Annotated in this window: 83 protein-coding genes and 1 tRNA gene (2 of these 84 cut by a window edge); 50 read left to right on the top strand and 34 right to left on the bottom strand. The window is 54.4% G+C overall.

Annotated features, from left to right (window positions below):
• The 12 genes from K239x_RS01050 to K239x_RS01105 all read left to right on the top strand — a co-directional run.
• Positions 1-203: the final stretch of a sulfatase family protein gene (locus K239x_RS01050; protein WP_145415851.1), read on the top strand. It extends 1,249 nt beyond the left edge of the window; only the last 203 of its 1,452 coding nucleotides appear in the window; its start codon lies off the left edge, out of view; the stop codon is at positions 201-203.
• A gap of 69 nt (positions 204-272) precedes the next feature.
• The gene (locus K239x_RS01055) at positions 273-2,783 is read left to right on the top strand and encodes a glycoside hydrolase family 95 protein (RefSeq protein WP_419189523.1); all 2,511 of its coding nucleotides are present in this window, start codon (positions 273-275) and stop codon (positions 2,781-2,783) included.
• A gap of 38 nt (positions 2,784-2,821) precedes the next feature.
• Positions 2,822-3,592 carry a 3-keto-disaccharide hydrolase gene (locus K239x_RS01060; protein WP_419189524.1) on the top strand — a complete coding sequence of 257 codons (771 nt, stop codon included), beginning with the start codon at positions 2,822-2,824 and terminating at the stop codon, positions 3,590-3,592.
• The gene (locus K239x_RS01065) at positions 3,585-3,905 is read left to right on the top strand and encodes a sulfatase family protein (protein ID WP_145415852.1); all 321 of its coding nucleotides are present in this window, start codon (positions 3,585-3,587) and stop codon (positions 3,903-3,905) included. Before K239x_RS01060 ends, K239x_RS01065 begins: the two co-directional genes overlap by 8 nt.
• Positions 3,906-3,993: 88 nt before the next feature.
• The gene (locus K239x_RS01070; protein ID WP_145415853.1) at positions 3,994-4,812 is read left to right on the top strand and encodes an IS5 family transposase; all 819 of its coding nucleotides are present in this window, start codon (positions 3,994-3,996) and stop codon (positions 4,810-4,812) included.
• Positions 4,813-4,982: 170 nt separating this feature from the next.
• Positions 4,983-7,694: a DUF1592 domain-containing protein gene (locus K239x_RS01075; protein WP_419189525.1), complete on the top strand. Its 2,712-nt coding sequence runs from the start codon at positions 4,983-4,985 to the stop codon at positions 7,692-7,694.
• Between the two features lie 122 nt (positions 7,695-7,816).
• Complete coding sequence (locus K239x_RS01080) at positions 7,817-9,238, top strand: DUF1552 domain-containing protein (protein ID WP_145415855.1); 1,422 nt, start codon at positions 7,817-7,819, stop codon at positions 9,236-9,238.
• Positions 9,239-9,437: 199 nt separating this feature from the next.
• Positions 9,438-12,956 carry a sulfatase-like hydrolase/transferase gene (locus K239x_RS28190; RefSeq protein ID WP_419189526.1) on the top strand — a complete coding sequence of 1,173 codons (3,519 nt, stop codon included), beginning with the start codon at positions 9,438-9,440 and terminating at the stop codon, positions 12,954-12,956.
• A gap of 21 nt (positions 12,957-12,977) precedes the next feature.
• Complete coding sequence (locus tag K239x_RS01090; RefSeq protein ID WP_145415856.1) at positions 12,978-13,949, top strand: family 43 glycosylhydrolase; 972 nt, start codon at positions 12,978-12,980, stop codon at positions 13,947-13,949.
• A 1-nt stretch (position 13,950) separates the two neighbouring features.
• A complete protein-coding gene (locus K239x_RS01095; protein ID WP_145415857.1) occupies positions 13,951-15,192 on the top strand; it encodes a DUF6786 family protein in 1,242 nt (413 codons plus the stop codon).
• A 1,764-nt stretch (positions 15,193-16,956) separates the two neighbouring features.
• A complete protein-coding gene (locus K239x_RS28195; protein ID WP_419189527.1) occupies positions 16,957-17,253 on the top strand; it encodes a hypothetical protein in 297 nt (98 codons plus the stop codon).
• Positions 17,254-17,314: 61 nt separating this feature from the next.
• Positions 17,315-17,659 carry a hypothetical protein gene (locus K239x_RS01105; protein ID WP_145415858.1) on the top strand — a complete coding sequence of 115 codons (345 nt, stop codon included), beginning with the start codon at positions 17,315-17,317 and terminating at the stop codon, positions 17,657-17,659.
• A 273-nt stretch (positions 17,660-17,932) separates the two neighbouring features.
• Here K239x_RS01105 and K239x_RS01110 read toward each other — a convergent pair.
• Positions 17,933-18,006: transfer RNA gene (locus tag K239x_RS01110), tRNA-Arg, on the bottom strand.
• Between the two features lie 135 nt (positions 18,007-18,141).
• Between K239x_RS01110 and K239x_RS01115 the strand changes: the two genes are divergently transcribed.
• Positions 18,142-19,794 carry a sialate O-acetylesterase family protein gene (locus tag K239x_RS01115; protein WP_419189528.1) on the top strand — a complete coding sequence of 551 codons (1,653 nt, stop codon included), beginning with the start codon at positions 18,142-18,144 and terminating at the stop codon, positions 19,792-19,794.
• A 52-nt stretch (positions 19,795-19,846) separates the two neighbouring features.
• Here K239x_RS01115 and gcvP read toward each other — a convergent pair whose 3' ends face one another.
• Positions 19,847-22,798: an aminomethyl-transferring glycine dehydrogenase gene (gene gcvP / locus K239x_RS01120; RefSeq protein WP_145415860.1), complete on the bottom strand. Its 2,952-nt coding sequence runs from the start codon at positions 22,796-22,798 to the stop codon at positions 19,847-19,849.
• 240 nt (positions 22,799-23,038) lie between these two features.
• On the opposite strand from gcvP, the gene K239x_RS01125 reads away from it, so the two are divergent.
• Entirely contained in the window at positions 23,039-24,433 is a 1,395-nt protein-coding gene (locus K239x_RS01125; protein ID WP_145415861.1) for a cation:proton antiporter, read from the top strand.
• A gap of 88 nt (positions 24,434-24,521) precedes the next feature.
• Here K239x_RS01125 and K239x_RS01130 read toward each other — a convergent pair whose 3' ends face one another.
• Genes K239x_RS01130 through K239x_RS01140 form a run of 3 tightly spaced genes read right to left on the bottom strand, consistent with a single transcriptional unit; the run spans position 24,522 to position 29,385 of the window.
• On the bottom strand, positions 24,522-24,965 hold the full coding sequence (locus tag K239x_RS01130) for an SRPBCC family protein (RefSeq protein ID WP_145415862.1): 444 nt from the start codon (positions 24,963-24,965) through the stop codon (positions 24,522-24,524).
• A 21-nt stretch (positions 24,966-24,986) separates the two neighbouring features.
• Positions 24,987-26,441 (bottom strand): DUF1501 domain-containing protein, encoded by a 1,455-nt coding sequence (locus tag K239x_RS01135; RefSeq protein ID WP_145415863.1) that lies wholly within the window; start codon positions 26,439-26,441, stop codon positions 24,987-24,989.
• A complete protein-coding gene (locus tag K239x_RS01140) occupies positions 26,431-29,385 on the bottom strand; it encodes a DUF1553 domain-containing protein (RefSeq protein ID WP_145415864.1) in 2,955 nt (984 codons plus the stop codon). Before K239x_RS01140 ends, K239x_RS01135 begins: the two co-directional genes overlap by 11 nt.
• A 49-nt stretch (positions 29,386-29,434) precedes the next feature.
• Between K239x_RS01140 and K239x_RS01145 the strand changes: the two genes are divergently transcribed.
• The 5 genes from K239x_RS01145 to K239x_RS01165 all read left to right on the top strand — a co-directional run bounded on the left by K239x_RS01145 (position 29,435) and on the right by K239x_RS01165 (position 41,311).
• Complete coding sequence (locus tag K239x_RS01145) at positions 29,435-34,420, top strand: PVC-type heme-binding CxxCH protein (protein WP_145415865.1); 4,986 nt, start codon at positions 29,435-29,437, stop codon at positions 34,418-34,420.
• A gap of 40 nt (positions 34,421-34,460) precedes the next feature.
• A complete protein-coding gene (locus K239x_RS01150) occupies positions 34,461-35,150 on the top strand; it encodes a type 1 glutamine amidotransferase (RefSeq protein ID WP_145415866.1) in 690 nt (229 codons plus the stop codon).
• Between the two features lie 92 nt (positions 35,151-35,242).
• Complete coding sequence (gene speA, locus K239x_RS01155) at positions 35,243-37,159, top strand: biosynthetic arginine decarboxylase (RefSeq protein WP_145415867.1); 1,917 nt, start codon at positions 35,243-35,245, stop codon at positions 37,157-37,159.
• Positions 37,160-37,238: 79 nt separating this feature from the next.
• A complete protein-coding gene (locus tag K239x_RS01160; protein WP_145415868.1) occupies positions 37,239-40,010 on the top strand; it encodes a serine/threonine-protein kinase in 2,772 nt (923 codons plus the stop codon).
• An 8-nt stretch (positions 40,011-40,018) separates the two neighbouring features.
• Positions 40,019-41,311, top strand: coding sequence for a nickel-dependent lactate racemase family protein (locus K239x_RS01165; RefSeq protein ID WP_419189529.1), 1,293 nt, complete (start codon positions 40,019-40,021; stop codon positions 41,309-41,311).
• Between the two features lie 94 nt (positions 41,312-41,405).
• Here K239x_RS01165 and K239x_RS01170 read toward each other — a convergent pair whose 3' ends face one another.
• Both K239x_RS01170 and K239x_RS01175 read right to left on the bottom strand, forming a co-directional pair.
• A complete protein-coding gene (locus K239x_RS01170; protein WP_419189530.1) occupies positions 41,406-42,644 on the bottom strand; it encodes a prenyltransferase/squalene oxidase repeat-containing protein in 1,239 nt (412 codons plus the stop codon).
• Between the two features lie 54 nt (positions 42,645-42,698).
• Positions 42,699-43,958, bottom strand: coding sequence for an HlyD family secretion protein (locus K239x_RS01175; RefSeq protein ID WP_419189531.1), 1,260 nt, complete (start codon positions 43,956-43,958; stop codon positions 42,699-42,701).
• Between the two features lie 191 nt (positions 43,959-44,149).
• Here K239x_RS01175 and K239x_RS01180 point away from each other — a divergent pair, with 191 nt between their 5' ends.
• Together K239x_RS01180 and K239x_RS01185 are read left to right on the top strand one after the other, a co-directional pair.
• The gene (locus K239x_RS01180) at positions 44,150-44,914 is read left to right on the top strand and encodes a hydroxypyruvate isomerase family protein (protein ID WP_145415871.1); all 765 of its coding nucleotides are present in this window, start codon (positions 44,150-44,152) and stop codon (positions 44,912-44,914) included.
• A 111-nt stretch (positions 44,915-45,025) separates the two neighbouring features.
• Positions 45,026-46,345: a TCR/Tet family MFS transporter gene (locus K239x_RS01185; RefSeq protein ID WP_145415872.1), complete on the top strand. Its 1,320-nt coding sequence runs from the start codon at positions 45,026-45,028 to the stop codon at positions 46,343-46,345.
• 53 nt (positions 46,346-46,398) lie between these two features.
• Here K239x_RS01185 and K239x_RS01190 read toward each other — a convergent pair whose 3' ends face one another.
• Together K239x_RS01190 and K239x_RS01195 are read right to left on the bottom strand one after the other, a co-directional pair.
• Positions 46,399-48,012: a calcineurin-like phosphoesterase C-terminal domain-containing protein gene (locus K239x_RS01190; RefSeq protein WP_145415873.1), complete on the bottom strand. Its 1,614-nt coding sequence runs from the start codon at positions 48,010-48,012 to the stop codon at positions 46,399-46,401.
• A gap of 87 nt (positions 48,013-48,099) precedes the next feature.
• On the bottom strand, positions 48,100-49,155 hold the full coding sequence (locus K239x_RS01195; RefSeq protein WP_145415874.1) for an SDR family oxidoreductase: 1,056 nt from the start codon (positions 49,153-49,155) through the stop codon (positions 48,100-48,102).
• Positions 49,156-49,231: 76 nt separating this feature from the next.
• Between K239x_RS01195 and K239x_RS01200 the strand changes: the two genes are divergently transcribed.
• The gene (locus tag K239x_RS01200) at positions 49,232-50,548 is read left to right on the top strand and encodes a sulfatase family protein (protein ID WP_419189532.1); all 1,317 of its coding nucleotides are present in this window, start codon (positions 49,232-49,234) and stop codon (positions 50,546-50,548) included.
• Between the two features lie 22 nt (positions 50,549-50,570).
• Here K239x_RS01200 and K239x_RS01205 read toward each other — a convergent pair whose 3' ends face one another.
• Entirely contained in the window at positions 50,571-52,121 is a 1,551-nt protein-coding gene (locus K239x_RS01205) for an arylsulfatase B (protein ID WP_419189533.1), read from the bottom strand.
• A 166-nt stretch (positions 52,122-52,287) separates the two neighbouring features.
• Positions 52,288-53,166: a hypothetical protein gene (locus K239x_RS01210; RefSeq protein ID WP_145415877.1), complete on the bottom strand. Its 879-nt coding sequence runs from the start codon at positions 53,164-53,166 to the stop codon at positions 52,288-52,290.
• 295 nt (positions 53,167-53,461) lie between these two features.
• Here K239x_RS01210 and K239x_RS01215 point away from each other — a divergent pair, with 295 nt between their 5' ends.
• Together K239x_RS01215 and K239x_RS01220 are read left to right on the top strand one after the other, a co-directional pair.
• A complete protein-coding gene (locus tag K239x_RS01215) occupies positions 53,462-53,710 on the top strand; it encodes an ArsC family (seleno)protein (protein WP_419190126.1) in 249 nt (82 codons plus the stop codon).
• A 151-nt stretch (positions 53,711-53,861) separates the two neighbouring features.
• Complete coding sequence (locus K239x_RS01220; protein WP_419189534.1) at positions 53,862-56,078, top strand: NADP-dependent isocitrate dehydrogenase; 2,217 nt, start codon at positions 53,862-53,864, stop codon at positions 56,076-56,078.
• Positions 56,079-56,203: 125 nt separating this feature from the next.
• Here the strand turns inward: K239x_RS01220 and K239x_RS01225 are convergent, their stop codons facing one another.
• Positions 56,204-56,467, bottom strand: coding sequence for a hypothetical protein (locus K239x_RS01225; RefSeq protein WP_145415880.1), 264 nt, complete (start codon positions 56,465-56,467; stop codon positions 56,204-56,206).
• Positions 56,464-57,381, bottom strand: a complete 918-nt coding sequence (gene lipA / locus K239x_RS01230) for a lipoyl synthase (protein WP_145415881.1) — start codon at positions 57,379-57,381, stop codon at positions 56,464-56,466. Before lipA ends, K239x_RS01225 begins: the two co-directional genes overlap by 4 nt.
• Before the next feature lie 202 nt (positions 57,382-57,583).
• Between lipA and smpB the strand changes: the two genes are divergently transcribed.
• Genes smpB through K239x_RS01245 form a run of 3 tightly spaced genes read left to right on the top strand, consistent with a single transcriptional unit; the run spans position 57,584 to position 60,209 of the window.
• Positions 57,584-58,120, top strand: a complete 537-nt coding sequence (gene smpB / locus K239x_RS01235; RefSeq protein WP_145415882.1) for an SsrA-binding protein SmpB — start codon at positions 57,584-57,586, stop codon at positions 58,118-58,120.
• Between the two features lie 8 nt (positions 58,121-58,128).
• Positions 58,129-58,812: an ABC transporter ATP-binding protein gene (locus K239x_RS01240; RefSeq protein WP_145415883.1), complete on the top strand. Its 684-nt coding sequence runs from the start codon at positions 58,129-58,131 to the stop codon at positions 58,810-58,812.
• Positions 58,813-58,835: 23 nt separating this feature from the next.
• A complete protein-coding gene (locus tag K239x_RS01245; RefSeq protein WP_145415884.1) occupies positions 58,836-60,209 on the top strand; it encodes an ABC transporter permease in 1,374 nt (457 codons plus the stop codon).
• A 14-nt stretch (positions 60,210-60,223) separates the two neighbouring features.
• Here the strand turns inward: K239x_RS01245 and K239x_RS01250 are convergent, their stop codons facing one another.
• From K239x_RS01250 to K239x_RS01265, 4 genes are all read right to left on the bottom strand, one after another.
• Positions 60,224-62,287, bottom strand: coding sequence for an RNA polymerase sigma factor (locus K239x_RS01250; RefSeq protein WP_145415885.1), 2,064 nt, complete (start codon positions 62,285-62,287; stop codon positions 60,224-60,226).
• A gap of 154 nt (positions 62,288-62,441) precedes the next feature.
• Entirely contained in the window at positions 62,442-63,578 is a 1,137-nt protein-coding gene (locus tag K239x_RS01255) for a hypothetical protein (RefSeq protein WP_145415886.1), read from the bottom strand.
• A gap of 113 nt (positions 63,579-63,691) precedes the next feature.
• Positions 63,692-64,495 (bottom strand): MBL fold metallo-hydrolase, encoded by an 804-nt coding sequence (locus K239x_RS01260; protein ID WP_145415887.1) that lies wholly within the window; start codon positions 64,493-64,495, stop codon positions 63,692-63,694.
• Positions 64,496-64,579: 84 nt separating this feature from the next.
• Positions 64,580-65,488 (bottom strand): SDR family oxidoreductase, encoded by a 909-nt coding sequence (locus K239x_RS01265; RefSeq protein WP_145415888.1) that lies wholly within the window; start codon positions 65,486-65,488, stop codon positions 64,580-64,582.
• Positions 65,489-65,707: 219 nt separating this feature from the next.
• Between K239x_RS01265 and K239x_RS01270 the strand changes: the two genes are divergently transcribed.
• Together K239x_RS01270 and K239x_RS01275 are read left to right on the top strand one after the other, a co-directional pair.
• Positions 65,708-66,757, top strand: coding sequence for a S1C family serine protease (locus K239x_RS01270; RefSeq protein ID WP_419189535.1), 1,050 nt, complete (start codon positions 65,708-65,710; stop codon positions 66,755-66,757).
• A 10-nt stretch (positions 66,758-66,767) separates the two neighbouring features.
• Positions 66,768-67,919: a PDZ domain-containing protein gene (locus tag K239x_RS01275; protein WP_419189536.1), complete on the top strand. Its 1,152-nt coding sequence runs from the start codon at positions 66,768-66,770 to the stop codon at positions 67,917-67,919.
• Between the two features lie 7 nt (positions 67,920-67,926).
• Here K239x_RS01275 and K239x_RS01280 read toward each other — a convergent pair whose 3' ends face one another.
• Genes K239x_RS01280 through metG form a run of 3 tightly spaced genes read right to left on the bottom strand, consistent with a single transcriptional unit; the run spans position 67,927 to position 71,300 of the window.
• On the bottom strand, positions 67,927-68,442 hold the full coding sequence (locus tag K239x_RS01280) for a GNAT family N-acetyltransferase (protein WP_145415890.1): 516 nt from the start codon (positions 68,440-68,442) through the stop codon (positions 67,927-67,929).
• Positions 68,429-69,253 (bottom strand): alpha/beta fold hydrolase, encoded by an 825-nt coding sequence (locus K239x_RS01285; protein WP_419189537.1) that lies wholly within the window; start codon positions 69,251-69,253, stop codon positions 68,429-68,431. Before K239x_RS01285 ends, K239x_RS01280 begins: the two co-directional genes overlap by 14 nt.
• A 7-nt stretch (positions 69,254-69,260) precedes the next feature.
• A complete protein-coding gene (metG, locus tag K239x_RS01290; protein ID WP_145415892.1) occupies positions 69,261-71,300 on the bottom strand; it encodes a methionine--tRNA ligase in 2,040 nt (679 codons plus the stop codon).
• A gap of 380 nt (positions 71,301-71,680) precedes the next feature.
• On the opposite strand from metG, the gene K239x_RS01295 reads away from it, so the two are divergent.
• The gene (locus K239x_RS01295; protein ID WP_419189538.1) at positions 71,681-73,099 is read left to right on the top strand and encodes a trypsin-like peptidase domain-containing protein; all 1,419 of its coding nucleotides are present in this window, start codon (positions 71,681-71,683) and stop codon (positions 73,097-73,099) included.
• Positions 73,100-73,130: 31 nt separating this feature from the next.
• Here K239x_RS01295 and K239x_RS01300 read toward each other — a convergent pair whose 3' ends face one another.
• Positions 73,131-73,847, bottom strand: coding sequence for a lecithin retinol acyltransferase family protein (locus K239x_RS01300; protein WP_419189539.1), 717 nt, complete (start codon positions 73,845-73,847; stop codon positions 73,131-73,133).
• Positions 73,848-74,202: 355 nt separating this feature from the next.
• Here K239x_RS01300 and K239x_RS01305 point away from each other — a divergent pair, with 355 nt between their 5' ends.
• The 4 genes from K239x_RS01305 (at position 74,203) to K239x_RS01320 (ending at position 78,246) form a co-directional block, all read left to right on the top strand.
• Positions 74,203-74,964: a hypothetical protein gene (locus tag K239x_RS01305; protein ID WP_145415894.1), complete on the top strand. Its 762-nt coding sequence runs from the start codon at positions 74,203-74,205 to the stop codon at positions 74,962-74,964.
• Positions 74,965-75,006: 42 nt separating this feature from the next.
• Positions 75,007-75,801, top strand: a complete 795-nt coding sequence (locus K239x_RS01310; protein WP_419189540.1) for a hypothetical protein — start codon at positions 75,007-75,009, stop codon at positions 75,799-75,801.
• The gene (locus K239x_RS01315; protein WP_145415895.1) at positions 75,798-76,544 is read left to right on the top strand and encodes a uracil-DNA glycosylase family protein; all 747 of its coding nucleotides are present in this window, start codon (positions 75,798-75,800) and stop codon (positions 76,542-76,544) included. Before K239x_RS01310 ends, K239x_RS01315 begins: the two co-directional genes overlap by 4 nt.
• A 292-nt stretch (positions 76,545-76,836) precedes the next feature.
• Complete coding sequence (locus K239x_RS01320; protein WP_145415896.1) at positions 76,837-78,246, top strand: PhoX family protein; 1,410 nt, start codon at positions 76,837-76,839, stop codon at positions 78,244-78,246.
• A gap of 31 nt (positions 78,247-78,277) precedes the next feature.
• On the opposite strand, the gene K239x_RS01325 is transcribed toward K239x_RS01320, so the two are convergent.
• Together K239x_RS01325 and K239x_RS01330 are read right to left on the bottom strand one after the other, a co-directional pair.
• On the bottom strand, positions 78,278-79,657 hold the full coding sequence (locus K239x_RS01325; RefSeq protein ID WP_145415897.1) for a tetratricopeptide repeat protein: 1,380 nt from the start codon (positions 79,655-79,657) through the stop codon (positions 78,278-78,280).
• A gap of 95 nt (positions 79,658-79,752) precedes the next feature.
• A complete protein-coding gene (locus K239x_RS01330) occupies positions 79,753-81,306 on the bottom strand; it encodes a sigma-70 family RNA polymerase sigma factor (protein ID WP_145415898.1) in 1,554 nt (517 codons plus the stop codon).
• Positions 81,307-82,618: 1,312 nt separating this feature from the next.
• Between K239x_RS01330 and K239x_RS01335 the strand changes: the two genes are divergently transcribed.
• Positions 82,619-83,158: a hypothetical protein gene (locus K239x_RS01335; RefSeq protein WP_145415899.1), complete on the top strand. Its 540-nt coding sequence runs from the start codon at positions 82,619-82,621 to the stop codon at positions 83,156-83,158.
• A gap of 143 nt (positions 83,159-83,301) precedes the next feature.
• On the opposite strand, the gene K239x_RS01340 is transcribed toward K239x_RS01335, so the two are convergent.
• From K239x_RS01340 to K239x_RS01350, 3 genes are all read right to left on the bottom strand, one after another.
• Positions 83,302-84,081 carry a class I SAM-dependent methyltransferase gene (locus tag K239x_RS01340; protein WP_145415900.1) on the bottom strand — a complete coding sequence of 260 codons (780 nt, stop codon included), beginning with the start codon at positions 84,079-84,081 and terminating at the stop codon, positions 83,302-83,304.
• Positions 84,082-84,099: 18 nt separating this feature from the next.
• Positions 84,100-84,645, bottom strand: coding sequence for a DinB family protein (locus K239x_RS01345; RefSeq protein ID WP_145415901.1), 546 nt, complete (start codon positions 84,643-84,645; stop codon positions 84,100-84,102).
• A 71-nt stretch (positions 84,646-84,716) separates the two neighbouring features.
• A complete protein-coding gene (locus tag K239x_RS01350) occupies positions 84,717-85,163 on the bottom strand; it encodes a hypothetical protein (protein WP_419189541.1) in 447 nt (148 codons plus the stop codon).
• Positions 85,164-85,472: 309 nt separating this feature from the next.
• On the opposite strand from K239x_RS01350, the gene K239x_RS01355 reads away from it, so the two are divergent.
• From K239x_RS01355 to K239x_RS01375, 5 genes are all read left to right on the top strand, one after another.
• Positions 85,473-87,521, top strand: coding sequence for an efflux RND transporter periplasmic adaptor subunit (locus tag K239x_RS01355; RefSeq protein WP_145415902.1), 2,049 nt, complete (start codon positions 85,473-85,475; stop codon positions 87,519-87,521).
• A 68-nt stretch (positions 87,522-87,589) separates the two neighbouring features.
• Entirely contained in the window at positions 87,590-88,576 is a 987-nt protein-coding gene (locus tag K239x_RS01360; RefSeq protein ID WP_419189542.1) for an efflux RND transporter periplasmic adaptor subunit, read from the top strand.
• Positions 88,577-88,672: 96 nt separating this feature from the next.
• A complete protein-coding gene (locus K239x_RS01365) occupies positions 88,673-90,910 on the top strand; it encodes a hemolysin D (RefSeq protein WP_419189543.1) in 2,238 nt (745 codons plus the stop codon).
• A gap of 323 nt (positions 90,911-91,233) precedes the next feature.
• On the top strand, positions 91,234-91,659 hold the full coding sequence (locus K239x_RS01370; protein ID WP_145415903.1) for a DUF3467 domain-containing protein: 426 nt from the start codon (positions 91,234-91,236) through the stop codon (positions 91,657-91,659).
• Between the two features lie 118 nt (positions 91,660-91,777).
• Positions 91,778-92,362, top strand: coding sequence for an LURP-one-related family protein (locus K239x_RS01375; protein ID WP_145415904.1), 585 nt, complete (start codon positions 91,778-91,780; stop codon positions 92,360-92,362).
• A gap of 53 nt (positions 92,363-92,415) precedes the next feature.
• On the opposite strand, the gene argH is transcribed toward K239x_RS01375, so the two are convergent.
• The gene (argH, locus tag K239x_RS01380; protein WP_145415905.1) at positions 92,416-93,795 is read right to left on the bottom strand and encodes an argininosuccinate lyase; all 1,380 of its coding nucleotides are present in this window, start codon (positions 93,793-93,795) and stop codon (positions 92,416-92,418) included.
• Between the two features lie 135 nt (positions 93,796-93,930).
• Here argH and K239x_RS01385 point away from each other — a divergent pair, with 135 nt between their 5' ends.
• From K239x_RS01385 to K239x_RS01400, 4 genes are all read left to right on the top strand, one after another.
• Positions 93,931-96,663, top strand: coding sequence for a hypothetical protein (locus K239x_RS01385; RefSeq protein WP_145415906.1), 2,733 nt, complete (start codon positions 93,931-93,933; stop codon positions 96,661-96,663).
• Between the two features lie 118 nt (positions 96,664-96,781).
• A complete protein-coding gene (locus K239x_RS01390) occupies positions 96,782-97,180 on the top strand; it encodes an SseB family protein (RefSeq protein WP_145415907.1) in 399 nt (132 codons plus the stop codon).
• Positions 97,181-97,502: 322 nt separating this feature from the next.
• Complete coding sequence (locus K239x_RS28200) at positions 97,503-98,966, top strand: carboxypeptidase-like regulatory domain-containing protein (protein WP_419189544.1); 1,464 nt, start codon at positions 97,503-97,505, stop codon at positions 98,964-98,966.
• Between the two features lie 213 nt (positions 98,967-99,179).
• Positions 99,180-99,716 carry a DUF1801 domain-containing protein gene (locus tag K239x_RS01400; protein WP_145415908.1) on the top strand — a complete coding sequence of 179 codons (537 nt, stop codon included), beginning with the start codon at positions 99,180-99,182 and terminating at the stop codon, positions 99,714-99,716.
• Between the two features lie 112 nt (positions 99,717-99,828).
• On the opposite strand, the gene K239x_RS01405 is transcribed toward K239x_RS01400, so the two are convergent.
• On the bottom strand, positions 99,829-100,140 hold the full coding sequence (locus tag K239x_RS01405; protein WP_419189545.1) for a hypothetical protein: 312 nt from the start codon (positions 100,138-100,140) through the stop codon (positions 99,829-99,831).
• Between the two features lie 43 nt (positions 100,141-100,183).
• On the bottom strand, positions 100,184-100,645 hold the full coding sequence (locus K239x_RS01410) for a HugZ family pyridoxamine 5'-phosphate oxidase (RefSeq protein ID WP_145415909.1): 462 nt from the start codon (positions 100,643-100,645) through the stop codon (positions 100,184-100,186).
• Between the two features lie 454 nt (positions 100,646-101,099).
• On the opposite strand from K239x_RS01410, the gene K239x_RS01415 reads away from it, so the two are divergent.
• On the top strand, positions 101,100-102,230 hold the full coding sequence (locus K239x_RS01415; protein WP_419189546.1) for a glycosyltransferase: 1,131 nt from the start codon (positions 101,100-101,102) through the stop codon (positions 102,228-102,230).
• On the opposite strand, the gene K239x_RS01420 is transcribed toward K239x_RS01415, so the two are convergent.
• Together K239x_RS01420 and K239x_RS01425 are read right to left on the bottom strand one after the other, a co-directional pair.
• Complete coding sequence (locus tag K239x_RS01420) at positions 102,182-103,120, bottom strand: class I SAM-dependent methyltransferase (protein WP_145415911.1); 939 nt, start codon at positions 103,118-103,120, stop codon at positions 102,182-102,184. The genes K239x_RS01415 and K239x_RS01420 overlap by 49 nt on opposite strands.
• Complete coding sequence (locus K239x_RS01425; protein WP_145415912.1) at positions 103,026-103,874, bottom strand: TylF/MycF/NovP-related O-methyltransferase; 849 nt, start codon at positions 103,872-103,874, stop codon at positions 103,026-103,028. The genes K239x_RS01420 and K239x_RS01425 overlap by 95 nt, the downstream gene beginning before the upstream one ends.
• 248 nt (positions 103,875-104,122) lie before the next feature.
• Here K239x_RS01425 and K239x_RS01430 point away from each other — a divergent pair, with 248 nt between their 5' ends.
• Positions 104,123-105,040: a glycosyltransferase family 2 protein gene (locus K239x_RS01430; RefSeq protein ID WP_145415913.1), complete on the top strand. Its 918-nt coding sequence runs from the start codon at positions 104,123-104,125 to the stop codon at positions 105,038-105,040.
• Positions 105,041-105,072: 32 nt separating this feature from the next.
• On the opposite strand, the gene K239x_RS01435 is transcribed toward K239x_RS01430, so the two are convergent.
• Together K239x_RS01435 and K239x_RS01440 are read right to left on the bottom strand one after the other, a co-directional pair.
• A complete protein-coding gene (locus K239x_RS01435) occupies positions 105,073-106,218 on the bottom strand; it encodes a hypothetical protein (RefSeq protein ID WP_145415914.1) in 1,146 nt (381 codons plus the stop codon).
• Between the two features lie 104 nt (positions 106,219-106,322).
• Complete coding sequence (locus K239x_RS01440) at positions 106,323-107,522, bottom strand: glycosyltransferase family 4 protein (protein ID WP_145415915.1); 1,200 nt, start codon at positions 107,520-107,522, stop codon at positions 106,323-106,325.
• A gap of 329 nt (positions 107,523-107,851) precedes the next feature.
• Between K239x_RS01440 and K239x_RS01445 the strand changes: the two genes are divergently transcribed.
• Positions 107,852-111,649 carry a DUF4347 domain-containing protein gene (locus K239x_RS01445; protein ID WP_419189547.1) on the top strand — a complete coding sequence of 1,266 codons (3,798 nt, stop codon included), beginning with the start codon at positions 107,852-107,854 and terminating at the stop codon, positions 111,647-111,649.
• Between the two features lie 42 nt (positions 111,650-111,691).
• Here the strand turns inward: K239x_RS01445 and K239x_RS01450 are convergent, their stop codons facing one another.
• Positions 111,692-112,357, bottom strand: coding sequence for a class I SAM-dependent methyltransferase (locus K239x_RS01450; protein ID WP_145415917.1), 666 nt, complete (start codon positions 112,355-112,357; stop codon positions 111,692-111,694).
• Positions 112,358-112,768: 411 nt separating this feature from the next.
• Between K239x_RS01450 and K239x_RS01455 the strand changes: the two genes are divergently transcribed.
• The 3 genes from K239x_RS01455 to tpiA form a co-directional block, all read left to right on the top strand.
• Positions 112,769-113,476, top strand: a complete 708-nt coding sequence (locus K239x_RS01455; RefSeq protein ID WP_419189548.1) for a lipopolysaccharide kinase InaA family protein — start codon at positions 112,769-112,771, stop codon at positions 113,474-113,476.
• A 267-nt stretch (positions 113,477-113,743) separates the two neighbouring features.
• Positions 113,744-114,781, top strand: coding sequence for a 3-deoxy-7-phosphoheptulonate synthase (gene aroF / locus K239x_RS01460; RefSeq protein ID WP_145415919.1), 1,038 nt, complete (start codon positions 113,744-113,746; stop codon positions 114,779-114,781).
• Positions 114,778-115,343: the 5' portion of a triose-phosphate isomerase gene (gene tpiA, locus K239x_RS01465; RefSeq protein WP_145415920.1), read on the top strand. It continues 190 nt past the right edge of the window; 566 of the gene's 756 nt are visible here — the first part of the coding sequence; it begins with the start codon at positions 114,778-114,780; its stop codon lies off the right edge, out of view. The genes aroF and tpiA overlap by 4 nt, the downstream gene beginning before the upstream one ends.

A 115,343-nucleotide genomic window follows, 5' to 3' on the forward strand; every position in this document is an offset into this window, starting at 1 on the left:
TTAACAGTGACCCGCTGGAAAAGAACAATTTGGCTTCATCCCATCCTGACGTCGCCGACGGGTTGTTGAAGAAACTTCAAGCCTGGCATGCAACGCTTCCTGAGAAACCCAACTCGGACTGGTTTTCAAAGTACCGAGCCAGGGACGCGGGCCCGCTGCCGCCAGAGGTCAAGCCAGTTTTTCAGTTCGATCCGTCTCGATAACTCCTGCTGACGCTGCGCGGCTATCAATGACAACAATCTGCCAATTGAGTTCAACCAAAAGACATCGACATGAATCGAGCAACAAAAGTTGGCTTCAAAATGACAAGACGATCGGCAACCCTATTTGGGATCTTACTGCTGTTTGCAACGACTGCTGTCGCCGATGAACGCTACATGCTGCAATACGATGCACCGGCCAAAGACAATTTGCTGATGAAGCGTAAAGGAAAAGCCAATGGCCTTGGCTACATCCAAACGGCGTTGCCAATGGGCAATGGCAGACTGGGCGCAATGTTCTCCGGCGGGATCGATACCGAGCATTTGCTGATCAACGACATCACGATGTGGATGAACGCGAAACGGGGCATGGACGAAGTGTCTCAGTCCGGGACGCGCAAAGTTGACCCGGACGATTTCAGTACCGTTCGGAAAGCCTACCGTGACGGAAAATACGGCACCAAGCCGGGCAGTATGGAGAGCCTGTCGACGAAGTACTTGAGCAGCACCGAGCCACTTGGAAATTATGCCCCGTTCAGCGACTTATTGATTTCCACCGGGCACGATCCTGCAGCGGTTCGCGACTACCGCCGCTCGCTCGATTCACGCACCGGTCTGGGGACCGTCACCTACTCGATCGGTGACGGGGGTTTCAAAAGAGAATTTTTCTGCAGCTATCCGCACGACGTGGTGGTCGCTCGCTATACGGCGGCAAACGCAGCATTGAATCTAACGATTCAAACGACCACCAAGCACAAGGGATCGCATGTTGCGGCAGCGGACAACCGAATCGTCTTGAACGGCAAAGCAATGATGGTTCAAGACGACATCGAGTTCATGCAGATTGTTCAGGTTGACGCTGGGGACGCAGACGTTGCGACACAAGAAGATGGCGCGATCAAAATTTCCAATGCCAGCGATGTGACGATCTACCTTGCGGGCTATTGCGATTACTTACCTGTCTATCCGTCCTTCAAAGGACGCGATTACAAAGCGGATTGCGAAAAGACAGTCTCGGCGGCGGCAAAAATCGGATTTGATTCCCTGAAAGAATACCATGTCGTTGACGTTTCAACCGCGATGAACCGTTGCCAACTGGAGCTGGATTTCCAACCGTCCGGATTGACCACCGACAAACTCGTTTCTAGTGACGGAAGCCTGGAGCTGGAAAATCTTTACTTCAACTACAGCCGCTATCTGCAATTAAGCTGTTCGCGCGGCGCACCCGTTCCTTCCAACCTTCAGGGGCTTTGGAATGCAGACCTCAAGCCGGCGTGGAACTGTGATTATCACACCGACATCAATGTGCAGATGAACTACTGGATGGTCGATCCGGCGAACCTGTCGGAATCGTTCTACCCCTTCGCACAGTGGACGAAGAAACTCGCGAAGTCGGGCACGCACACGGCACGAGAAACGTTTGGCGTAAAAAAAGGCTGGAGCGTCGGCCTTAACGGCAACGTCTTTGGATTCACTGCGCAGAATGTTCATGGACGTCGCAACCAGCAAGGTGGTCACTGGCTGTGCCAGAACCTCTTCGATCACTATGCCTTCACTCAGGATCGTACGTACCTGGAAGAGATCTATCCGACCCTGAAGGGAGCGGCAGAGTTCTTTGTCGAGTATCTCGCTCCTTGGAAAGATGGAAGCCTTGTCGTCTATCCCACCTGGTCGCCGGAAAACACCTACCTGTCCAAACAGCACAGCAAACTGAATAAGCAAACTTATGGCGCGTCATGGGATCAGCAACTCGTGCTGAACCTGTTCACGGACTGCATCGAAGCGTCCACCGTTCTGGGGCGTGACGAAGCATTCCGCAAATCCTTGCAGGACATGATCCCGAAACTCTGCCCCCAGAAAATCGGACAGCATGGCCAATTGCAGGAGTGGCCTGAAGACTGGGACAATCCTAAGGACAAGCACCGCCATATTTCGCACTTAATTGCGTTGCATCCCGGTCGCGACATCTCGCCACTGACCACCAAGGAACTGTACGAAGCGGCCCTTGTCACAATGAAGCACCGGGGCGATGAATCCACCGGTTGGAGCACGGGCTGGAAAACCTGTTTCTGGGCGCGTCTGCACAACGGCGACCGAGCGCACAAAATTTATCAGTTTCTGACCTCCAAACGAGCGTATCCCAACCTGTTCGATTTCCATCCGCCGTTCCAGATCGACGGAAACTTTGGTGGAGCGGCAGGCGTGTGCGAGATGTTGTTGCAGAGTCATCTTCGAAGCACTGACCGTCACGCGGAAACCGTTTCCGAAGCTGCCTACGTTGCTTATCAACGCGACCCCCAGACGCCGAAGAACTTTGTTCCTTTGGTACCACCCGAAAAACTGGCCGATGCACCCTATATCCTGCATTTGCTGCCCGCGCTCCCATCAGCATGGCCCGATGGAAAGATCAAAGGACTAAAGGCACGCGGAGGTTTTGAAGTCGATCTTCGGTGGGCCGGTGGTCGACTTAGCCAAGCGACGGTTCGCACGACAACTGGCGGCGTATTTCGACTGTTGGCCGACAATGAGCTAAGCCCAAACATCACACTCGCGAAAGGTCAGTCGTACCAATGGTCACACTGAGCGAGCAAACCGATTCACAAACCGAACGAATAAACAGAATGACAATAGGTAACATGCTAGGCCGCCTGCTCCTTTCAATGCTCGTCGTTTTGACCGGAGTCTCGTTTGTGACCGCGGCAGATCCGCCAAATGCCCAAGTGAGCGACTTGTCGACACTCGGACTTGCTCCGCCAGCTGATGCGGTAGTGCTGTTCGACGGATCGAACGTCGACGCCTGGAAGCCGTTTTCGTTTCAGGCGATCAATTCCAGGGATGACCAGAAAGAGATTCAGTGGAAATTGGTCGACGACAAGGCAATGGAGATCGCTTTTGAATTCGAGGGCAAGAAACGCAAACAGTTCATTCGCACGAAGGAGAAATTCGGCAACTACCGACTGCATCTGGAGTTTCAGTTGCCGACTGATGGCGGCAAAGGTAACAGTGGAATCTTTTTCGGCCCGTTGTATGAGTTGCAACTCCTGAATCCCACGAAAAAGGATCGTGCCGGGCTGACCGATTGTGGCGCGATCTATCAAATCCGCGCTCCCGACGTGAACGCAGGTTTGAAACCAGGCAAGTGGCAGACAGTTGACTTGGACTATCAAGCGGCGCTCGTCAACGCGGCAGGTTATGCAAACGAGAGTGACGCGGCCCGAGTGACGGTCCGACTGAACGGCAAGCTGATCCACGACAACTTCAAGCTGTCGTTACGCAGGAACAAGTACGCTGCGTACCCGGAGGAGCGCTTGTCGCCCATCGTTTTGCAGGAGCATGGTTCTCCTGTAAAGTTCAGAAACATATGGCTGATTGAGAAGACCGGCGATGGTTAGTTGGTCAGGCAAAATCCCAGGGGGTGTCGTAAACGACGAGGTGATGACGGAGATGCACCTGTTGCCAACGATCCCGAAACTCGCCGGAGCCGAAGTTCCGTCCGACCGTGTGATCGATGGCAAGGGCCTGCCAAAGCCTGCGTTGTACGATCTGAAATCTGACATCAGCGAGAAGCATGATATGCTGGCGGATCATCCCAATGTGGTCGCGAGTCTTCGTGCATCAATCGAAACCTCTCAAAACCAACTTGCCGAAAACAGCCGGCCCGCAGCGTTTGTCGACGATCCTAAACCATTGCAGCTTGCGAATTAGGTACTGTCCCGTAATTGGTATTTGCTGGCGATAACACATTTGGCAACCTCCCGAGTTACCTACCAAAGTGACTCAAGGAGGAAACCAAATGTCTCGACATGATCTCACGGATGATGCTTGGAATGCAATCCGATATCTGATGCCAAGTCGTAGCAAATCTCGTCGCGGCCGCCCTTGGTTTGACCATCGGCAGTTGATCAACGGAGTCTTGTGGATTCTTCAAACCGGGGCTCCGTGGCGTGACTTGCCAGTTGAATTCGGCAATTGGAAAACGGTTTACAATCGATTCAGACGCTGGGTGAAAGAAGGGCTTTGGGACAAGCTTTTTCGCAAATTACTTCGACGAATGGACCAGCTCGGCAACATTGACCGGACGGTTTGGTGCGTTGACGCTACTGTCACACGTGCTCATCGCTCGGCTGCGGGGATGGCTAAGCAAAGCGAAGAAAACGACAAGACCCATGCTTTGGGGCGTTCTCGCGGTGGCTACTCCACCAAGTTGCATGTGATGACAGACGCCAGGGGGACGCTCTTGTCAATCACCGCCACCGGTGGACAGCGGCACGAGTCTCAAGAATTCGATAACCTTTATGAGCATTGCCAAGTCAGCGTTCATTTTTATCGCGATCGGCCCGCAGCAATTGCAGGCGACAAGGACTATGGCTCCGCAGCCATTCGCGAGTCGATTGAAAATCGTTCCATCGAAGCAGTCATGCCAACTCGAGCGAATGAGACCGTCAATGAAGAGTTCGATCGAGACTGCTACCGGAAACGCAACATCGTTGAACGGCTCATTGGCTGGCTCAGAGAATCACGCCGTATCGCGACTCGCTACGACAAACTCCCCGAGTCCTACCTGGCGTTCATCAAACTCGCAGCTATTCGAAGAATGCTAAAATGCATTTAAAGGACAGTGCCTAGAAGCAAGCTGCCAGCAAAGTCGCGACGGAGCCGACTACCGATATTGACCAGCAAACACTGATCAATAAACGCAATGCCGCTCCAGTCAGCTTTCATGTTCGGCATGGTACAATGATTACCCCCGACGTCGCCACTTTCCTTCCTTCACCCGCGACAATGTTCCCACCTCGATTCACCGCTCAACGCAGGTACAATCGCCCGAGGAGACGGCGATGTTCGTGCGTCATTGTTCTGCTATGCCTGGGCTTTGCTGCGCAGAGTTCAGTCTTTGCGCAAGTCGTCGTTAAAGACAAGGCACAAAGTGCAAACGAAGCCGTTGCCGATCGTCGCCCGCAGCGTTATGAGAAATCGATTAAGCCCCTTTTACGGCAGACATGTTTTGACTGCCACAGTGGGGATAGCGTCGACGGCAACTTTAGAGCGGACCAGCTTGATCCCGACTTGGTCGATGGCGAAGACGTCGCTTGGTGGCTGGAGGTGTACTCCGTGCTCAGCAAGGGCGAGATGCCGCCACCTGAGTCAAGCGAACTGACCGACGCACAGCGAATTCGCATTGTGGATTGGCTTTCCACGGAAATTCAAGCAGCAGAAAAGCTGCGCAAAGCCAGTGGCAATCACTCGTCGTTTCGACGGCTTACTCGATACGAATACAACTACGCGTTTCAGGACCTACTTGGTGTGCCCTGGACATTCGCGGGTGATCTTCCAGCCGAAGCCAGTGAGGACGACGCATTTGAGAATAATGCCGAGTCGTTGCACATGTCTGTAAAACAAGTGGAGACTTATCACCAGCTTGCACTGAGGGCATTGCGTCGAATCACGGTTCGCGGCGACCGACCGCCGGTAGTGCATTGGGCGATTCCGATGAAGGACGCCTTCGGGCGCGAAAAGAAGCGGCTCGAGCGGGACATTGAATCGGCCCAAAAGAAATTCGAGGACATGCCGGACAAACTAACAGAGCAGATCGAGCGTCTGAACAAAAAGTTCCAGGCGCCTGCCGATCGGTCACATTACCTGGAACTATCGACAGGTGTGAGAGTAGAAGTCGACTGGGATTACCGCAAAGCAAGCTATGCGCTGAAGCACAGTGATACACACAAGGCGATGCCAGAGCTTGGTTCACATTTCGCTATTGTGCAGCCGGGTAGCAGACAATCGCTCACCGTCGAACTCGGCGACAGGTTGCCCGACGAAGGAACGATGCGGGTGCGCGTCCGTGCGTCGCGTGCTAAGGATGCGAGCGAGCGGATTCCAAGCTTACAAGTGCACTTCGGCTTTCAAGCAACCGACCAAGGGCGATCGATCAAGCGTTTAAGCCAGCAGGACATCCCAGTCGAAGCGTCCTACGGGCAGCCGGAAATCTACCAATGGAATATCCCTCTTAGCGAGATTGAGCACCGCAACACCTATCGCGGCGAGTTTGAACTGGGGGATCAACCGAGCCCATCGGAGTACATTCGCTTCACGAATAGTGCAGTGGGGCACGACGAAGCGGAAACCGCCGCAGCTGAGGCCGAGAGTCCCGCGATTCTGATCGACTACGTGGAAGTCGCCGCACCGGTTTACGACGAGTGGCCACCACGGTCCCACCGCAGCGTGTTCATTGAAAGCGAGAACTCGCACGACGAATCCGCTTACGCGCAAGAGATCATTTCTGCCTTCATGTCTCGTGCCTGGCGGCGATCGCCCACAACGCGCGACATCGATCGCAAGCTGCAACTATTCCAGCGACTGCGGACCAGCAGCAAGGATTTCCAGGAAGCAGTCGTGGAAGTTCTCGCAACGATTCTTGCTTCGCCAAAGTTCCTTTACGTGTTGCCTGGTGAGCAGGGTGCACAACCAGACCAACAGAAAGATCAGCTGTCGCAAAACGAAGTCGCGACTCGGCTATCGCTCTTCCTTTGGTGTAGCCTGCCCGACGAGACGCTGCTCAAGCTCGCTTCGGCAGGCCGCCTTAGCGATCACGAAGTTCTGCGTCAGCAGGTCGACCGAATGCTGTCTGATCCGCGAGCCACACGTTTTACCAAGCACTTCGTTGGGCAGTGGCTCAAAATGCAACCGCTGGAATTCTTGAGCCCCACCCGAGGTGACGATGGTCTCGATTCAGCATTGCTGGAATCGATAAAGCAAGAGCCTATCGCTTTGTTTGCAGACATGCTGCGGAACGATTCAAGCGCACTGAATTTCATCGATGCGGACTACTTGGTCGTGAACGAGCGTCTTGCCAAGCACTATGGAATCCCGGGAATTCCCGGCAATCATTTCCGACGCGTTTCCTTGCCAGCCGAACGGAATCGTGGCGGTTTGTTGACCCAAGCCGGTTTGCTAACCATGAATTCCGATGGCGAAGATTCCCATCCAGTCAAACGCGGTGTTTGGTTGCTAACGAACCTACTCAATGATCCGCCGCCCCCGCCTCCGCCAGCCGTTCCCGAGATCGATCTCTCCGATCCAGCGATCGCAAAAATGACTCTGAAAGAACGCGTTGACGACCATCGCAATCACGCCGCGTGCATGTCGTGTCACCAGAAGATCGATCCGTGGGGGATCGCATTTGAAAACTACGATGCACTTGGACGCTGGCGTGATGAAATCAATGGGAAAATCGTTGACGCTACAAGCGTATTGCCCAACGAAGATAAACTCGACGGGATGAAGGGACTCAAGGAACATCTCATACGGCAACGCCACGAGCAATTTGTGAAGGCGACGATTGAGAAAATGGCATCATTTGCCCTCGGGCGACAACTGGATTTCGGCGACCGTGCTGGAATCAGGGAGATAGCCGGACGAGTCCGTGAATCAGACGATGGCATCAAGACGATGGTGATGTGCCTGGTAACGAGTGATCTTTTTCAAACAAAGTAGTGACGTGATACAATAGGCTGGCGCACCGTAGTGGACGAGGCAATGAGTTCCGGCATCAAAATCACGCGTCACGGACTCGTAGCCTCGTCCACCACCTTTCATTCCTCAAGCAATAACGACAGATGGCTTTCAATCTGAATCAACTTGATCGTCGACGGTTTCTTCGTGGATCCGGTGCCGCGCTGGCGCTTCCACTTTTGAGTTCCAGCTTGCCGCTTTTGGCAGCCAACTCCGACAGCAAGTCGAATCCGAAACGGCTCGCCTGCATCTATTACCCCGACGGTGTCCCCATGCCGCTGCGGGAAGACCCCGCTTACCAAGACTGGTCGTGGTTTCCGCATGGTGGGGGAACGGAGTTCACTTTCACAAAGTGCACTGACGTCTTCGAGCCACTGCGTGACGACCTGACCGTGCTCTCGGGTTTTTCACACCCAGAGGCCCGCAAGGTTCACGGTCATCGCAATGCCGATCAATTTCTGACTGCCGCCAAGATTCGTCGCGAGGGAGCGTACAACAACTCGATCTCTCTTGATCAGGTTTATGCCGAACACATCGGGGACCAAACACGGTTCGCATCACTCGTTATGTCGACTGACGGTGGTATCGGAACGCCGCGCGCTGCTCAAACGCTTTCATTCAACCGAACTGGTCGAGCGATTCCTGCAGAGCAAAGCCCGAAGCGAATTTTCGACATGCTGTTCGTCAAGAGCGACGCTGATGCAGCTCGCAGGTTAGCGAAGAACGAGAGTGCTTTGGATGAAATGCTGGAAGACGCAAGCGATCTGCGCGGAATACTGTCCTCCAATGACAAGCTTCGGTTTGACGAGTACCTGGACTCGGTTCGCGAAGCAGAGATTCGTGTTCAGAAAGCAAAGGAGTGGGTCAACAGGCCACTGCCCAGTGTTGACGGGGAACAGGTTGACCGAGCAGAAATCGAAGCGGACATCTCGCCAGAGTCGCCGAGGTTGTACGTGCAGACCATGCTGGACATGATCTATCTCGCATTCAAAACCGATTCGACTCGGGTTGCGACTTATCAGATCGGACGTGAGAACGGCGCGGGTGTCAGCGATCGCCTCGCTCGCGCTGTCGGGTTCAATCTCGCACACCAGTTAACGCACGACACGAAAAATCCGGGTGGCTGGAAAAACCTTGGGAAGTACTGTCGGTTTCTCAATGAAGAGTTTGCTCGATTCACAACCCGGCTGAAAGAATCTCCAGAACCGGCGGGCACAGGATCGATGCTCGACAACTCGTTGCTTCTGTTCGGTTCTGCATCGAGCGCGTTTCACCTTTCACGCAACTATCCACTTGTCCTGGCCGGTGGCGGTAACATGGGATTCAAGCACGGCAGGTATCTGAACTATGCCGGAGCCAATCCCATCAGCGGTGCCTGGCGCGGCGGCCCCGAGCCATACACCAAAGAAATCAAGCAAGAAGACCAACCGCTGACACGCGTCTTTGTCACGATGTTGCAACAACTGGGAATAGAAACCGAAAGCTTCGCCGGGGCCACCGGCAACTTCCCCAAGTTGCTTTCGTAAAGCTGCCCGGCTTCGGGTGAAGGCGTGCTGCGCACATCATCGCTGAGCAGAATCGAGCCCCAGTCCTCGCGTTCTTGCGTTGAATTCGCGGGGACTCGTAGCCTCGTCCACTAAGAAATCTGTCTCCAGCTCTACCGACTCTGAAGAATACACTCTTGGTCATCAGCCAACATCCGAATCCCACTCTCGAAATAGAATCATGAGATTGATTTCAGTTGCTCCGGCTCTGTGCATCATCCTGCTGACGGCTTCTTCGTCACTCGCAGCGGATCATCCGCCGAACGTTGTTCTGATTTTCGCTGACGACCTCGGCTATGGAGATGTTGGTTGCTACGGCGCTACGAAAATTCAGACGCCCAACATTGATAAGCTTGCTGCTGAAGGTCGGCGGTTTACCGATGCGCATTCTGCGTCGGCAGTTTGTACTCCGTCACGGTATGGGTTGCTGACGGGTGAGTATCCTTCGCGGAAAAACATTTGGGGTCCGGCGCCAGTGACTTCGCCGCTGCTCGTTGACACCGACCAGTTGACCATTGCCGATGTTTTCAAGAACGATGGCTACAGCACGGGAGCTTTCGGAAAATGGCACTTGGGTTTCGGCAAGGGTACGAACGAATGGAAGCAACCGTTTCGACCTGGGCCACTGGATCTTGGTTTTGACTACTATTTTGGCGTACCGCTGGTGAACAGTGCTCCGCCGTACGTCTTCGTGGAGAATGACCGCGTCGTTGGTCGTGCATCCGAGGATCCACTTGTCTACTTGGGTCGTAAGGCCGGCGATAAGGTTAGCCCGATTACGCCACTGACCAAAGAGCACGGCAACCGCGTTCCCAATTTCTTTGGAGGCGCGACTGAAGCACACAAGCTCTACAACGACTTTACGCTCGGCACGACGCTGGCCGAGCGGGCAACTCGCTGGATCGGTGATCAAGTCGACAAACCGTTCTTTCTTTACCTCTCCACGACCAACATCCACCACCCGTTTACGCCCGCTCCCCGTTTTCAAGGCACCAGCCAATGCGGTCTGTACGGCGACTTTGTTCACGAATTGGACTGGATCGTTGGCGAGGTCATGACGACGCTTGAAGCGAAAGGTGTGGCCGACAATACGCTGGTCATCTTTACCAGTGATAACGGCGGCATGTTCAACCACGGCGGCCAAAAGGCTTTCCAGATGGGGCATCAACAGAACGGTGATCTGCTGGGATTCAAGTTCGGAGTCTGGGAAGGCGGACACCGCGTACCGTTAATCGCTCGGTGGCCCGGCCACATCAAACCAGGGACGACTTCAACACAATTGATCAGTGGCGTCGATATGCTGGCGACCTTTGCCGCACTCACGCAGCAGGACCTGGACAGGCAGCAGCTTGCGGACAGCGTCAACGTTCTGCCTGCACTGATCGGTGAACCGGAATCACCATTGCGGGACACGCTTGTACTGAGTCCCCACAAGCAGACTCATCTTGCTATTCGCAAAGGCAAGTGGGTCTACATCGGTGCTCGAGGCTCAGGAGGTTTCGGAGGCAAACCTGGGTCGCATGCTGCTGGCGGACCGGTATGTGCATCATTTGTCGGAAGCGTGAATAGCGATTTCGAGGCGGGCAAGTACAAAGCCGATGCGCCGCGTGCTCAGCTTTACGATCTGCAATCGGATGTGAAGCAGACGCGAAACCTGCACAACGAATATCCCGAGATCGTAAAAGAGATGAGCGAGTTGCTTGAAAGCTACGCGCCGCCGAAGCGGAAACCAGCCCCCGTGAAAGGGAAGCCGCGCGCGCCGGGCAATCCTGCAAAGAAGATTCCCGCAGTTCCGAGTACCCGAAGCGCGTCCTTCGACTTCGAGTCGGGCAAACTGGATCCATGGAAGGTGATCAAAGGCAAATTCGGGCATTCGGTCGGTAGTCGCGATCTCTTCTTCCGTGACCAAGGAGAATACAACAAACAAGGCAAGTACTACCTGACAACGCTTGAAAGCAGCGCCGATGCCGACCGAGGATTGGACCCACAAACCGGAGTGATCTTCTCGCCCCAGTTCATTCCCAAAGCTGGCTCGATGACTTTCCGTGTTGGCGGAGGCAGTGGCAAGGACACCTATGTCGCTTTGTGCACAGCAGATGGTGAAGAGTTGCTGAAGGCGCACGGCATCAACAACCAAGTCATGCAAAAGGTGAGTTGGGATTTGGCGCCCTATGCCGGCAAGAAGCTGTTTTTAAAAGTCGTCGATCAAGCGGCGGGCGGTTGGGGTCACATCACCGCCGATGATTTTCAGTTCGATGCAGAGGTTTTGAAGCAATCACCTGAGCCGACGGCGCTAGCCGCGGGTTCGGCAAACCGAGGCGGTGACGTTCATCAACCCGCGGCGAGCGTCTCGCGGCTAACGGAACCACAGTCAAATAATACGAGGCCAAACTTCGTGGTCATCTTTACCGACGATCAGGGCTACGCGGACCTCAGTTGTTTCGGTGGCAAGCATGTCAACACACCTCGCATTGATCAGATGGCGGCCGAAGGAATGAAGTTGACGAGTTTCTATGTGGCGGCGCCCCTCTGCACGCCCTCTCGCGCCGCTTTGATGACTGGCTGTTATCCCAGGCGAATCGACATGGCCTACGGATCCGATTTCGCAGTCCTGCTGGCAGCGGACAAGAAGGGGTTGAACCCTGAAGAGATAACGATCGCTGAAGTGCTGAAGTCGGCGGGCTACAAAACGGGCATGTTTGGAAAATGGCACCTCGGTGACCAGCCGGAGTTTCTACCGACGCGACAGGGATTCGATCAGTACTTTGGTATTCCTTACAGCCACGACATCCATCCGTTCCATCCGCGGCAGAGTCATTTCAAATTCCCGCCGTTGGCCTTGCTGGACAACGAGGAAGTGATCGAAATGGATCCCGATGCCGACTATCTCACTCAGCGAATAACTCAGCGCGCGGTAAAGTTTATCGAAGAGAGCAAGGACGAGCCGTTCTTTCTGTATGTGCCGCACCCGATTCCGCATGCACCATTGCATGTCTCTCCAGAATTCATGGCGAAAGCACCAGCCAAGGTCAGAGCGAAACTGAAAAACGAAAAGAAAGTCGACTACGGAACACGAAGGGGATTGTTCGGGCAAGCAATCAGCGAGATTGACTGGTCAGTGGGGCAGATCCTTGATGCACTCAACAAGAACGGGCTGGATGAAAATACATTTGTCATGTTTACCTCGGACAACGGACCAGCCAACGGAAAGGCTACACCGCTAAGAGGCAAGAAGGGCAGCACCTTTGAAGGCGGCATGCGCGAGCCAACGGTGATCCGTTGGCCAGGCAAGATCTCGGCCGGTCAAGTGAACGATGAGATCATGACCGCCATGGACCTGCTTCCAACATTCGCGAAACTGGCTGGAGCGAAGATACCGACCGATCGAACCATCGACGGCAAGGACATCTGGCCCACGTTAACTGGGAAAGCGGGCACGCCCTACGAAGCTTTCTTCTACTACCGAGACAACTCTCTCAATGCAGTGAGATCAGGCATATGGAAACTCCACCTCAAGGACGGAGAGCCCACCCAACTCTGCAATCTCGAAACCGACATTGGCGAGAAGAAGAACTTCATCAAAGCCCAACCCGAAGTTGTCCAGCGACTCGTCGGATATGTGAAAGTGTTTGAAAAGGACATCGCGGCGGACAATCGGCCCGCTGCTTTGGTGAAGAATTCAAAACCACTAGCGAAATAACAAAACCGGAGAAAACAAGGTATGAAGCGAGTCCTAGTAGCTGCAGCCAGTGTCCTATTCACGGTTGCTGTCCAGGCAAACGAACCTACCACTGCGACAGTCGCGGTCACTCATTCGGCACTCGAAGGCATTGGTGCGGAACTAGGCGTCATGCGTCGAGATCCGAGCGACATTATCAAAGTCGGCGACTTGTATTACGTGTGGTATTCCAAGGGAAAGATCTCTCCGGGATACGATGCAACGGTTTGGTACGCGACCTCGAAAGATGGTCATAAATGGACGGAGAAAGGCATGGCGCTTGCAAAGGGCAAGCCCGGCAGTTGGGAAGGGGCGAGTGTCTTCACACCTAACATTCTGGTCGCCGAGGGACGCTACTGGCTGTTCTATACAGGCACCTCCAGAGAATTCGCCAAGGGATTCAATCCTGATTCAAAGATCGGGATCGCGGTATCGGATTCGCCTGATGGTCCCTGGGAGCGTCTCGCGACTAATCCAGCATTGAAGAACAGCGATGACCCGAAGGATTTTGACAGTCACTTGGTTGATGATGCCTGCCTGATCGTTCGAGAAGATGAATACTGGTTCTATTACAAAGGCCGCCAGCTTGGCAAAAGTCCGGGACAAACTCAAATGGGGCTTGCGATCGCAGACCATCCGCAGGGGCCCTATGTGAGGCACGAGTCGAATCCGGTGATCCCTGGCAATCACGAAGTGCTGGTCTGGCCCCACGGTACTGGCGTGGCGGCGATGATCGGCACCACCGGGCCAAAAGCGATCACGAATTCGATCCTCTATGCTAAAGACGGAATCCATTTTTCCAAAACTCACCGTGTAACGAATGGACCATGGGCTGGCGGCGCCTATCGTCCGGAAGCGTTTACGCAGAGCAATATCGGTGTGATTCCCGATTGGGGTGTCGAGATTGGCAGACCAAAAGGGAAGCAAAGTAAACTGCCGTTCATTCAACGATTCGATGTACAAAAGGACAACTAGGATGAAGAACACACGAATTCCAGTAGGTTCCGGAATAGGTGGACTCGTCCTGTGTTTGTTTTCGCCTTGGGTCTCGGCAGACGAAAAGTTCGCCGACGATGTGGCCTTCATGAAAGAACATACACAGATCGTTCTGTTACACGACGGTGACGCGGCGGTCGCAGTGGCTCCCGCTTACCAGGGCCGTGTGATGACTAGCACCTTCGACCGCAAGGCCGGTCCGAGCTTCGGCTGGATCAACCGACCGGTGATTGAAAAAGGATTCCTTTCAGAAGAAGACAAAAAGGGCAAGCTGGAAGAGCACATTTATATCTTCGGCGGAGAAGAACGTTTCTGGCTCGGACCAGAAGGCGGGCAGTATGCCTTGTTCTTTAGACCAGGAACGAAATTTGAATTCTCCGACTGGGCCACTCCAGCAGCGATCGATACCGAAGCGTTCGAGCTGGTTGAACAAACTGAAACGTCAGCGAAGTTCAAACACACGACGGATCTGATCAATTACAGCGGAGCCGAATTCAACGTTGGCATCGAGCGCACGGTGAAGCTGCTGCCCCCACAAGAAGCCTCCAAGCTGTTGGGCGTCGAACTCAGTGACGGGCTTCGAATGGTGGGATATGAAACGGACAACCGAATTACCAACACAGGTTCGGACGCCTGGAAGCCGGAGACAGGGCTACTTTCGATCTGGATGCTCGGAATGTACAACCCCTCGCCCGAAACAACCGTGGTCATTCCCTTTGAAGAAGGTGACGACAAGACGCTTGGCCCGAGAGTGAACGACACGTACTTCGGAAAGGTTCCGGCAGAGTATCTGCAGGTAAAAAAACAGAAACTCTTCTTTAAGGGCGATGGAACGCGCCGTGGAAAGATCGGTATCAATCCGCAGCGATCGCAGGGGATTGCTGGAAGCTACGATGCCGCGGGACAGGTCCTGAATATTGTGACCTACAACTTGCAGGACGCACCGCACGGCTTCGTCAATTCCATGTGGGAGCTACAGGACGAGCCGTATGCCGGGGATGTGATCAATTCCTACAACGACGGTTCGCCCGAACCGGGCAAAGCTCCGCTAGGGCCATTCTACGAATTGGAAACGTCTTCTCCCGCCTCCGCCCTGAAACCCGGCGAGACGATGAAGCACGTCCAGCGAACGTTCCACATCCAAGGCAGCGAAGAGGAACTCAATCCGCTCGCACGACGCCTGCTCGGAGCGCACCTGGACGACATCAAGGACGCATTTTGAGTGGAAAACTCCACGGCGTGGCGTCGACGTAACCCGCGCCCAGTGAAACTCCCTTTTTTCAACGATCCATTTCCTGTGATTCTGGCGAGGAGAAGCCGCCCAGTGTGGTCCCCATCACTTTTGAAAATGAGAAATTGTTTCACCTCTCGACGTTATTGAGTTTTGTCGTAAGCGTGTGTTTCGGACGGTGATATTGAAGGCATCTGTTGCTTGTCGGAGAAAAATGCCATGCAACCTCTCAGCTTGCCGGCTGACAATTCCCGAACAACTGGCAGTGGGGACAAACTGGAGAAGAAGTTGCCTATTTGAATTCAATGTGAGCCAATCATAGATGGAGCCTATAGGCCCAAACCCAATCCAAACTCAGGTGTGGGTGAAACGGACTAAAACCTTTTCAGGTTCTAGTGCTCGTTTTTCAATGGCGACGCTAGACTTGGCGTCTAGCAGACCGTTTTCAATTGGTGTAACGTCCGCGTGAATTCCGCTGCCGCTCCGCCTGTTTGTCTTACCTGAGCAAGCCAACTTTAATCGCGTGAATTTGACATTGGTAATCACGCGACTTCCGGGTGATCAGAATCAAAGCAGAAAATGTCACTTATTTTGTCACTTGGCAAAAGCCTGCTGAGTCAGCGTGGCAACAATCGTTCGTTGCGAATCCGATTTGGTTGGTGCACCGTTGCCGCCAATCGTATGGTTGGAACGGGGAGGGCAATTGTCTTTCGCCCTAACTGCGATTTCTTGGTCAACCTAGCCGCTGAGTCTCCTAAGTGACCCTGAGGGGAGGCCAACACGTTAACCTAAATGGCAGTTCGCATCACGCGGCTCAACGAAAACGCCAAGAACTATTTTCCAAAACTTTCGATCTGCTTCGCCGCTCGAGCGGGCGAGTCGGAAGGTCTAGAGGTAGCGAAGTCTTGTTGGTCGTTTAGGAGTGGTGAATGCAGTACTTATTTCCGAAATCGTCTCGAGTGATCCGTCAGCTCTTACGTGAACCGAGTAGTTCTAGGAGCAGGGAAGTAATTTGCTTCCGCAGCGTTTTGCTGAAACATGGCGTTGAGCGCGCAGTGGGGTGAAATCGCGGCACAGGCAACCGGCGATTCCTTTCAGGCTCGAGAACAACTTTCAACATTTTCGATCGCCGCTTCATCAATTCGGCTCACCTTGCGATAGGTCTACAAGTAGAGACTGCGATGTTCTTTCTTGATTCACAATGCCAATTACTTTTGCAAAGTTCTGGCATTTTCAATGCTGGTTTTGTGAATGTTGGAAAATCCTAAATCCAGAGGCGGACAAGAACGATTCGAACCCTGTTTTTCGCTGCTTTCCAAACGTTGGCGATAGCACGAACGAAAAACCAGTCGACTAATCCATGTCGAAACGGTGTCGGTGCAATGTTTCTCGTTCGGGGCGTCCGACGTTATTGCAGCGAGTGTTTTTATCGTGCTTTGCGGTGCCAAAGTGATGTAGCGGCCTTCGCAACCGCACAACCAATTAGGCGATAAAGAGGATTTGACAAGCCTCCTTCAATTCCCATAATCCCTATCGCTCGAACACCGAGCCGCTCAGCCAACCAACCAGCGACCAACCCAGCCAACCGGCTCCTCGCCCGTCCGTGATCGTTCACGTCGAGCTTCTTTTGAATTTGCCACTCACCCCTGACACGGGCGATGTCGTCGCAGATTTGGTCCGTCTCTTTCCTGACTTCGCCGCGCGCCCATTAATCGGCACCCGCTGCGAAGTTTTCCGCATCCGACAAGGAAAGCTATGTCACAGCCCCCGTTGCTGTTAACCGTCGGCGAGGTCGCCCGACGGTTGGACACCAAGATCCACCGCATCGAATACATCATTCGATCAAGGCGCATCGAAGCGACCGGCTGGGCCGGCCACGCTCGCGTTTTTTCGGAAGCCAGCCTGGATCACATCGCCAGCGAACTGAGCCGCATGAATGCGGAACTGGTCGACAAAGTCAACTTCGACGGTCCCGGCGGCAACGTTGCGATCACCTTCCATCCCACAGGCCTGAAAAGCCTCACTCAACAACCTCTGGAGATCGCCCAATGAGTGAATCCCTCACCATCAATCGAAAGTTCCACGTCGCCAAAAGACGTGACGGCGCAAACACTTGCAAGACGGCGTCGCTCCCAGCACACCCAGCGGTCGAGTCCCACGCATCACGTTGGCCCATCGCTGTCACAGACTGATCCAGGACGGCACGATCATCAATCAATCCGAACTGGCCCACTACGGCCAGATCTCCACGACCCGCATGACGCAAATCATGTGGATGGACAACCTCGCCCCCGACATTCAAGAAGAAATCTTGTTCCTACCCAACACCGTCAAAGGCCGCGACCCGATCAAGGAAGCCGAGATCCGCCCCATCGCCAAAACACTTGATTGGAAACAACAACGCAAAATGTGGCGAGCGATCAAGGACACTCAACCTGTTAACCCGAGCCAAACATAAACCGTCTGGTTCGGTGGGTCGGAAGCAAACGGCGTGGTAACAAGCAGCCACTTTGTGAACAGAGAGCGCGATAGTTCGGAGAGAAAAATCCGTTGAGACGGACGCAACTCATGCGGATCCGGGACGGCCGAGTTCGAAAGAGAGGTTTCGGGCAAACCACCGAGACTTGAAAAACGCCTCAAACACGGCGTTTATTAACCGGCCAAGAACGGCCGATGGAGACTCTCACCGTGCGAATTGGCCGGTAGGGCCAATTCCGCAGATTGAAAAGAGTACACCAGGAGGGATTCGAACCCCCAACCCTCGGTTCCGAAGACCGATGCGCTATCCAGTTGCGCCACTGGTGCTCTTGATTTCAGTTCACATTGTAGCGGGTTTTGGTGGGGCGGCTAGAAGCCGTTTGGATGGTATTTTTCGAGGGCTTTCTCGGCTGGTTATTTGCAGAAGCTTCCGCGTTTTGGCTCCCTTACGAGCGGACAGCTATGATATCGCTGATTCCATTTCCCAACTTGCTTGAGACTGCCATGAAGATCCTTTCCGCGATCACGTTTGCTGCTTGCTTGGTTGTGTCACCCAATTTGATGGCGGACCTTCGCGTTCCCCACTTTTTCAGCGACCACATGGTGCTTCAACGCGATGGCGATGCACAGCTATGGGGGAACGCATCGCCGAACGCCAATGTATCGATCGAGTTTGGTGAAAAGGACTTTTCCGTCCAGGCCGATGCGGCTGGCAAATGGAAAACGGGTATCGCCGCAGGACCTGCAAACTCGCAAGGCCGCGTGCTGAAAATTTCGTCCGGTGGCCAAACCATTGAAATCAAAGATGTCTTGGTCGGCGAAGTTTGGCTGGCAAGCGGTCAGTCGAATATGGCGTTTACGCTGGGGCGAGTACCTGAGTACGCAAAAATGCTCCAGACGATCGATCTACCTGGCGTCCGCATGTTTTGCGCCGCTCCCACTGCGGCGGCCGAACCTCAGGACAACATCGTGGGTGACTGGTTGTTGCCGAACACCCAAGCAGGCAATTCCATGTCGGCGGTTGCATTCTTTTTTGCAAAGAAACTACACGAGGAATTGGGGGTGCCGGTGGGGATCATCAAGACAGCTTGGGGTGGCAAACCAGTCGAGACACTCACAAGTCGTGCGGCACTGAGTGCGTTGCCTGAAACAAAAGTGTTGGTCGACAGATTGATGAAGCAGCAAAAGGCATTCGATCCGGTTGCTGCCAAGAAGTCTTACGATCAACGGCTGAAGTTTTTCAAAGTCGCCAGCAAGCAATGGCAGGAAAAGGGCAAGGCGTCTGGTAAACGGCGTCCCAAAGCACCCGCACGCCCCAAGTGGCCCACGATGACCGAAGGCAATCCCGGGGTGCTGTACGACGGCATGATTCATCCTTTTGTCGGTTACACGATCCAGGGCGCAATCTGGTACCAGGGCGAAGCGAACGCCAAAGCGGGGAAGGTGCCGTATGACGTCACGCTACCGTTGATGATTCGCGACTGGCGCGATCGATGGGGAACCGACTTTGCGTTTGAATTCGTGCAATTGGCAAACTTCAAAAAGGTCGAAACGGAACCCGGAAACAATGACCCGTGGCCATTGCTGCAAGATCGAATGCGTTTGATTTTGGAAACGACACCCAATACCGGCATGGCGGTAATCAACGACGTGGGGGCCGCCAACGACATTCATCCGCAGGACAAAAAAACGCCCGGGGATCGGCTGGCGATCTGGGCACTCGCCAAAACGTATGGCCAAGACATTGTTTATAGCGGTCCGCTGTTCGCTTCGAGCAACCAAGCAGATGGTGCGATTAAGGTTGAGTTCACCGCGGTCGGCGACGGGCTGAAGTCTCGCGACGGGGGTTCGCTGAACCGTTTTGAGATTGCTGGCAGCGACAAAGTCTGGCATTGGGCGGACGCAAAGATATCCGGCAAATCGACGGTGACCGTCAGCAGCAAGAAGGTCGCTGATCCCGCCGCCGTCCGCTACGCATGGGCAGCGAATCCCGAAGGAGTCAACTTGGTCAACAGCGACGGGTTGCCGACGTCTGTGTTCCGCACGGACGACTGGGACGATGTGGGGTCGGCCGAAGCTTCGCGAAGAACCGTGCCGGCACGACGGGCTCAATAACATCCAGCCACAGCCGTCGTCCTGCGACGCCGTTCGCAGGACGACGTCGATGTCAGGAATAGTCGTCCATTGGTGGGCAACTGCAAACCAGGTTGCGGTCGCCGTAGGTATTGTCGATGCGGCCTACGGTGGGCCAGAATTTGGCGTCTCGCAACCAATTGGCCGGCCAAGCGGCTTGCTCGCGGCTGTAGGGATGCGGCCAGTCGTCGCGACCGATCTGCTGCATCGTGTGCGGTGCATTGGTCAGCGGATTGTCTTCGCGGTCGAGCGTTCCATCCTGAATGGCTTGGATCTCCGCACGGATCGAAATCATTGCGTCGCAGAAACGATCCAGTTCGTCTTTGCCTTCGCTTTCGGTTGGTTCGATCATCAAAGTTCCGGCAACCGGCCATGACATGGTTGGACCGTGAAATCCGTAGTCCATCAAGCGTTTGGCGATGTCTTCGATTTTGACGCCGGCTGATTTTTCAAAGGGGCGACAGTCGACGATAAATTCGTGAGCGACATATCCATTGGAATCCGTGTAAAGAATGTCGTAGTGGTCGCTTAGTCGCTTGGCCATGTAGTTGGCGTTTAAGATGGCGACTTGTGTTGCGCGGCGGAGGCCTTCGCCGCCCATCATGCCGATATAGACGTAGCTGATCGTCAGGATGCTGGGGCTGCCGTAAGGTGCTGCGGACACGGGACCGATCGCAAATTCGCCTGCGGTGTCGGGACGTTGGACGGGGTGCTCGGGCAAAAACGGCACCAGTTGTTCGGCGACGCCGATTGGTCCCATGCCGGGACCACCACCGCCGTGCGGAATGCAGAACGTTTTGTGCAAGTTCAAGTGGCACACGTCGGCGCCACATTTTCCAGGACTGGTCAGGCCGACTTGAGCGTTCATATTCGCACCGTCCATATAAACTTGGCCACCGGTGTCGTGGATGATGTCGCAGACTTCGCGGATCGTTGATTCAAATACACCGTGGGTCGACGGGTACGTGATCATCAAGCAGGAGAGCTGTTCGGCATGCTTTTCCGCTTTGGCGCGAAGATCATCCATGTCGATGTCACCGTGGTCGTTGCATTTGATGGCGACGACTCGCATCCCCGCCATCACTGCCGATGCAGGATTGGTTCCGTGGGCCGACGTTGGGATCAAGCAGACGTCGCGCTGATTGTCGGTCCCGGCTTTGGCGGCCATGTGTTCGTGGTAGGCACGGATGACCAGCAGGCCGGCGTATTCGCCTTGAGCACCGGCGTTAGGCTGCAAGCTGACGGCCGAGAAACCGGTGACTTCGCACAGCCAGCGTTCGAGTTCACGAAACATCTGCGTGTACCCGCGCCACTGGGTGTCGGGGGCGAAGGGGTGCATGTCGGAAAATTCAGGCCACGTGACTGGAATCATTTCGCTGGTCCCGTTCAGTTTCATCGTGCAGGAACCGAGCGGAATCATGGTGTGTGCGAGCGAAAGATCGCGTCCCATGAGTTTGAAGATGTATCGCAGCAGTTTTGTTTCGCTGCGGTGGTCGTGAAAAACCGGATGCGTCAGGAAATCGCTCTCGCGTGCAAATTCACCGACGTTGCAGCGTCCATCCGATTCGGCTTCGCTGAGCAGTTCATCGATATCGAATCCGGTGTAGTGTCCAAAGTTGAATGCTGCCAGCAAATCGGCGACTAGGGCACGGTTGGTCGTTTCGTCGAGCGTGACGCCCAACGTTCCGTCATTGTATTCGCGCAAATTGATTTGGCGTTCGCGAGCCGCGTCGGCGACCTGGCGTGCAGCGTGCTTGCGACCTTTTCCAAGTTGGATGCGGATGGTGTCAAAGACGGGACCGGCATGCGTCGTGGAGTGTCCCAGTCGTTCAAGTCCCTTGACCAACGCGGCGGTGAACCCTTGGACGCGACGAGCAATGTTTCGCAGTCCATCAGGACCGTGATAGACGGCGTAGAACGAATTGATGATCGCCAACAGTGCTTGCGCGGTGCAGATATTGCTGGTCGCTTTGTCCCGTCGAATGTGCTGTTCACGAGTTTGGATCGCCATTCTCAATGCGGGATTGCCGTGCGCGTCTTTGGAAACACCGATGATGCGACCAGGAAGTTTGCGTGCGTGCTGATCGTGGGTAGAGATAAAGGCAGCATGCGGTCCGCCCAAACCCATGGGCACTCCAAACCGCTGCGCGCTGCCCACGCAAACGTCGGCGCCCCATTCGCCAGGTGGAATAACCACGGTCAGGGCCAGCAGGTCTGCGGCGGCAACGGTGAGACAGCCGTTTGTTTTTGCCTGAGCAGCCAGTTGTTTGTAATCTTCTAGTCGGCCATCGGTCGTGGGATACTGCACGAGCACCCCGCAAAGTCCGCCCTCGCCATGATCGAAATCAATTTCGCTGATCGGGCCGACTTTCAAATCGATGCCCATCCCGGTCGCACGAGTTTGCAGCAATGCGAGTGTTTGAGGGTGACAATCATCGGCTGCCCAGAAACCATTTTTCTTGTGTCGAGCGATCGATGCGCACATGCCCATCGCTTCGGCCGCAGCGGTTGCTTCATCCAACAAGCTGGCGCCGGCGAGAGGCAGTCCGGTTAAGTCGGCAATCATGGTTTGGAAATTCAGCAGGGCTTCCAAACGTCCTTGTGCAATTTCGGCTTGATAGGGCGTGTACTGCGTGTACCAACCTGGGTTTTCCAATACGTTTCGCAAGATCACAGGTGGGGTGACCGTGCCGGTGTAACCCATTCCGATGCACGAACGATAGACCTTGTTCTTGCCGGCAATCGTTTTCAAACCTTGCAGGAATTCGGCTTCCCCACGCGCTTCGGGGATATCTAGCGGCGTGTTGGACTGAATGTCGCTTGGCACGGTGGCGTCGGAAAGGGCGTCAAGCGAAGCAAAGCTCAGTGTCTCCAGCATGATGTCGATCTCGCTGGGGGTGGGGCCGATGTGCCGGTGGACAAATCCGTCGACAAAGTCCAGGACATTGGCGTCAGTCGAAACATTCGATTGGCGAGTGGCAGTCATACGTCGTTTCCGGCAAAAGGCAGCGTTGGGAAAGGTTCCACGAAGTCATTCAATTTAGATATGCTCGACGCGATTCGATATCCCTACTGCGGGATTGGCGGTCAAATCGGCCTTGGATGCAAACGTGGTGCAGTAGATTGGCCAACGCCACGAGATGAAAACCGTCCGGCGGGCTACTTCATTTGGGAAATGATGGCTACTTTAAGTCGGACTAATTTGAATCTGCGAGAGAGAAAAACAATGGAACTGTTCACCATCACATCGGTCGTGATCGCTTTGTCGGCGCTTTTTGGCTACATCAACGTTCGGTTCCTGAAGCTGCCCAACACGATCGGCCTGATGGTGATCGCCATCGCATTTACCCTGGTGTTGTTCGCCAGTTCGATGTTTACCAATACCTTTTTGTCAGCGGCAGAACGGCTGGTCGCATTGATCGATTTCAAGACGGTCCTGTTGGACATCATGCTCGGGTTTCTGCTGTTCGCGGGAGCGATGCATACGAATTTTGATCAGCTTCGCGTGCAGCGCTGGCCGGTGTTTGTGTTCTCGACCCTGGGAGTCCTTGCGTCGACGTTTTTGGTTGGCACGTTCGTCTTTTTTGTATTCGGGATGATCGGACTGGAAGTCAAGTTTATTCACTGTCTGTTATTCGGGGCACTGATATCGCCGACGGATCCCATCGCCGTCTTGGGGATTCTGAAGAAAGCGGGGGTGCCCAAGAAGCTAGAGACCAAGATCGTCGGCGAATCACTTTTCAACGACGGCGTCGGCGTGGTGGTGTTTTTGACCATCATGAGTATCGCCACCGGTGGTGCGGCGGATCATGGCAAAGCCGACGTGGTTGGCGATGACGTGCAGCTGGTTTCGATGTTGGCGGCGGGAGAGGTCGCAACTGATGAAGCTGGACAGATAGAGCACGATGGACATTCAGATTCGAACGGCGGAACGACCGTCACCGCCGTCGCGGAGTTGTTTTTGCAAGAAGTTTTGGGAGGTGTCCTGCTGGGGCTAGCACTGGGCTACTTGGTCTATCAGCTGCTGCGAAGTATCGACGATTACGAGATCGAAGTCCTGATCACACTCGCGTGTGTCATGGGTGGCTATTCGCTTGCACACGCGTTTCACCTTTCTGCACCGCTAGCGATCGTGGTCGCGGGGTTGATCGTTGGCAACAGTACGGTGCGAGGCACATCAATGAGCGAACAAACCGAGCAGTACGTTGACAAGTTCTGGGAGCTGATGGACATGCTGATGAACGCGATCTTGTTTGTGTTGATCGGTCTGGAAATGCTGATTCTGGATATTCGCCCCGAGTACATCGTGGCTTCGATGATCGCGATTGTGATCGTGTTGGTCTCGCGTTACTTGTCGCTGCTTGCTCCCGTGCGTTTCTTTTCCAAGCGATTAGATTTTGCGCCGCATACGACGACGATCATGGCGTGGGGGGGGTTGCGCGGCGGCATTTCAATCGCGCTCGCGCTAAGTTTGCACGACAACATGAACCGCAGTTTGTTTCTGACGGTGACCTACGGTGTCGTCGTCTTTTCGATCATCGTGCAAGGACTGACGGTCGGCAAATTGGCCAATCGATTGATCGGAAGCGAGCACATGGAAGCCGCCAGCGAGGGGCATTAGCGAGAGGCATTGGTTCGTTGCTGCGACGCTCTGTGGCGGAGTGCCGATCGGGTGCCTTGCGTTTTGACAAGGCTTTAGAAGAGTAGGGCTACGTCGTTTCCAACTGTTGCTTGAGGGTTTCAAAGTCCTTTTGCAAAGCGCGGCGACCGATGCCTTTGAAGAGCCAGCCGGCGGTGAGAAACACGACTTTCAATGCGATGCTTTTAGGCAATACTCTGCTTTCTTGGGTGACTTCGGTGCGGTAGCCCATGTTTTCAAAGCGGTATTCGACGTCGATATCGAATGCGTCGCCCTTTAGAAACGATCGTGCGACACTGGGGCGATTCCAACGTGTGACTTCGCCGCGGAAGATCATTTCTTGTCCGTTCTCTTCGGTCACCATCCGAAACGTGGTGCCAACACCGCCGCCGTTTTTCTCCTCGATCACTTCGTCCGAAACAATGCTCTTGCTCCACTGGTCCGCGTGGTTGAGCGTGTAGTCAAAGACCTCCTCGGCAGGTCGGTCGATGATGACGCTTAGTTGAGTTCGCATAGGTTTGCTTTAAGGAACGGATCAAGCACTTAGGATTTCGCGAATCACATCGCCGTGAACGTCAGTCAGCCGCCGGTCCAATCCGTTGTGATACCAATTCAGTTTGGTGTGGTCGAATCCTAGCAGGTGCAGCACGGTGGCGTAGTAGTCCCAGACCGTTGTCGGGTTGGTTTCGGCCCGTCGACCAAACGAATCGGTGGCACCGTAATTGGTCGCGCCCTTCACGCCGGCACCCATCATCCAGCAAGTGAACCCGTCGGGATTGTGATCGCGTCCGGCAGTACCGGCTTGATGGGTTGGCATGCGTCCGAATTCCGTGGTCCATAGCACCAGTGTGTCGTCCAGTAGGCCGCTCTTTTTTAGATCCGTCAGCAACGCGGCGGTCGGCTGATCAAATATCGGGCAATGCCGTTCGTAGTCAGCCTTGAGTGTCTTGTGAGCGTCCCAATTAAGGAGTCCGTCGACGCCTGAGGCGCGTGAGGCACAATAGAGATTGACGTATCGAACGCCGCGTTCCAGCAATCGTCTGGCCAGCAAGCAGTTTCTTGCGTAAGCCGCTTTCAATTGGTTGGCATCATCGGTTCCGTACATGCGATGTGTTGACGCTGATTCGGATTGCAACTCCGAAACTTCGGGGGCGGACAACTGCATTCGCGCGGAAAGTTGATAGGCGGCCACGCGAGCCTGCAAATCGGATTCGCCCGGGTTGGCTACTGCGAAGCGACGATTGAGGCGGTCAAGCAAATCACGCGACGCCGTTTCTTCGGCCGCGCTAACACTTTGCGGTCGGAGCAGGTTGCGGATCGGTTGTTGATGACTGAGCTCGATTGCCTGATGTCGGGCGGGCAAAAAACCGTTGGACCAGTTGGCTTTCCCGTTGGGCGGTTCGCCGCGGATATCGGGAATCGCAACGTACGCCGGCAAGTTTTCGTTTTCGCTGCCCAGCGCGTAACTGGTCCATGCGCCGGCGCTGGGGAATCCTTCGGTGTCGTGACCTGTATTGACAAACACACATCCCGGCCCGTGGGTGTTCGTCTTGCTATGCATCGCATGACAAAAGGCAATGTCGTCGACGTGCCGCGACATGTGCGGCAACATCGTGCTGATGGCTTTGCCGGATTCGCCTGCGGGCGCGAATGGCCAGGGGCTCTTCATCAAGTTGCCGTTTTTGCCTTGGAACGAAGAGAAGCCTTCTTCGCCCGGCAACGGCTTGCCGTGCCATTTGTCGAGCTCCGGTTTGTGTTCCCACAGATCCATGTGCGACGCCGCGCCCGGACAAAAAATCTGCAGCACCCGCTTTGCCTTTGCAGCATGATGGGTTTGTCCTTGCTGCCAGTCGGCATTCGCGTCAGTTGCCAATAGTTGCGTCAGTCCGGTCGCAGCTAGGCCGGTGTAGATGTTGCCAAAGAAACCACGGCGACTGTTCTGCAGGCGACCAGTGCTATTGGGCGGATGGTCGGAAGTGCTACCGAACATGAATTAGCTCGCTCGTGTTGAGGATCACTCGGCAAAGTGCACGGAGTGAGTGTTGGGCAACCAATTCGGTGCAATCAATGACTTCCTGCTGGTTGGGATCGCGTCCGTACGCTATACGAAATGCTCGTTCGATTTGTTGGCGTGGAACCGTCGTTTCAGCTTCCAAACGCTTGGCAAAAAAATCGGACATGTCCAAAGTGAATTGGTGATTGAGCGTCGTAAGTGCTTGAAGCGGCGTCGTTGTTTCGGCGCGACGTGCCGCGGAAAAAGCACAGTCAGGCTGATCAAAATCCGTCATCAAATCCGTTCGCGCGGCGCGTGCGTTTTGATGATACACAGCGCGGCGGTACGTTTCGGGGCCATGGCTATCACGCGGAACATAGGTCGCCACGTTGTCTTGCAGGTAGTGGTAGAGCCGAAATCCGGGACCACCCAATTTTGTGTCCAGTTTGCCCGAGATCATTAGCATCGTGTCGCGAATTTCTTCGGCTGACAGACGGCGTGGAAGAAACCTCCAAAGCATTCGCGAATCCGCATCCACTTGCGCCGATGACGCGGAGTACACGCTGGATTGGCGGTAAGTTTGCGACATCATGATCTGCTTATGAATCGGCTTGAGTCGCCACTTGGCCGCGATCAATTCGTTGGCCAGGTGATCCAGCAATTTGGGATGCGACGGTTGACCGCCCATGTAGCCAAAGTCGTTGGGGGTGCTGACAATTCCAGTGCCAAAATGGTAATGCCAGAGTCGATTGGCAATCACTCGCGGAGTCAGCGGATTGGCGTCGTCGGTCATCCACTGGGCAAGCCGAACGCGCCGGTCAGCTTCGCTGGCGTTGTCATCTAACTGATAGGTTTCGACCGTATCGGCCAGCATCGACAAACTTGATGGCAGGACGACTTCGCCTTTGCGTTGTGGGCTGCCGCCGATGAAGATATGGAAAGGGCCTTGGGCATCTTTGGCAACATGGTTGCCGACCCAGGCCGAAGGAAGCCGTGGAACGTCGGCAATTTGACGGCTGAGCTTGCGGATTTTTTGGTTCAGTTGCACGAGCGATCGACGATCATCGGGCGTTGTTTCGATCTGTCGCAGTCGGTGGTTGCGATGGGCGTCGTTGGCGGCTTGGCGATCGTGCCCATTGGCGACTTCCGTCCACATCTCACCATCATCGGAGACTTCGATCCGATAGTCGGCGACAAAGACAAATTTTCGATGCTCCGGTATGTCTTCGTCTTTGGCACTCGAAAACACCACGCGATCGATCTTGGTCGGTTCGGCCAGTTTTACCGTCAAGTGATTGCTTGCGGAAATAAATCGTTCGCCTGATTTACCGTCGATCGCTAGATGCGGTCCGTACGCTCCGGGAAAGTCCTTGATTTCGCGGCTCGGCCCGCTGGCTACGGCGCCACTGGATGCTAATGCAACGTTTCGCGGTGCTGATGTTTTGTCCTGGGGAGTCCAGATTTGGAATTCATCAATGCGAAAACCATTTCCTGTCGCGGGGTTGATATCCTGGCTCTGGCAAAGAATCCGAACGTACTGCGTCGTGATGGGATCGAACGTCTCCGTGGTGCCAGCGCGATTGGGTTGGGGACGAATCCACTTGGCGGCGTGTTGGTCGCCTTGCGAGTTGATTCGTTGCTGGATCGCATCATCGATTTGCTTTTTTTGTTTTTCCAGCTCGGCTTTCTTGTCGTTCAGCGGTGCCACTATCGCGTCGCGATCGCGTTTTGCATCGGGAGTGGTGATCACGCGACTGCCGTGACGTGTACCTCCCAAGGTTGCGTACAGCCGGTAGTAGTCGGACTGCAAAATCGGATCAAATTTGTGATTGTGGCATCGCGCGCAGCCAACGGTCAGACCCAAGAATGCTTCGCTGGTTGCACGAATCATTTCGTCAATCGTGTTGGCCCGAATCTGTGCGATTTGATCGGCATCTTGATTGCCGACGTTGTCGTAAGGTCCAGCGACCAAGAACGCCGATCCGATTTCGATATCAAAATCTCCCTGGCCGATTACGTCACCAGCCAAGTGTTCGGTCAGCATCTGGTCAAACGGCTTGTCTTGATTGAATGAATCGATGACGTAGTCGCGGAAGGGCCACAGGTCATTGATCAAAATATTGCGTTCAAACCCGTTGCTCTCGCCAAAACGAACGACGTCCAGCCAATGTCGCCCCCATCGTTGTCCGTAGTGGGGCGACGCAAGGAGACGATCGATTAGCAATTCATAGGCGTCATCGGATTGGTCCGCAACGAACCGATCAATTTCGTCGGACGTCGGCGGCAGACCGGTCAAATCGTACGTCGCGCGGCGAATCAATGTCCGTCGATCGGCTGGCGGATTTCGGGTCAAGTCAGCTTGTTGCAGCACGTCATCGACAAAGTCATCAATCGTTGCCTGCGGCGATGGTTGGGCGAGGGGTTGCAGGGACCACCAAGTGGAATCGGCTTTTGATTTTTCCGTGATCGTTCTTCCGTCTGGCCAGTTCGCTTGGCCGAGGACCCAGTCGCGAACCGTTTGCACTTCGTGTTCGTTTAGAGGGGGAGCGTCTTTTGGCATCGATTGATCGGGGCCAGCGATGACCGCTAGCAGCGTGCTGTATTGATCGCCAGCTTCGACCATTCCGGTGTCGAAAAACGCTTCGCGATCATCGATCCGAAAATCTCCTTTGACATTGTTCTCGTTGTGACACCGCACACAGTGTTCGGTAAAGATCGCATCAACCTCGTCGAAACCTGCCGTTCGGCTTGCGGCGGGTGTCGTCGCGGAACTTTCTTGCGCTGCTTTAGAGGGAGTTTCACGGGGCGTTTCCGAGGGGGGAGCTGGTGGTGATTCCGCCAGAGCGGACGCGCCCGTGACGATCGCCAGCCAAAGGGGCGTTAACGCGATCAATCGCTTCGTAAAAAACATCGGTTTCACTTTTACACATCGAGTTTGCATCTAGGTATTGTAGTGGCCTCGAAACACACTTTCTTGCTCGGAGCCAACCATGCCGCGACCGTTTGTTGCGATCTTTTTGATCTTGATGTTCTTTGCCACAGCGATTGCTCAAGAAACCACTTTGCCGACGGACCAAAAAGATTTTCATCTTTTCCTGCTGGTCGGGCAGTCCAACATGGCTGGGCGCGGGAAAGTTACCGATTCGGATCGCCAACCTGTCGATCGTGTTTTGATGCTGAACAAAGCGAACCAATGGGTTCCGGCGGTCGATCCCCTGCATTTTGACAAACCCAACATCGTCGGCGTCGGACCGGGACGAAGTTTTGCGTTGCGTTACGCTCAAGCACACCCAGGTGCCACGGTAGGACTGATCCCTTGTGCAGTAGGCGGGTCGCCGATCGCGGCTTGGGAACCAGGCGGCTACCACGAAAGCACCAAGACGCATCCTTATGACGACATGTTGCCTCGGCTGAAAGCCGCGATGCCGTCAGGCACCGTCAAAGGCATTTTGTGGCATCAGGGCGAATCTGATTCAAAGCCCCAATTGGCTCGTGTCTACGAATCCAAACTCCATACTCTGATCAAACGACTTCGTAATGAGATCGGTAACTCGTCGGTCCCATTCCTGGCGGGCCAGTTGGGGAAATTCAGCGAACGACCCTGGGACGAAAACAAACGCAGAGTCGACGCGGTTCATCAATCGTTGCCCAAGCAGATTCCTGCGACGGAGTTTGTCTCCTCCGACGGGCTGGATCACAAAGGCGATAACGTGCATTTCAGCGCTGCGGCGGCAAAAGAGCTTGGTCAACGCTACGCAGCTGCCTATGCAAAAATCATCGAGCGTCAGTCTGATCTTGAATGGAAGGACGGCGACCGTGTGGTGCTATTGGGCGACGGGCTGATCGAACAAGAACAGTATTTTGGGTGGATCGAAGTCATGCTGACCATGGCGTTCGCCGATCGCGAGATGACGTTTCGCAATCTTGGTTGGAGCGCGGACACGCCAGCGGGTGATTCCCGCTTTGGGCTGAGTCTATTGCAAGCTGGACGCGAGCCAGTTGACGAAGGGTTCAATCAGTTGGTCAAACAAATTGAGTTGACCAAGCCGACCGTAGTTGTGTTTGGGTACGGCATGGCGAGTTCACTCGAAGGCGGGCCAACCGGTGTTGACGAATTTCAAGCCAGCTTTGACCGGTTGATTGCTGCGATCAAGAAAGTGTCGCCGAAAGTGCGTTTCGTATTTCTTTCGCCGATTGATCGCATTGACGGCGACGTGCATGGCGGAGTGATCCCGCAGTACAGCGATGCGATTGAAAAGATCGCCCAGCAAAACGACAGTCCTTTTGTTGATCTTACCGGCACTGCCTCGAGTGCAGGGAAGCGAAAAGACCCGATCCACTTGAGCGAACTGGGGTATCGCGCCGCGGCGTCTGCGATTCAGGCTCAGCTTGGACTGAAAAGTGACTGGCAGAACAATGATTCCATCGAAACGCTTCGAGACGTCATCTTACGTAAGAACGTTTGGTGGTTTCACCGATCGCGTCCAGCCAACATGGCCTATGTGTTTGGTTTTCGAAAACGCGAACAAGGCCAAAATGCCGTTGAGATTCCAAAGTTCGATGACTTGATCGCCGAAGAGGAAAAACAGATCGCTTTGCTGCGGACGTCTAAGCCAACGGCACTTCCCGAAAAGTTGTCGCGAACCGAATCAAAGTTTGCGAAGTTCAGCGAGCAACCAACGCCCGAATTTACGACTGGCAAAGATTTGGAAGTCACGCTTTGGGCCGAGAACCCACAGCTGAATAAACCGATCCAAATGAATTTTGATCCGCAGGGTCGCTTGTGGATCGCCAGCAGCGAAGCGTATCCGATGATCGAAGTAGGGCAGGCTGCACCGGACAAGATTTTAATCCTCGAAGACACGAACGGTGACGGAACGTCCGACAAGTCGACGGTGTTTGCGGACGGACTATTGATCCCCACGGGAGTGATCCCCGGCGATGGTGGTTGTTATGTTGCGCAGAGCACTGATCTGTTGTTTCTGAAAGACACCGATGGCGACGGCAAAGCGGATGTCAAGAAACGCGTGCTTAGCGGTTTTGGCACCGAAGACACCCACCACAATTTGCATACGCTGGTTTGGGGACCGGACGGTCGGTTGTACATGAACCAGTCGGTTTACACGCGGACCGATGCGGAAACGGCTCGCGGAGTGATGCGTCTGAAAGCTGGGGGAGGTTTTCGCTACAACCCCGCGACGATGCGGATGGAAGTGGTGTTTCGTGGACTTTGGAATCCTTGGGGGCATCAGTTTGACGCCTACGGGCAGTCGTTTTTGTCCGATGGTGCCGGGTTCGCGGGTTTGGCTTATGCGTTTCCAGGGGCAGCATTTAATCCAACGCCCAAGGCTCGTCGTGTGCTGGATTTGATCAGCCCGGGCAGCTACCCCAAGTTTTGTTCGGCCGAAATCATTCATGGCGATTCTTATCCGCCTGAGTGGCAAGGTTCGATCGTGACCTGTGACTTTCGTGCAAATCGTGTGACGCGTTTCAGCTTGGCAGAGCAAGACGCAGGTTTTGTCACCAAGCAGGAAGACGACTTACTGCGCACGTCCGCAGCTACGTTCCGACCAATCGATGTCAAGCAAGGTCCCGATGGAGCACTCTACATCGCCGACTGGTCGAACCCTATCATCAACCACGGCGAAGTTGACTTTCGTGATGAACGTCGCGACCGTTGGCATGGACGCATTTGGCGAGTCAGTTGGAAAGGAGCTAAGAAGCAGCCGGTCCAAGACTTTACTCAGCTGGGCAATGAAAAACTATTTGCAAATTTGACCGATGGCGACCGCTACGTGCGCGATCAATCGCGTCGTGTCCTGCTGGAACGCAAATCGCAAATTGTCGACAAAGTTCACCAATGGAGCGAAGCTTCGTCCGACGAGTTTTCCTTGTTGCAAGCCGTTTGGCTTCAGCAGGGGCTTGATCAAATCAATCATGGTCAACTGCAAAAACTGGTCACCGCGCAAGATCCCAAAATCCGTGCTGCGGCGATGCGAATCGTCAGCGATTTTGCGGATCCCCGGACCGACGTATCGGATCCGCTTTCGGCGGACGTCGTCGAGGCCTACTTGGCTGCGGGGGTGGAAGACGCCCATCCGCGCGTGCGACTGGAAGCGGTACGTGGCTTGAGCAAGCTCGGCACGTCCGAAGCGGCTAGGACTGCCTTGATTGCGCTCAATCACCCACGGGATCGATTCATTGACTTTGCGATCGCCGCGACGATGGAAGACCTGACGGATCCGTTCATTGCGGCTCTCAACGCAGGCCAGTGGAAACCTGACACACCTGAGCGCGAGAACCAACTCGCGTTTCTGCTGAGCAGTATCGAACCGCGACGTGCCAGTGAGTACTTGGCCTCGCACCTGAGCGAAAACAAGATGGCAGCTGACGGCAGCGGCCCCTGGATTGAACTGATCGGCAAAGCAGGCAGCCAAGTCGAACTCAAGCAGCTCTTTGATCAAACCACGTCGGGTGGCTTCGATGACGGAGCGGCGGTGCGAGCGATTGCAGCGCTATCCCAAGCCCAGCGATTGCGTAAAACTCGACCCGCAGGCAACCTGGCGGCCGTTACGGGGTTGCTGGACTCCGATAATCAAGCCATTCAAAACGGCGTGATCGGCCTGATCGGAAATTGGAAAATGGCTTCCCAAGTCGACCGGCTGGCGAAGCTTGCCGAATCCAATCAGTCGTCAGCTGCGATCAAGGCACTTCGCGAAATTGGCCAGCCATCCGCCAAGGCTTTGACGCGACTGGCTGGCTCCGGCGACATCCAACTGCGCAAGTCTGCGGTGGTCGCATTGGCAAGTCTTGGTGCCAATCGCGCCGCGAAGCCGTTTTATGACACGCTGTCCAAACTGGAAAGCGAGCAAGAAGCGACGGAGCTTTGGCGAAACTTTTTGAACAATAAGGGCGCTGGCAAAGCGTTGACGTCATCCTTTCCCGCGGACGGCATTTCGCAGATCGCCGCGAGAGCCGGTGTCCGCGCAGCCAACGATGGTGGACGCAGCGAGCCCGATTTGATCGCAGCTTTGATGCCGCACGCGAATCTAGAAGCGACGATCGAAAAGTTGACGCCGGAGAGGATTGCGACGTTGGTGAAAAAGGTCACCAGCGAAGGTGACGCGCATCGAGGTGAAAGCGTCTACAGCCGGGAGAGTTTGGCGTGCATCAACTGTCACGCGATTGGCGGTGTCGGTGGAAAAGTCGGTCCAGATATGACCAGCCTGGGCGCTAGCGCGCCGTTGGATTACTTGATCGAATCCGTCTACGAACCCAACGCCAAAATCAAAGAAAATTACCACAGCGTAGTCGTGGCGACCGAAGACGGCCAAACGATCTCGGGCATCGAAGTCGAAAGCACGGACGACGAATTGGTCATTCGCGATGCAAACAACAAACTGGTTCGTGTTCCGCAAGACGACATCGTCGCCGAGAAAGCGGGCAAGTCGCTGATGCCCAACGGTGTGGTCGATCGATTGACTATGGCTGAGCAAGTTGATCTGTTGAAATTCCTTTCCCAGCTCGGCAAGCCTGGCGATTTTGATGCCAGTAAGGGCGGAGTCGGCCGCGTCTACGAGATCTTTGCCGGCACTCACCGCATCGAACAGCAAGGCGCCGAACGAATCATCAGCGGCGAAGTCAAAGAAGGCTGGATGCCGCTGAAGTCTCGGGTCAATGGTGATGTGCCTGGCGCAACCTTGGCAAAGATGACCGAGCAGCCGCGTCACATTTCATTGGTGAATGTTTATCTTCGTACGACGGTGGATGTCGCAAGCGATGGCGGTGTCACCATTGACGTGACAGGGCCCGACAAGGCGGCGCTCTGGGTCGACGCAAAACGAATCGAGGGTGAAAATTCCTTCAAGACAAATTTGAAGGCGGGGACGCACACGGTGCTCATTCGATTGGACGCCAAAGCGTTGCCCGAAGCGTTTCGTTTGGTTTCTCGTGATGTTTCTTTTGCAACCCAGTAGCTTTCGCAAACCTTTTGTAGTCGCGAGGGAGTAGGTCCATATGAAAATCCTTGCTATTCAGCATGACGCTGCCGACCCGCCAGCTCATGCGGGCACGGTTGTCCAAGAATTGGGGCATGATCTGACCGTTGTTAAGCTGGATCGTGGCGACACGATTCCAGCGACGGCGGACGCGGATCTGTTGATGACGTTCGGCGGTGCGATTTCATTGTCCGACTCCGATCTGCCCGATTGGGTGGCTGCCGAACAAGACCTGATTCGCGAGTATGCAAGAACCGGTCGCCGGGTTTTGGGGATTTGCCTGGGGTCGCAGATGGTTGCCGTGGCTTTGGGAGCAACGGTCCAACGCAATCGTGGCCCCGAAGTCGGCTGGCACAAGGTTCAGCCGATTGGCACCGCGGACTCAGCGATCGCGAAAATCTTTGCGGAAGAATCGACTGTATTTCATTGGCACCGAGACACGTTTGGGATTCCTGATGGCGCGGATCATATTCTGAAATCCGACGGATGTGACCACCAAGGATTTACGATAGAAGATCGCATCGTGGGATTGCAGTTTCACTTGGAAGCGAACGAAAAAACGGTCAACACGTTTCTCTTTGTCTCAGGGCTATGGCGGCAAGACTCGCCATTTGTGCAGTCAGAGATCGCGATCACCGAGGGGATTCAAACCCATTTGCCCCACCAGCAGGAGTTGCTGGAGCAAGTGCTGGAGCAGCTTCTCGCGTGAAGGTGTCACAGTGAGCCAATTATGCGAAACAGTGTCGTTGGTTATCATCGCGTCGGAATATTTATTCAGTCGACTTGAATTGGACACGGCTCATGGACGCGACCAGCAAGAATACTTGGACCGTGCACGATACATCGGAGCTGTACCGCACAGCGAGATGGGGTGAGGGCTATTTTCACGTTTCCGACGAAGGCACCGTGTTGGTTTCGCCGGATCGTGATCCGACCAAGTCCATTGATTTAAAACGTCTTGTCGACAATTTGGCTCAGCGTGGACTGCGGTTGCCCATCTTGATTCGGTTTAATGGGATCTTGCGTGACCGGCTCCGGCAAATCCACGATTGCTTTGCGACTGCGATCAGCGACCATGATTATCAGGGGAGCTACCGATGTGTTTTTCCAATCAAGGTCAACCAACAACGCGAAGTCGTCCAGCAGATCATCAAGCACGGACGACCCTTTGGTTTTGGTGTGGAGGCAGGTAGCAAACCCGAGTTGCTTGCCGTCGTTGCGATGACCGACGCCAGCACGCCGATCATTTGCAACGGATTCAAGGACGCCGACTTTGCACGCATGGCACTGCTTGCCCAACGAATGGGGCGCACGGTGATTCCAGTGGTGGAGAAAGTCAGCGAGTTGGATTTGATCCTCGATCAAGCGGAACTCTTAGGTGTGCGTCCGACGATTGGCATGCGGGTCAAACTGGCAACGCGTGGCAGTGGTCGATGGCAAGCCAGCGGCGGCTACCGATCGAAGTTTGGACTGACGGTGGCCGAATTGCTTGAACAACTTGAGCGTCTCTCGCAACGCGGTATGGCGGATTGCTTTGAACTGCTTCACTTTCATGTCGGTAGTCAGATCGGCAATATCCGAAACTTGAAGTCAGCAATTTCGGAAGCCGCTCGCATCTATGTCGGTCTGAAGCAAAAGGGCGCTGGGCTGAAGTACTTGGACGTTGGCGGTGGCTTGGGCGTCGACTATGACGGGACGCGGAGTGACACACAGTCGAGCATGAATTACACCTTGCAAGAATATGCCAACGATGTCGTGTTTCATGTTCAATCGGTTTGCGATGATGCCAAGGTCGAACATCCCACGTTGATTTCCGAAAGTGGCCGGGCCGTAGCGGCGCATCACAGTGTGTTGATTGTCGAAGCCCTTGGTGCCACGACGCAGGGTTCGTCCGATTTGCCTGATGCGTACGCTTCGCAGTTGCCGGAAAACTACGAGCAACCGGTCCGCGACTTGTGGGATTCGTATCATGCGATTACGCCCCAGAATATGCTCGAGACGTTTCACGATTCCCAAGTGGCGTTGGATCTTTGTATTAGTCTGTTCAGTGGCGGCTACCTTCCACTGGAGCAGCGTGTCGCCGCGGAAGACGTTTACTTTGCGATCTGTCATCGCGTGCGGACGATGGCTCGCCAGTTGGACGTGGTGCCCGATGAACTGAGAGAGCTTGATCGGATGCTGTCGGATACGTGTTTTGCAAATTTTTCGTTGTTTCAGTCGCTGCCCGATGCTTGGGCGATCAATCAGCTATTCCCCATCATGCCCATCCATCGGCTGGACGAAGAACCGACGCGGCACGCGATCTTGGGGGACATCACCTGTGACAGTGACGGTAAAGTCGATGCGTTTGTCTGCGGCGATTCGGGCAGACAGACTTTGTTGTTGCACGAACAGCAAGCCGACAAGACCTATCAGCTGGCGATTTTTATGGTCGGTGCCTATCAAGAAGTCTTGGGCGATCTACACAATCTCTTTGGCGACACGCACGCGGTGCACGTGGACCTCTGCGAATCGGGGTGCAAAATCCAGTCGGTCGTAAAAGGCGACACCGTTAGCGAAGTTCTGGGATACATGCAGTACAACGATCGGGAGTTGGTCGAAAATCTGCAAAACGCCATCGAAGAGGCACTTCAGGCGGATTTGATCGACAACGAACAAGCTGGACAAACGATGGAGTTCTACGAAAAAGCTCTGCATCGTTATACGTACCTGACCTAGGGTTTTTGTGACGGGCAATTCCGTCGTGCTATACTGAAGTGGTCTTCTTTTCACGCTCGTTTCGCAAATCGATCGGCCCATGGGATCGTCAATCAGCAGCCTTGATTTTCTGGATCCGCCTTCAGCCGAAGGCGAGCTAGGGATGCTGGGGCACTACCGAGTCATTGACCAGCTTGGCAAAGGCGGCATGGGCTATGTGTTTCGCGCCGAAGACACGCGGCTGCAACGAACCGTTGCCCTGAAAGTAATGAATCGCAAGATCGCTGCGACGCCCAATAGTCGGGCCCGGTTCATCAGCGAAGCCCGAGCGATGGCGGCTGTTCATCACGATAACGTGGCGACCATTTTTGAAGTCAGCGAGCACAACAAGACGCCGTACATGGCAATGGAGATGCTCAAGGGTTCGACGCTGGAAAAGTTTAAGAGCGCCGACGAACGACCGAGCTATCACCAGATTATTCAGTTCGCAAAAGAAATGGCACGGGGGCTGGCTGCCGCGCACGCGCAAGGAATTGTCCACCGTGACATCAAGCCAGCGAACATGTGGATCGAAGAGGTCAAGGATCGTATCAAGATTCTTGATTTCGGATTGGCGCTGGCGTCCACTCCCATCGATCAACTGGCTGGCCGCGGCGCTGTCATCGGGACACCGGGCTACCTATCGCCCGAACAAGCGCGCAGCGAACCACTCGATGATCGCAGCGACTTGTACAGTGTCGGTGTTGTGCTTTACGAATTGGCGACGGGAGAGTTGCCGCTGCACAACAAGTCCGTCGCTGGGCAACTGATCGCGATTCTCTCCAAGCCACCCAGGCCGCTTCGCGAACTGAATCCAGACATTCCGCAGCCACTGGCTGATCTGATTCATCGACTGTTGCGAAAAGAACCACGGCATCGAATTAGTTCCGCTGCGCTGCTTGAAAAAGAACTGGATCGGGTTGCGGTTGAATGTGAATCAAAAAGCGAAGTCGCTCAAACACTTAACAAGTTGCAAGCAGGACTAGACCAAATTGTCGGCCAAAAAGATGAGCCGGATTTTTCGCAGCCGCTGGCACTTCCGGACTTGCCTGATCCGTTTGCTTCTTTGCCAGACAACTTGCCGGATGCACCGATTACCACCTCTGCGGTGCCCGCGACTTCGGCCGCACCGGCTGCAACGCCTTATCCCAAACGGCGTGCTGAACCAGTCAAGAAACCGGAGCCAGAGCCGTCGTCGCTTCAGAAGTATTGGCCCATCGGAGCTGCTGCCGCCGTCATCACATTGATCGGTATTCCGTTGTATGTGTTCTTGACTTCGTCAGACGCGCGCAAGCAAACGATTGTCAATGCGCCGATCGAAATGCAGGCTAGCCCAACCAATAATTCCACCGCCTCGAATGCGGGCTCGCCCCGCAACACACCTCCAGTCGAGAATCCGTCAGCCGCTCAACCGCCTGCAAACAATGGTGGCGGAAACAATCCAGCGATCAGTGTTGCAGGAATCAAAATCGACAACGCTTTTGTGCCAGGAGCGATTGCGCTAATCGATGCCAACCAGGGGAATGGATCGTTTGAAAAATTAGATTCCGGTGGTCAACCCGTCACGGGATCGGGGCAGGGCAAGAAGAATATTCCGGGTTGGACGGTGACGTTCAAAGGTAATAAAGCTGGTCTGTCCAACCAGGGAAGTCGCGGTGCCAGCGACGGCTCTCACTACGGGTTTGTCCAGAAAAAGAGCACATTAGAGCTTAGCTCCAACTCCGTTGATTACGCGACCAAGGCCGGCGATGTGTTTCGGGTTGTCTTTGATGTCGGCAGTATTCCGGGGGATGGAAAATGGCTAGGCAAAACCAAATACAGTGTCATTATCGGTTTCCGTGGCGACGATGGAGCGGGATCGAAATGGAAACTGGGTGAGCTGGTCGACCAAACCAATATCGACCAAGGCGTTCGCACGATTGGCTATCAGTACACCGCGCAAGAGTCTGATTTAGGTCGGAAACCATTTCTGAAGATTGTGATGGTTGAAAATACCAATCGACGGGAGACCAGCTATTTGGACAACGTTCGATTGACGGTGCAGAATCCGGCCAATTCGTTTGCCACTAACACGGAGGCTCCCGCGCCGGTGGAATCGATGCCAGCGAATCCGGCGTCGACTATGGCTTCTGATCCGCCTCCAGCAAGTGACATGGCGATGAACCCGATGGTTTCGGTCGACACGAGCCCGCCGGAGATGACGGATCAGTCCGATTCGGAACCACCGGTAAATATGCACAACATAGTGGTGCGAACCTCCGATGGACGGGGCGCCGACGCAGCGGTGAAAAAGGGCGGTAGCACGCGCGACACACTGGGGGAAAAACCGTTTGTTGCCGTGCAACAACGTGGCGACACGCAGCTCCAACACACTTACTTGAAATTTGATTTAGAAGCCGTCACGCCCAGGAACGACGGCAATAAGAAAAAGGAAATCAAACGCAATACAGGTCGTGTTGCCCTGGTGTTGAGAGCGTCAGGCAAAAAGGAGCCAGCCGGTGGAAAGATCACGGTCTACGGCGCTGCCAATGAAGAAGCACAAGTTTGGCTCGAGTCCGGATCACGCGCCATTCACTGGAGAGTTTCGTATTCAGAAAACGGCCTCAATTCGCTTCCGCTTTTGGCTGACTACACGATTCCTGAAAATCAGCCGGCCGGATCAGCCATCACGATTTCGACTCCTGAGTTGGCAGACTTTATTCGGAATTCACCTAAGTCACTCACGACATTGGTACTGGCGGGACGGTCGAATAACAACATGCCGCTGACATTTGTCAGTCGTGAAGGTGACAAAGAAAATGCTCCTGCGTTGATCGTCGAAGTAGCCCAATAGGCGTGCCCGTGCAGATACCGCTTCGCTATGGGCGTTCGTCGCTTTCGATTACGATTCCAGATCAAATCGACTTGTCCGTCATTCGCAAACCGGTGATGCCGTTGATCACCAACCCGAATGCGGCGAACGAACAGGCGATGACCGACGCAGTGGATTCGCCAAGCATCGATCAGCTGGCTGCTGGCGCGGCGACTGCCTGCATTGCGATTTGCGATATCACTCGGCCTGTTCCCAACCATCTATTCTTGCGGCCGATGATTCAACGTCTTCTGGCTGCGGGCATTCCTGCCAGCGGAATCACGGTGTTGGTCGCCACAGGACTTCACCGACCCAATGAAGGCGCCGAACTGGCAGAACTGATTGGCGATCCATGGGTGATCGACAACGTCACGGTCGCCAACCACTTTGCTCGCGACGATGACGATCACGTTACGCTGGGAAAAACCAAGACGCGTGGCACCGTCGTGCGGCTTGACCGTCGATTTGTGAATGCAGACGTTCGCATTGCGACGGGACTGGTCGAACCGCATTTTATGGCGGGGTATTCCGGCGGCCGAAAAGTGATTGCTCCTGGGCTGGCACATGCGGAAACCATCACGACGTTTCATAGTGCTCGCTTCATGGCCGATCCGGCTGCCGCGAATTGTAATTTCGACGGCAACCCGTTGCACGAAGAACAAATGGAAATCGTGCGGATGCTTGGCGATGTCCAAGCATTGAACACGGTGATCGACGAAGACCGGAATTTGTCGTTCGTGAACTTTGGCGAGATCGTAGGCAGTCATGCTTTGGCGGTCGACTTTGTTCGCCAGTATTGCGAAGTCGCTGTGCCAAACAAGTTCTCTACCGTAGTGACCAGTGCGGCAGGGTATCCTCTGGACAAGACGTACTACCAGACTGTCAAAGGAATGGTTGCTCCGATCGACATTTTGGCGCCCGGAGGGGATCTGATCATTGCATCAGAGTGCAGTGAAGGCATGGGGTCCGCTGAGTTCGTCGAAGCGCAGCGTCGGTTGCTTGAATGTGGGCCGGATGCATTTCTAAAGAACATCTTGCAAAAATCCCACGCCGATATCGACGAATGGCAGACACAGATGCAGCTCAAGCCTATGTCGATTGGCAACGTGCATTTGTACGCAGACAAGTTGCCACCGAGTGATCAGGCACTGACCGGCGTCCGTTTCGTTTCTGATCTCAACGACGCCATTCAAGCAAGTCTTGAGCGTAACCCCGGCGGTTCGGTCGCCGTCATCCCCGAAGGCCCCTATGTCGTGCCGATTTATCGGCCAGCGACTTTGTAGATTCAAAGTGCAGACACTCCCGCGCACCCCGCGTCCGAGTGCATGACACGGTATTCTTGGGCCACGTTTGCTGAGCGGCAAACACGTTTGCTGTCTATTTCGGGAGACAACGCTGCAGTGTCAGCAGCGCGAACCCCGTGCCGTACGGTCGGTGATAGTCGTACAGAGGATAGTCCCACCAGCAGCCATTCTTTTCCTGGCGATCCAGCATTAGTTTGGCGAGCATCGCTTGGAAGGGGGCTCGTTCTTCTGCAGGCAAGAGTGCCAAACACTCGGCGCCGTAGTAGTGCCCAAAGTAGTAAAAGTAACCAGCGACTTGCATCCAAGACTCGTGTGGTACGGGGCGTTTTCGTCCGATGTCAAGCCAGCCGTTGCGTACGTAGAGTCGATAGAGCCAGTTTTTGATCACGTTGTCAGTGATCGTCTTGTCGCCCCACATCCGTAACGCCGCATTGCAGCACTGTGATCTCCCCAAGCTTCCACCGGGACGATTGATGCCTCGCATCGGTTGGTACTTCAGGTACTCGCCATACAAGTAGCTGAAATCGGGTTTGCGTTGTCGGTTGGTCGCCGCGATGGCGCGTTTGACAACTCGTGCGGGCGGATCCACTCCGATGTCTCGCGCCTCGGCCAACGCAACCAGGACAGCGCCGTTGACGAAGCTAATGGAATCGGAAGTCGGTTGGTTGGCTTGGTAGCGAAAGTCATAATAGCCCCAGCCGCCATCGACCGACTCGTACCGTGACAGCATGTCGAACTGAAGCTGAATCAGCTTTACGATTTTCGCCTGCTTCGATTGGTCCGTGTCATGGCGTCCGTGCATCCGCACCAATGCTTGAATCGAATACGCGTGTCCCCAAACGTTGTAAATCGCTTGGCCGGTTGCTCTGCGAAGAGACCCCAGATGGTCCATCAACCAATCCTCGGCACGATCCAACGCAGCGATTGCATCTGGATCATCTGAATTCGTTTCGATCAGTCCACTGATACAGAGCGACGTCGTTGCGGCGCGAAACGCATGGTGTGCGCCGGGGACAGGTGCGTAGATGTTCAAGCTTTTGGTCTTGGTAGGGGATCCCCACGAACCATTGCTGTTTTGGTCCTCGATCAAAAACTGCACGCCTTTGTAGATTGCACCACGAATCTCCGATTCGCTTGCCGCGGCAACCTCGGGTAGCGTGGGAGCCTGGCTGAAATCAAGGGCATTGTCCAGAATCGCACTTCGTTTCGCCGCGTGCTCTGAAGAAGGAGCGTCCTGCACCGGACCATCTTGAGCCATGGCGGAATTTGCGGTCAGGGACAAGCAGATCAAAAGTCCAAATTCAATTCTCATGTTCATCCGCTCCGTTAGTTGTCAGTCGCTGCTGTATTCGAAATCGATCGCGGACTACTTCTTTTTACTCTTTGCTTTTTCAGCAGCGGCAAACTCAAGATCACAACCCATCGCGGGTAGTAATTCAGGCTGGTCCTTGTCGACGCGAAACGACACTACGCAATCAAATTTTGATCCCGCGTAGGGAACACGGGAGACCGACTTGACGGTTCCACTGAATGTTTCATCAGCAAAGGCTCGTGGAACGATCTTGCATTTCGCACCCTGCTTGACCAGTGCAAGATGCTTTTCATCCAAGTCGACTCGTACTCTTAGTTTGGATGAATCGACGACGGTCGCGATGACTTGTTTGGCAGCCACTTTCGACCCCGATTCCAAAGTGCTGGGTTTGTCCGACAACTTTCCGCGGTTTAGTTTTCCGTGAAATACGATGCCATCGCTTGGAGATTTCATCACCATCTGTTTGCGTTCGTCACGCATCTCCGTGACTTTTTCTTCTTCCTCCTTGAACTTGTCACGCTTCTTTGACATTTCGATGTTCTGGCGCACTCGAGCGTTTGCCAACTCTTTCATCGTTTTTTCATAAGCCAATTGCGCTCGCTCCAGTGCAGCCTCCTCACTGGCCTCTTTTCGCGGGATACTTTGCTTGATGGCTCGGTCCGAAGTGATCTTGGTGCCATCGAATCGAAACTGTGCAAACTCGACGGTTTGCTTGGCGCGTTTAAGGACGATCTCCTCGGACTCTTCGGTCAGATCATCCTCTTTGTACATTTGTTCCAACTGCTTCAGTTCTTCCTTCGCGTTGTCCAGCGACGACTGCGAAGATTTCAGGCTGAACTTTGCGGAGAGAACTTCGCGGTCACGATCGACTTCGACGTAGTTGTCAAATTTCTGCTGCGCCTGTTGACGCGAACGTTCCGCGGCGGACTTGTCCAGCTTCTGCGTTTTGATGAACTGTTCGTACTTGAACTCGTCTTCTGCCAAAGTCAATTCTGCCAGTTTCAGTTCGATTTCGGCTTGCTTGATTTTTTTGTCGATGTCTTCGGTGTCGAACCAAACCACGTTCTGGCCTTTGCTGACTTGGGTGCCATGCGGCAGCAGTCGCTTGATTTCGAGAGCGGTCAGATGCTCATTTTCGACCGCAATTTCGCTTGCTGTGACCGCTTCAAAAACGCCAGCCACTTTGGTGACTTTTGGCTTAGCATCGCTTGCCGATTCGGGTTCTTTTTCTTCGGCAGCAAAAACAGACGCACTGACTAGCAAGCAGCTCAGGGCCACCGTCCAACGATGACCCAACAACGACGTATTCAACATGGGAGTACCAATCATGATGTGAAACGATTACCAACAATACCGACTCGCGTTTTGGCGGAGCCGGAGACCATCATGTCCTGTCGGACGCGCCGAGTCCAGTTTTCAGTTCGATAGTTTGCATGAAACGTTTGTGTTACGCTCGACGCTGAACACCTGATTTTTCCACCTATCGCAGTAAAGAGTCGCCACCCATGCTGAAGCCGTCCGTTTGTATCGATGCTGTCCTGGAAGGGCATTCTCTCTGTGATGCTCTCGCGATGGTGGCTGATGCCGGTATCGGTGCCTTTGAATTTTGGTGCTGGTGGGAAAAAGACCTTAACGAGATGGTCCGCCTCACCGAAAAACATCAATTGGAAATTTCGGCCTGTTGCACCAAGTTTGTCTCGCTGGTGGACCCCAGTTTGCGAAGTGAATATCTGAAGGGTTTAGAGGAATCGATTGCGGCGGCGAAGCAGATTGATTGTCAAACTTTGATTTCGCAGGTTGGCGATTTCCGTGAAGGGGTTCCGCGACAGGAACAACATCAATCGCTTGTCGACGGACTTCGCGAAGCCGCGCCGATGCTGGAGGAGGCAGGCATCACGCTGGTGATCGAACCGCTGAACGAATTAGTTGATCACGCTGGCTACTATTTGGTACGTAGCGATGAAGCGTTTGCGGTGGTCTACAAAGTTGGCAGCCAGAATGTGAAAGTCATTTACGACATTTATCACCAGCAAATCAGCGAAGGCCATCTGATCGCGAATCTGACAGAGAATATCGACAAGATCGCGCATTTTCATGCTGCTGGAAACCCAGGTCGTCACGAACTCACACGCGGCGAATTGCACTACCCGTCGATTTTTGACGCGATTCGCGACACCAACTACGACGGATACGTGGCCCTGGAATACTGGCCGGTCGGTGACCCAATGAAGGGGCTAAAAAAGGTCAACAGTTGGTTTGCTCGCGGGTAATGCGATGATCTGTCGCCCGCTACTCGCTTTGATTCGTTCGGACTAAACTCTTTGACCCTCCGAGAACAGTATCTTTTCCTGCCGCTGCCGCAGTGAACCCGCCGAGCTTTGATGTCCGACACCAATCCAAATCAATCGCCGGGCACTGAACCGGATAGCGGCGGTCCAGGGCGACCGCGACGTCAAGCGGCGATCGCGTTCATTCTGCTAACGATCTTCATCGACATCTTGGGGATCGGAATTGTGATTCCGGTGTTGCCAAAGCTGGTTCAGGAGTTGTTGACCGGCAGTGTGGAAAGCACAACCGAAGGGGCCAATACGGCCAGCTTGTACTACGGCATCATCGCGGCGGTTTACGCGTTGATGCAGTTTGTCTTCGCGCCGATTGTCGGGGCGCTGTCGGATCGTTATGGCCGCAGGCCGATTATTCTCGGTTCGCTGTTCGGACTTGGAATTGATTTTTTGATCCAAGGGTTCGCCAATAACATTGTGTGGCTGTTCGTCGGGCGAATGCTTGCCGGCGTCATGGGAGCCAGTTTTTCGACCGCCAACGCTTACATCGCTGACGTGTCCAATGACGACACCCGAGCCAGGAATTTTGGATTCGTAGGCATGATGTTCGGGCTTGGCTTTACGATCGGTCCCGCGTTGGGTGGTGTATTGGGCAGCTATGATATTCGGTTGCCATTCTTTGTGGCGGCGGGGCTTGCGTTTGTAAATTGGATGTACGGTTTCTTCATCCTGCCCGAGTCGCTGCCGCCCGAAAAGCGTAGCCCGTTCACAATCGCGAACGCCAATCCATTCAATTCCATCAAACATCTGCGTGCCTATCCGTTTGTCGCAGGCATCGCCATCGTGTTTGTCTGCAAGGCGCTTGCACAGCGAGGCCTTGAAAATGTCTGGGTGCTAAGCACAAACTATCGCTTTGGTTGGGATGAAATGACCAACGGAAAAGCACTTTGCTTGGTTGGAATCATGGCGATCATTGTGCAGGGCGGCATGGTTCGTCCGGTCATCAAGCGGCTAGGCGAACGAAAGGCGATTCTGATCGCGACCGTGATCTCAGCGATCGCATTTTTGGCTTATGGTTTGGCGAGCGAAGGTTGGATGATGTACTGGATCATCGTGGTCGGATCGCTCGGTGGAATCGCCGGCCCAGCGATTCAAAGTTTGATCACGTCACGAGTCGATGAAACAGAACAAGGCAAGATCCAAGGGGCACTCACGTCGCTGACCAGCGTGACCAATGTGATTGCACCACTGTTTTTTACGGCTGGATTGTTCAAGTTCTTTACCAGCGAAGCGGCTCCAGTGAAGATTCCCGGCGCACCTTTTTTAGTCGGAGCACTGTTGTTGATCGTCGCACTATTCATCGCAATCAGCGTTTTCAAACGCTTTCCCGATGAGGAAACATCGGAGCCGACCGAATAGATCGGCTGCCGACATCTCTTGGCGAAGTATTGTTTCTGAGACAGACAGGAACGCTATTTCTCCTGCGTTTCGACTCGGATGATTCGCTGATCCGTCACGGTTTTTCCGTGAGGGTCTTCCGATTTGATTTCGATCAAGTGACTGCCGCGACTTAGATCCACTGGCAGAAAACCACGCCAGATATGGGGAGTTCGGTGTGCGCCGGGCAACTCTGTCCATGTCCGGTTGGGCAGTGCTACTTCGTTCTTTTTTTCGTTCACAAACGCTGGGTCCAGCTCGTTGACGCGTTCCATTGGCTGCCACTGGCCTTGCCGATCGACGCGAAGTGAAACCTTGCTGCGATGCGAACCGTTGAAAACGTTGGCGCGAACAACGGTGGTCGACAAGTCTGTTTGGGCGACGACTTCAGGCGCGTAAATGTTCATCTGATAATCAGCGGTTCGTCCGGCTGGTCGCAATTCCAACGAATAGTTTGCGCCGTCGAACTCCATGATCGAGTATCCGTTGGGGCCACCATCGCTCATCGTGGCGTGCGGAATTCCTCGTTCGTCTTTTCGTCCACGCCACCAACTACCGCAAACAGTCACGTTGACGATGTGGTGGTGTTTCTCTTTGCCTTGCCATCCGTCTTCCTTGCCGATGTATCGATGTTCCATGTAGTGCGTGTGTGCTGAAACGGAAACCGTTGCAGGACGTTTTTCGATCAACCGGTAAAGCTCTTGGCGATCGTCGACTCCTGTCAGTGGCACATGCATCAACAACACGATCAACTGATTTTCTGGAATGAGCGACAGGTCATTCTTGATAAACTCCATTTGGCGCGGTCCCAGACCACCGTGGTAGTGAGCTTTGTTTTCGCCGTCGCGACCGTGCCACATGACATCGTCCAGCACCAAAAAGTGAGTCGGACCATGATCGAAAGAATAGTAGGCAGGACCGTAAATCCGCTCGAACGTTTCGTCGCTCAGTTCGTCATTGGGAGCATCTGTGTTGACATCGTGGTTGCCAATCACGTTGTACCAAGGGATCCCAATCAGCGCGATCGCGCGATTGAGCGGATCCATCATCGCAAGATCGTCAAACACGATGTCGCCTAGTGTGACGCCAAACGCTGCATCGTGAGCTTCGGCGGCGATGATCTGTTCGATCACGTCGTGTTCGATGTATTCGACTTCAGCGATGTCTCGTGGCTGAGGGTCGCCAAACAAAATCGCCTTGAACTTCTCTGGTTCGGCGTTCTTTCGCATGGGGAAGTCGATCGAATCAGGCAACGGCCCCGTCGGCGGCACACCAGCAAACTTGGTTCCCTCGGGTGATCCGGCAGGTTTGTGGATGTAGTAGAACTGAGGCAATTTTTGAGCATTCAAAGGCACGACCCAGTCGCGTGGTTTGATTACAAAAACGATGTCATCGTTGTCGACTTCGATTTCGTAACGCCCTGTCTCATCCGTCAGAACGATGTTGGCGCCATTGCTGACACGAACCTTGGGGATCCCCGCTTCGTCAGCATCACGCTTTTGATTGTTGTTCGCATCGTGGTAGACAACACCGCTGGCGGTTTGCGTTGGCTGCTTGTTATCGCCGGCGTGCTCAGGAGATTCGTGGGCCTGCGCCGGAGAAAATTGAATTGCCAGAGCGACAAACACACAAAATATAGATCGGTACATGGAGTATCACGTGTTGGTGGGGTGGGAGGTTCAAGGTGGGAGTGCCGATTCTAATTCGACGCGGCACGGATAGAGCAAAACGTTGCTTCAGAATCGGCCGTTCCAAATTTCTTCCCGGCTTGGCGGAACCAATCCAGGATTGATGGGATTGCAGTAGAGCAATCGGTGCACCGCTTTTGCGGATCCGTCAAAACGCGAGGCTTCTTCTAAATGCCAATCACGCTCCGTGGGAACCAAGTCGCCATCGGCTGGCCAGGCATCAAATGGTTGGTAGCCTAGCGCAGCGGATAGTTTCGCCGAATTCATCGTGACGTTTCCGGCACGCGGCGGCATCGGACCGGCTTCGATTCGTGCGCAGCCTTGCAGCAATTGCGGATCGTAGCCACCCACAACACTGACGATCTGTGCAATTTCATAAAGGCTTAACCGACGCGGGCCACCCGCATGAAACGTACCGGGAAGGGGGGTGGCAAACAGCTTTGCGAACAACCGGTTCATGCAATCGCTGTACGTCGGTGTACGAACTTCATCGAAATACAGTGTTGCGGGTTTTTCTTGTTTGAACCGCGAAGCAATCCAGTCGACGGCTCCGGCGTGCCCGTTGAAACTGATCCCCATTGGCAAAGAGATTCGCAAAATGGAAGCATCGGGCCTCTCGTTGCGAACGATTTGTTCGGCCAATACCATTTTCGATCCGTAGATCGTCACGGGGTCCGGTTCGTCGTCTTCGTCGTAGTGTCCGCCATCGCGTCCGGCAAACACCAAGTCGATGGACAAATGAATCACCGCCGCGTCGTACCGGGTGGCTTGGGCGATCATATTCTCCGTGCCCGTGACATTGACGCGGTGCGCCATCGCTGGATCCAGTTCGCATGATTTCAATCGGCAGCTACCCGCACAGTTCAGCAGGCTTTTGAACTGGTAGCGATCCCAGAGTTGTTTGACTTCGTCGCTGTTTTCCACTTCGCACGGCACGATACCATCGCCCGAGAGTGGCCACATCGACGCTTGACGTACCCCGATGACTTGGTCGCCATAGAGCGATCGGAAATAGTGAAACGCGTTGTAGCCGGGGACACCTGCGATGCCGGTCACCAGCATCGGCAGAGGTGGTGCCGCAGTCGTGGATGTTTGGATCGGCATGGGGCCGGTTGGCCTGGTTAGAATGACGGGCTGGAATCTTCCAATGAACGTAACCGGCAGCCTCACGAGATCAAAGATGTCACGATATTTGACTTGTTTTTTCGTTTTCATTTTGTGGGCGACGATGCACGACTGCCAGTCTGCCGACCGCCCCAACATTGTGATGATCATGGCGGACGATCTTGGGTTTGAAACCATCGGTGCCAACGGCGGAACTTCCTACAAAACGCCGATTTTGGATCAAATGGCGGCCGAGGGAGTCCGGTTTCCGCATTGTTACTCACAGCCGATCTGCACTCCGTCGCGGGTGCAGCTGATGACCGGTATCTACAACGTTCGCAACTATGCCGAGTTTGGTTTGCTGGAAACGTCGCAGCGGACGTTTGCAAATCTGTTGCGAGATGACGGCTACGAAACCTGCATTGTCGGTAAATGGCAGCTGGGAAAAGACAAGGCGCTGCCGAAGCATTTTGGATTTAGCGAACACTGCTTGTGGCAACTGTTTCGCCGCCCGAGTCGTTTTGCCAGTCCCGGTTTGGAGATCAACGGTGAGCCTAAAGACTTTCCTGGTGGCTACGGTCCCGATGTGGCGACCGACTACGCCGTCAATTTCATCGATGAGAACAAAGACAAACCGTTTTTGCTTTACTATCCCATGATCCTGACGCACTGTCCGTTTGAACCCACGCCCGATTCGGCCGACTGGGATCCGGCGAGTCCTGGATCAAAGACCTACAAAGGCGACGCAAAGTACTTTGGCGACATGGTCAGTTACATGGACAAAATCATCGGTCGGATTCTGACACAATTGGACCAGTCGGGCGTCCGCGAAAACACGCTGGTAATCTTCACGGGTGACAACGGTACCGATGTGCCAGTGGTTTCGATGATGGGGGATGTCGAAGTCGCCGGTGCGAAAGGCAAGACGACTGATGGGGGAAACCATGTTCCGCTGATCATTCAGTGGAAGGGGAAGACGGTCGTCGGCAAAGTCTGCAAGGATATCGTGGACTTCAGCGATTTTCTTCCCACGATGTGCGAAGCCGCCGGAGTGGAAATTCCAGCATCGCCCGAACTGGATGGTCGCAGTTTCTTGCCGCAGTTGATCGGTCAAAAAGGCAACCCGCGCGAGTGGATCTACCAGTGGTACGCTCGCAATGGAGGCGTCAAAGGAGCTGAGTTCACTCGCAACCAGCGATACAAACTTTACCGGACGGGTAAATTTTATGACGTTGCGAATGATCGCCTGGAAAAAAATCCGCTGGATGTCACTCAGCTGGATCCTGAAACGCTGCTCGTTTATCGAAATCTAAAACACGCGATTGACCAGTACATCGATGCACGACCCCAGCGGTTTGCCAACTGGAAGAAGAGCAACCGCAAGAAAAAGTAGTCAAGGAAGGAGCCGTCGCCAGCTATTGCTTGGCTGCGTTTGCACCAACGGGCGCTTGCGGCCAAGGCGTTTCGCCCGGAGCCCATTCGGTCTGCTGTGTCGAACGCACTTTCTGGACAGCGTCTTTAAGCCATGATGGCGGATTTGCATTTTCTGCTTTTCCGTAGATGAAAGGCAGCGGCGGATCCATCAGCAGCGGCTTGTCACCCAGTGGCGGGCGTTCCTTTCCAACGGTGGCTAATCGCGACGCAAGTTTCGCGACGATCTCTGGTTTGATCGCTGCGATGTTTTCTTTTTCGTAAGGGTCATCGGCGATATTAAAAAGCATGTCCCCCATCAGCTTGTAGTCGCCGCTGCGGATTGTTGGCAAACGCACGCTGCCGGTGACTTCAAAAATGATCTCACTGCGAGGACTTGGTTTGCCGCCGAAGAGCATTTCGTTCATGTCGATCGCATCGACTGGTAGTTTTTGTTGGTGATCGCCTCCGGCCAACGTAATGAAGGTCGAAAACCAATCGGCGATGAACATCATTCCGTCGTTGGTTACTCCGGCTTGGGTGTGTCCGGGCCATCGCATCAAACACGGCACTCGCACGCCGCCTTCAAACGTCGTGTTCTTGGTGCCGCGGTAAGGAGTGCTCATTTCTTCTAAGACCGGGCCATTGTCGTTGGTAAAAACCAAGAGCGTGTTGTCTTTGAAACCGTGCTTGTCGATCGCGCCCACAATTCGGCCCACCGCATCGTCTAGGCACTTCAGCATTGCTTCGCGGACTTCGTATTTGTCCCCATGTCGCGGCGGATCATTCAGTGGGCCATGCACTGCATTGAATGGTACGTACAGAAAGAACGGCTTTTCGCTGCTCTGCTGGCCAATTACCCGTTCGACTTCCGTGGCGATCAAGTCCGTCGTGTAACCCTCTTCCTGGATGGGTTTTTGGTTGCGATGCCAATCGTAGACGGCGAAGCGAGCGGGAGCATTATGAACGATGGTTTTGTTGTAGTAATCGATTCCCCAGGCATAGTGCCCATACTGGTGCATGAATCCTTGCGACATTGGCAAGTGTTCTTCAAGCCATTCCCCGCAATGCCATTTGCCGGACAGACTGGTGAAATACCCTGCGTCTTTCAAAGCTTCGGCAATCGTGCGTTCGCTGGCGTCCAGAGCGTGGATACGGCGTGTTGGTTCGCCACGATCGTTGTGGGCGAGGGTCAGGCCGAGCTTTTTTAAGTAACTCGGTTTGCCGAAATCTTCGCTCCGCCAATCCATCCAATTGCGAAAGGCGTATCGCCCGGTCAGAAAGGCGCCACGTGTGGGGGCGCAAACCGAGTGTGTGTAGAACTGAGTCAGCTTGGTGCTTTCGGCAGCCAGAGTGTCAATGTTGGGCGTCAGATCGTGGTTGCCGCCGTTGAACCCTGGCTGATTCCAGCCCATGTCATCGCTCAGGATGAAAACGATGTTGGGGCGTTCGTGCGATTCAGCCGAATCGGTCCAGTGCGTCGCGATTGCGGCAATCAGAATCGACAGCGCGACGGTGGTCGAACTTGGGAACGGAGAGAAGCGGCTGATTCGCATGTTGCAGTCCTGAGAGGTGGGGAGACACCTCATTGTCAACGTTGCGAATTTGCGGGTCAATGTGCTGAAACAAGTAAAGTGGCTAGTAACGTGCTGGGTTGGCCGTGCTGGGTTGGCCGTGATGTGCGGCCGGTGTTTTCCGGCCAGTCATTGCGATGCGAGCTTACTATTTCGCTGCGAACTGCATGCTGCTGGCTCCAGTTGGCAGTCGTGCTTCGACCAACAGACGTTTCAGGAAATCTTGAGCTTCGGCGTAGTCGGCTTTGGGGTAGACGTCGACATTTTTGGATAGCTCCTCGCTGACTTTTCCGATCCAGTCACGCAGTGGCAGGTAGTGATCCGGATTGATGGTGCCCGCATTGGCACGAATTTCAAAAACTTGATTGACGGGTTTACGTGCGTTGTTGAAATGTTCCATCTGCAACAACAATGGCCAATGCAGACGTCCTGACAGGTCGTTGATTTCGTCGCTGCTGAGACCCCGTTGATCGTTTAGTTCCACGCCTGTTTGATGAGCCACCAGTTGTGCCTCTGCTTTTGCCGCACGAGCGACTGCACCTTGAGCGTGCAAGTGGCCGAATCGCATCTCGCTGTTGATCGAACGGCGAGCGATGTAGGTGTGGATCGCTTTGACGCTGTTGTCCATGCGAGCCGAACGAGCGACTTCGTTTTGAGTGCGAGCGTATGCGTTGGTCAGGTTGGCATCGGCACGCGATCGAACGATGTCAGCGACTTCGTGTCCGTTGTAACCTCGATACCAGTGGTAGTTGCCGTAGGCAAACGTGACTGGGCGACGATAGGCGTGATGGTTCTGGCCATGGTGAACATTGCCGTAGTGATCATTGCCGTGGTAGTCGGAGTCGTGGTGGGACGAATTGCCTTGGTTGTGACTGTGTCCCCCGTGTTTCGGTTGGAATCGGCCGAATCGTTGAGCGCTCACCGAGTCGGCAACACAGGCGGTGGCGAGAGTCAAGAAAAGCAGTGTTTTGGCGGCATTTAACATCGAAATTTCCCCAGCTTGTTTTGTTTTGACTGTTTTCGTCATTGGCAACTCTCCCTGCCTGACAAACTTCTAAGCGGGAGCCTGTGTCATGCGTTACCAAAATTTCTCAAATGAATTGCGGGGACTCGCATTTCGGTAATTAACACGGTTTTTTGACCCGCATTCGGATCGCTTGACCGTGCCGCTAGACTGAACAAAAATCACCGCTTTCCCCATTCAAATAAGGCAAAATCCTATGGCGAAGACCATTTCCTGGAGCTACCACCGCAAGGGCTGAACGTCCTGCAAGCGCGCGCAAGAGTTTCTTGCGTCTCATAATGTCAAGATCACCGAAGAAATCGATGCCAAGAAAGAACGTTTTGGCGCTGATGATGTCCCGTCGGTCGCACAAGGCATGACCAAGCTGCTGGTGGCCAAAGGCAAAAAGGTCACCACCGTCGATTTGAAGAAAGAGGCTCCCGACGATGCGGCTTTGGCAAGTCTGCTGCTGGGGCCGACGGGCAACTTGAGGGCACCCACACTGAAAACCGGCAAGACATTGATTGTCGGATTCAACGATGAAATGTACTCGGAAGTTTTTGGCTAAATGCGGCCCGCAAACATCTAAGAACGGACGTCAGTGCGTTGCTGGTGGGCGGCGCAAAGCGCCCCCCACCCAATCTGCTCGATAACGGCTAAAATCCGGCGAACGGTTTCGATTCCCGCCAGAGATTACGCCGCACAGGCTTGAGCAGATTATGGTCCAGAAAATCATCTACACCCACACCGACGAAGCCCCCGCCCTGGCTACGTATTCGCTGCTCCCGATTGTTCGGAAGTTCACTCGTGCGGCCGGCATCGACATCGAAACGCGAGACATCTCGTTGGCGGCCCGGATTCTGGCAAACTTTCCAGACAAGTTGACGGACGCTCAAAAAGAGCCCGATGCTCTGTCGGAATTGGGCAAGCTCGCCAAGAAGCCCGAAGCAAACATTATCAAGCTGCCCAATATCAGTGCCTCGATCCCGCAGCTGGTCGAAGCGATCGAAGAGCTACAGAAAATCGGATACGACATCCCCGATTTTCCGGAAGAACCACAGAATGACGCGGAAAAAGAAATCCGCTCGCGATACGCCAAAGTTCTTGGTAGCGCCGTGAACCCCGTGCTACGTGAAGGCAATTCGGATCGTCGTGTTGCTGGACCGGTGAAAGAATTTGCTCGCAAGAACCCGCACTCGATGGGGGCTTGGACCAAAGATTCCAAAACTCACGTTGCTCACATGAGTCACGGTGATTTCTTTGGCAGTGAACAGTCGGTCGCGATGCCAACAGCCGGTAGTGTCAGAATCGAACTGTTTGGTCCGGATGACAGTGTCACTGTCTTGAAAGACAAGTTGGAGTTGCAAGCAGCCGAGATCATCGATGCATCGGTGATGAGCCGTGTGGCACTACGAGATTTCCTCGCTGCCGAAATCGACGATGCAAAGAATCAAGACGTGCTGCTTTCGTTGCACATGAAGGCAACGATGATGAAGGTTTCGGATCCGATTATTTTCGGACATGCCGTTTCGGTGTACTACAAAGACGTCTTTGAAAAATACGCCGACACCTTCGACAAGCTGGGTGTCGACACCAACAATGGCATCGGAGACGTGTACGCAAAGATCGAAAGTTTGCCCGATGATCAGCAAGCGGCAATCACTGCGGATTTGGAAGCGGTTTACAAAAATCGTCCGCGACTAGCCATGGTTGATTCTGACAAAGGCATTACCAATTTGCACGTTCCCAGCAACGTGATCATCGACGCATCGATGCCCGCAGCGATTCGTTCGTCGGGAAAGATGTGGGGACCAGACGGCAAATTGGGCGATACCAAAGCAGTCATCCCGGATCGCTGCTACGCGGGGATTTACCAGGCGACCATCGACTTCTGTAAAGAAAACGGTGCCTTTGACGTGACTACGATGGGCAGTGTTTCCAACGTCGGACTGATGGCTCAGAAAGCCGAAGAGTACGGTTCGCACGACAAAACTTTTGAGATTCCCCACGCGGGAACGGTTCGCGTGACCAACGATGCGAGTGAAGTTTTGATGTCACACGAAGTTGCCCAGGGCGACATCTGGCGCATGTGCCAAACCAAGGATGCTCCTATCCAAGACTGGGTACGTCTGGCTGTCAGCCGGGCGCGAGCGACGGGAGCCCCCGCCATTTTTTGGCTCAGCGAAGAACGCGCTCACGATGCCAACTTGATCGAAAAGGTCAACGTCTACCTAGGCAATTTCGACACCGAAGGCTTGGACATCCAGATCCTCTCGCCGGTCGATGCAACGAAGCTTAGTTGCCAAATCATCAAAGACGGCAGCGATGTCATCTCGGTCACGGGCAACGTGTTGCGAGATTACTTGACTGACCTGTTCCCGATTCTGGAACTGGGCACCAGCGCCAAAATGCTGTCGATCGTGCCGCTGTTGGCAGGTGGTGGATTATTTGAAACCGGTGCAGGCGGTTCGGCGCCCAAGCATGTTCAACAATTTGTCGAAGAAGGTCACTTGCGCTGGGATTCGCTGGGCGAGTTCTTGGCGATTGCTGTTTCGATCGAAGACCTGGGAACAAAAACAGAGAACGCCAAGGCGCTGGTGCTGGCAGAAACGCTGAACGCAGCGACTGGCAAGTTTCTGGACGAAAACAAGTCGCCTTCGCGAAAGGTCAACGAGCTAGACAACCGTGGAAGCCATTTCTACTTGGCACTCTACTGGGCTCAGGCACTGGCAGGCCAGACAAAGGATGCTGAGCTCCAGGAGCAGTTTTCTTCGTTGGCCCAAACTCTCGCAGACAACGAATCCAAGATCATCGAAGAACTAGCCGCAGCTCAAGGTTCACCGGTCGACATCGGCGGCTACTATCACCCCGACACAGCCAAGACCGAATCAGCCATGCGTCCGAGCGAAACGTTTAACAACGCAATGACACAGTAGGAATCGGTTTCTTTTGTCCACGGAGTAGCGACCGTGGTCAATTTGGCCTGAAGGGAGAGAGCGAACTCCCGCGGTCAGATGTTGCACCGGCGTCGTCTTGCTGGTGTCTCCGTTTGGCTGCTGTCTCAGTCTGTTGGAGATGCGACGTCGTAAATCGGCGTGGCTCCCGCTTGGTTCGACGTGGCTGCCTCGCGACTCATTTGATTGCGTTTGTGTTCTTGAACGGTCGCGTCCAACGGCCCCCGCATTTCATGGCGGTACGCAGGTGAGTCATTGATCGCACCAAAGAACCGACGCGAAAGTATGTAGACAAACGGAAAAGCGATCACTAACAGTGCCAACAGCAGCAGTTTGCTACTGGTCGTTGTCGCAGGCCAAAAACGACTCACTCCGTTTCGGCCATGTCTCTGGCATGGTAGCTACTGCGGACAAAGGGACCGCTGGCCACTTTTTTGAATCCCATGCTGGTGGCGATATCCGCTAGCTCATCGAATTCTTCTGGCGGAACGTAGCGAGTGACCGGCAAGTACTTTTCGCCCGGCTGCAGGTACTGCCCGAGTGTCAAAAAGTCGACATCGTATTCGCGTAAGTCTGCCAGAGCTTCCAGCAGTTCGCCGCGTTCTTCGCCCATGCCTAGCATCAAACCGCTCTTGGTTTTGACGCTTGCGTTGTACTCTTTGACTTTTCGCATCATGCCCAATGTCCAGCGGTAGTCGCTTTTGGGGCCACGCACGCGGCGGTACAGTCGCGGGATTGTTTCCATGTTGTGATTAAACACTGTCGGCTCTGCTTCGATCACGCGAGCGAGGGCGTCTTTGCAGTGAACAAAATCGGGCGTTAGGACTTCTGTCGTTGCACCGGTTTTTTCGCGGACGGCCACAACGCAACGATAAAAGTGATCAGCGCCACCGTCGGGCAAATCGTCTCGGGTCACGCTGGTGATCACGACGTGTTTCAGCCCCAGTCGGGCGGCGGCTTCGGCGACACGCTCCGGTTCGTCGCTTTCCGGGAGCTCGGGTGGTCGGCCACGATGGACCGCACAGAAACCGCAGGGCCGTGTGCAGACATTGCCCAGGATCATAAAAGTGGCGGTTTGCTGGCTATAGCATTCCATCCGATTGGGACACTTGGCGTTATCGCAGACCGTTTCCAGTTTCAATTCGTCCAGCAGCCCCTGCGTCATGTGGTTGGCGTTGCCCTTGGGGATGGGGCGTTTTAGCCATTTGGGTAATCGGCCGGACGCACTGACATTGGTGCCGGTGGGCATGACAGGGTCGGCAACGACGGGGAGGCGAAAAGCCATGAACAAAAACCCAAACGAAATGAACTAAGTGTGTGTCAGCAACGAATTGTAGTACGCCTGTCTAATACTTGTAGTCCTTTAGTGCTTTGCGGGGGCGAGTGCCCAATGCTTGGCAGCGTCTGGTGCTTTGGGAGGGGGGGCCGTTTTGGTCCAGGGCGACTACTACGGGGTTATCCCGGGCTAACGTACAATTTCTGGGGTTATGGGAAAAAAGAAAAAAACACTACCGACTTCGGCGGGCAAGAAATCTGCCACCAAAAAAGCTGCGGGCAAAAAATCCGCGGACACTCAGTTCACAATCGTCAGCGAAAACCGAAAAGCACGCCATCGTTACGAAATCATCGATTCGGTCGAATGCGGCATGATGTTGATGGGTAGCGAAGTCAAATCCATGCGAGACGGAAAACTATCGCTCGATGAAGCCTACATTCGCACAAAAGGGAGCGAGTTGTGGCTGATTGGTGCCGACATTGGACATTACGCCAATGCGGGAATGTGGAATCATGATCCGCGGCGACCCCGCAAACTTTTGGTTCACTCCAGAGAATTTGAATCCTTTGCAGGACGGGCGCACGAGCGTGGTTTGACGTTGATCGCACTGCGCGTTTATTTCAATGATCGCGGCATCGCCAAGTGTGTGATGGGATTGGTCAAAGGTAAAAAACTTCACGACAAACGCGAAGCACTGAAGAAACGCGATACTGATCGCGGACTGCAGCGCATGATGCGAGGACGATAAGCGACCCCATGACATTAGCAATCACAGATCTGATCAAGACGTTTGCCCAGCCCGGTGGTGGATCGCTGACGGTCCTGGACGTGCCGACGTTCAACATCGCCGCAGGTGAACAGGTCGCGCTGATCGGGCAAAGCGGCGGTGGTAAGACGACGTTGCTTCATTTAATTGCTGGCCTGCTGGCGCCCGATTCGGGAAGTATCAAGATTGATTCGATCGAGTTGACCAAACTGAGCGAAGAGGGGCGTGATCGCGTCCGGGCCAGTTCGGTTGGTTACGTCTTTCAAACGTTCAATTTGTTGCCGGCCTTTACCGCGATCGAAAACGTTCGCCTGGGAATGACGTTTGGCCACGGGAAGCAGGACGCCAAGCGAGCCACTGAATTGCTGGGCCGAGTCGGACTGGCGGATCGAGCAAACTACAAGCCGAGCCAGTTGTCGGTCGGTCAACAGCAGCGAGTGGCAATCGCGCGAGCGTTGGCGGGAAAACCCAAACTGTTGCTTGCTGATGAACCGACGGCAAATGTGGATCCCAACAGTGCCGAAAATGTTTTGGAACTGATTCGCCAATCCTGCCAAGACGAACAAATCGCATTGTTGATGGTGACGCACAGTATGGACGTTGCCAACCGATTTGATCGTGTCGAAAAATTAGACGAAATCAATCGCGCGTTTTCAAACGCCGCATCGCACTAGCAACCGATTCACAACAGCCGTCCATGTCACTTATTCAAATCGCTTGGCGAAATTTTTGCCATCGTTCGCTGTCCAGCATTTTGACGACCCTGTCTTTGGCTTTGGGCGTTGGCTTGGTCGTGATCGTGCTGTCTGCTTACGGGATCATCACCGAAGCATTCCAGCGCAATGCGCAATCGGGTTTCAATTTGGTCGTGGGGCCCAGCAAGGGCAGTGCGCTGCAGTTGACACTCAATAGCGTCTACTACCTTTCGCAACCAAACGAAAATATTGACTTCACGAAATTCATGGAGTTTTACTTTCAACCCGAGCGTGCCGAGATGGTCCGCAAATACGGGGGCGATCCAAAACTTGGCGAACGCGACGGGCAGTACGCTGGCTATATCGGGAAAGGCGGTTTTGCGATCCCGCTTGCGTTGGGCGACTACTTGGGTGAATTCCGCGTCGTTGGTACAACGCCAGAGTTTTTTGAAAAGCTGCGGATGGGGCCGGAGTTGGACGAAACGTTTCGGTTTGCCGATGGTCGTGCCCTAAAGGAACACAGTGACCAGTACAGCTACTTTGAGTCGGTGTTGGGTTCGCGAGTCGCCAACGAGATGAAGCTGAAAGTGGGGGATACTTACAATCCGTCGCACAGTGTTCCGGGCGGCGAAGGGCATGGGCAAGCGTTTACCGTGGTGGGTGTCATGGAGCCGACAGGAACTCCCAATGACCGAGCGGCATTTGTCAATTTGGAAGGATTTTATCTGCTCGACAAGCATTCGTTGCCGCTCTCTGGTGATGAGATCATGGAGCCACCCACGGAAGCCTACGACGATCCGGCGGGACACATGCCGTTGACGATTCCGCAACGTGAAGTCACGTCGGTATTGATTAAGAATGAAGTGCCATTTCATGCTGCATCGATGTACGACACGATCAAAGAAAAAGACGATGAATTGCAGGCTGCAGCGCCGGTCGGCGAAATATCCAAACTGATGAGCGCGATTGTTGGGCCGCTGCTCCAAGCGTTGCTGGTCATTACGCTGATCACTTGTGTCGTCGCTGCGGTGGGAATCCTGGTTGCGATCTACAATTCCATGAACGACCGACGCCGCGATATCGCTGTGATGCGAGCTTTGGGGGCGCGGCGTGATACGGTGACGATGATCATCCTTTGCGAAAGCTTGCTCATTGCCGTGATCGGCGGTTTGCTCGGCTGGATCCTGGCGCACACCGCACTGTGGGCAATGGGCGGACGTATCGAAGACCACACGGGCGTCAGCATTGGGCTGTTTACGACCAGCACTTACGAGATTTACGTTTTACCGCTGGTGCTGATCTTGGCATTCATTGCCGGTTGGCTGCCAGCCGCCGCCGCGTATCGAACCGACGTCGGATCCAATTTGTCGGCGTAGCGTTGACGGGGCAGTTACATAAATCCGCCACCGCCACCCATGCCACCGCCACCACCCATTCCGCCGCCGCCCATTCCGCTTCCTGCATCTCCTCCCAGACTGCGAGGAACTTGCGACGCAGGGACTTGGATCTTTTGCAATCTGGGGTCGTCACCAAAATGCATCTGACGGACGGTTTTAAAGAATCGCTCCAATTCTTGATGCGTTGTATAGGTGGTCGAAATCAAGATGGCCGGGCGTGCTGTTCGAATGGGTTGCATGGTCGAAGGCCCACCCAACGCTTCCCAAGCATCGGGTTCGATCGTGCCTTCGATTACGCGGGTGATTGAATCAAAATCGCTAATCGCAAACCCGGTACTCTCAAGCCAGTATATCCGGTTCAGTAAACGGGAATCGGCAGCTTCGGTGGTTGTGACGACCAATGATTCGTCATGCACTACGTAGGTCAGGTCCATGCCATAGAGCATGGACTTGAGCATGCTTTGCAGTGTGATGTTTACAAAACGCGAGGTGACGGGTTCGTCGGGCGTCATGCCAATTTCATCGAGCGCCCGCGAGTCCACTCGGATCGGCAAATCAAACTGTTGATTCAACGTGGCGATCGCCTCGGCCAGTGGCGTTTCGATGAACTCCGCATTGCCTTTTTGTTGCAGTTTGGATGCGATCTGCTTCTCGACTTCATCACTGACATTGATCCACTTGGAAGCCCCCAGCCCCCGGTGAACCAAAACCGTTGGGTCCGCGGTAACCTCAATGCCATGTTCTTTAACTACCGCTTTGAGTCCCAATGGGCGCAGGAGTGAACGCAGTGTCGTGCGCAGGGGCACAGCCTGCGTCGACAACGCTGGTTGCACCATTTCGGGATTGATTTCGGCGAACTCGAGAGCACGTTGGTCGATGCTGAAGGGAACGCCAACCGCAATGCTCAGTTGCTTGTCCAGGTTTTTGATCGGTGTCGGTGGGATTTCAAGTTCGAATTCGCTGTCAAGCTTTTCGGCAGCCAGCTTGGCGACTTTGCTGGTGGGCACCGGTGCAGGAGCGTGCTGCGACATCCACATCATGCCTCGCTCTAGCGTCGAAGACTGCTGAGGCTTGGTTGCAGATCGTTGGTTGTTCGCTTTGGATTCAGACGCTTTAGATTCGGCTGAACCAGCGGGAGATTTGTTTTTGTCGTTCTGGCCGCTGTCAAACTGAGCGATCACAAGATCGGGTGCCGCGGGGTTTTCGAGACGATCAAGTTCGGTGTGAGCTGCGGAGAGGGTCACAACATTGGAGGCTTGCTGGCCTGTAGAAACGGGGCTGACCGTGATCACGAGCATCGCCAAGACGATACCACCGCCAACAAGGCCGGCAGCAGAAGAGACAGAAAACATAGAGCGAGTTCCTTGGCTGAGAAGTGAGTCGAGCAGAGGAGCGTCAATGTCAGAATCGGGAAGCTTGCCGTCAGGCGAAAAGGCCATCAGTTGCTCTGCGGCGTGAGAAGCAGTGGTTGCCGAAACCGTCCAAGCACTAGCGGCTGTAAAAGCCAACACGGGGGCAATGCCTCGGCGGCGAAGTCGTCGACCAAGCATCTTTTTTCCTCGTTGCAATCGTCCACGAATCGAACCGATGGTCGTACCAAAGTGTTCGGCCAGAACTGCCAGCGGTTGATCGTCGAAGATATGCATGACCAGTGCCGCGCGATACTGCTGGGGAATCGCGGCGAGCTCTTCGTCTAAAACGATCGCTTCGTGACGTTGTGTTAGACGCAACAAAGGATCGTCCGGCGTCGCAGGGATTTCAGCCATGGAATCGGACGGGTGGGAATGAGAGTTGAGTGTGGCAATGGCCGAACGCTGGGCAACACGATGCAGCCAGCCAGGCAAACACTCCGGTTTTTTGATCTTGGCAGCGTTGTGGGCGAGATACAAAAACGTCGTTTGGAAGGCGTCATCAGCATCATTGCTGCAACGACATCGCCGATGACAAACGCTCAGCACCATGCGGCTGTATCGATCAACCAGCATGGACAGTGCCGCCGGATTTCGGTCGCGTGCCCATCCGTCAAGCAAATCGCCATCGGTCAGCGTGCTGGGCAAGTTCGATTCGGTTGATGCAGCGTTAATAATCCAACCCAAAACGTGTGAGACGGTCGATTCAGAAGAGTAGTGCGATGAAAGCACTTGAGGGCGCGCATCAAATTGCCAAAAGCTGAATATTTCTTGTTTGCAAACCTTCAGCACGTCTGACGATCTAGAACATTCCGCCCGACTGAGGCACTTTCTTTTCAGGCGGCTGATTTGGGCTGCGCGCCGCAATTGGGTCGGCACCGACGTGCGTTTTTCGCATCGCTTTCAGCAGGTCGGCGATCTGATTGTGGACATCCGATGTCGTCGATACCAAAATGGCTGGTCGACTGCGTTGACCTTGAGTTAGCGGTGCGATCGTTGATGGGCCGCCAAGTGATTCCCAGGTGTCGGGAGCAATCGTGGTTTCTAAAATCGCGATCACGTTGTCAAAGTCACCAATCGGAAAGCCGGTGGCTTCCAAAAAATACACGCGGTTTACAAGGTTCTGTTCGCAGGCCTCGATCGTCGTGATCTCGAGCACTTCATCTTGAATGTGGTAAGTCAGATCCAATTCGCGGAGCATCAAACGCAGAGCACTACGAAGCGAAACGGACTTCAAACGGCACGTCACCGGTGTGTCGGCAGTGAGTCCAATTTCCTCTAATGCGCGACGGTCGATAATCATATCGATGCCAGTCTGTTCGCTCAGTTCGGCAAGGCAGGTGTCCAGTTGAAGGTCTTTAAAACCAACTGTCAGCTTCTTGCCCAATGTCTTGGAAATCTGTTCGTTACCTTCAGGGTCTGCGCTGATCCAGTAGTCGGTCGCTATCCCGCGTCGAACGAGCTGAGCAAAATCCGCGGTGACGACAAAGCCTTCGTCCTCTACCGAGACACGAAGGCCATGGGGACGCAGCATTCGGCGAAACGCAGAACGCAGTGGCCACGCGCCAGCGGGAGATTCGATAATCGTTTCGTTATCCAGGCCAGCGATGTCGATCGCGTGAGTATCGACAAAAACAGGAAGCTTTAGTTGTTCACTTAGGGTCGTGGCCAGTTCGCCAACGCTCGTTTTGATTTCTCCTAGGTCCGTGTCTTGGTCAAGCGCTGCGTTTGCCGTTTGAGCGACTTCGGTTTGCGGTTCGACAATCGTGCGCAGAGGTTTGTTGTCGATGATCGGCATCGAACCGCCGCCAGCTTGGGCGATTGCAAACGCCGTCCCGCAAACGAACGGTTCTGCTTCTCCGTTATCCTGGCCAACGGCAATCGAAGCGGCGCAAGCCAGCAACGAAGTAAAAAGCGTTAAGCGACCTAGGTCAATCATCGAAAGCCCTTCCGATTTTGAGAGAAGAAAAGAGGCTTTCAATCTAGTCTACCGCCATGACGGGCTGCAAATTTTGCCATCCCACATCGCGTCGCGGTAGCGATTCGGTCGCGTTATTGCTTTGGCGGTTCCAACCCGTCCGGCAACTTACCCGCGGCGACTTCTTCGTCCCATTGATCCATCAACGGCCAGCTGTCGGCCAGCGTTCCGAAGTCTGCCATTTTCAGATAACCGCGTACTCGATCGATTGTTTTGTTGAGCATTGCTGCGTCGTTGGCGAAAATCGGTCCGTGGCTGGGAGCCAGCCATTGCACGTTGCTATCGCGGATTCTCTCCAGCGAATTGACAAAGGATTTGATGTCACTGCCGTGGTGCGCGTCGATGGCACCGATGCATCCGTCGCGGTAGATGTTGTCACCGCTGAGCAGCACGTCGCCAATTTGAAAAGCCAGTTGGCTATCGGTGTGACCCGGTGTGTGCCAGACCTTGATTTCCAAATTCCCGACTGTGATCACATCCCCGTCGTTGACTTGCGTTTCAATCTGGACGGGCGGCATATCCATTTTCAACCCTTGTGCTTCGATCTCCGCGAGGGTTACCAGCGTGTCGCCTTCTTGGAGTGGTCGCACGGCTTTGGGATGCGCCGTCACCGTGGTTTTGAGGATTTGCTTTGCTTTGGCAAGCCCCTGGATGTGGTCAACGTCGGCGTGTGTTGCGACCAGCGTCTTGCATCGCGAAAGTGGAAAATCCAACTGACGAATGATTTCGATAAAGTCATCCACCGTTTCTTCATAGCCGATGTCGATCAGCAACCACTCGTCTGCGTCGTAGACCAAGTACACGTTGCATCCCAGAACTTCGCCAGCTTGGAAATTCAGCTCGATGATGCCTGGAAAGATAGGTTTGCGTGAATACATGGCGATGACGTCAAAGTGGAAGAAAAGAGATGGTGTATTTTACGTGGGAAACCAGACTAACAACCCCCCCATCGTTTTGAGCGTTCAGTTGCGCGATCCGCACTTCAAAACATCTGCTAGGCCTTCGCGATAAGTGGGATAGCGGAGTTTTGGGACCAAGTCATGCTTCATTCTCCGATTCCAAATTCGTTTGTTGCTGCCGCTGCGCATCGATACGGGAGCGTCAGGATCAGGCGGCAAAAAGTTTGGTTCCGCCGCGCCGCACTGTCGAGCGATTTCGCGATAAAAGTCCCCTCGAATCATTGGCTGATCGTCAGAAACCACATACAGCCGGCGACACTGGGTTTGCCAAGTGGCCATGACTGCAGTGACGGCATCATCGACGTGAATCAGGTTTAAGTAACCGTCGGATGGCGAACGAATTGCGCGGCCGGCAATGACGTCGGCTGCCCGCGGAACGCGGCCGGGACCATAGATGCCCGATAGACGCAGGATCGTCCATGCATCGTTTGGCCGGTGTCGATGCAGTTGTGCTTCGGCGTCCAGGTGTGCCCGTCCGCCTTGGCGAATCGGTTGGGCCGGCGAGTTTTCGTCGACCCAAAGTCCGCCGCTTTGGTGATAGACGCCGGTGGTGCTGATGTAGCACATCTTGGCGGACGCCGGAGTCGCGCGGAGCAGGTTCTTGAGCCCACCTACCTGCGACTCGTAACGTCCAACGGAACTGGATGAATCGTAGCTGACTGCGACCAAGATGCGACTGACGCTGGGGAGCTTGGCCAGGCTACGCCGGTCGGTCCAATCCAGGACCAACGGACTCAGTCCGGCATCGGAAAACGCCTTTGCGCGGTCCGGATTTCGGGTCGTGACGTAGGTATTTGCTCCATCATCACGCGCCGCTCGGGCAACCCGAGATCCCAGGTAACCGCCGCCAACGACCAGGACAGCTTCGCCGCGGAGAGGAGGATTGTCGTTTTTAGCGGAGTTTTGAGTCACTTTTTCCCAAATCGATTTCGGAGGCTACAATGGGCTCAGCCAATCCCGCAGGGGAAATGCCCCCAATATCGTTCGAGTTTGATCGGTGGAGTCAGGGGGATGGCAAGGAGGAGATTGTTATCCATCTGTTGACATGTGGCGATGGTGGCAGTGTTGCCCCGCGGCAAGTCACCGATCCGTTATTTGGCTCCCTATCGATTGTTAAATCAGAGGAATTCATTGAGTCGTTTCATTCCAATTTTGGCGGTTTCGCTTGTTGTCGCGACCATGCCAAGCGGTTTTGCACAATCGCCGATCGCGACGGGGGCCACGGCGAATTCGTCCGGGGGCACACGCGTGCCTCTGTTCACCGAATTGAAGGATATTATCGCCAAAGGCGGTGTTCCCGATTCCATTGAACAGCTTCAACTATTGGAACGTCAGCAACGACTGGTGGCCAAGGCTGCGGTGCCATGCACGGTCAGTGTCAAAATCGGCCCGGCACAAGGCTGCGGCGTGATCGTCACCGGCAGCGGTTTTGTTTTGACGGCGGCACACGTCGCGATGCGTCCGAACAAGACCGCCGTGATTACACTTTCGGATGGACGCAATGTGATGGCGACGACGCTGGGCATGAACCGTAGCGTTGATGCGGGATTGATAAAGATCAATGCGGGGCAGAACGGGGGACAGCCTTGGCCGCATGCGACGCTTGGCACCAGCGATGACCTGGCAGCAGGAATGTGGTGCGTCGCAACCGGGCATCCAGGAGGATACGACCAAGAACGCGGTCCGGTGACTCGCGTGGGCCGAATTTTGGCTGTCAGGCCTGGTTCGATTGTGACCGACTGTGCGTTGATTGGCGGCGATAGCGGCGGGCCTTTGTTTGACATTGCTGGCAGATTGATTGCGGTTCATAGCCGAATTGGAAACGATGTTGCTGATAATCTTCACATTCAAGTTGACCACTACGATTACTCGTGGGATCGATTGGCCAATCGCGAGGCATGGGGGTTTTTGCCTGGTTTCAAACCCGTTTTGGGAGTGAAACGAGCGTCGGATACCGCTCGGGCCAAAGTAGGGATCGTCCACCGTGGTTCCGCCGCCGCCGATGCGGGGGTCAAATCGGGCGACGTGATAGAGCAGTTTGGGGATCTGCAGATTTCCAGTTTTGAATCGCTCAAAGCGGCCGTAGCCGATACGATGCCTGGTGAACGTGTCGCGGTCTGGATCAATCGCCAAGGCAAACGAATTCGATTGAGTGTGGAGATTGGCCGTGAGGAAGACTGAGACCTATCCGATGGAAAGAAAATATTTGTCCATTCCAAACTCCCAAATCCGAAGTGTCTTTGCTGCGGGAATCGCTTTGGTTCTGTGCACGGGCATGGCTGTGCCAAACGTTTCGGCGCAGGAGATCATCGTCCCGCAACAGGGGCAGCTGGAAACAAATCAGCAAGAGCTCCAGCAAGAGCGTGCGGAACCGAAAGTTGAGTCCCGTTCGCCCCAGTGGCTTCGCCAGCGACTCGGGCTTGCGCCGTCGAACAATCGGCGCGACAACGGCGCGATGACCATGCTACTGCGGCCGGTCGCACAGCAGTCCAAACCGTCGGTTACTCAGATCAACATTGGTGGACGGCCGGTTGCTTTGGGCACCATCGTGGCCGCCGATGGTTATGTGTTGACCAAACGGAGCGAATTGACGGGAGATCCCGTTCGCGTTCGTTTTGCAGATGGCCGCCTGCTGCCTGCGCGGGTTGCTGCGGTGCGGCGTTCGAGCGATCTGGCGTTACTAAAAGTAGATTCGATTGCGCCACTTGTGCCCATCACCTTTGTCGTTGATGCTCCGCCGGTTGGCAGTTTTTTGATCACTCCAGGGCGAACGGGCCGACCGATTGGAATCGGTGTGATCGGTGTTCGCGCTCGCAGAGTGGCACACCGGGGACGCTTGGGCGTGATGCTGAACAGTGACCCTAATGGCATTGCGACCGTGCAAAACGTCTGGCCCGATAGTGGTGCCCAACTGGCTGGCGTCAAACAAAATGATCGCATCGTGGCGATCAATGGCCGACAACAACAAAGCCGCGCCGGCGTGATCGAAGCACTTCGCCAATTGTTTCCCGGCGAAAGCGTTCGACTGACCATCGTGCGAGCGGGGGACACGTTGGAATTGAGCGCGATGATTCGTGATATGGACGTCGTGTTGGAATCAGAGAACGACACGAAAGTGAACGGGCCTCGAAGCAATCGTCTGAGCGGGTTTAGCCGAGTTATTCAGCACGACACTGTTTTGGATCCCGACGACTGTGGCGGCCCGATTTTGGACACGCAGGGCAGGGCATTGGGAATCAACATCGCCCGAGCAGGTCGTGTGGTGAGCTACGCGTTGCCGTCATCGCTGGTGATCGCGGATGTCGAAAGCATGCTTTCCGAAGCCCGTGCAAGCACGAACTAGTGCGGAGCTACTGGTAGATTTTTTGCAAGATCGTGACATCGGACCATTGTCCGTTGAGATGTCCGATTTCTTTTTGCGTTCCTACCAATTCGTATCCATGCCGATAGTGAAATGCTAGGCTGCGATCGTTGGTCGCGATGATCTTCGCGACAGCATGATGAAGCTGGTTTTGCCGGCAATGCTGATCGATTTGTTGTTGAAGCAAGTCCGCGACGTTGCGTCCGATCGCGTCAGTGCTGAGGTAGATCGCGGTTTCGCACGAAAGGCGATAGCCATGACGGTCGCTAAACTGCCGGGCTGAACTCCAACCAATGATCTGGCCATCGTGGTCAGCAACGTACCAACCGTTGGGCAACGGTGCGCTCAGCAGTTCGGTGACTCGCGCAGCCGTCCATGGATCGCGATCAAAAGTCGCTTCGCCGATTTCGATGTAGTGGTTGTAGATCGCCGCGATTTGCTGGGCATCCGCAGGCCCCGATTCGGCTTGGGATACCGGACGGATCAAGACTTCATTGATGTCCATCGGTTTGCTCCCATAGCCACTGGACTGATTTGCGAATCAACGGTTCATGGAGTTCGGTCGCGACAGCACCATGCGACAACCCTTGGAGATGCACGACGCGTTTATGACCCGCGTACGCATCGATCACACGGTCTTGCATGGCCGGCAAAACCAGCTCGTCGAGTTCAGATTGCAGAAAAACACAGGGCCACGTCACGCTGGCTGCGATGATGGGCGCGTTCATTGAATCGGTCAAACTATCCGCGACGGGGTGAATCATTTGACCGAGCGGGTATCTCCTGGCAATCTCTTTGACGACGTCGATCAAAGGCGGCGGGTTTCGCAGTAACATCCCTAGTCGATTTTGCGAATCCACTTCGCTGGCGACGCGGAGAGCAGCGATACATCCCAGGCTATTGCCGCACGCCCAAACGCGGGTGGACGGGCCGACTCGTGAGGAGCCCAGCATCTGCCGCCAAAAATCCAGCGCCGCGACTTCCATTCGATGCAAGCTTGCGCGACCGCTGCTGCCACCGTAGCCGGGAGGATTCCAAGTCCAGACTTCGCTGTTGTCGATCGACAGGTAGTTGGATGGAAAATGAGACGAGCGTTCGGCACGTCCTGCGGTCCCTGGAAATTTGATGACCAGCAGATCGAGCGGTTCCTTGGGCTTACCGCGACTCTGAACAAAACACTCAAGCGTTTCGTCGCTGGGGCCCCATTTCAGCATCACACGTTGTTGCACACCGGGATCGATCTCATGTCGCGACGGGCGCAGCACAAGTCGATCCAAAATGCGACGTCGCACAGAAGTGATGGCACCAGAAATCATGGGCAACCTAATGGACGCGCTGTCCTGGTAGAGCACCTTCGTCGACGCCCAGTATAAATACGTCGGCTCCGCCGGGTCCCGACGCGGTCACCATGCCTTCGCTTAATCCAAATCGCATTTTCCGCGGCTTCAGATTCGCGACCATCACGACCAATCGGCCTACCAAGGCTTCAGGCTCGTAGGCGGCTTTGATTCCGGCAAAGACTTGGCGCCGTTCATCACCACCGAGCGAAAGTGTCAGCTTCAACAACTTGTTCGCTTCGGGGACATGTTCGGCCGAAACGACACGCGCCACTCGTAAGTCAACTTTGGCGAAATCATCGATCGTGATTTCTTCTGACAACGGTTCGTCCTTCAGTGGCTGGTCACTGTCGTTGAACTGAGGGGCGTTTTCGATCGCTGCGTCTGCGGCGGCTTCTTCTTTGCTTTCGTCAATCATCTTTTCCAGATCCTCTTTTTGAACTCGGTCCATCATGCGTTTGAATTTCGCAACGGGTGTGCCAAGCAGCGGGGACTTGCTCTGGTCCCACGAAGTAATCTCGTCACCGAGTAGTTCGCTGCACTGGGCGGCTAGGGAAGGTAACACAGGCGAGAGATAGATGGCTAGCTGCCGAAAGAGGTTCAACGCCACGGTGCAAACATCTTGCAATTCCTGTTGCCGTGCGTCGTCTTTCTTCATTTCCCAAGGCTTGGCGTGTTCGACGTAGGGGTTCGCCGCGTCGGCCAGTTCCATGATCAATCGCATCGCCTTGGCATATTCGCACGCTTCGTATGCCGACGCGATTTCGTCACCCGCTTTGGCGGCTGATTCAAACAAGCCACCGTCATCGGGATACTCTGCCGATAGTCCTGTCTTGTTGGCAAATTTACCAACACGGCTGGCAAGGTTCACGACTTTGCCGACTAAGTCGCTGTTCACTTTTTCGGTGAACTCGTCCAAGCTCAGGTCCAGGTCTTCCACTCGCGAGGAAAGCTTGGTTGCGTAGAAATAGCGAAGGTATTCCGGTTGAGAATGCTTCAAGTACGTGGCCGCGGAAATCAACGTGCCCTTGGACTTGCTCATTTTTTCGCGGTCGACGTTCAAAAAACCGTGAATGTGAACTTTTGTCGGCAAGCTAAATCCAGCTGTCTTCAACATCCCCGGCCAAAACAGCGTGTGAAAATAAGTGATGTCCTTGCCAATGAAATGGTGTACTTCGCATTCTTCGCTTTGCCACCAATCCGAAAGCTCTTCGCCATTGGCATCGCACCATTGCTTGCTGCTGGCGATGTACCCAATCGGAGCATCAAACCAAACGTACCAATAGTTGCCTGGCGAATCGGGAATCTCGAAACCAAAGTACGGTGCGGGACGGCTAATGTCCCAGTCACGCAATTCATCGGCCAGGAAGTGACCTTTCAGGTAGTTGGCGGTTTCGCTTTGCAACGCATCACTGCTGTCGATCCATTCGGCCAAGAAACCGTGCAGCTTTTCCAACTCCACAAAGAGGTGCGTTGCTTCACGGATCTCGGGCGTTGCACCGCTAAGCGTGCTCTTGGGGTCAATCAGTTCTGTCGGGCGATAGGTGTGACCACATTCGCAGTTGTCGCCAGGTTGATCGGTCCTGCCACACTTGGGGCAGGTTCCGCGAACGAACCGGTCGGCCAGAAAAGTCTCGGCTTCCGGATCGTACAACTGTTCGATCTCGCGTTCGGCGATCAGATCTTGTTGTCGAAGAGCTTGCCAGAACTGACCACAGATCTCCCGGTTGGCTTCGCTGTTCGTGCTACCGTAATGGTCGAACTGGATGCCGAATCCATCAAAGTCGCGTTGATGCTCTTGGCTCATGGCTTCGATGAGATCTTCTTCGCTGCGACCTTCTTTGCGAGCGCGAATCATGATCGCGGTGCCGTGCGTATCATCGGCGCAAATGTAGATGCAACGGTTGCCGACGATTTTTTGAAATCGCACCCAAATGTCGGTTTGGATGTATTCGACCAAATGGCCGATGTGAATCGGACCATTGGCGTATGGCAGGGCACTGGTGACCAGAATGCGGCGGTTCATCAAATCGATTCAAATCTTGGGGGAAATGGAGTGCGGATTGTAGTCAGCGATGGGGACTCTCGCGACGCCGTTGCTTTTGCCAGCTGTTTTGACGGCCGTTTTGACGGCGCGGCGAAACGGTCTCGATACTGTCTGCTTGTATCCACCCTGGCGGTGTCTTGAAACAACAGCATTGCCGTTATTTTCGCGAAAACGGCCGTGAAACTCAAAAACGACTCAAGTTCACGGATCTTCGACCCGTTTGACCTTGCTCCTGGTTGTTCGGATCAAGCACCATCGGCCCGAATCCCAATCTGACTTTCTCGGCGGATCAAGACTCGCAGGATGCGAAAAACTTGGTTCGTTGGTATTCATCCACAAACGTCCATGGAGGGACGAGCGTGAAGAATGGAATGTTCGGGCGAATTGCCAGTTCGCTAACTGCTTTTTTGTTGGCCCTGTTCGCTTTGCCAAATTGCGTTGCCACTGCGTCGGACGCCGTGTTGCTGGACTTTTCGTCGGCTCACTGCGGACCCTGTCGCGCCATGCATCCCGTGCTGACGCAATTGGAGCAGCAGGGCGTGCCGGTTCGGCACGTCGACGTTAACAAAGAACCGAATCTGGCAAGCCGCTACGGTATCCGTCAAACGCCAACGTTTGTCGTTGTCAGCAGTGGGAAAGAAGTCACCCGGCTGGTGGGAATGCAATCCGCCGCTGAGTTGCTGACCGCGCTGGCGATCAATCCCCAAGGACCCTTGGTGGCAACCGGCGCAAATTTGGACGCTGGGCAACCCGTACGTGCACCTCAGACTCGCCTTGCTCCCCTTCGGCGAGCCAACTTTGAACAGACACTTGCCGCTGCTCCCGCCTCTAACGCACGTGGTCGCGATTCACATCAACGCGAACCCATGCCAAGCCTGTCGCTGGCCAGCGCAATCGAACGTGCCAGTGCTGCGACGGTTCGTTTGAAAGTACACGACGGAACTGGCTACGGAGCCGGTACCGGAACCATTATCGACACGCACGGCGAATCGGCGCTGGTGCTGACCTGTGGGCACCTCTTTCGCGAAAATAAAGGCCAGGGAAAAATCGAAGTGGATCTGTTTGTCGGCGGACAAGTCAAAACAGTGATGGGAAAAATCGTCGACTACGACGCCGAAAACCGTGACATCGCCTTGGTCGAAATTCTGCCTGGTTTTGTCGTGCAACCGGTGCCCGTGCTGGCCGCTGGTCAGACGCTGCGAACCGGACAACCTGTGTTCAGCTTTGGCTGCGATCGCGGTGACGATCCCACTCGCCGTGACACTCGCATTACCGGCGTCGACAAATACGACACTCACCTTGGTGCATCGAATATCGAAATCTCTGGCGCGCCCGTCGATGGTCGCAGTGGCGGTGGTTTGTTTGACGATCAAGGACGTCTAGTCGGTGTCTGCAATGCGGCGGACTACAAAGATGATCTTGGTATCTATACTGGTCCCGGCAGTGTGCAGTGGCAGTTGGATCGGGTTGGATTGTCAAATCTGTACAAAGCCCCCAGTCGTATGGCTACTCAATCCCCAACAAGCCCACCGGCAAATCGAATTGCTGCGGTCATGAACAAACCCAACCGAAACTCGGTGGTTCAAGCTTCGGCGATTGCTCCGGTTCGTCAGCCCAGCAACGTTGCAGGCGATTCGCGTTCTGCGATCGCTTCTGGCAATCGCGAAGTCATCGTGATCGTTCGCGATCGCAATGATCCAACGGGCGAACCGCAAGTCATGACGCTTCGTCAACCGACGGCGGGCCTGATGGAAATGATTGAGCGTCAAGCTCGATAGAAAAGGACAAGATTTAAGTCGATCGTCCTCGTTACGGACTTTTTCGCTGCTGTCGAAACTGTTCGTAGACTCGGTTGGATGCTTCGCCGGCTACTTCGCCAGCCACCCAAAGCGTGCCAGCGACTGCGATTCCAATGGGGCCTCCGATCGCGCCCAGGCCGATCGCTGTCATACTGCCAACCGCACGTCCAGCATTGCGACGTAGTTTGGGATCGCAAAGTCCCACATGATGCCCGCCTGCTTCGGTCGCCCACTGGGCTGCTTCGGCCACAAGCATCCAGCCGCTCGCTCCCCGAAGCAGTCGTTTTGCGCCATGGCGTGATGCCAAACGCAGTGTTCCTGCTGCCATCGTTTTTACGCTGGTTGCGGCCAAACGCTCGCAGGCAATTCGGATTTGGCCGCTTTCTTCGCGATCGACAGCACACCAGGACGCAAAGTGTTCGCAATTGTCGAACATCAAGTGATAGCCCTTGCGACCTACTTGGCTGATCGCGCGTTCGACGACTTCATCGGCATCCAAAGAACGCGCGTGCTCGATAATGTGGATCTTGCAGCGTCCTTCTTGCGTGACGGTCGCGATCGAAGTGTGCATTACGACAAAGTCTTTTGTGCCATGTCCCGGACCAGCAACTCCGCCAACGCCATCCGTGAAGTGCACAGCGGTTCCGTCACCGACATCGATTGCGTGGTGTTGAAACGGAACGCCTAATTGACGTCGCCAAACAAAAAAATGATCGCCTTTTGCCAATCGATTTATCCTCGAGCGTTCGGACCTGCCAAGATTCCAACCGCGCTGGAGATGGCTGATTCAGATTGTATCGTGCCAGCGTCTTCATGCCAGAAACATGATCCGTTTGGTCTGCCGTCCTCAAAAGAACTAGAGCCTGTCACCGCACACTGGTTTTCGGTGTTTGTGAGGGGAAAACGGAAGTTCTGGGGGCTGGTTTTTGAGCTACGTTACGCATCGAGAAAAACGCCCGCCGCTGTGACACTTACTGATCCAGGTTGTCATCAAGCCATTTGTCAGGAGAATAGATTCTTCTCGTGCACTTTTCCCGCGACTTCTCTTCGCTCTCTCTCTCGATACTGAACTGCCAGATTTCATGGATGGTCTAACCGAACCGCTGATCGCTGTGATTGGAGACCCGATTGCAGGCAACCCGTCTCAGTTCGCAATCGAGTTTGCCCTGAAGTCGCTTGATCTGGATTTTCGTGTCACTTCGTTTCATGTGCAGCAGGAAAACATCGTCGCCGCGCTGGATGGTTTGCAGGTGCTGGACTTTCGCGGAGTATTGGTGGATGACAGTTTGTCGATGTTGGCGGCGGCTTGGCGACAAGGCGAATCCATTGAAGAGTACTCCGGTTCGCCGGCCAATTGCTTGTCACGCAGCGGTGGCGATCAAGGCGATTTGATTGCCACCGATACTCATGGGCAGTGGCTTTCCGAAGCGATTCAGGCTCATTTTGCACAGCACGGTGACCCCGACAAGTCGTGTTTGTGGCTGGGGAATCGAAGCAAGAGTTTTCCGTCTGACATCGTCGACAAAGAGCAGATCACATTGTCGACAAGAACGCCGACCGTCGAAGCGGTCACGCATGCCAATCTGATTGTGCTTTCGACGGGCCCCAAAGGCGATGTGCCGCTGAATGTAGACGAGTGGCCTACCGGCGATGGGTCCAAGCTGATTGTCGATTTGACCGATGGCAAAGAAGAAATCTGCGCGGCGGCGGAGAAGGGGTATCGGGTCATTTCTGCGCTGGATCGTCAGATCGGAGTTGTCTCCAAAAGCTTCCAACTCTGGACAGATGCAGTGCCATCGACGACGATCATTCAAGAAGCCATCGAAGAATATTTGAGCGTTTGACAGACAGTCGCAACCTACCGCTTGACCCCGTACTCATCACGCATGACTGACTTGCTGCTACGTGACGAACGCATCATTGCGACGATTGCAAAATTGCAGCAACGGATCAGCGATCGGTTTCCTCATTCGGGTTTGGCGAATCTTTGCGGAGATATTTACGATGTCTCGCAAGACGCTGCGGATCGAGCGGAGAAAATTCGCCAGCCGATTGTTTGGATTCGCGTGACGGGGTACGCGTTAGCCGTGTGCCTGATCGCATTGATCGTCGTCATGATCGTTTACGCCGCCCAGACCGTTGGGATCCGTGACGAAGACATGAGTTTTGACAACTTCATTCAGACCTTTGATGCGGCGGCCAGTGGAGGCCTTTTTATTGGGGCAGCCATCTACTTTTTGACGAGCTTGGAAAAGCGCATCAAGCGTGGGCAGGCTCTAGCTGCGGTGCATGAACTGCGTTCGATTGCCCACATCATCGACATGCATCAACTGACCAAAGATCCCGAACGGCTCTTTGGCAGCTACCAGGGCACCAGCCATTCGCCAAAAGAAACGATGACTCCGTTGCAGCTGGGGCGGTATCTGGATTACTGCACCGAAATGCTTTCGTTGAACGGCAAGATAGCGGCGTTGTACGTTAATCAGTTTGACGATTCGGAAGTCGTCGCAGCGGTTGGCGAAATCGAACAGCTATGCACAGGGCTGTCGCGAAAGATTTGGCAGAAAATCATGGTGCTCAATCGACATCGCACCATGAGTTTGTCCGAAGAGTCCACTCCGATGTCGTTGCCGGTCGAACAAGCCGAGCGTATCGAATCCGCCAACGAAGAAGATTCATGACGGCCGCCAAGTCTCCCATTGCATCCCAGCTGATTCGTGCGGCAAAGAAACTTGCCAAAGAAGTGGACGAACTGTCGTTTGCGGATCCCGTGACCCACGTTTACAACCCGCTTTCGTACGCGTGGAAAGCTCATCAAGCGTACCTGTCGCTTATCAGTGAAAAACCGCCCGCGGTGTTGTTCTTGGGAATGAATCCAGGGCCATGGGGAATGGCACAGACCGGTGTTCCGTTTGGTGAGATTGCGGCGGCTCGCGATTTTCTCGGGTTGAGTTCGCCGGTGGATCGACCTGATAACGAGCACCCTAAACGGCCGGTCGAAGGATACGACTGCCAGCGCAGCGAAGTTAGCGGTCGCCGACTTTGGGGACTCTTTCAAGAACGCTACAAGACGCGGGGCAAGTTCTTTGCCAGACACTTTGTGACAAACTATTGCCCGCTCGTTTTTATGGAAGCGTCCGCACGAAACCGCACGCCGGACAAGCTGCCCATCGACGAACGAAAACCTTTGGATGCAGCGTGCGATCGACACCTGAAATCCGTGATTCGAATCTTGGATCCTCAGCATGTTGTGGGCATTGGCGTCTACGCGGAAAAATGTCTCCAACGAGCTCTCGACGACAGCGACGGTAAAGCGAACTTGTCGCGGATTTTGCACCCCAGCCCTGCGTCCCCCGCGGCAAACAAAGATTGGGCCGGCAAAGTCACTCAGCAACTCATCGATGCCAAGATCTGGAAAGCGTGACGTGCAGTATCGGTTGCTAACTGCCAGTAGCCGGTGAAAGCGAAGGTGTTCGCCGCAGAACTGCTGTGATTTGCATGGCGCATGTTGGCATGAAAGCTTCATCGAGTGCGCATAAAAGCTTCACCGAAACTTCATCAAGTTTCCGCTTATCAGAACCGGTTCCGCTCGGTAGTTTACGTGCTCTCAATGCACGCGACTGGATGGCTCCCTGTGAGTCGTTTGTTCATGGTCGTTCGTCAGCGTGCAGCCAACGTTGTTAAAGCCACTTTTGGGTTTGCGGGACAATTGCAGAATGCGAAGTCGGAATCGCCGCCAGTTTTTGAGTGACAATTTTGCAGCCGCCACTTCGTTCGGCGTGGGCGCTGCGTTTGGTGGTTTGTCACAACGGTTCGCTTTGGGGGATTCGCCCAAGCGTGGCAGTCGTGCTTCGCTGCGTAACGTCAACGATGAGACCACCGGATTGCCGTTATTGCGATTGCCCGAAGGTTTTCGATATCACACGTTTGGTTGGACCGGCGATGTGATGGATGACGGAACGCTGACGCCGCCGGTTCACGATGGAATGGGAGTCGTGTTGGATGAAGGCGGTTTGTTGACGTTGGTGCGCAACCACGAAGTCAGCGAGCACGGCACGCACCTGCGAATCCGTGACGGCCAGCCTTATGATGTTCGTGCCAAGGCGGGCTGCACGACGCTCAAGTTTGATTCCAAAACAGGCGAGTGGCTCTCCAGTCGCGTCAGCATGTCGGGCACCAGTCGCAACTGTGCGGGCGGCGTGACGCCTTGGGGAACGTGGTTGACCGCCGAAGAAACCACGTTTGGGCCTGGCACCATCGACAAGTATCACCCGGACAAGATTGTTCGTGATTTCAAAAAAACGCATGGCTGGGTATTTGAGGTTCCCGCCGACGGCACCGGCCATCCCGAGCCGATCAAAGACATGGGGCGATTCGTTCATGAAGCCATCGCGGTCGATCGCGAGACGGGTATCGTGTACGAAACGGAAGATCGTCCTACCAGTGGTTTTTACCGGTACATCCCTAGCGTCGCAGGCAAGCTGGCAGCCGGTGGAACGCTTGAGATGGCCGAAGTCGTCGGGCAAAAAGATCTGCGAGGCGGCTTTGCCGATGGAACGCAGTTTGACGTTCGCTGGCACAAGATTGACCAGCCGCATTTGGCTCACACGGAAGGCACGCTAGATGAAGTGGGCGTTTTCAAGCAAGGCGAAGCCCAAGGTGGTTCGACGTTTTCGCGATTGGAAGGTTGTTGGTACGGAAATGGGCTGGTGTACTTCGACGCCACCGATGGCGGCGCTGCGAGAGCTGGCCAGATTTGGCAATACGATCCCAAGACCGATAAGCTGACGTTGCTGTTTGAATCACCCAGCAAGCCTACGCTGAACATGCCTGATAATTTGTGCGTTAGCCCGCGTGGCGGCATCGTTCTTTGCGAGGACAACGACTACGGGGCCAACGAATACCCGCAGCGAATGTTTGGCCTGTCACAGGAAGGCAAGCTGGCTTTGTTTGCAGAAAACAATGTTGTTCTATCCGGCGAACACAACGACATCGCTGGTGACTTTCGCACCAAAGAATGGGCGGGCGCTACTTTTAGTCCCGACGGCCAATGGTTGTTTGTGAACATTCAAAAGCCGGGAATCACGTGTGCTATCACCGGCCCATGGCAAGACACCATTCTTTAGCAGCCGATAGGTTGTTTTTAGAATCCGGTGCCTAGTGACTCAGTCGATCGCAACATTGATGGACGGGATCACTCCAGTTTCCAACTTCGATTTGCCGAGCGATTTGCATCGTGGGGTACCAGTCGCTGCGGTCGCCTTGGGTTAGCCAACGCCAGTCGGGAACGCGGCCCAGCAGTAAGTGCACGTCGGTTCCCACCGCGCCAGATAGATGCGCCAGTGCGGTATCACTTGTCACGACCGCGTCTAGGTTTTGCAGGATCGCGGCGGTGTCTGTAAACGCCCCGTCGGTTGCGTCCACATCGTTGGGCAGGCAGTGAATTTGGTCGCCAAAGTCGACTTGGTCGATTTGTTCAACACCATCTCCAAATTGTAAATTGACTAACTGAACGTCAGGAATTTTGGTCAGTGGTTTCAGTTCTGACAGCGGCAGGCTTCGGTAAACATCGGCGTGGTGTTCGCGATTGCCCTGCCAATTGATTCCGATGCGGCGTTGGCTGCCGGTGACCGGGACGTTTTGGTCAAGCCAGTTTTTCCAGTAGTCGATCAGTGGTGTCGATACGGTTAAGTAGCTGCGGTCTTTGCCGGTGACGCCGTAAGGCATTTGGCCGGTTTGTGTGTACCAAACGTCAACGGTGTCGATCAGCGATGCGTGATAGTCCACCGGTGGCGCGACAACGTCATGCGGTACCAGCATCGAAATTCCGGCTGCCGAAGTAAACAACGCGATCATCTCGGGAGCACATTGAACGATCACTCGTGCGCCGGCGTCGCTGAGTACTTTGGCCATGCGGATGAACTGGATCGCATCGCCGCGACCCTGTTCGGGATACAGCAGGATCGATTTTCCGTCGATCGGCTCACCTTGCCAGAGCGGTGCATGGCATTGGGGCCGAGGCATGCTGGGCATCGCCCAACGCCAACGGTACTGCGGCCAGCCTCGATCGTAGTCGCCTTGCAGCAAGTAGATTACGCCCAGGTTACGATGCAGTTCGGCACTGTTAGGATCGATTTGAAGGCCCGCTTCGTAGCACTGCAAGCCTTTGTCGATCTCTCCGGTCCAAACCCAGAGGGTGCCTCGGTTTTTGAAAGCGGACAAGTACTGAGGGTCTTGATCGAGTGCGGTAACAAATGCTGCCTCGGCTTCGTCAACTCTGCCAAGCATCCGCAGTGAGTTGCCTAGGTTGTTCCAGCCGATCGGGAAAACGCTTCGCCCGGCGAGTGCCTGCTGATACACAGCCACCGATTCGTCAAAGCGGAGCTGATCAAACAGGGCAATGCCGAGGTAGACCAATGCATCGGGATCGCCGGGACGATCGTCCAGTACGCTGCGGTAGATTCTTTGGGCATCATCAATCTTGCCGGACTGATGAACTTGCCAACCGTGGGCGAGGATTTGCTGAAATGTTGGCATGAGTCGCTGCGGAGCATCGGGGCAACAAAAAAGCGATGTGATTCTGGGTCGGAATCACATCGCTTCGAATTTTAGCATCTAAAATCGTGGTTGCGTTAGTCGAGGAACCCGACCAAGTCTTGGCTGCGGCTAGGCTGCTGCAGCTTGCGGACGGCTTTGGCTTCGATCTGCCGAATCCGCTCGCGGGTGACTTTGAAAATGTGCCCGACTTCTTCCAACGTGTAACTGTATCCGTCGCCCAGTCCGTAACGCAGCTTGATGATTTCGCGTTCGCGGTAGGACAGTGATTTCAGAACGTTTGTGATTCGGTCACGCAACATTTCTTGCGTTGCACCAATCTGCGGACTTTCGGCGGCACCATCGGGAAGCAAGTCGCCGAACTGGCTGTCTTCGCTGTTACCAACCGGGCGATCTAGCGAAATCGGGAAGCGACTCATGGTCAGCACGCGACGAGCTTCTTCGACGGTGACGTCGGCGCGTCGTGCGGTTTCTTCGATCGTTGGTTCGCGGCCTAGCTCCTGTAGCAGCTGACGAGCAACGTTGCGAACGCGGCTCATCGTTTCCACCATGTGAACAGGGATACGAATCGTACGGCTTTGATCGGCAACCGCTCGTGTGATCGCTTGGCGAATCCACCACGTTGCATAAGTACAGAACTTGAAACCACGACGGTATTCAAATTTGTCGACCGCACGCATCAATCCGGCGTTGCCTTCTTGGATCAAATCCAGGAATGACAAACCACGGTTACGGTACTTTTTGGCGATCGAAACAACTAATCGCAAATTGCCTTCGCTGAGTTCACGTTTGGCTTGCTGATACTCGGCGTACACTCGGCGAAGCATCTTGACGCGATTTCGCAGCGACGTGGGGGTTTCCTGGCACGCGGTCAGGATTTGACGTCGTTCGTGAAGCAGCTTTTCTTTGACTTCGCGACCGTGCTTGGTTCGTTTCTGGTTTTTGATTTCACGATCGATCTCCGAAAGACGAATCGAAAACTTCGCGAGCAATTCGATGCGAGTTTCGATACGGTGAGTTCGCAGGCCCAGTTCTTCGATCAAGCGAACCGCACGACGACGACGGCGTGCAAGTGAACGCCATGCTTCGGCACGCCGACGCGATGATGCGCTCTTGCTGAGCGAGACTTTCCAGTCGTGGCGATTGCGTTTGAGAAGCGTTTGCAGGGTTTTCAGGTTGTGCGGCAATCGGCCGATGATCTGCTCTTTTTCCAGCCGATCGGTCACGGAGACTTGAACGGTTCGGTCAAAGGGAAGCTGGCTTCGGTAGACCTTTTTGAGCGTCTTGTAGGCTTCGACCAAGACGAAGTGGTTTTCCAGCAACTTGGTGCGGAAACGACGGCGAGTTTCTTCGATTCGCTTGGCAAGTTCGATTTCTTCGCGGCGTGTCAGCAAAGGGATTTCGCCCATCTGCGTCAGGTACATGCGAACCGGATCGTCGGACCAAGTTTCTGTTTCATCGACAGCAATCAATTCGTCGGGGCTGTCAAGCTGCACGCTACCGGTCGCTGCGGCGACCGCTGCTACATCGTCTTCGCTATCATCGACTGGTAGTTTTCGAAAACCACGGCTGACAACGTCTTCGCTGGATGCGGTGACGTGATCGAATTCGTCCATTAGGGTGTCGAACAAAACAGGGACTCCTGCTCAAAGCGGTTGGATTGAAATGGAATATATCGACGTGGTGCCGTGGCAGCGCGGTCAATGAAAAGCTCGGGTTCAGTCTTGGCTGTTGGGACGCTCTGGCGACGCGCCGCGTAGTAGCTACGGTGGCTGCATCAACAAAGATCAAATCCACGTTGGGTTTTGAACGAAGCTTTTTGCGATTGATTTCGCGTTGGTGCGTTTAGGACATCGATGAAATAAATTGGGATTCCCTCAGCAGACTTAATGACTGGCTAGGGAAGAGCAAATAACTGAGTGAGTGATAGAGAAAAAACGGCGATGGATGGATTTGTGAGTTGGTTGTATCAATGGTTTGAAAGTCGTGATCTCACATCCTGCCAGATCGATATCGTTTCCCGACGACCGACATTCCGTCGATCGTATGCGCTGGAGAAGCGTGACTCAGGTGGGTAAGAGTTGCTCGGTTGAACTGTTGTTAATTTGAACTACTTCGCGAATCTCATTTCGTTTTCCAGAATCTTCACTGGCCATAACGTATTCGCATCAAAACTCTACCACCCAATTCGTGGTCTCCCCCAAACCTGCCGGGATTGGAAAAACTTTCTGATTGTGTCAGTCTTCCGAACCAGGGGTGACTTTGCGGACTGAGTCGGCTTGTTACCGAAGAGGCGCAAAAGCTGAACCAGACCATTTGACAGACGCTATCGTTACGCCGTTTGCCAAGTGCATGATGTTTGCTTTTCACCCAACTCGCCACAGATCACCGCAGGAACGTTCGACAATTGTGTCAGAGATAAAAAAACTGAATTGCATTTGATCTGGTCGGGGAACACAACGAACGCATGTAAGAAGTCATCGACTTCCAAAATCACGCCTCGTTGTCAGCTTGAATCGACGTCTTTTTGAATCAACGCGACCAACGGTTTCCATCAAAGATCGATTCCATGACGGCCAATGGCCCGCAAACCAAAGGGCATGCCGAACCAAACTTTCGTCGATCACGTAACTCAGAGACTCATCCCCGGCTTAATCACTTGTTTCAGTCCTTTCGGTCTGACTGCCTTCCTAGCGGCATTCGACAAATTCGACCACTCTATTGATGCAATCCAAATCATTCGGATCACGGACGAACAAAACAGTTCGTTATTGTGTTGCCGCGGATCATCATGGGATGTCCGGCCAAAATGAATTGTCAAAACTGACAGTTCGATTGACGGGAGCGGCTTTGTCGGGCGGTGGTGCCGATTGCTCACTTGGATTCTAGTCAGATCGATCGTCCGGTCCAGTCGGTCAGCCTCCATTATTATCTACTATTCCCATGTATCTGCTTCCTTGCCCCCATTGCAAAGCGTCCATCGAAGTCATGCCCAGCCAAGCTGGTGATGTGGCGATCTGCTCGGAGTGCCAAGCGAACGTTCCTATTCCTAAGCTGGGTGAATTAAGGCAACTGCCGACGGCCGAGGATTCCACTGTTGATTCAGATCGCCACCAATCAGGTGGGGACGTTTCGGGGCTGCAAGTCGTCGCTGTGATCTTGGGACTGCTGGCGTTGGCGGGTCTGCTGATTGGTGGTTTCGCGGCAATTCGCTGGTTTTTGTTGGAAACGCCCATCACGTCGGAAATTCACATTGCCAAAACCAAGGAGGCTTTTGAAGGCCTGAACGCGGCTCGCTTGATTCGCGAGTTTGAGCACATGGAGAAATCCAGTTTGGATTTGGTAGCAATGTATGACTACAAGACCAAGGCGCTGGAAAAAAGACGCTGGGGTTTGGTCGCGTTGATCGCTAGTGGCTTAGGACTTTTCGCCGCCGTGATCGCACTCAAGCTTGCGTCAACGCGTCGCACCGCAAAGTCGTGATTGCGGGCCGGAGAACAAACGGACACTTGGCTTTTTGGTGCGAGACGTCTGTTTTTATCCAGCTTGCCAACTAGTGGCCAGTTCACCGAACAGCCCAACCGACGTGTGATCTGCCGCATCGCACGCTATCGGTTGAGTTTGATTCAACGTCGTTTCAGAACGTAAACGACATCTTCGGTCGTCGCGTCGACCTGAATAGGATCTTTGACGTCGTAACCGAAATCGTAAGTCGCAATCGGTTCCCAAGTCTTTGACGATGCAATCAGCGTGTCCATCTGTTTTTGCGTGTAGCTGCGTAGGACAAGTTCATCTTCGATGCGAAAGCTTTTTGTCGGGCTGTGAACATCAAAGCGAATGCCAAACCGCTCCACGCGCGTCCGGCGATTTCGCGAATTGGTCCACATGTGCGTATTGATTGACAAATGACCGCGCCTCGCCGACCAGGATTCCGTTTCGCTCGGCGGTGCCTTGGTAGGCGTCAGGTGGACGCCCAGGAGGTACAGACCTCCTTTGCGAACCGCTCCGGCCATGCAGTCCAGGTGTCCTTTGGCTGCTTTTTCGCTGGACAAGTGGCGAAAGCTGTTGATCGTGTTGAACGCGATGTCGTACGGCTTTTTGACTGTAAAGTCCGCCATGTCAGCGACAAATGCGCGATGCTTCATTTTGTGTCGCTCGAATCGAGCGTTGCAGAAATCGATCGCTTTGGGGTTCAGGTCCAGCCCGCCGACATCAAAATCTTTCCGCGCCAGGGCATAGAGCAGCCGGCCGGTTCCGCATGCCGGTTCAAACATCCGCTGCGGTTTGCGGCTGATGTATTGATCGGCGCAGGCGAGGATAAATTTGATCTCTGCGGCACAGTCAGCACCGAAAACTAAGTCGTAGTACTTCGGGTGATCGTAGATCGATTCGTTCAGAATTTGCATGAAGTCAGTTCGATCCAATTAGCGGATCGGTTCCAGGTCCAGGGCTCGGCGCAGCATGCCAAGGTGGCCAGCGTGGATCTGTTCGTGAAGTGGGCAGAATAAAACGGCGCCCAGCTTACAGGGATAGTGTGCGTAGGGCATGTCGACGGATTCCAAGAGAGTCTCGCCGGTGACGTCGTTCATCTCCGCCATCGCCAAGTCGAAAACTCGGTCGAGTCGCTGGATCAATTCATCGGGCGTTGGCTGCGTCTGAGAGTCCGATTTGGGAACCGAACCGCGGCCGTAGGCTTTGCGAAAACGACCAGGAATCAATTCCAAGTCATCCGGTCGGCGTCCACGAATCCGAAACATCAACAGGCCATATTGGCTTACCGTCAGGTGGCCCAGCTGCCAAGCGACGTTGGTTGGAAGCCCGGCGGGCATCGTAAACCAAAGCTCTCGCGGCGTCGCATCAAGCATTTCGAGCGTGTATCGCCGCGCAAAAGCGAGCTGACCGAGAGCGGCTTGCTTCATTATCACGGCGTCGTCGGCACTGGGCAGTGCAGGGGGGGGCATATCTTGCATGGCGGAATGATACCAATTCGCCAAACCATGTCGCAGCGGGGATCAAGTTGCTCCCCCGCGAATCGCCCGTTTCAACCCACTGCGCGGTCGCTGCTTTGCTTTCGCGCTGGCTTTGAAACAAGTCGCAGTTCGGGCAGCACGGTCTTTCCGCCATGAAAAGTGCGACGTCGTTCGATCGTGTGGTCAAACACGAACACTCCGTTGGCGACACCGCCTCGAGGCGAAGCGCGCAAGATGGCGGGATGACCGCATTCGCTGCATTGAACTCTCAGTCCATGCGAATCGAGCATCTGGTGGATCGCCTTTGCCATCTCGCGGTTCTCCGCCAGGCTTCCCAGTGATTGCCCGGTCAGCTTCGCCAGGCGGTCTTGAATGGTCAGACGTACAGTTCTCTGCAGCCGGTTCAGCTCCATTTGCAGGTCCCCCAGCGTGACCTTGGCCGCGTCTGCGGCTGACGAAGCCATTTCTTCCGCAGAAAGCTCGGCGTCATCAGCGGAGGAAGATGGCGACGTGGGCATTCAGATTTGGGGTGTGGGTCGATGGAGCAGGCTGCGGCGGATCGCGATGGGGAGCGACGCGCGAAAAATATCGAGGGAACAGTATGGACGAGTTTATACAATTTGTATAAGCTGTCTAGGGCTGGCGTTCGATTCCGGCTTTTGAGTACTAAGCAACTGACAAAAGCCACGCAGCCGTCAGAACCTTCACCGGAACACGACGGTTCGCTTCGGAATCAAATCGTCCGCACTATCAACCCGGATTGATGCGAACAGAATTCCATTCAGCCTTCTTCTCCCGTCCAAACCCGCTCTCAGAATCAATCGCGCATGTCGGTCAATCAACAAAGCGTCGAAGAAACCAAGGCACAGATTCGCGGCTTGGTCAATGAAATTGCCACTTTGGCAAAGTCAGAGACCACCGCCGAAGAGTTCTATCCTGAGTTGCTTTCGCGAATCATCACTGCTTTGGCTGCGGCGGGCGGAGCGATTTGGTTGCTTGACGACGACCACCAGTTGCGACTGCAGTATCAGATCAATGCGGAACCATCGATCTTGGCCGCGGACACCGATGATGGGACTCGCCACACTCGTTTGATTCAGCGTGTGGCCAATAGCGGACAATCACTTTTGGTTCCGCCGTACAGTGGAACTACCGATGGCGACGCCGAAGGCAACCCGACGCGTTACTTGCTGGTTCTTGGGTCACTTTCGCATGACGGCCAAAAAGACGGACTGATCGAAGTCTTTCAGCGTCCCGACACGGCGCCCGATACTCAGCGCGGTTACTTGCGTTTTGTCGAACAGATGTGCGGCCTGGCAGCGGAATGGCTCAAAGGTCAAAAACTGCGAACGCTGGGCGATCGTCAATCGCTCTGGCAGCAAGCCGACTCGTTCGCGCGTGCGACACACGAGTCACTGGATCTGAAAGAAACCGCCTACATCGTGGCCAACGAAGGCCGCCGACTGATTGGTTGTGACCGAGTCAGTGTGGCAATTAAGAAAGGCCGTAGTTGCAAAGTCCAAGCCGTCAGCGGACAGGACACGATCGAAAATCGTTCCAACATTATATCGTCGCTGAATCGACTGGCCACGCGAGTCGTTGCAGCCGGCGAGCCGCTTTGGCATGACGGCAACACCGAAGACTTGCCGCCGCAAATCGAAGAAGCCTTGGAAGACTACGTTGACCAATCGTACGGTCGAAACATCGCAGTGCTGCCACTGCACGAACCCGAACGACGACTAGGCCAAGACAAAGAGACCGGAGCCGCCGGCGAGATTGATCGCGACAACGCGCACCGCGGTGAAGTCATCGGTGCGTTGATCATCGAACAAATCGAATCCGATATTCCGGCCGATATTTTCCGGGACCGTTGCAATTTGGTTTACGAGCACGGCACTCGCGCGATCGCAAACTCACGAGCGCACACCAATTTGTTCCTGATGCCAGTCTGGCGGACTTTGGGACACGCAACTTGGATGATTCGTGCCCGCACGCTTCCCAAAACGCTGGGCATTCTGGCGTTGATTGCCGCGGTGATCTGCGGCCTAGTCTTCATTCAAAAAGACTTTACGTTGGAAGCCGAAGGCACCCTGCAGCCTCTCGCACGTCAACAGATTTTCGCGGCCATCGACGGCGAAGTCATGAAGGTTCACGTCGACCACAATGACACGGTCAAAATTGGTGACCCTTTGGTAACGCTAAGAAACCGCGAAATCGAATATCAAATCACCGACTTGCTGGGGCAGATCTATACAACCAAAGCAGAGTTGGTCAGCACATTGGGCAAGCTGCGATCGCGTCAGGTTGATCCAGCAGACAAAGTCGCCCTGGCGGGGCAAAAGAACGAGCTGGAGAAAAAGCTGGAAGTGCTTGATCGCAAACTGAAAATGCAAGAAGAGCGAAAACAGCAGCTGGAAATTGTTTCGCCGATCAATGGTGTCGTGACATCGTGGGACGTCGAAAAAACACTGCATTCGCGCCCCATCATGACCGGCCAAGTTCTGTTGGAAGTCGCGGATCTCAGCAAGGATTTCTTCTTGGATTTGGAGCTGCCTGAAAAACGCGAAGGCCACTTGGACGAGTACATCGTCGAAAATAAACCTAACGTCCTTGATGTGACGTTCATTTTGGCAACGGACCCAGACGTCGATTTGGATGCGAAGCTGGACATGAAGAGCATTTCGGACCGCGCCGAGCCGCACGAAGAGCATGGTGCGATTATCAAAATGCACGCGGTTCCGACTCAAGCTGAGTTGCAGAAATTGAAACCACGAGCGGGAACCGGCGTCATCGCCAAAGTTCACTGCGGACGCGCGTCCAGCGGGTTCGTGTTCTTCCACGAGATCGAAGAGTGGTTGCACAAGTTCTTTTTCTAAGAAGGAAGAGCTGCGTTGTGAGCGAACCACCAAGTTCGTTCGCTCATGGATCAAGACCCCCATTCAAAATGAAAGTTCCCGTTATGACTTACTTTTCAATCTTTCGCATGGCACCGCCGGCAATCGCTGTCGCCATGTTGGCCGTTGCCCCATTGGCCCTGCTATCGGGCGTCAATGACGCAGCAGCCCAAGAAGGACGCTCGCCTGGTTCCAACGAGAGTATTCAGGCGGAAAACGCCATGGTTGGCTACATCAATAAAGTTGACATCCCTGCCGAAGTTCAGGGCGCACTCAACGTGATCAAAATCGAAGAAGGCATGACCGTCAAAAAAGACGATTTGATCGCCACCGTCGATGACAGCCAAGCCAAGCTGGCACTGGATGTCAAAAAAGCCGAAGAGGAAAGGGCTTTGATGGAAGCCACCAATGACATCAATCTGAAGGATGCCATCAACAGCGAGAAGATTGCACGCACCGAGGCCAAGGCGTACGAAGATCTGCACAAGCAGGGAGCGACCCCATTCTTGGAGCTTCAAAAGAAACGACTCGAAGCCGAGCGTGGGATCCTGAAAATCGATTTGGCCGAACGCCAAAAGAAGATGTCCAAGGTCGACTACTTCGCAAAACGTGCTGAGTTGCGTTTGGCCGAAGACGAAGTGCAACGACGCGAAATCCGTGCTCCGTTTGACGGCTTCATCGAAAAACGCGAAGCCCAGCTTGGGCAATGGGTTCAGCCAGGCAGCCCCATCGCAACACTGGTTCAGATGGACAGACTAAAAGTCATCGGCGATATCGACGCGCTGCGTTTTTCGGGCCGAGTCATGAAAGGTTTGCCCGTCACGGTCGAGGTTTACCACAGTTCGGATTCCAGCAAGCCCCATCGAATCGATTCCAAGATTGCCTACGTCAGTAGCGAAATCGATTTGAACAATCGATACCGCATCTGGGTCGAGATTCCCAACACTCCCGTCGGTGAAGACTGGTTGCTTCGCCCAGGGATGCGAGCGGAGATCACGATCACAGCCGGCAACGGTCCCGACAATTCCGTGTTTTAAACCGTTCGCTCTTCCACGCAGAGCATGAACCCCAATGGTAGGCCCTCCAGGTGAGAGGGCGATGATTGAACCTCGAATCGCGAATTTTTACATCCCATGGCAACTCTTGCCGAATCCCTTGTTAGCAGCTCCTCACGAGCGCTGACGGTGCGCAAACGCCCGGATTTAACATCCAGTCGTCACCGTTATCAGGGTGAAGGCTATTGGGTGGTCAAAGAACCGGTGGGGCTTCAGTACTTTCGGTTTCATGACGAAGAGTTTTACATCCTGAACATGCTCGATGGGCATGTCAGTTTGCAACAGATCAAAGACGGATTTGAACAGCGATTCGCGCCGCAGAAAATCACCTTCGGCGACTTGCAGCAGTTCATCGGAATGTTGCACCGTAGCGGACTGGTGATCAGCAATTCGCCTGGCCAAGGCAAAGCGCTCCGCGAACGCGGTCGACTGAAGAAAAACAAAGAAGTGATGGGCAAGTTCACGAATGTGTTTGCCTTGCGATTTCGTGGGTTCGACCCAGAGAAAATACTCAACGGCATCTTGCCGTGGTTGGGCTGGGTTTTCACCGTACCGGCGCTGCTGTTCTTTATCACTTTGCTAGGTTCGTCGACGTTGCTGTTGGCTAGCCAGTACGAAAGCGTCTACGCAAAACTACCGACCTTCCAGCAGTTCTTTGCCGCTGACCGCTGGCTGATTCTGGCGGTCACAATGGCGATCGTCAAAGTGCTGCACGAATTTGGGCACGGTTTGAGCTGTAAAAAGTTCGGCGGCGAGTGCCACGAAATCGGCTTCATGCTGCTGGTGTTCACACCTTGCTTGTACTGCAACGTGTCCGATTCATGGATGTTGCCCAATAAGTGGAAACGTGTATGGATTGGTGCAGCGGGGATCTATGTCGAAATGATCTTGGCATCGATGGCTGCCTACGTTTGGTGGTTCACCGAAAGCGGCACGACGCTTAACGACCTGTGTTTGAACATGATGTTCTTAAACGTTGTCAGCACCGTTTTGGTCAACGGCAACCCGCTGCTTCGATTTGACGGCTACTACATCTTGATGGACATGTTGGAAATTCCCAACTTGCGTCAAAAGAGTACCGAAGTTTTGAAGCGTTGGTTTCAACAAACCTGTTTGGGTTTGGAGCTGCAAGACGATCCATTTTTGCCGACTCGTGGCAAAGTTTGGTTCGGTGCGTTTACGATCGCTAGTGTGATCTACCGCTGGGTGGTCGTGTTTTCGATCTGTTGGTTTGTGATCAAGGTGTTGGAGCCCTACGGTCTGCAAGCAATCGGGCGAATGGTCGCCGTCGTTGGTTTTGCTGGTCTAGTCGCTCAGCCGGTGATTCAAACTTGGAAATTTTGTCGTACTCCTGGGAGACTGTCGAAAGTGAAACGTGTGCCATTGATGATCACGCTGGCCGTGGCTGCCTCTGTGATCGCGGCCGTGTGCTATATCCCGCTTCCCCACCACATTGATTGTGCTTTTGAGATCCAGTCCAGCGAAGTCGGGCGTGTCTACGCTGGGGCGCCAGGACAGATTCAGTTGACGACCGTGCCAGGTGCGCAGGTCCAAAAAGGCGACACGATTGCCGTGCTGCGAAATCAGGATCTAGAGATTCGCATGGCGGACTTGGACGGCGAAGAAGAAGTGGCTCAGTTGCAGTTAAAAAACCTGTCGTCGCGTGTCGCACGCAACCGTTCGTTGAGTGCACAGTTTGAAGCCCAGCAGGAGCTGATCGAGTCCATTCGGCAATTGAAAGCCAAGACGCAAGAGGACCTCGATCGACTGACGGTCCGAGCGACTCGGGCTGGATTTGTAATCCCACCTCCCGAGCGAAAGAGTCAAAAAACAGGGGACGATCGGTTGCCGTCTTGGACAGGTTCACCTTTGGAAGAACGCAATCGCGGAGCCATGCTGACAGCGGACGATCTGATCTGCGAAATCGGCAGCAAAGATGCCGTCGAAGCTGTGCTGATGATCGACCAGGGTGATGTGCAATTGGTGCGTGAAGGTCAGGACGTCGATTTGAAACTTGATTCGCGACGGCTGAAAACCTTTTCCGGTGTGATTGGCGAAAAATCACAAGAGCCGATCGGTGCGGCTTCGTCATCGCTGTCCAGCCAAACCGGCGGTGATTTGCAAACCGAAATTGACCCAACCACCGGCATGATCAAACCACGAAGCGTGACCTATCAAGCGCGCGTTCCGTTGGAAGCGTCTGAGATACCGATGAAACCTGGCTACCGAGGTTCGGCCAAGATTCATGTCGACCCAATGTCGCTAGGCAACCGACTTTGGCGCGTGATAGCCAAGACGTTTAACTTCGAGTTCTAGTGACAGTTTACGCATCTTTCGCGTTTTAACGATTAGGTCGGCATTGATAACGAAATATGAACTACGTGAGGCGACTTTGCATTGCGACCCCCCATTGAAACGTTAGGATATTGATCGGAAAAGTTGCACCGCTGTTTTCGATCAACGACGAAACAAATCGCGGCGAATCGGTGCTGGATTGGGATTTTTTCCAAGACAAAAAAACAATCGCTGCGTCCAACCCCACACACCGAAACTGACTTTAGGGACCAAGCCGTATCTTGGTCATTTCCCTTTCCCACCCCCATCCACTTTTTAATTTCAATTCGGAGTAAGACCAAGTTATGGCAGACACCACGAAGAGCACCGATGCAAAGAAACCTGCAGCCGCTGCAGAGCCCGCCGCAGCCGCTCAAACACAAGCGCAGCCCGTTCAGGTTCAAGTTGAAGACGCAAACGCAATGGCGACTTACGCCAACTTCTGCCGCGTCACTGGTTCGCCCGAAGAACTGATCGTTGACTTTGGTTTGAACCCACAGCCTATCGGTGTGCCCAAGGATCCAATCCAAGTCAAGCAACGCATCATCGTCAACTTCTACACTGCAAAGCGTCTGTTGGCTGCTCTGCAAATGTCAGTGGCGCGTCACGAGAGCGTCTTTGGCGTCTTGGAAACGGACATCAACAAGCGTGTTCGTCCAGGTTTGGCACAACAACAGCAAGCTGCTGCTGGACAAGCTGCACCTGCTGCTGCTCCTGCAAAAAAGAGCTAGTAAATTCACTTCTTTGAATTGCCACATCAAGGCAATTGATTGCGATATCATGGCCGTAGCTTGATCCCAAGCTGCGGCCTTTTTCGTTTCCGCCTTTCTCAACGCATGAACTACAGCAATGCAGTATCCCCTCGAACTTCGATTCAAATTGCTCGCTTTTGGACAACGTATCAGCGCTACCGATGCCAGCGGCAACATGCTGATGTTCATCAAGCAGAAGATGTTTAAGCTGAAGGAAAAGGTGGAGATCTATCCGGATCAGAATCTCTCTCAAGTCATCTTTCGAATCGAAGCGGATCGGGTCCTCGATTTTTCGGCGAACTACCACTTCACCGATGGCGAAGGAAATGACTGGGGGGCGGTCCGTCGTAAAGGCATGCGATCGCTGTGGTCGGCACACTACGAAATCATGCAAGACGGACAGATCGACATGACGATTAGCGAAGAGAGTCCGATGAAAAAGATCTTGGAAGCTCTGCTGTCAGAGATTCCGATTCTTGGTTTTGCCGCCGTCTACTTGATCAATCCCAGCTACATCATCCGCCGTCCCGATGGCACGCCCGTCCTGCGATTGGTCAAGAAACCAGCCGTCTGGGAAGGCAAGTACACGATCGAAAAACTCGCCGATATTCCCGAAGACGACGAACTGCGATCGCTGATGGCCCTGATCATGTTGGTGTTGCTAGAACGCCGCCGCGGTTAGAACCCGCCCGGCAGTTTTGCGACGACGTTAACCCAGGCGGGAGGGATCCACGGTTAGGACCCAAGGCGTTCAGCCCACTGCGCCATTTGGCGTTTGACTTGCGTCGGGGCAGTGGATCCGTAGCTCACGAAAGCGTTGACAGCGTTTTCGCTGCCCAGGCATTCGAAGACGCTGGCATCGATTTCCGGCGCGTGGGCCTGCATGGATTCAAGCGACAGATCGCTCAACGCAACGTCTTTCTCCATCGCTTCACCAACGATGGCACCTACCAAGTGATGGGCTTTGCGCTGTGGCATGCCTTTTTTGATCATCCACTCCATCAACGTGGTGGCGTCCAGATAGCCTTTTTCAAGTCGGCTGGCGATCGAATCACGTTGCAACACACTGCCTTGGACAATCGGCGCGGCCAATTCCAGCATCGCGATGATCGTGTCGAATGAATCGAACAGCGGTGGTTTGTCTTCTTGTAGATCTCGGTTGTATGCCAGAGGGAGATTCTTGACCAACAACATCAGTGTTTGCAGGTTGCCCATGACTCGCGCGGACTTGCCGCGTGTCAGTTCCAGCGTATCGGGATTGACCTTTTGTGGCATGATGCTGCTGCCGGTACAGAAAGCCTGTGGGATTTTGATGAAGTTAAATTCAACGGTACTCCAGAGAATCCATTCTTCACTCCAGCCGCTCAAGTGCGAAGCGATCACTGACAACACAAATGCGCTTTCCAAAACGAAATCGCGATCACTGCTGGTATCCAGGCTGTTCGCGGTCACTCCGTCAAATTCAAGCAGCGCGGCGGTCTGTTCGCGATCGATTGGGAGTGTGGTTCCTGCCACGGCGGCGATGCCCAAACTGGATTGGTTCACTCGGCGACGGCAATCGGCAATTCGCTCGCGATCGCGTTGGAATTTTTCGATGTATGCCAGCCAGTAGTGTGATGCCAGCACCGGCTGGGCACGCTGCAGGTGCGTATATGCAGGCAGCATGATGTCAAAGTCGCCTTCGCAACGACTCAGAAACGCCCGTTGCAGATCATGCAGACATTGGTCAACGGTATCCAGTGCTTCGCGAATCCACATCCGCACGTCGGTGCTGACTTGATCGTTTCGGCTGCGCGCGGTGTGCAGTTTTCGTCCGACATCGCCGATCCGATCGATCAAAGCCTGCTCGATGTGCATGTGAATGTCTTCAAGCTCGAAACGAATCGGCAGCTTATCGGCATCCAGTTCGGATTGAATCTGTAGCAAAGTGTCTTGGATCTGAGCGAATTCTTCCTTGGTAATCAGTCCAACGGTTGAAAGCATTTGCGCATGAGCGATGCTGCCGCGAATATCTTGGCGATATAGCCGACGATCAAAGCTGATGCTTTCGGCATAGGCCTCGAGTCGCTCGTCGGTACTGGCTTGAAAAACGCCGCTGCGCGAAGGGCTTTCCACGGTTGACTATCCGCATAGTGAATAGGAATGAATAATGACGCCTCGCTGATTCGCTGGCGAAGAAGGCGATCATTATCACTGAGAGCCAGCCGATAGCGACCCCGCTTGATCATCGATCCTCCAAAAATGCAGCTCATGCTCCCTTCTATCTCGCTCAAGCTCTCGCCGCTTTTTCGCTCACAGGCGTCCATTTCGCTGGCGTTTGCAATCGCCGCTTCGTTGGTTTCGTTTGCCGATGCGGTGGAAGTCCGCGTGACGGCAGCAACCGGACAGCCGTTCGGTGTGGCAACCATTGAATTGCCGGTCGCGGCACCGATTGCCGGACAATCACCGGCCCCGTTGCAGGTGAGCGACGATGATGGCCGCGTGATGTTTCCGATCGCAAACGATATTCGCGTCAAAGTCGCGCCGCCTTCGCGACGTCCCGTTCCGCGTCCAGGCAACGGTCGGTTGCTGGGACGGCTCGGCAATCTCATTCGTGAGATCACCGACGGCGAACCAGATATTCACAAAACGGTGGCTCGCCGCGTGACATTTTTGGTCGCTGGCGACCAGCCGCTCAAAGTGCGGTTGAGCGAATCCAATGTCGAAATTGGCGTCTACGAGATCGTTCCCGCCAACGATCCTCCGGTAGCTACCAAGTTGATGAACGAGTGGTGGGCTTCTTTTGGTGCGGCCGCCAAACGTCAGATTGATTCGGCCGATTATCCGCCTTGGGTCGAAAACTACCTCGTCGCCATGTTATCCGCCCAAAGTGGACAGCCGCTTCCCGATTGGTATGTGGGAGACGAACAGGAAGACGACGACCAGGTGATCGGGACTTTGAAACTTTTATTCGGTACCGAAGCGGTCGGCGAGACCATTTTTCGACGAGCGGCGGCTGGCGATTTTAAATCCGATCAGACCGCTGACTTGCCGCTGCCAGCGGGCCCCCTTTGGAAAAAATCGGAGTATCCACCGCTGCAAGCCGGGACACCAATCGAACCCATCGCCGGTCGAGTTCCGCCGGAGTGTTTTTATCTGCGGTTTGGACAGTTCGCCAACTACTTGTGGTTTCGTGATCTATCCGACGAATACGGCGGTGACTTGTCACGCATGATTACGCTGCGTGGGATCAATGACGAAGCGTCTTTGCGAGTCGAGAATCAGCTGAACATGAAAATGAATCAGTTGACACGAATGCTTGGTCCAACCGTGATTGATGACCAAGTGATCTTTGGACGTGATCTGTTCGTGTCCGACGGTGCTTCGATTGGCGTGATCTTAAAGGCCAAGAACGTTTACTTGCTCAAGACGTCCATCAACAATGACCGGTCCAATGCGGTCACCGCAGATCCAGCCGTGACTTTGTCGGACGTCACCATTGCCGGTAAGCCTGTCACGCTGCTGAGCAAAACGGACAACACGGTGCGATCGTTTATGGCGGTCGACGACGATTACATTTGCATCAGCAACAGCAAGACGTTGGTTCGTCGATTCTTGGAAGTCGGCGAAACGAAAGAGTCGCTCGCCAACACAGACGCGTTTCAGTTGTCCCGGCAACTGATGCCGGTGGATCGCGCCGATACGGTGTTTGCCTATTTTTCGCCGGAGATGATTCAAGGACTGATCGCACCGGAATACTTGATCGAACTGCGACGCCGGCTTCACGCCAAGAGTGATATTGCTTTGGTGCACTTGGCACAAACCGCAGCAGCTTCGGCGAATCGTTCGACGCAGGGTGTCGACCAATTGATCGACTCGGGATTTTTGCCAGTCGGTTTCGGCGTTCGACCTGATGGGAGCGGGGTGATTGCCGCGGGTGATCAAGTCATCGACACGCGACGTGGTTTGCGAGGCTGCTTTCTACCGATCGCGGACGTCGAACTGACGTTCGTTACGAGCGAAGAATCGCAATGGTATGGCAAGATCGCTGCCGAATATACGGAGCGTTTCGCGCAGATTGATCCGATCATGATCGGCGTGCAACGTGAAGATGTCGCCGGGGATCCGTCGGTCGAGCGACTGATCATTCATGCCGAGATTGCACCATTGTCGATCGAGAAATATGGCGAGATCGGAAAGCAGCTGGGACCGCCGACACGCGTGGCGATGAAATTTGCGCCCGACGACATCGTGGCCGTTCAGGCTCATGTCGCATCGAAACAGATCGGCCCGCCGACCCATTTGTTTGCGGGCATCAAAGACACCGTGCCTCCCAATCCTGAGCAGTTCGATGGCGTCATTAGTAGCTATCGCGCGCTTCAGACGTTGCCAGGTTACTTAGGTGCATGGCCGCAACCGGGGGCGATCGACCGGCTTCCGCTGGGCTTGGGGCGAGGCCGCGTGGTGGGGCCGGGTATGACTCGATTGCTAGGTGGGCTGTACCGATTTACCGATGAAGGATTCAGTATCGTGTCGTTCCAGCCAGATGTACTGCACGCCAGCTTGCCGTTTATCGAAGCGGTCGAAGTCGACAACCTGGCAACGGTCCGACTGCGAGTCGAAGACTTGACCGGTAGCAAGGTCGAAGGCTGGGTGAACGAGCAACTGTATCGCCGCGCAGCAGCCAGCAGTTCGGCCGGCGCCAACTTCCTCAATCTGCTCACGCGACAGCTGAAGGTCGATCCTGTCGCGGCTATGGACGTGACTGCCAACATTCTTGGAAGTGACTTACAGTGCGCTTTGGGAGGCCAGTACAGTTACTCGCAAGATCACGGTCGCTGGGTTAGCAGTGCGTGGAAGGGTTCTCTTCCGTCGCAAAGCATGCCGGCGGGATACATCGCACCGGCCATGAAGTGGTTTCGAGGCGCCGAAGCAACGTTGATCCAATACGCGGACCGATTGGTTGCCGATGCCGCCGTGACGTTGAAACGGCAGGGACGCTAGAGCGATTCGATTTGGAGGCAACGGTGGCAGGTCAGCGGGACTTGTCGTCCGCGCAGCCTTGTGGGACAAACGTTTGTGCGTAATGGCTGGAAGTTGAACCCATGGCTACGAATTCAATATGACGACGCAAATAGAATCTGAACTGATCGATGCGATTAACGCTCGAAAGGCTGCCGAAGTTCGTGAACTGATTTTTCAAATCGAATTCGTTTTGATCCGGGTCAGCGAAAATGAAGAAGAGGACGACGACGAAAACTTTGGTGCTCTGACCGCCAGCGTTGATGACGATGATGTCTTGGTTTCATTTACGTCCGAAGAAGCTGCCGGCAACTTCGTGGGGGCGAAGGGGCAAGAGCTGTTCGAAGAAGGGGAAGAGATCGAAGGATTTATGGTCGACGGCAAAACATTGTTGGAATACCTTCCCGAGACCTTTGGCTTGCTGATCAATCCGGAGAGCGAACTCACAGCCGTGATCGACGCGGATCTGGCTTCCAAAATCCGCTCCGACGACAGCTGATAGGCGATTCTGCTATCTTCGGAAGGACCGTTTGATAGACACCTTTCAAGGGGGGGGTGCGTGGTGCTTTTACCATCCGAATCTGGAAAGGTCTGTGATGGGACGGAATTTTTGTCCTCTGAATGCGTCAAACCAGCCTTCTACCGGGGCGAATTGCTCCCGTGCAGTATTTGTCTTGGCCAAGAATTGGTTTTTACCTGGACTTTGGCCTCAAAATCAGTACATTGCTCACCGATATCGGCGGTAACTACGTTTTCCGCCTAATTGTTAGAAACTACGCATCTTGTCTTTGCCACAACACAATTTTATTGAAGGACGCCGCATGAGCCGTCTAATGTCGCTTTTCTGTCTGGCCGCTTGCCTTGTTGCTTTACCGCAAGCAGGCGCAGAGGACAGCAAATCGGTCACTTCTGCTGATTTGACAATCAATCAATGGGTACTGCCGGCTGAGCCAGGCACTTTAACTGGTCGCATTGTTGCCGCTTCGGCTGATGGTTCGTCCGTCGCTGTTGCTAACGCCAACGTTGCGATCGTCGACAAATCAGGGAAGGTTCTGCGGGGAGCAACTTTGACAAACGCAAAAGGCGAATTTGTCATCAAAGATGCTCAGCCAGGCGTTTACGCGTTGAGCGCCCGTTCGGGCAACTTCTTCGCAGCCTGTGCCATGCACGTTCTGTCGGACACTCAAGCAAAAGACGGTCAGTTCGCCAGTGCTGTCGAAGTATCGGCTGCCGCGATCGAGTACAAGACTCTGCAAGAGGCGATCGTTCGGTACCTGCCTACTTCGTCCAAGCCAGCTGCCTCGGCTGTCAATCCTGTGATCGCGGGCAATCAACTACCTGAATTGGCTGAAACAGTTGCTGCTCCCGAGGCGTTCCGCGTGGCTCAAGTCAACGGCGGAATGTTGGGACAGATCTTCTCGGCTGGCGTCGAAGGCACTTCGCTGCCAAACGCTCAAACAACTAACGTCTTCATCCTGAAAGACGGCGCCGAAGTGGCTCGCACTGTCACTAGTGCGACTGGCGATTTTCAAATCGAAAAATTGGGATTGGGAAATTACTCCTTGATGGCAATTGGCCCACAAGGTCTAGGCGTCATGGGCTTTGAACTGGTCAACGAAAACGACCTAAAGACTTCGGACAATGTTTCCAGCGATGGCGAACGCTACGTAGGTTTATTCAGCCGACTCCGAGCACGTCGTTGTGCTCGCAAGTGCTCGATACAAGTTGCACCCGTTTGCAATAGTTGCGACACCTGTGCAGTAGGATCGGTTGTTGCCGTGGCACCTGTGTTCCAGCCCGTGACGACTATTGCTGCAGTTGCTCCGGTTAACACCTGTGGTTGTGGTCAACCTGTCGCAACCTGCGGTTGTGGAATCCCTGTCGACCCATGTGGTTGCGGCGGAGGCACAGTGATCGCAGATGCTGGTTATGTCGAAAGCATTCCAATGGAAGGACAGATTGTCGACGGAACCATCATCGACGGTGGAATTGTTGATGGCGGCATCATCGACGGTGGAATTGTTGACGGCGGATTCGTCGACGGCATGCCAATTGATGGATTCGGCGGTGGTGGCGGCTACGCACCAGGCTACGGTGGTGGTGGCGGATTCAGTGGCGGCGGTGGTGGATATGGCGGCGGCGGCGGTGGACTGCTTGGTGGTGGTGGGCTTGGTGGCATCGCTGCTCTAGCTGGCATCGGCGGCATTATTTTGGCCACAACAGACGACGATGACGACAACGTTATTCAGCCAGCTCCTATTGCCAGCCCTGTTTTTCCTAACTAGGCGAGTGCTAGAGAACAAAACGGTCTAAGTACCAAACATTCAACACGCTCTGATATAAATTCAGAGCGTGTTTTTTTGCGCACCTCGAACAGTCTTTTTCGATACTCTGCCGCTCTTTTGGAAAGCAGGCAGGCGATCGGTGACGATTGATTGCCCAACGCTGAGTTGCTCTGTTGGGCGTCGCTTCCATTCCATCGACAGGCCTTCATTCTGATGCAAAGCAAAGCTGCGACAGTCGCACAGTACTTGCGAGAGCTACCCGATGAACGGCGTGCTGCGATCAAAGCGGTTCGTAAAACGATTCGTCAGCATCTGCCCGACGGTTACAAAGAGGGCATGCAGTATGGAATGATCGGGTACTACGTGCCGCACAAATTGTACTCCGCGGGCTATCACTGCGACCCAAGTCAGCCGCTGCCTTTTGCACACTTGGCATCGCAAAAGAACCACATGGCGATTTACTTGTTCGGGATGTATGCCGACGCGAAAATTGAAAAGTGGTTTCGCCAGCAATGGGAAAAAACTGGCAAGAGACTCGATATGGGCAAGTCGTGCATCCGTTTTCGCAAGCTAGACGATTTGCCGCTTGAGTTGATTGGGCAATCGATCGGTAAGATTCCGGTGGAACACTTGATCCGGCAATACGAAGCGTCCGTTGATCCCGCGCGTCGCAAGGCGCCGCAGAAACGGGCCAAGAATATCGCCGCGAAAAAAACACGCACCAAAAAACGCAGTGCAAAAAAGCCATGAGCACGGCGCAGGCTGAGCCAGTGTCAGTGGCAATTCATTGGTCAGGATTTCGCCGGCAGGGATTGTTGCAGTTTCCGCATTTACACGGCAAAGCCTCAGCTAGACATTTCGATTAGCTTTGAGGCGGTTTGGCTTTGACCAGACAGTGGAATCCGACGCAAGGTTCTTCTTCTTCGCGTTCGACCGCCGCAGCTTCTAGTATTTCTTGCACTTGCTGCAGTCGCAGCGGATTCAGCGCCGCAGATACGACACGCTGTTCGCCATCGGGCCCCATCATGACGGTGGTGATCACCGCGACCGTGTCTTCGTGCTGCAGGGCACCGATGATGTGTTCGCCGACTTGTTGCTCGGCATTTTTGATCGTCGTAACAAACTGTGCAATCTTATCCTTGTCGACTTTGTCAGCAACTTTAACTTGTGGCATGGATGCGTCTTGTAGCAATAGGCAGAGAATAGATAAGTAAACGCTACGCCGACAATTGGTCGGCTGTTAAAGTTTCGATGCGCCCAAAGCCAGCGACAAGGTGTGCTTCGCGGATATCCATTCGATAGATCGAAAAATCACCGAAATCGGCATACATTGCCGCCTCTGGATGCGTCTCTAAGAATTTCTCGCGTTCTTTTGCATCGGCGTCCCGAGGCAGTCGGACGACATCACCGACCACGGACAGTCTGGCACCCTCCAGCGGATTTCCGTTTTCGCCGCCGGGCTGAACCAGCAGCAGACTGCATTGCTTGTTTGAATTGAGGTTCTCCGTGTGTTTGGCCAAACCACTGAGCAGCATGACCAGTTGCGTCGGGGAGGAACTGGCAACAGTCACCAGAGTCACAAACGGGCTGCCACCGGATGAGAGTGTCCCCAGGCTGCCGACAAAGGCGGACTGAAGAATCTGTTTGGCTGGGTGATCATTAGTTGGTTGATCAGTCATCGTTCTCTCCGTTGGTGTGCAGGTACTCGCTAACAGTATGCCGATCCATGTGTCTGGAACAGACTCGCACGGGGGGATTTCTTGCGAGAATTGCGGCAAGTGCAAGCCGATTGTGATTCCGCAGAAATGCCTAAAGGAAAGACACCGCTGGATCTGATCATGCAAATGGCGATGTATCGATGGATCCCATAATCACGTTAGAATAGTCGGAAATGATAGGCGACTGGGTAGCCAGGGATAGCGTCGATCAGCGTGACTTGGGAAAGGAATCAGAGCGATGCGAGTAAGCCACTTCAACACTTATTTAGACGGGGGTGCTGCAACTGCTGGACGCCGCTTGCATGAAAGCCTGGTCTCAAATGGGATTGATAGTCACTTTCACTACTCGTCAAAAAATCCTGCCCCTGAAAACCTGGGGCAGACCTATCACGCGACGAAGTGGAGTCGAAGTGGTTTGGGAAAACGAATAGCCGGCGCGATCGACTTTCGCTTTCATCGTCAAAAGTTCAAAGCAGCGCTTCGCAATCGACCCACGGATCTGGAGATCTTTACGACACCGCGCGGTTCGACTGAATCGCTCTGGCCACCGATGGGCCATCCCGACAGGGACTTTGAGATCATCCAACTGCACTGGATTTCCAAGTTCATTGACTACCGGAGTTTTTTTGGATCTTTGCCCGCGTCGCAGCCAGTGGTCTGGACACTTCACGACATGAGCGCGATGACGGGCGGCTGTCACTTTAGTGATGGGTGTTTGTTCTATCGAACTGGCTGTGGCAATTGTCCGCAGCTAGAGCGCGGTGGCGCCAACGATATCTCGCGTCATGGTTTTTTGGAAAAGCAAGCAGCGATTGCGGATGCAAATCTACACATCGTTGCTCCAAGTCGCTGGCTGATCGAATCCGCCCAATCCAGTCTGCTACTACAGTCGGCGAAGTCGTTTACTCGAATTCCCTACGGCATCGATGCAGACGTCTATCATCCAATGGACCGTATCGAAGCGCGGAATCGATTGGGCATCGCACACGACGCAAAGGTAGTGTGTTTTGGCGCGATGGACATGAACAACCGTCGCAAGGGTGGCAAGCAAATGCTGCAGGCCTTTGCTGCGGTTGCAAACATGCCAAAGGTCACGGGGTTGGTTTTTGGTGCTGGCGAATTGAATGCTCCCGGGATCAATCTGCCACCTATTCACAGTGTCGGAATGGTAAAAGGTGTGCAGCAGCAACGCGCCGTGTTTAGCGCCGCGGACATCTATGTCTTGCCTTCACTGGAAGACAACCTGCCGCTGACGGGATTAGAAGCGATGGCATGTGGCACACCGATTCTTGGTTTCACTGCGGGCGGGATTCCCGACTACGTGCGACCAGGAGTGTCTGGGATGCTGGCCGAGAATGGCAACGCGGACGACCTGGGGCAGAAGCTGCGCTTGATGCTCTCTGACACGCAGCAGTGTCAGCAGCTTGGACAGACAGCAAGGCAAATGATCGTTGATGAATACGCTGCCACTCGTGAAGCGTTCGACTACATGCAGCTCTACGCTGCATTGGCAGATGGCGATGACGTCGACCGCGTCGCGGCTTGAGACACCTTGATGGCTTCCATGAACAGCGAGTCGGGTTTGCGAACTCGCTGGCCATCACGATCCAGGCCATAGGAATCAAAGCGATCGATGCGGCTTTCGTCAGCATGGCAAACTTGTGGGTGGTCCATGCCAATGTCGGTCAGCAATCTGCTTAATGAAACGCGGTCATACATCCAGCGATGAAGTTCACCGGATTGCCGGAAACGACCTTCGCGGTACGCGTCGCGACCCGTTGAACCATCGATTATTGTGACGGCTGTGAGAGCCAATTGCTTTCGCGTACTGGCAAGCAATCGCGAAAGACGCATGCCCAAGGTTTTGTGATTCTTGACCTTGGCATTGCCTTCGACTTCGTAGCCAAGTCGACCGCGAATGAATTCTTGGGGTGTCTCGCCGGGTTCGCGAATCGTCTGGCCCATCAATCCGCCGGTGCGTTGCCTTGTCATTTGGTCGATCAACTCCAACGTCATCCAACGATGTCGTGCGATATTGGTCGGTGTTGATTGGTCGCTGGCTGCCTGCAGTGTGCGTAGGTACTCGCGAGCAATGCCCTCTAAGTCAGGCACAGCGACACGAAGCACGCCACCCGGTTTCAAAACGCGAGCGCATTCGCGCAGCATCGACGCCGCAGCGTCTGGCGTAAGGTGCTCTAAAACGTGTGAGTGATAAACGCCGTCAAACTGGTCGTCTTGGTAGGGCAAACCACGACGAAGATCGTACGCGCGGACTTCGGGTGTGGCGGCCACCAAATCGATGTTCGTCCACGCGTTGTGGTAGCAGCGGCCGCAGCCAATATTAAGCAGCTTCACGGGATTCTCCAGCCTCAGGTGAAGCCGATTGGTTAGTGCCGGACGCTTGGCGACCTGGTGCATCACGGGTGATTCTTGCATGGTGAATTCCAATCCGCCCTGTGTAATCCAACCGGTGCAGCATCATGCCGATGTTGTGCTTGGCGAAGTACTCATCTACCGCACGACGAGCTCCCTGCCAGTGTCCGTAGTCGTCAATGATCAGCACGCCGCCGTCTGACAAACGCGAGAACAGATGTTCCATCTCGTGAGCCGTTGATTCGTACCAGTCCGTGTCCAGTCGTAGCAGTGCGATCTTGTTCGGTGCCGCCTCAGGAATTGTGTCTTCGACTTTGCCGACGTGATAATGAATTCGATCGTCGGGATACTGGGTCTGAACCATGTGCGACTGAACATCTTGAAGCGACGCGACACACCACACCGATTTGCCGTCGTTCTTGTCTTCGCTGGCAAGTTGTTCGACGGCGGTCGCACCATCGACGGACACGTCTGCTTCGGTCGGCTCGCTCATGCCTTCGAAGGTGTCAAAAAGATGAAGGTTGCGGCTGGTGTCGCCGGATCGTTTTAGCATTTCGGCAATGGCCATCATGCTGCCACCACGCCAGACACCGCATTCGACGATGTCGCCTTCGATGTCGGTTTCATTGATATAACGAACTGCTTCGCAAAGCCCATTGAGCCGTTCGGTGGACGTCATCGTGAATTGTCGAACCGTCGCCATGGTTTCCACGCTGTCGCGACTTAGGTCGGCCGGATAGCAATTTGGATCCGCCAGCTTCCGTTCTTGCCGAGCGGCACGCCGACGTTGTTTCCATGCTTTGAATCTGCGAATCACGATCGGACGCTCCGACTGGGGTTGGGCGCGGAATCTAGCTGCATTTGCTGACGATTCGCGCGAGAACGGTATCTATAAGACCGCTTGTAGTGCCCCCTGAGCCAACGCGTCAACGTCGCTTCCCCGGTCAAATCGCATCCGCGAGAGACCGCAGTCTCTGGATTCGGCTTGTGAATCGTTTTTGCATGCCTGTATAGATTGGATGTAAGCACACGTTTTCTATTTTCAACCCAATCGTTGCGTCTACCATGCTTGATGTGCCTGTTGCCTTTGTGATTTTCAATCGGCCAGAAGCGACGCGGCATAGTTTTGCAAGCATTCGCCGCGCTCAGCCGTCGCGGTTGTTTCTGATCAGCGATGCACCTCGGCCGAATCGCGATGGCGAAGTCCGTCTGGTGCAGCAGAGCCGTGACATCGCTGAAGGAGTCGATTGGGAATGTGACGTCACGCAAATCTACGCCGAGCAAAACATGGGATGTGGCAGACGGATCAGCAGTGGGATCTCCCAAGCGTTTGCCGAAGTCGACCGTCTGATCATTTTGGAGGATGACTGTGTCGCGGATGATTCGTTCTTCGACTACTGCGACGGTCTGCTAGATCGCTACCAAGCAGATGAGCGAGTGATGGCCGTGACGGGCAACAATTTCCAACAAGGTCATAGCCGTACTCCGTCCAGTTACTACTTTTCCAAATATCCTCATTGCTGGGGCTGGGCGACTTGGCGGCGAGCGTGGGATCTTTTTGATCTTTCGATCGCGAACTGGCCAACGTTTCGAGATACACAGCAACTGCAAACGATTTGTCATTCCGCGCGAGAAATCCAATACTGGACGCGAGTTTTTGACCAAGTTCACGCCGGAGACAGCCATAGCTGGGCTTTTCCGTGGACGCTGTCTTGTTGGATGAATCACGGACTGACGGCGATACCGGACGTCAATTTGGTTTCAAATATTGGCTTTGGTGTTGGAGCGACGCACACGCAAAAGGTCAACGGCCAAGCAACTTTGCCAACACATGCCTTAGGTGAAATTGTCCATCCAACCCATGTTCAGCGAAACTACATCGCCGACCAATTCACCGACGATCATGTTTTCAGCGGAAACGGGCGCCGTCGAACGATGCAAAAGATTGAAAACGCGTTTCGCAAGCTACGCCGGTCGGCCTAGAAAACGGGGGCACCCATCAAGTTGGCTTGCAACTAGGTTTGCGGAACAATTTTCAGGCCAGACTCTTCGACGACTCTCAGGAATTCGGAGCCTGAGTTTTGTGGGCCTCGCACCGTTGATTCGACCGGGCCGGGATTTGCCTCGGGATAGATCACGGGTTTTCCGAGCCAGAGCTGACCCAGATCCGGACGCCAGTCTCGATCGATGCCCAGGATGTCCCAGCGACTCATCGCCGGAAGCACCTCGGGTAAATGATAGGGCGACAGAGCGTGGCAGTTGAATAACGATTGGAGCAGGGAACCGTTGCTGCCTTGGAGCAGTGAACAGCGGTTGGAAATTGCTTGGGCCAAACGGGTTCGATAGCCAAGTCCGACGGGCAACAACTTGTGCGTCGCCGCGTTGTTACGAGCCAAGCTTTGAATCGGCCGGTTCAATGCATTGGTGGGCCGCTTGATGATGCGCCGCCAGTCTTGCTTTAACACGATATCCATGACTAACCCAGACCAGAGGACGGTGCGGTCATGCGCGTCGACAAACTGCTGCAGGTGTGTCAACCAACGAGCATGTTCCATGTCCAGACGCCCAAAGTTGTGCAGCATCTCTGGGTCAGGGCGAGGGGCGGGATCTTCTAGCCTTACGACTTTTACATCCAGTCGGTTGTCTTCGACAAATTTCTTGACCAGTGGATAGTTTGGTTCTGCTGACACGGCGGTCATCGGGCACTGCCAATCAAGCAGCAATAGATTCAAGCTGTCTTTACCACCGACCATGATGTAGTGGTTGGCATCGGGAAATCGTTCTTCGAAGCTCTGAACGCCAAGTTGCACCGCACGGGCAAAGTCTTCGAGGTTGGCCCGTGTCACTTCGTCGTTGACAGGCATGTCTTCGCTGACTTGAGTTCCCACAACAGGGCGGGTGTGCATTTTTAGCCGCACATCGGCGATCCCGTCGCGAAGGGTGTAGCCCTTCTTGCTGAGATGATGTTTCTGGATGTAGTCACGTCGAAGATGCAGTTCGCCAGTTTCGCGAACCAAGCTGAGCGGGTTGGTGCTATATCGGTCGCCAAGTTGATAGGCCGGCAGCAAGTCGCTGTCGCAGACAAACTGGTCAGCCGAAACAGCTTCGTTTGAACCTGACAACCACAAAGTCGTGTTGGTGATTACCGACGGATGATTCATGAGCGAATGGAAGATTCGAAAAGAGGGGGGGGCTGGCTTCGCGTTTATGTTGCCCAACAGTTTCTCACTGCTTGGCCTTTCGATTCGATAGACGCGTTCACTTGCTAGGCGGCGTGTCGCTTCGTCTTGGGTTGTACCGTGGGCATCGAGCCAGCGTCGCTGACCTGCCGAAAAATTCGATTCAGATCAGATTGTTCGTGATGCGGTTGGTAGTTTTGCCGAACGCTGTGCCAAGCAGCTTCTCCCAACTCTTCGCGTCGTTTGGGAGACGACAAAAGCTCGTTCAGCATGCCGGCATGGGCATCGATATCGCCGGGTGTGAACAACATTCCGTTTTCTTCGTGGTGGACGAAATCGACGATCCCACCGCTACGACCGGTTACCACTGGAATGCCTTGTCCCATCGCTTCCAACAGGCTCACCCCAAATGCTTCTTGTTGCCCGGTCATTTCGCCGGTTTGATTGTGGGCTGTAAAGATGACAGATTGATCGCGAAGTTCTTGGCCGCGATCGGAGCTCACCGCGCCATGACAATGAATCGACGACTCGGTGCCAAGATCGCGGATTCGCTGTTGGATCGCGGACGCCAAATCGCCTCCGCCCGCAATGTCCAATCTCGCTTGATCGTGTCTCTGTGCGATCTGGCTGAAGGCTTGAACGGTTTCTAGCGGTCCTTTGAAATCAACCAATCGCCCCAAGAACAGAATGCGTGGAGAAGCATCTGCGGGAATTGCATTGGGACGATGCGAAACAGGAACGCCAAAGCGTTTTAAGAAGATCTTTTCGGGATTGATTCCCAGTTGCTCAAGCTGACTCTGCGTGTACGTGGAGTTGGCGATGAACCAAACATTGTCCGGAAGATCACGCACGCTGTCACGATAGTTGAGCGGATGTAGCAAGGTGCCGTCGGTGTGGTGGCGGACATCCCAGGTGATGTCGTAGCCGTGGCAATGCACGACGATCGGAATATCCAGTCGTGACCAAACCTCGTGGAACCGGACTGCGAAATCCAGAAAATGCACAAAGGCCAGCGAAGCATCGTGTTGAGTGATGGTTTTTAACAACCACTCATCTCGCATCGATTCTTTGGTTTCGCTGGTTAGTCGCAGGGCACTGGCAACACGCCGAAATCCACTTTGCCGCCGCGGAATGTAGAGCGTGTCGCTCTGCATAGGCGTGCCCTGAGTGGTATTGCGCATGTCGTCGATATTGACAACGATCTGCTCACCGAGCATTTGACGCATTCGCCCCATCCAAAGATGCGACGGGTAGCTTTGGCCGATTCCGACGAAGGCGATTTTCAAGTTAATTCAAATGGTTTGAAGAGGGGCGGCTCGTGTTGCGGTGGTTTCGGAATCCACCGGAGGTACTCTTTGCGATCATGCTGCCAAGAGTCGTCTGGCCGTCGCAAGTGTAGTTTTGTGAAGTTTTTGCCGTGAAACTGGAGCTTTTCGGCCTAGGGGCAGCGTCTCGTCGGCAAACAGGCAGCCACAATCGCTGTAATCGTCACAATTAGCACGGCAGCCAGGGGAGGAGCAACTGTTTGGACAGTCCCAATCGTCAAAAGTTGCCGGGGGGTATTCGTGAACTAAACTGAATGAAAAATTTGCTGTCTACATCTTGGTCCGATTTCATGTTTCTGCGCTCTAAACCACTTCGTCGATCCCGCCCCAGCCGACCGGACCACTCACGACAACGACATTGGCTGCTGGCGGCTCTTGAGCCACGGATGATGTTGGCCGGAGATGCTGGAGTGGCAGTGGCACAGGTCGCCGCCCCAGTCAATGTGGCGGCCAATGCGTCAGCAAATACCAGTGCCGTGGCAGGATCCGTCACTGCGGCAAACGCGATTGATTCAGCGGCAATCAGCACATCGCTTGTGATCGTCGACGGTGGGGTTGAGAACGCCGCAGCGCTTCTGGCTGCAGTTCCCGAAGGCGTCGAAATCGCGATGCTGGACGCTTCGACCAGTGGCGTCGATCAGATTACGACCATCCTGCAAAACCGTCGCGGCGTTCAATCCGTTCACCTGCTTTGTCACGGTAGCGAGGGCGCACTTCATCTGGGCAACCAAACGCTTTCCAACGAAAACCTGAGCGAGTCTGACTCGTCGATCAATCAGTGGCGCCAATCGATGGCGACCAACGCTGACTTGGTGCTGTACGGTTGTGATGTCGCCAGCGGAACCACAGGTGTTCGCTTTCTTGATCGGTTGGCATCCATGGTGGGCATGGACGTGGCTGCTTCGACCGACCGGACCGGTGCCGCCGATTCGCAACATCATGCCGACTGGGATCTGGAGTATCAAAACGGTGACATCCAGTTCGACGGACTGTTGGCTGTTTCGCAGTTGCAGGCATTTGATGGCCAGCTCTCCATCGACATCTATGCTGCAGGTTCGACTGGCGATGAATTGATGGAGCTTGAGATCAACGGAGAAATTGTCGCGACCTGGTTTGTGGTCGGCACCGATGCGGCCAACGATCGATTCTATCCCTACGTGACCGATATCGATGGCGCGTCAATCGACGACATTCGTATCAATTTTGTCAACGACCTCTACGATCCAGACGCAGGCATCGACCGCAACTTGCGAGTTGACCGTGTCGTCGTCGATGGCGTCACCTACGAAACAGAAGCCCCCTCCGTATTTGGTGACGGCGTCTACACGGATGCCACCGGTGTCACCAGCGGGAATTTTCAAACCGAGTACTTGGTAGCTAACGGCTTCTTTGATTTCTCGGGTTCCGACGGCGGTGGTGGTGGGGCCACGATTGAAGTCGCCTTGGCAGGTCAAACGGGAACCGAGTCGGCTCAATTGCTAATCGATGGCAACGTGGTGGCAACCTACAACGACATTTCCGCCAGCGGCCAGACGTTTACTTATCAAAGTGACGGCAATGTAACCGCCGATCGCGTGCGAGTCGCGTTTATCAATGACACGTATACACCGGGCGGCTTTGACAGAAACCTTGAGGTCGATTTTATCCGCATTGATGGCCAGGCCTTTGAAACAGAAGCGGCCACGACCCTTTCCACCGGTACCTATCGATCAGGCATCGGTGTTGAACCGGGGTTTGTTCAAAGCGAAACGCTGCATTCGAACGGATACTTTCAGTTTCTTGCCAACGATAACCCCGGCGGCGGCGACTCGGGCAGTTTTTCGTTAGCGACAAGCAGCGTCACGACTGTCGAAGGGCAGGGGGCGATCACGTTGGAAGTGCAGCGCATTGGTGGTAGCAGCGGCAGTGCGTCGATCGACTACCAAACGTTCGACGATTCAGCCACGGCTGGTCAGGATTTTCAGGCGACCAGCGGCACGCTGTACTTTGCCGATGGTGAAACGTCCAAGCAGTTCACCGTTGACATTCTTAATGACTCCAACGAAGAGTCGACGGAAACATTTAGCGTACGCGTCAGCAACCCCAACGGAGCCGATCTGCTGGCACCGCGGACATCCTCCATCACGATTTTGGATGACGATTCGGGACTGCCTCGCTATGCCGATTTCAATTCAGCCAGCGGGATCAATCTGAATGGTTCGGCGTCCTACAACAGCGGTCAATTGGAATTGACTGGCGCGGGAAACCAGCAAGCGGGCACAGCGTTTTTTGACAGCCCGATTTCTTTCAATGATCAGACTTCCTTTCAGTCAGCTTTCACATTTCAGATTGGTGGCGGAAGCGGCGGCAATGGTGCTGATGGTATGACATTCCTGCTTCAGAATTCGGGGCAAGGCAGCGAAGCTTTGGGACAGAACGGCAGTAATTTAGGCTACAACACGATCGGACAGAGCGTCGCGATCGAATTTGATACCAGCCAAAGGCCCGGATGGGATATTGCTGTCGATTCGATTGCAGTGACGACGAACGGCCAAGTTGGCAACGCTTACACACAAGTCGGATCACCCTTTGATCTGAATAACGACACGCTGTACCACGCTTGGATTGACTACAACGGCGAAACCAATCTGCTGTCGGTGTTTGTATCGACTGAAGCAGAGAAGCCCATTTTCGCAGTGTTGAAAACCAATATTGAAATCGACCAATTCGTAGGCGATCAAGCGTATGTTGGTTTCTCGGCGGCCAACTACAACCGACCCAACTACCACCGCGTCGGCCAGTGGAACTTCTCGTTGGATGTTCCCGAAGGTGACCCGCCGCTGAACCCAACCGGCAATGTGGTTGAACAGGATGTGATCACTGGGCTAAACCAACCACTAGCGGTCGCATGGTCGCCCGACGGTCGCAATATGTATGTCGGCGAAAAAGGCGGCGTGATCAAAGTCGCTCGTGACGGCAGCACCAACACCAGCGTCGTGATCGATATCTCCGACAAAGTGAATGATGCTCAAGACCGCGGGTTGGTTGATTTTGTCTTGGATCCAAATTTTCAATCCAACGGCTACATCTATCTGCTGTACACGTACGATCCGCCCGAAGTATTCGACAACACGGGCAACGCTGGTCCTGATGGGCGTGGTAACCGTGCGGGACGCTTGGAACGGTTTACGTTGGACGCATCCAGCGGATTTACCAGCGTCGTCGATGGCAGCGGAACCGTCTTGTTAGGCAAGAACAGTACCTGGGATAACTTCAACGCCTACGTCGACAGCACCGCCAACTTGGGCGAACCGCAGGGCGGCATGGAAAACGGTCAATTCATCGAGGACTTCATCAACAGCGACAGTCGTTCGCACACGGTCGGCAGTCTCGCGTTTGCCAGCGATGGAAACTTGTTTGTATCGATCGGTGATGGTGCCAGTTTTAGCTTCACGGACCGCCGAGCATTGCGTGTCCAAGACGTGAATAGTCTCTCGGGCAAAGTGCTGCGAATCGATCCAAGTACTGGGCAGGGGCTAAGTGACAATCCGTTCTATGACGGAAACCCCAACTCCAACCAATCACGTGTTTACCAACTTGGGCTTCGCAATCCGTGGCGTCTGACGGTGGATCCCGAAACCGATCGCTTGTACATCGGCGAAACCGGATTGAATAGCTACGAAGAAATCAACACGGGCGATGCGGGCGCAAACTTTGGTTGGCCGTTTTACGAAGGCCGCCAAGGCGCTAACAGTGCCACGCCAGGGTATAGCACACTATCCGAAGCCGGCGTGTTCTATCAGAACAACAATGCAACCCCACCTCAGATTGCGTTGTATCACAACACCGTCGCTACCAATGCGATCGTGCTGGGCGACATTGTGACCGACTCTGATTTGGGTATTCAGTACGAAGGCGATCTGTTCTTCAATGACTTGTACCGCGGCGTTGTTCGTCACGTCGATGTCGGCGCGAACGGCGAATTGACTGGTTCAAGCGTGTTTACGACGGGCGCAAACTTCGTGGTCGATATTCAACAAGGACCCGATGGCTCGCTTTATTACGTCAGTCTGACCGAAGGCAAGGTCGGTAAGTGGCAGATCGTTTGATCGATGATCGATCGGAAAGTTGCTCTAGATGAAATGGCGTAGCTATTGAATCCGACGAATCGCAAAGCTCTGGCTTTCCAGCGGTTCGCAGGTCAGATAGCGAAGTTCCCAGTTGCTCTGAACGCAGAATTCGTGGACAGCTTCGATCACGCCATAGCGGAAACTGCCGACCCAGTTTCCCATCGAGTAATCGTGTCCCGATAGGATTCCGTTGGGCTTTACCTTACTGGCGTAAGCATTGAGTTCATCGCGAGTCGTTTCGTAGGAATGATCCGTGTCGATATACACCAAGTCAAAATAGTCGTCGGCAAACGCTGGCGCGGCATCGGTTGAAAGATCACGATGAATCTCGACTTTGCCCGATTCAATCTCCGTAGCGAACTTCGCTTGGATCTCGCGGTACAAGCCATCGTTGTATCGTTCGGTGTGCCAGATATCGACAAGATGTAACTTCTCGGGCGCCAACTCTTGGATGATCGTTTCGCTGAACTCTCCGCGGTTGACCCCTAGCTCGGCGACAACGGCTTGCGAACCGAGACGTTGCAGCATCTCGAATCGATTGAGTACCAGTTCGCAATTCTCAATGTGCTTCTTCTGGATGGGAACTTTCGCCAGGCGATCCACTGCTTGTTGTCGACGAATCGTTTCGTTCTCAAGGATGAAGCGTTTGAGAGGACGCGGTACGAAGTTCTTTAAGAGACGGCGCATTGGACGATGACTGCAATAGAAAGGGTGGCTCTGGGCGTACTATCTGCAACGTTGGACGGCAAACTAGGCCAGACACGCTGCAATCACCTCTTGTGGTGAAAACTGCGGGCGCATCGGCGACTGGGGTGGTGAATCTGGTTCGACAACGAGAGAAATCTGTCGGCGCTGAGCCGAAACAATCGCGGTGCGTACCATCATGCGGCCGAGCATGTCAATATCGGCTCGCGATGGCGTGACAAAGGTGCAGCCACCAAGGTGCAGCTATCAGGGTGCAGCTATCAGGGTGCAATGACAAAGGTCAGGCATGAACCATCGCAGCTGATCTATCAATGTGCGCTGGATTTCGGAATACTCGGGCACCTCGCCAACGATGAAGGCCCCGGTTTTGCCAACAGGATTGAAGACGTCACCATGATAAAAAGGAGTTCGCGCGACTTGCTGCGACCTGCTTGGTCGGTCGACCCCCAGGTCGTTCGATTCGATTCGCGCGTGGATGATTCGCTGCTGAGCGATTTGGTGAACGAGATTGAATCGACGATGAAGGCCGGTGAAACCTACAAACGCTGCCGTGCTCGCTGGGTTTCGCGGATTGATCTGCCGTCAGGGCCGGTCGTTGTCAAGCTGTTTACCGAGCGAAGTGCTCGGCATGCTCTTAAGCAGCGATTCCAGCGTTCGCGTGCTCGCCGCGCGGCTGAGAAAGCGTTTCGATATACCGAGTACGGGTTCAATACCCCGCAGCCACTGGCGATTTTGCAGGAACAGCGGGGCCCATTTCGCGGCAACTCGTGCATCATTTACGAGTACATCGATGGAGCAAATATTGCCGCTGGTTCCTGGCGGATGCTGAGCGGAGTCGCTGAATTGCAGGGCAAAAGCGGTTTGGAGTACATCTACGGTCAAATCCGCGAAACTCGCGATCGGCTGATCCAAGCTGGGTTGGCTCACTGCGACTGCCACGCTGGCAACTTCATGTTTGACCGCCAAGGACGGCTCTACCTGTTGGACTTGGATTCGATCAAACCCGCACGGGTCCGAAGGCGTAACGGGCCCAGAATGCACTACTTGTTCGATCTTTTGGAGCGTGGAATCACCACCCGGGCAAACGCCGACGCTGCCTAAACCCTTAGTGGGAGCGGTCCAAACCGCCCTCGAAGCGTCTATCTTGGCAAGCGAATCGAACGCAAACGGCCGTGTGGATCGCGTTTTTCGTTCTGCAGAACGCTGAGGATTCAGAGGTGATTGGCCAATGGAGCTGAATCATGCGGGAATCACGCCCCCTACGACCCATTGGCCTCGACGAAAATGGGCTTTGAGTGCTAGATTACGTGGCTTGCATTCGCCCCGGATGCCGCCCGATTTGCCACTTTTTGTCGAAGTTCGTTCACCGTGATTCTGATCCTGAAAAATCGTGCGACGGACGACCAAATCGATCACGTGCTCCAACGTGTCGAAGCCCTGGGGCTCCAGCATCATCTCAGCCGCGGCACATATCGCACGATCGTCGGCATCATCGGCGACGAAGAACTGCTGCGTGAAGAACCGCTTAAAGCAATTCCGGGCGTCGCCAAAGTGGTGCCGGTCCTGCCTCCGTACAAACTTGCCTCTCGCGATGCACACCCCGATCCCAGCGTCGTCGACGTCTCGGGAGTCAAAATCGGCGGCGGAAATCTGGGCATGATCGCCGGGCCATGCAGCGTCGAAGACCCCGATCGCATGCATCGCATCGCTGAGCACGTCCGAGCTTCAGGGGCCAATCTCTTTCGCGGTGGGGCGTTCAAACCTCGCACCAGCCCGTATGCCTTTCAAGGCATGGGGATCGACGGTTTGAAATTGCTTCGCGAAGTCGGCGATCAGCATGGTATGCCCGTCGTCACCGAAGTCACCGACCCACGGTTGGTCGAAGTGGTTTCGGAGTACGCTGACATGTTGCAAGTCGGCGCACGCAATATGCAGAACTTTGCACTGCTGACCGAAGTCGGAAAATCAAAGCGTCCGGTTCTACTCAAACGTGGCATGGCGGCGACGATCAACGATTTGTTGATGTGTGCCGAGTACATTCTTTCGCAAGGCAACATGAACGTCGTGCTTTGCGAACGAGGTATCAAGAGTTTTGACCCTGCGACGCGGAATTTGTTTGACGTCGCCGCTGTGCCAGTAGTGCACGGCTTGAGCCATTTACCGATCATTGTCGACCCATCGCACGCCACGGGCCGGCCCGATTTGATTCCTTCATGTGCCATGGCAGGCTTGGCTGCCGGTGCGGATGGTGTTCACATCGAAGTGCACGATTGTCCCGAGGAGGCGAAGAGCGACGGACCGCAGGCGCTGCTACCCGATCAATACCGTGAGTTATTCAGCCAAATGAAATCCTTGGCTGAACTTTTAAACAAAACCATTTCACCCGTCTCGGAGACATCCGCTTGAGCCGTCGAACAATCATTGCTGGTAACTGGAAAATGAACCTCCGCGGACAATCGTCTTCGGAACTGGCCAAAGGCATCGTCGCTGCTGTCGGCGAGAATCCTTCGGTTGATGTCGTCCTTTGCCCGCCAAACGTTTACCTGGGTGCTGTCGCCGAAGCCACTGCGGGAACCCCCGTCAGCATTGGCGCCCAAAACGTCTACGCCGCTGACGACGGAGCCTTCACTGGCGAAGTCAACCCATCGATGTTGACCGACGTGGGTTGTCGCTATGTCATTTTGGGACACAGCGAACGCCGCGCAATCATGGGCGAAACCGACGCTCAGATTAGCGAAAAACTCCACGCCGCCCTTGCTGGCAACTTGGTGCCCATCGTCTGCGTTGGTGAAACACTGGAAGACCGTGAAGCTGGCAACACCGAAAAAGTCGTCGAAACACAACTGCGCGGTTCGCTTGCTGGTTTGGATGAAGTCCGTGCTGCGGGAATCGTCGTCGCTTACGAACCCGTTTGGGCGATCGGCACCGGCAAGACCGCGTCGCCCGAGCAAGCCGAAGAAGTTCACGC

This window comes from Stieleria marina (assembly GCA_007741555.1).
Lineage (GTDB): Bacteria > Planctomycetota > Planctomycetia > Pirellulales > Pirellulaceae > K23-9.

Excerpts from the sequence above, each read along its gene's own strand:
- K239x_RS01055 (WP_419189523.1), top strand. The coding sequence starts at position 273 with ATGAATCGAGCAACAAAAGTTGGCTTCAAAATGACAAGACGATCGGCA.
- K239x_RS01060 (WP_419189524.1), top strand. The coding sequence starts at position 2,822 with ATGACAATAGGTAACATGCTAGGCCGCCTGCTCCTTTCAATGCTCGTC.
- K239x_RS01065 (WP_145415852.1), top strand. The coding sequence starts at position 3,585 with ATGGTTAGTTGGTCAGGCAAAATCCCAGGGGGTGTCGTAAACGACGAG.
- K239x_RS01070 (WP_145415853.1), top strand. The coding sequence starts at position 3,994 with ATGTCTCGACATGATCTCACGGATGATGCTTGGAATGCAATCCGATAT.
- K239x_RS01075 (WP_419189525.1), top strand. The coding sequence starts at position 4,983 with ATGTTCCCACCTCGATTCACCGCTCAACGCAGGTACAATCGCCCGAGG.
- K239x_RS01080 (WP_145415855.1), top strand. The coding sequence starts at position 7,817 with ATGGCTTTCAATCTGAATCAACTTGATCGTCGACGGTTTCTTCGTGGA.
- K239x_RS28190 (WP_419189526.1), top strand. The coding sequence starts at position 9,438 with ATGAGATTGATTTCAGTTGCTCCGGCTCTGTGCATCATCCTGCTGACG.
- K239x_RS01090 (WP_145415856.1), top strand. The coding sequence starts at position 12,978 with ATGAAGCGAGTCCTAGTAGCTGCAGCCAGTGTCCTATTCACGGTTGCT.
- K239x_RS01095 (WP_145415857.1), top strand. The coding sequence starts at position 13,951 with ATGAAGAACACACGAATTCCAGTAGGTTCCGGAATAGGTGGACTCGTC.
- K239x_RS28195 (WP_419189527.1), top strand. The coding sequence starts at position 16,957 with ATGTCACAGCCCCCGTTGCTGTTAACCGTCGGCGAGGTCGCCCGACGG.
- K239x_RS01115 (WP_419189528.1), top strand. The coding sequence starts at position 18,142 with ATGATATCGCTGATTCCATTTCCCAACTTGCTTGAGACTGCCATGAAG.
- gcvP (WP_145415860.1), bottom strand. The coding sequence starts at position 22,798 with ATGACTGCCACTCGCCAATCGAATGTTTCGACTGACGCCAATGTCCTG.
- K239x_RS01125 (WP_145415861.1), top strand. The coding sequence starts at position 23,039 with ATGGAACTGTTCACCATCACATCGGTCGTGATCGCTTTGTCGGCGCTT.
- K239x_RS01130 (WP_145415862.1), bottom strand. The coding sequence starts at position 24,965 with ATGCGAACTCAACTAAGCGTCATCATCGACCGACCTGCCGAGGAGGTC.
- K239x_RS01135 (WP_145415863.1), bottom strand. The coding sequence starts at position 26,441 with ATGTTCGGTAGCACTTCCGACCATCCGCCCAATAGCACTGGTCGCCTG.
- K239x_RS01140 (WP_145415864.1), bottom strand. The coding sequence starts at position 29,385 with ATGCAAACTCGATGTGTAAAAGTGAAACCGATGTTTTTTACGAAGCGA.
- K239x_RS01145 (WP_145415865.1), top strand. The coding sequence starts at position 29,435 with ATGCCGCGACCGTTTGTTGCGATCTTTTTGATCTTGATGTTCTTTGCC.
- K239x_RS01150 (WP_145415866.1), top strand. The coding sequence starts at position 34,461 with ATGAAAATCCTTGCTATTCAGCATGACGCTGCCGACCCGCCAGCTCAT.
- speA (WP_145415867.1), top strand. The coding sequence starts at position 35,243 with ATGGACGCGACCAGCAAGAATACTTGGACCGTGCACGATACATCGGAG.
- K239x_RS01160 (WP_145415868.1), top strand. The coding sequence starts at position 37,239 with ATGGGATCGTCAATCAGCAGCCTTGATTTTCTGGATCCGCCTTCAGCC.
- K239x_RS01170 (WP_419189530.1), bottom strand. The coding sequence starts at position 42,644 with ATGAGAATTGAATTTGGACTTTTGATCTGCTTGTCCCTGACCGCAAAT.
- K239x_RS01175 (WP_419189531.1), bottom strand. The coding sequence starts at position 43,958 with ATGTTGAATACGTCGTTGTTGGGTCATCGTTGGACGGTGGCCCTGAGC.
- K239x_RS01180 (WP_145415871.1), top strand. The coding sequence starts at position 44,150 with ATGCTGAAGCCGTCCGTTTGTATCGATGCTGTCCTGGAAGGGCATTCT.
- K239x_RS01185 (WP_145415872.1), top strand. The coding sequence starts at position 45,026 with ATGTCCGACACCAATCCAAATCAATCGCCGGGCACTGAACCGGATAGC.
- K239x_RS01190 (WP_145415873.1), bottom strand. The coding sequence starts at position 48,012 with ATGTACCGATCTATATTTTGTGTGTTTGTCGCTCTGGCAATTCAATTT.
- K239x_RS01195 (WP_145415874.1), bottom strand. The coding sequence starts at position 49,155 with ATGCCGATCCAAACATCCACGACTGCGGCACCACCTCTGCCGATGCTG.
- K239x_RS01200 (WP_419189532.1), top strand. The coding sequence starts at position 49,232 with ATGTCACGATATTTGACTTGTTTTTTCGTTTTCATTTTGTGGGCGACG.
- K239x_RS01205 (WP_419189533.1), bottom strand. The coding sequence starts at position 52,121 with ATGCGAATCAGCCGCTTCTCTCCGTTCCCAAGTTCGACCACCGTCGCG.
- K239x_RS01210 (WP_145415877.1), bottom strand. The coding sequence starts at position 53,166 with ATGACGAAAACAGTCAAAACAAAACAAGCTGGGGAAATTTCGATGTTA.
- K239x_RS01220 (WP_419189534.1), top strand. The coding sequence starts at position 53,862 with ATGGTCCAGAAAATCATCTACACCCACACCGACGAAGCCCCCGCCCTG.
- lipA (WP_145415881.1), bottom strand. The coding sequence starts at position 57,381 with ATGGCTTTTCGCCTCCCCGTCGTTGCCGACCCTGTCATGCCCACCGGC.
- smpB (WP_145415882.1), top strand. The coding sequence starts at position 57,584 with ATGGGAAAAAAGAAAAAAACACTACCGACTTCGGCGGGCAAGAAATCT.
- K239x_RS01240 (WP_145415883.1), top strand. The coding sequence starts at position 58,129 with ATGACATTAGCAATCACAGATCTGATCAAGACGTTTGCCCAGCCCGGT.
- K239x_RS01245 (WP_145415884.1), top strand. The coding sequence starts at position 58,836 with ATGTCACTTATTCAAATCGCTTGGCGAAATTTTTGCCATCGTTCGCTG.
- K239x_RS01255 (WP_145415886.1), bottom strand. The coding sequence starts at position 63,578 with ATGATTGACCTAGGTCGCTTAACGCTTTTTACTTCGTTGCTGGCTTGC.
- K239x_RS01260 (WP_145415887.1), bottom strand. The coding sequence starts at position 64,495 with ATGTATTCACGCAAACCTATCTTTCCAGGCATCATCGAGCTGAATTTC.
- K239x_RS01275 (WP_419189536.1), top strand. The coding sequence starts at position 66,768 with ATGGAAAGAAAATATTTGTCCATTCCAAACTCCCAAATCCGAAGTGTC.
- K239x_RS01280 (WP_145415890.1), bottom strand. The coding sequence starts at position 68,442 with ATGGACATCAATGAAGTCTTGATCCGTCCGGTATCCCAAGCCGAATCG.
- K239x_RS01285 (WP_419189537.1), bottom strand. The coding sequence starts at position 69,253 with ATGATTTCTGGTGCCATCACTTCTGTGCGACGTCGCATTTTGGATCGA.
- metG (WP_145415892.1), bottom strand. The coding sequence starts at position 71,300 with ATGAACCGCCGCATTCTGGTCACCAGTGCCCTGCCATACGCCAATGGT.
- K239x_RS01305 (WP_145415894.1), top strand. The coding sequence starts at position 74,203 with ATGGATGGTCTAACCGAACCGCTGATCGCTGTGATTGGAGACCCGATT.
- K239x_RS01310 (WP_419189540.1), top strand. The coding sequence starts at position 75,007 with ATGACTGACTTGCTGCTACGTGACGAACGCATCATTGCGACGATTGCA.
- K239x_RS01315 (WP_145415895.1), top strand. The coding sequence starts at position 75,798 with ATGACGGCCGCCAAGTCTCCCATTGCATCCCAGCTGATTCGTGCGGCA.
- K239x_RS01320 (WP_145415896.1), top strand. The coding sequence starts at position 76,837 with ATGCGAAGTCGGAATCGCCGCCAGTTTTTGAGTGACAATTTTGCAGCC.
- K239x_RS01325 (WP_145415897.1), bottom strand. The coding sequence starts at position 79,657 with ATGCCAACATTTCAGCAAATCCTCGCCCACGGTTGGCAAGTTCATCAG.
- K239x_RS01335 (WP_145415899.1), top strand. The coding sequence starts at position 82,619 with ATGTATCTGCTTCCTTGCCCCCATTGCAAAGCGTCCATCGAAGTCATG.
- K239x_RS01340 (WP_145415900.1), bottom strand. The coding sequence starts at position 84,081 with ATGCAAATTCTGAACGAATCGATCTACGATCACCCGAAGTACTACGAC.
- K239x_RS01345 (WP_145415901.1), bottom strand. The coding sequence starts at position 84,645 with ATGCAAGATATGCCCCCCCCTGCACTGCCCAGTGCCGACGACGCCGTG.
- K239x_RS01350 (WP_419189541.1), bottom strand. The coding sequence starts at position 85,163 with ATGCCCACGTCGCCATCTTCCTCCGCTGATGACGCCGAGCTTTCTGCG.
- K239x_RS01355 (WP_145415902.1), top strand. The coding sequence starts at position 85,473 with ATGTCGGTCAATCAACAAAGCGTCGAAGAAACCAAGGCACAGATTCGC.
- K239x_RS01360 (WP_419189542.1), top strand. The coding sequence starts at position 87,590 with ATGAAAGTTCCCGTTATGACTTACTTTTCAATCTTTCGCATGGCACCG.
- K239x_RS01365 (WP_419189543.1), top strand. The coding sequence starts at position 88,673 with ATGGCAACTCTTGCCGAATCCCTTGTTAGCAGCTCCTCACGAGCGCTG.
- K239x_RS01370 (WP_145415903.1), top strand. The coding sequence starts at position 91,234 with ATGGCAGACACCACGAAGAGCACCGATGCAAAGAAACCTGCAGCCGCT.
- K239x_RS01375 (WP_145415904.1), top strand. The coding sequence starts at position 91,778 with ATGCAGTATCCCCTCGAACTTCGATTCAAATTGCTCGCTTTTGGACAA.
- K239x_RS01385 (WP_145415906.1), top strand. The coding sequence starts at position 93,931 with ATGCTCCCTTCTATCTCGCTCAAGCTCTCGCCGCTTTTTCGCTCACAG.
- K239x_RS01390 (WP_145415907.1), top strand. The coding sequence starts at position 96,782 with ATGACGACGCAAATAGAATCTGAACTGATCGATGCGATTAACGCTCGA.
- K239x_RS28200 (WP_419189544.1), top strand. The coding sequence starts at position 97,503 with ATGAGCCGTCTAATGTCGCTTTTCTGTCTGGCCGCTTGCCTTGTTGCT.
- K239x_RS01400 (WP_145415908.1), top strand. The coding sequence starts at position 99,180 with ATGCAAAGCAAAGCTGCGACAGTCGCACAGTACTTGCGAGAGCTACCC.
- K239x_RS01405 (WP_419189545.1), bottom strand. The coding sequence starts at position 100,140 with ATGCCACAAGTTAAAGTTGCTGACAAAGTCGACAAGGATAAGATTGCA.
- K239x_RS01410 (WP_145415909.1), bottom strand. The coding sequence starts at position 100,645 with ATGACTGATCAACCAACTAATGATCACCCAGCCAAACAGATTCTTCAG.
- K239x_RS01420 (WP_145415911.1), bottom strand. The coding sequence starts at position 103,120 with ATGCAAGAATCACCCGTGATGCACCAGGTCGCCAAGCGTCCGGCACTA.
- K239x_RS01430 (WP_145415913.1), top strand. The coding sequence starts at position 104,123 with ATGCTTGATGTGCCTGTTGCCTTTGTGATTTTCAATCGGCCAGAAGCG.
- K239x_RS01435 (WP_145415914.1), bottom strand. The coding sequence starts at position 106,218 with ATGAATCATCCGTCGGTAATCACCAACACGACTTTGTGGTTGTCAGGT.
- K239x_RS01445 (WP_419189547.1), top strand. The coding sequence starts at position 107,852 with ATGTTTCTGCGCTCTAAACCACTTCGTCGATCCCGCCCCAGCCGACCG.
- K239x_RS01450 (WP_145415917.1), bottom strand. The coding sequence starts at position 112,357 with ATGCGCCGTCTCTTAAAGAACTTCGTACCGCGTCCTCTCAAACGCTTC.
- K239x_RS01455 (WP_419189548.1), top strand. The coding sequence starts at position 112,769 with ATGATAAAAAGGAGTTCGCGCGACTTGCTGCGACCTGCTTGGTCGGTC.